Annotated in this window: 110 protein-coding genes, 1 other RNA gene, 1 pseudogene and 3 other annotated features (1 of these 115 running past the window's edge); of the genes and pseudogenes, 97 read left to right on the plus strand and 15 right to left on the minus strand. The window is 47.5% G+C overall.

What is annotated here, in order from left to right; genetic code table 11:
- The 7 genes from RB160_RS18030 to yihA all read left to right on the plus strand — a co-directional run.
- Positions 1-255 (plus strand): hypothetical protein (locus tag RB160_RS18030; protein ID WP_316571824.1); only part of this gene is annotated, 255 nt, incomplete at its 5' end.
- Between the two features lie 146 nt (positions 256-401).
- Complete coding sequence (locus tag RB160_RS18035) at positions 402-1,442, plus strand: tetratricopeptide repeat protein (RefSeq protein ID WP_316571825.1); 1,041 nt, start codon at positions 402-404, stop codon at positions 1,440-1,442.
- Between the two features lie 131 nt (positions 1,443-1,573).
- Positions 1,574-2,869: a trigger factor gene (gene tig / locus RB160_RS18040; protein ID WP_316571826.1), complete on the plus strand. Its 1,296-nt coding sequence runs from the start codon at positions 1,574-1,576 to the stop codon at positions 2,867-2,869.
- A 483-nt stretch (positions 2,870-3,352) separates the two neighbouring features.
- Complete coding sequence (gene clpX, locus RB160_RS18045) at positions 3,353-4,615, plus strand: ATP-dependent protease ATP-binding subunit ClpX (protein ID WP_316571827.1); 1,263 nt, start codon at positions 3,353-3,355, stop codon at positions 4,613-4,615.
- 204 nt (positions 4,616-4,819) lie between these two features.
- The gene (gene lonB, locus RB160_RS18050) at positions 4,820-6,538 is read left to right on the plus strand and encodes an ATP-dependent protease LonB (protein WP_316571828.1); all 1,719 of its coding nucleotides are present in this window, start codon (positions 4,820-4,822) and stop codon (positions 6,536-6,538) included.
- 283 nt (positions 6,539-6,821) lie between these two features.
- A complete protein-coding gene (gene lon, locus RB160_RS18055) occupies positions 6,822-9,149 on the plus strand; it encodes an endopeptidase La (protein WP_316571829.1) in 2,328 nt (775 codons plus the stop codon).
- The gene (yihA, locus tag RB160_RS18060) at positions 9,146-9,730 is read left to right on the plus strand and encodes a ribosome biogenesis GTP-binding protein YihA/YsxC (protein ID WP_316571830.1); all 585 of its coding nucleotides are present in this window, start codon (positions 9,146-9,148) and stop codon (positions 9,728-9,730) included. The genes lon and yihA overlap by 4 nt, the downstream gene beginning before the upstream one ends.
- A 122-nt stretch (positions 9,731-9,852) precedes the next feature.
- On the opposite strand, the gene RB160_RS18065 is transcribed toward yihA, so the two are convergent.
- Positions 9,853-10,338, minus strand: a complete 486-nt coding sequence (locus RB160_RS18065) for a LiaI-LiaF-like domain-containing protein (RefSeq protein ID WP_316571831.1) — start codon at positions 10,336-10,338, stop codon at positions 9,853-9,855.
- Between the two features lie 410 nt (positions 10,339-10,748).
- On the opposite strand from RB160_RS18065, the gene hemA reads away from it, so the two are divergent.
- The 7 genes from hemA to RB160_RS18100 all read left to right on the plus strand — a co-directional run bounded on the left by hemA (position 10,749) and on the right by RB160_RS18100 (position 19,013).
- A complete protein-coding gene (gene hemA / locus RB160_RS18070) occupies positions 10,749-12,095 on the plus strand; it encodes a glutamyl-tRNA reductase (protein WP_316571832.1) in 1,347 nt (448 codons plus the stop codon).
- Positions 12,096-12,109: 14 nt separating this feature from the next.
- The gene (gene ccsA / locus RB160_RS18075) at positions 12,110-12,943 is read left to right on the plus strand and encodes a cytochrome c biogenesis protein CcsA (protein ID WP_316571833.1); all 834 of its coding nucleotides are present in this window, start codon (positions 12,110-12,112) and stop codon (positions 12,941-12,943) included.
- Between the two features lie 15 nt (positions 12,944-12,958).
- Positions 12,959-13,897 carry a hydroxymethylbilane synthase gene (hemC, locus tag RB160_RS18080; RefSeq protein WP_316571834.1) on the plus strand — a complete coding sequence of 313 codons (939 nt, stop codon included), beginning with the start codon at positions 12,959-12,961 and terminating at the stop codon, positions 13,895-13,897.
- Positions 13,894-14,691, plus strand: coding sequence for a uroporphyrinogen-III synthase (locus RB160_RS18085; RefSeq protein ID WP_316571835.1), 798 nt, complete (start codon positions 13,894-13,896; stop codon positions 14,689-14,691). The genes hemC and RB160_RS18085 overlap by 4 nt, the downstream gene beginning before the upstream one ends.
- 46 nt (positions 14,692-14,737) lie before the next feature.
- Positions 14,738-15,718, plus strand: coding sequence for a porphobilinogen synthase (gene hemB, locus RB160_RS18090; protein WP_316571836.1), 981 nt, complete (start codon positions 14,738-14,740; stop codon positions 15,716-15,718).
- A gap of 84 nt (positions 15,719-15,802) precedes the next feature.
- Positions 15,803-17,089 carry a glutamate-1-semialdehyde 2,1-aminomutase gene (gene hemL, locus RB160_RS18095; protein ID WP_316571837.1) on the plus strand — a complete coding sequence of 429 codons (1,287 nt, stop codon included), beginning with the start codon at positions 15,803-15,805 and terminating at the stop codon, positions 17,087-17,089.
- Positions 17,090-17,621: 532 nt separating this feature from the next.
- Positions 17,622-19,013 (plus strand): M48 family metallopeptidase, encoded by a 1,392-nt coding sequence (locus tag RB160_RS18100; RefSeq protein ID WP_316571838.1) that lies wholly within the window; start codon positions 17,622-17,624, stop codon positions 19,011-19,013.
- A gap of 109 nt (positions 19,014-19,122) precedes the next feature.
- Here the strand turns inward: RB160_RS18100 and RB160_RS18105 are convergent, their stop codons facing one another.
- Positions 19,123-19,650: a hypothetical protein gene (locus RB160_RS18105; RefSeq protein WP_316571839.1), complete on the minus strand. Its 528-nt coding sequence runs from the start codon at positions 19,648-19,650 to the stop codon at positions 19,123-19,125.
- Positions 19,651-19,848: 198 nt separating this feature from the next.
- Here RB160_RS18105 and spoVID point away from each other — a divergent pair, with 198 nt between their 5' ends.
- Together spoVID and ysxE are read left to right on the plus strand one after the other, a co-directional pair.
- Entirely contained in the window at positions 19,849-20,967 is a 1,119-nt protein-coding gene (spoVID, locus tag RB160_RS18110; RefSeq protein WP_316571840.1) for a stage VI sporulation protein D, read from the plus strand.
- Positions 20,968-21,053: 86 nt separating this feature from the next.
- Positions 21,054-22,085 carry a spore coat protein YsxE gene (ysxE, locus tag RB160_RS18115; protein ID WP_316571841.1) on the plus strand — a complete coding sequence of 344 codons (1,032 nt, stop codon included), beginning with the start codon at positions 21,054-21,056 and terminating at the stop codon, positions 22,083-22,085.
- Positions 22,086-22,101: 16 nt separating this feature from the next.
- Here ysxE and RB160_RS18120 read toward each other — a convergent pair whose 3' ends face one another.
- On the minus strand, positions 22,102-22,290 hold the full coding sequence (locus RB160_RS18120) for a hypothetical protein (RefSeq protein ID WP_316571842.1): 189 nt from the start codon (positions 22,288-22,290) through the stop codon (positions 22,102-22,104).
- A gap of 159 nt (positions 22,291-22,449) precedes the next feature.
- Positions 22,450-22,683 (plus strand) — a binding site (T-box leader).
- 79 nt (positions 22,684-22,762) lie between these two features.
- Here RB160_RS18120 and RB160_RS18125 point away from each other — a divergent pair.
- From RB160_RS18125 to RB160_RS18135, 3 genes are all read left to right on the plus strand, one after another.
- Entirely contained in the window at positions 22,763-25,405 is a 2,643-nt protein-coding gene (locus RB160_RS18125) for a valine--tRNA ligase (RefSeq protein ID WP_316571843.1), read from the plus strand.
- Positions 25,406-25,680: 275 nt separating this feature from the next.
- Entirely contained in the window at positions 25,681-26,985 is a 1,305-nt protein-coding gene (locus RB160_RS18130) for a bifunctional folylpolyglutamate synthase/dihydrofolate synthase (RefSeq protein ID WP_316571844.1), read from the plus strand.
- 85 nt (positions 26,986-27,070) lie between these two features.
- Complete coding sequence (locus RB160_RS18135; protein WP_316571845.1) at positions 27,071-28,789, plus strand: sensor domain-containing diguanylate cyclase; 1,719 nt, start codon at positions 27,071-27,073, stop codon at positions 28,787-28,789.
- A gap of 77 nt (positions 28,790-28,866) precedes the next feature.
- Here RB160_RS18135 and RB160_RS18140 read toward each other — a convergent pair whose 3' ends face one another.
- The 3 genes from RB160_RS18140 to RB160_RS18150 are packed head-to-tail and all read right to left on the minus strand — an operon-like array spanning position 28,867 to position 30,652.
- Positions 28,867-29,742, minus strand: coding sequence for a type IV pilus modification PilV family protein (locus RB160_RS18140; RefSeq protein ID WP_316571846.1), 876 nt, complete (start codon positions 29,740-29,742; stop codon positions 28,867-28,869).
- A gap of 13 nt (positions 29,743-29,755) precedes the next feature.
- Positions 29,756-30,211 carry a PilW family protein gene (locus RB160_RS18145; RefSeq protein ID WP_316571847.1) on the minus strand — a complete coding sequence of 152 codons (456 nt, stop codon included), beginning with the start codon at positions 30,209-30,211 and terminating at the stop codon, positions 29,756-29,758.
- Between the two features lie 3 nt (positions 30,212-30,214).
- Positions 30,215-30,652 (minus strand): type IV pilus modification PilV family protein, encoded by a 438-nt coding sequence (locus tag RB160_RS18150; protein WP_316571848.1) that lies wholly within the window; start codon positions 30,650-30,652, stop codon positions 30,215-30,217.
- A gap of 148 nt (positions 30,653-30,800) precedes the next feature.
- Between RB160_RS18150 and RB160_RS18155 the strand changes: the two genes are divergently transcribed.
- The 27 genes from RB160_RS18155 to RB160_RS18285 all read left to right on the plus strand — a co-directional run bounded on the left by RB160_RS18155 (position 30,801) and on the right by RB160_RS18285 (position 56,029).
- The gene (locus RB160_RS18155) at positions 30,801-31,625 is read left to right on the plus strand and encodes a hypothetical protein (protein WP_316571849.1); all 825 of its coding nucleotides are present in this window, start codon (positions 30,801-30,803) and stop codon (positions 31,623-31,625) included.
- 36 nt (positions 31,626-31,661) lie between these two features.
- Positions 31,662-33,023, plus strand: coding sequence for a VanW family protein (locus RB160_RS18160; RefSeq protein ID WP_316571850.1), 1,362 nt, complete (start codon positions 31,662-31,664; stop codon positions 33,021-33,023).
- A 21-nt stretch (positions 33,024-33,044) separates the two neighbouring features.
- A complete protein-coding gene (locus RB160_RS18165; RefSeq protein WP_316571851.1) occupies positions 33,045-34,706 on the plus strand; it encodes a GspE/PulE family protein in 1,662 nt (553 codons plus the stop codon).
- A gap of 10 nt (positions 34,707-34,716) precedes the next feature.
- Positions 34,717-35,754 carry a type IV pilus twitching motility protein PilT gene (locus RB160_RS18170; RefSeq protein WP_316571852.1) on the plus strand — a complete coding sequence of 346 codons (1,038 nt, stop codon included), beginning with the start codon at positions 34,717-34,719 and terminating at the stop codon, positions 35,752-35,754.
- Between the two features lie 2 nt (positions 35,755-35,756).
- Positions 35,757-36,971, plus strand: coding sequence for a type II secretion system F family protein (locus RB160_RS18175; RefSeq protein WP_316571853.1), 1,215 nt, complete (start codon positions 35,757-35,759; stop codon positions 36,969-36,971).
- Positions 36,972-37,084: 113 nt separating this feature from the next.
- Positions 37,085-37,477 (plus strand): type II secretion system protein, encoded by a 393-nt coding sequence (locus RB160_RS18180; RefSeq protein ID WP_316571854.1) that lies wholly within the window; start codon positions 37,085-37,087, stop codon positions 37,475-37,477.
- Positions 37,478-37,479: 2 nt separating this feature from the next.
- On the plus strand, positions 37,480-38,226 hold the full coding sequence (locus RB160_RS18185; RefSeq protein WP_316571855.1) for a prepilin peptidase: 747 nt from the start codon (positions 37,480-37,482) through the stop codon (positions 38,224-38,226).
- A gap of 77 nt (positions 38,227-38,303) precedes the next feature.
- Entirely contained in the window at positions 38,304-39,299 is a 996-nt protein-coding gene (gene pilM / locus RB160_RS18190; protein ID WP_316571856.1) for a type IV pilus biogenesis protein PilM, read from the plus strand.
- Positions 39,299-39,934: a PilN domain-containing protein gene (locus RB160_RS18195; RefSeq protein ID WP_316571857.1), complete on the plus strand. Its 636-nt coding sequence runs from the start codon at positions 39,299-39,301 to the stop codon at positions 39,932-39,934. The genes pilM and RB160_RS18195 overlap by 1 nt, the downstream gene beginning before the upstream one ends.
- Positions 39,931-40,740 (plus strand): pilus assembly protein PilO, encoded by an 810-nt coding sequence (locus tag RB160_RS18200; protein ID WP_316571858.1) that lies wholly within the window; start codon positions 39,931-39,933, stop codon positions 40,738-40,740. Before RB160_RS18195 ends, RB160_RS18200 begins: the two co-directional genes overlap by 4 nt.
- A gap of 111 nt (positions 40,741-40,851) precedes the next feature.
- Positions 40,852-41,910, plus strand: a complete 1,059-nt coding sequence (locus RB160_RS18205; RefSeq protein WP_316571859.1) for an SPOR domain-containing protein — start codon at positions 40,852-40,854, stop codon at positions 41,908-41,910.
- A gap of 206 nt (positions 41,911-42,116) precedes the next feature.
- The gene (locus tag RB160_RS18210; RefSeq protein WP_316571860.1) at positions 42,117-42,689 is read left to right on the plus strand and encodes a Maf family protein; all 573 of its coding nucleotides are present in this window, start codon (positions 42,117-42,119) and stop codon (positions 42,687-42,689) included.
- A 136-nt stretch (positions 42,690-42,825) separates the two neighbouring features.
- The gene (radC, locus tag RB160_RS18215) at positions 42,826-43,497 is read left to right on the plus strand and encodes a RadC family protein (protein WP_396954743.1); all 672 of its coding nucleotides are present in this window, start codon (positions 42,826-42,828) and stop codon (positions 43,495-43,497) included.
- A 160-nt stretch (positions 43,498-43,657) separates the two neighbouring features.
- A complete protein-coding gene (locus tag RB160_RS18220; RefSeq protein WP_316571862.1) occupies positions 43,658-44,680 on the plus strand; it encodes a rod shape-determining protein in 1,023 nt (340 codons plus the stop codon).
- Positions 44,681-44,706: 26 nt separating this feature from the next.
- Positions 44,707-45,588 carry a rod shape-determining protein MreC gene (mreC, locus tag RB160_RS18225; RefSeq protein WP_316571863.1) on the plus strand — a complete coding sequence of 294 codons (882 nt, stop codon included), beginning with the start codon at positions 44,707-44,709 and terminating at the stop codon, positions 45,586-45,588.
- The gene (gene mreD, locus RB160_RS18230) at positions 45,585-46,103 is read left to right on the plus strand and encodes a rod shape-determining protein MreD (RefSeq protein WP_316571864.1); all 519 of its coding nucleotides are present in this window, start codon (positions 45,585-45,587) and stop codon (positions 46,101-46,103) included. The genes mreC and mreD overlap by 4 nt, the downstream gene beginning before the upstream one ends.
- Before the next feature lie 108 nt (positions 46,104-46,211).
- The gene (gene minC, locus RB160_RS18235; protein ID WP_316571865.1) at positions 46,212-46,892 is read left to right on the plus strand and encodes a septum site-determining protein MinC; all 681 of its coding nucleotides are present in this window, start codon (positions 46,212-46,214) and stop codon (positions 46,890-46,892) included.
- A gap of 1 nt (position 46,893) precedes the next feature.
- Positions 46,894-47,700 (plus strand): septum site-determining protein MinD, encoded by an 807-nt coding sequence (gene minD / locus RB160_RS18240; protein ID WP_316571866.1) that lies wholly within the window; start codon positions 46,894-46,896, stop codon positions 47,698-47,700.
- 1,513 nt (positions 47,701-49,213) lie between these two features.
- Positions 49,214-49,978 (plus strand): peptidoglycan DD-metalloendopeptidase family protein, encoded by a 765-nt coding sequence (locus tag RB160_RS18245; protein WP_316571867.1) that lies wholly within the window; start codon positions 49,214-49,216, stop codon positions 49,976-49,978.
- Positions 49,971-50,840, plus strand: coding sequence for a M50 family metallopeptidase (locus RB160_RS18250; RefSeq protein WP_316571868.1), 870 nt, complete (start codon positions 49,971-49,973; stop codon positions 50,838-50,840). The genes RB160_RS18245 and RB160_RS18250 overlap by 8 nt, the downstream gene beginning before the upstream one ends.
- An 82-nt stretch (positions 50,841-50,922) precedes the next feature.
- On the plus strand, positions 50,923-52,407 hold the full coding sequence (locus RB160_RS18255; RefSeq protein ID WP_316571869.1) for an Rne/Rng family ribonuclease: 1,485 nt from the start codon (positions 50,923-50,925) through the stop codon (positions 52,405-52,407).
- 49 nt (positions 52,408-52,456) lie between these two features.
- Positions 52,457-52,536, plus strand: a sequence feature (ribosomal protein L21 leader region).
- Between the two features lie 14 nt (positions 52,537-52,550).
- Positions 52,551-52,859, plus strand: a complete 309-nt coding sequence (rplU, locus tag RB160_RS18260; RefSeq protein WP_053367272.1) for a 50S ribosomal protein L21 — start codon at positions 52,551-52,553, stop codon at positions 52,857-52,859.
- An 11-nt stretch (positions 52,860-52,870) separates the two neighbouring features.
- Complete coding sequence (locus tag RB160_RS18265) at positions 52,871-53,212, plus strand: ribosomal-processing cysteine protease Prp (RefSeq protein WP_316571870.1); 342 nt, start codon at positions 52,871-52,873, stop codon at positions 53,210-53,212.
- Positions 53,213-53,506: a 50S ribosomal protein L27 gene (rpmA, locus tag RB160_RS18270; RefSeq protein WP_053367270.1), complete on the plus strand. Its 294-nt coding sequence runs from the start codon at positions 53,213-53,215 to the stop codon at positions 53,504-53,506. It begins immediately after the preceding gene.
- Between the two features lie 170 nt (positions 53,507-53,676).
- A complete protein-coding gene (locus RB160_RS18275) occupies positions 53,677-54,210 on the plus strand; it encodes a Spo0B C-terminal domain-containing protein (RefSeq protein WP_316571871.1) in 534 nt (177 codons plus the stop codon).
- A gap of 45 nt (positions 54,211-54,255) precedes the next feature.
- On the plus strand, positions 54,256-55,548 hold the full coding sequence (obgE, locus tag RB160_RS18280; RefSeq protein ID WP_316571873.1) for a GTPase ObgE: 1,293 nt from the start codon (positions 54,256-54,258) through the stop codon (positions 55,546-55,548).
- 25 nt (positions 55,549-55,573) lie between these two features.
- A complete protein-coding gene (locus tag RB160_RS18285; RefSeq protein ID WP_316571874.1) occupies positions 55,574-56,029 on the plus strand; it encodes an ACT domain-containing protein in 456 nt (151 codons plus the stop codon).
- A 376-nt stretch (positions 56,030-56,405) separates the two neighbouring features.
- Here RB160_RS18285 and RB160_RS18290 read toward each other — a convergent pair whose 3' ends face one another.
- The gene (locus RB160_RS18290) at positions 56,406-56,948 is read right to left on the minus strand and encodes a transcription repressor NadR (RefSeq protein WP_316571875.1); all 543 of its coding nucleotides are present in this window, start codon (positions 56,946-56,948) and stop codon (positions 56,406-56,408) included.
- A gap of 187 nt (positions 56,949-57,135) precedes the next feature.
- On the opposite strand from RB160_RS18290, the pseudogene safA reads away from it, so the two are divergent.
- From safA to RB160_RS18305, 3 genes and pseudogenes are all read left to right on the plus strand, one after another.
- Positions 57,136-57,286 (plus strand): annotated as a pseudogene (safA, locus tag RB160_RS24120) (SafA/ExsA family spore coat assembly protein); the annotation flags it as partial.
- A 2,607-nt stretch (positions 57,287-59,893) separates the two neighbouring features.
- Positions 59,894-60,886 carry a phosphotransferase gene (locus tag RB160_RS18300; protein ID WP_316571876.1) on the plus strand — a complete coding sequence of 331 codons (993 nt, stop codon included), beginning with the start codon at positions 59,894-59,896 and terminating at the stop codon, positions 60,884-60,886.
- A 252-nt stretch (positions 60,887-61,138) separates the two neighbouring features.
- On the plus strand, positions 61,139-61,681 hold the full coding sequence (locus RB160_RS18305; protein WP_316571877.1) for a BofC C-terminal domain-containing protein: 543 nt from the start codon (positions 61,139-61,141) through the stop codon (positions 61,679-61,681).
- A 102-nt stretch (positions 61,682-61,783) separates the two neighbouring features.
- On the opposite strand, the gene RB160_RS18310 is transcribed toward RB160_RS18305, so the two are convergent.
- Complete coding sequence (locus RB160_RS18310) at positions 61,784-62,305, minus strand: endonuclease (protein ID WP_316571878.1); 522 nt, start codon at positions 62,303-62,305, stop codon at positions 61,784-61,786.
- Between the two features lie 132 nt (positions 62,306-62,437).
- On the opposite strand from RB160_RS18310, the gene ruvA reads away from it, so the two are divergent.
- The 6 genes from ruvA to yajC all read left to right on the plus strand — a co-directional run bounded on the left by ruvA (position 62,438) and on the right by yajC (position 66,888).
- Positions 62,438-63,049 (plus strand): Holliday junction branch migration protein RuvA, encoded by a 612-nt coding sequence (gene ruvA / locus RB160_RS18315; protein ID WP_316571879.1) that lies wholly within the window; start codon positions 62,438-62,440, stop codon positions 63,047-63,049.
- A gap of 10 nt (positions 63,050-63,059) precedes the next feature.
- Positions 63,060-64,061, plus strand: a complete 1,002-nt coding sequence (ruvB, locus tag RB160_RS18320; RefSeq protein WP_316571880.1) for a Holliday junction branch migration DNA helicase RuvB — start codon at positions 63,060-63,062, stop codon at positions 64,059-64,061.
- A complete protein-coding gene (locus tag RB160_RS18325; RefSeq protein WP_316571881.1) occupies positions 64,058-64,264 on the plus strand; it encodes a DUF2905 domain-containing protein in 207 nt (68 codons plus the stop codon). Before ruvB ends, RB160_RS18325 begins: the two co-directional genes overlap by 4 nt.
- Positions 64,265-64,304: 40 nt before the next feature.
- Positions 64,305-65,333, plus strand: coding sequence for a tRNA preQ1(34) S-adenosylmethionine ribosyltransferase-isomerase QueA (gene queA / locus RB160_RS18330; RefSeq protein ID WP_316571882.1), 1,029 nt, complete (start codon positions 64,305-64,307; stop codon positions 65,331-65,333).
- A gap of 100 nt (positions 65,334-65,433) precedes the next feature.
- Positions 65,434-66,573 carry a tRNA guanosine(34) transglycosylase Tgt gene (tgt, locus tag RB160_RS18335; RefSeq protein WP_316571883.1) on the plus strand — a complete coding sequence of 380 codons (1,140 nt, stop codon included), beginning with the start codon at positions 65,434-65,436 and terminating at the stop codon, positions 66,571-66,573.
- A gap of 30 nt (positions 66,574-66,603) precedes the next feature.
- A complete protein-coding gene (yajC, locus tag RB160_RS18340; protein ID WP_316571884.1) occupies positions 66,604-66,888 on the plus strand; it encodes a preprotein translocase subunit YajC in 285 nt (94 codons plus the stop codon).
- 56 nt (positions 66,889-66,944) lie between these two features.
- On the opposite strand, the gene RB160_RS18345 is transcribed toward yajC, so the two are convergent.
- Positions 66,945-67,340, minus strand: coding sequence for a TIGR04086 family membrane protein (locus tag RB160_RS18345; protein ID WP_483870182.1), 396 nt, complete (start codon positions 67,338-67,340; stop codon positions 66,945-66,947).
- Between the two features lie 165 nt (positions 67,341-67,505).
- Between RB160_RS18345 and RB160_RS18350 the strand changes: the two genes are divergently transcribed.
- A complete protein-coding gene (locus tag RB160_RS18350; protein WP_316571885.1) occupies positions 67,506-68,171 on the plus strand; it encodes a DUF421 domain-containing protein in 666 nt (221 codons plus the stop codon).
- A gap of 71 nt (positions 68,172-68,242) precedes the next feature.
- Here the strand turns inward: RB160_RS18350 and spoVB are convergent, their stop codons facing one another.
- Entirely contained in the window at positions 68,243-69,802 is a 1,560-nt protein-coding gene (spoVB, locus tag RB160_RS18355) for a stage V sporulation protein B (protein ID WP_316571886.1), read from the minus strand.
- 78 nt (positions 69,803-69,880) lie between these two features.
- On the opposite strand from spoVB, the gene RB160_RS18360 reads away from it, so the two are divergent.
- From RB160_RS18360 to dtd, 6 genes are all read left to right on the plus strand, one after another.
- On the plus strand, positions 69,881-70,216 hold the full coding sequence (locus RB160_RS18360; RefSeq protein ID WP_316571887.1) for a post-transcriptional regulator: 336 nt from the start codon (positions 69,881-69,883) through the stop codon (positions 70,214-70,216).
- Between the two features lie 186 nt (positions 70,217-70,402).
- The gene (gene secDF, locus RB160_RS18365) at positions 70,403-72,664 is read left to right on the plus strand and encodes a protein translocase subunit SecDF (protein ID WP_316571888.1); all 2,262 of its coding nucleotides are present in this window, start codon (positions 70,403-70,405) and stop codon (positions 72,662-72,664) included.
- A gap of 423 nt (positions 72,665-73,087) precedes the next feature.
- Positions 73,088-75,454, plus strand: coding sequence for a single-stranded-DNA-specific exonuclease RecJ (gene recJ, locus RB160_RS18370; RefSeq protein ID WP_316571889.1), 2,367 nt, complete (start codon positions 73,088-73,090; stop codon positions 75,452-75,454).
- Positions 75,445-75,957, plus strand: coding sequence for an adenine phosphoribosyltransferase (locus RB160_RS18375; protein ID WP_316571890.1), 513 nt, complete (start codon positions 75,445-75,447; stop codon positions 75,955-75,957). Before recJ ends, RB160_RS18375 begins: the two co-directional genes overlap by 10 nt.
- Positions 75,958-76,256: 299 nt before the next feature.
- Complete coding sequence (locus RB160_RS18380; RefSeq protein ID WP_316571891.1) at positions 76,257-78,455, plus strand: RelA/SpoT family protein; 2,199 nt, start codon at positions 76,257-76,259, stop codon at positions 78,453-78,455.
- An 11-nt stretch (positions 78,456-78,466) separates the two neighbouring features.
- On the plus strand, positions 78,467-78,910 hold the full coding sequence (gene dtd / locus RB160_RS18385) for a D-aminoacyl-tRNA deacylase (RefSeq protein WP_316571892.1): 444 nt from the start codon (positions 78,467-78,469) through the stop codon (positions 78,908-78,910).
- 167 nt (positions 78,911-79,077) lie between these two features.
- Here the strand turns inward: dtd and RB160_RS18390 are convergent, their stop codons facing one another.
- Positions 79,078-80,811 carry an N-acetylmuramoyl-L-alanine amidase family protein gene (locus RB160_RS18390; RefSeq protein WP_316571893.1) on the minus strand — a complete coding sequence of 578 codons (1,734 nt, stop codon included), beginning with the start codon at positions 80,809-80,811 and terminating at the stop codon, positions 79,078-79,080.
- 172 nt (positions 80,812-80,983) lie between these two features.
- Here RB160_RS18390 and RB160_RS18395 point away from each other — a divergent pair, with 172 nt between their 5' ends.
- From RB160_RS18395 to RB160_RS18415, 5 genes are all read left to right on the plus strand, one after another.
- On the plus strand, positions 80,984-81,160 hold the full coding sequence (locus RB160_RS18395; protein ID WP_316571894.1) for a hypothetical protein: 177 nt from the start codon (positions 80,984-80,986) through the stop codon (positions 81,158-81,160).
- Positions 81,161-81,240: 80 nt separating this feature from the next.
- Positions 81,241-81,472: a binding site (T-box leader), on the plus strand.
- Positions 81,473-81,566: 94 nt separating this feature from the next.
- Positions 81,567-82,838: a histidine--tRNA ligase gene (hisS, locus tag RB160_RS18400; RefSeq protein ID WP_316571895.1), complete on the plus strand. Its 1,272-nt coding sequence runs from the start codon at positions 81,567-81,569 to the stop codon at positions 82,836-82,838.
- Positions 82,839-82,850: 12 nt separating this feature from the next.
- Positions 82,851-84,626, plus strand: a complete 1,776-nt coding sequence (aspS, locus tag RB160_RS18405; RefSeq protein WP_316571896.1) for an aspartate--tRNA ligase — start codon at positions 82,851-82,853, stop codon at positions 84,624-84,626.
- 118 nt (positions 84,627-84,744) lie between these two features.
- Positions 84,745-84,932: non-coding RNA, 6S RNA (ssrS, locus tag RB160_RS18410), on the plus strand.
- Between the two features lie 510 nt (positions 84,933-85,442).
- Positions 85,443-86,216, plus strand: coding sequence for a tRNA threonylcarbamoyladenosine dehydratase (locus RB160_RS18415; protein ID WP_316571897.1), 774 nt, complete (start codon positions 85,443-85,445; stop codon positions 86,214-86,216).
- A 298-nt stretch (positions 86,217-86,514) separates the two neighbouring features.
- Here the strand turns inward: RB160_RS18415 and RB160_RS18420 are convergent, their stop codons facing one another.
- On the minus strand, positions 86,515-87,786 hold the full coding sequence (locus tag RB160_RS18420; protein WP_316571955.1) for a replication-associated recombination protein A: 1,272 nt from the start codon (positions 87,784-87,786) through the stop codon (positions 86,515-86,517).
- A 191-nt stretch (positions 87,787-87,977) separates the two neighbouring features.
- Here RB160_RS18420 and RB160_RS18425 point away from each other — a divergent pair, with 191 nt between their 5' ends.
- From RB160_RS18425 to RB160_RS18465, 9 genes are all read left to right on the plus strand, one after another.
- Complete coding sequence (locus RB160_RS18425) at positions 87,978-88,658, plus strand: YczE/YyaS/YitT family protein (protein WP_316571898.1); 681 nt, start codon at positions 87,978-87,980, stop codon at positions 88,656-88,658.
- Complete coding sequence (gene cymR / locus RB160_RS18430) at positions 88,655-89,074, plus strand: cysteine metabolism transcriptional regulator CymR (RefSeq protein ID WP_316571899.1); 420 nt, start codon at positions 88,655-88,657, stop codon at positions 89,072-89,074. The genes RB160_RS18425 and cymR overlap by 4 nt, the downstream gene beginning before the upstream one ends.
- Before the next feature lie 43 nt (positions 89,075-89,117).
- Positions 89,118-90,260: a cysteine desulfurase family protein gene (locus RB160_RS18435; RefSeq protein WP_316571900.1), complete on the plus strand. Its 1,143-nt coding sequence runs from the start codon at positions 89,118-89,120 to the stop codon at positions 90,258-90,260.
- A gap of 108 nt (positions 90,261-90,368) precedes the next feature.
- Positions 90,369-91,526, plus strand: coding sequence for a tRNA 2-thiouridine(34) synthase MnmA (mnmA, locus tag RB160_RS18440; RefSeq protein ID WP_316571901.1), 1,158 nt, complete (start codon positions 90,369-90,371; stop codon positions 91,524-91,526).
- A gap of 141 nt (positions 91,527-91,667) precedes the next feature.
- Entirely contained in the window at positions 91,668-92,333 is a 666-nt protein-coding gene (locus RB160_RS18445) for a tetratricopeptide repeat protein (RefSeq protein ID WP_316571902.1), read from the plus strand.
- Positions 92,334-92,372: 39 nt separating this feature from the next.
- Positions 92,373-94,832, plus strand: coding sequence for an SF1B family DNA helicase RecD2 (recD2, locus tag RB160_RS18450; RefSeq protein ID WP_316571903.1), 2,460 nt, complete (start codon positions 92,373-92,375; stop codon positions 94,830-94,832).
- A 64-nt stretch (positions 94,833-94,896) separates the two neighbouring features.
- Positions 94,897-95,373: a PRC-barrel domain-containing protein gene (locus RB160_RS18455; RefSeq protein WP_316571904.1), complete on the plus strand. Its 477-nt coding sequence runs from the start codon at positions 94,897-94,899 to the stop codon at positions 95,371-95,373.
- Between the two features lie 12 nt (positions 95,374-95,385).
- Positions 95,386-95,577: a hypothetical protein gene (locus RB160_RS18460; RefSeq protein WP_316571905.1), complete on the plus strand. Its 192-nt coding sequence runs from the start codon at positions 95,386-95,388 to the stop codon at positions 95,575-95,577.
- Positions 95,549-95,968 carry a hypothetical protein gene (locus RB160_RS18465; protein WP_316571906.1) on the plus strand — a complete coding sequence of 140 codons (420 nt, stop codon included), beginning with the start codon at positions 95,549-95,551 and terminating at the stop codon, positions 95,966-95,968. Before RB160_RS18460 ends, RB160_RS18465 begins: the two co-directional genes overlap by 29 nt.
- 180 nt (positions 95,969-96,148) lie before the next feature.
- Here RB160_RS18465 and RB160_RS18470 read toward each other — a convergent pair whose 3' ends face one another.
- Positions 96,149-96,475: a hypothetical protein gene (locus RB160_RS18470; protein WP_316571907.1), complete on the minus strand. Its 327-nt coding sequence runs from the start codon at positions 96,473-96,475 to the stop codon at positions 96,149-96,151.
- Positions 96,476-96,528: 53 nt separating this feature from the next.
- Here RB160_RS18470 and RB160_RS18475 point away from each other — a divergent pair, with 53 nt between their 5' ends.
- The 14 genes from RB160_RS18475 (at position 96,529) to RB160_RS18540 (ending at position 110,129) form a co-directional block, all read left to right on the plus strand.
- On the plus strand, positions 96,529-97,593 hold the full coding sequence (locus tag RB160_RS18475; protein ID WP_396954744.1) for an AI-2E family transporter: 1,065 nt from the start codon (positions 96,529-96,531) through the stop codon (positions 97,591-97,593).
- 180 nt (positions 97,594-97,773) lie between these two features.
- The gene (locus RB160_RS18480) at positions 97,774-97,911 is read left to right on the plus strand and encodes a hypothetical protein (RefSeq protein ID WP_316571909.1); all 138 of its coding nucleotides are present in this window, start codon (positions 97,774-97,776) and stop codon (positions 97,909-97,911) included.
- A 116-nt stretch (positions 97,912-98,027) separates the two neighbouring features.
- Positions 98,028-100,661: an alanine--tRNA ligase gene (gene alaS, locus RB160_RS18485; RefSeq protein WP_316571910.1), complete on the plus strand. Its 2,634-nt coding sequence runs from the start codon at positions 98,028-98,030 to the stop codon at positions 100,659-100,661.
- Between the two features lie 65 nt (positions 100,662-100,726).
- Positions 100,727-100,993 carry an IreB family regulatory phosphoprotein gene (locus RB160_RS18490; RefSeq protein ID WP_048825694.1) on the plus strand — a complete coding sequence of 89 codons (267 nt, stop codon included), beginning with the start codon at positions 100,727-100,729 and terminating at the stop codon, positions 100,991-100,993.
- A 1-nt stretch (position 100,994) separates the two neighbouring features.
- Positions 100,995-101,411, plus strand: a complete 417-nt coding sequence (ruvX, locus tag RB160_RS18495; protein WP_316571911.1) for a Holliday junction resolvase RuvX — start codon at positions 100,995-100,997, stop codon at positions 101,409-101,411.
- A gap of 12 nt (positions 101,412-101,423) precedes the next feature.
- Entirely contained in the window at positions 101,424-101,717 is a 294-nt protein-coding gene (locus RB160_RS18500; protein ID WP_316571912.1) for a DUF1292 domain-containing protein, read from the plus strand.
- Positions 101,718-101,968: 251 nt separating this feature from the next.
- Positions 101,969-103,105, plus strand: a complete 1,137-nt coding sequence (mltG, locus tag RB160_RS18505; protein WP_316571913.1) for an endolytic transglycosylase MltG — start codon at positions 101,969-101,971, stop codon at positions 103,103-103,105.
- Positions 103,106-103,364: 259 nt separating this feature from the next.
- Positions 103,365-104,006 (plus strand): O-methyltransferase, encoded by a 642-nt coding sequence (locus tag RB160_RS18510; protein ID WP_316571914.1) that lies wholly within the window; start codon positions 103,365-103,367, stop codon positions 104,004-104,006.
- Positions 104,007-104,011: 5 nt separating this feature from the next.
- Positions 104,012-104,941: a peptidase U32 family protein gene (locus RB160_RS18515; RefSeq protein WP_316571915.1), complete on the plus strand. Its 930-nt coding sequence runs from the start codon at positions 104,012-104,014 to the stop codon at positions 104,939-104,941.
- Between the two features lie 16 nt (positions 104,942-104,957).
- Positions 104,958-106,226 carry a peptidase U32 family protein gene (locus RB160_RS18520; RefSeq protein WP_316571916.1) on the plus strand — a complete coding sequence of 423 codons (1,269 nt, stop codon included), beginning with the start codon at positions 104,958-104,960 and terminating at the stop codon, positions 106,224-106,226.
- Between the two features lies 1 nt (position 106,227).
- Positions 106,228-106,863 carry a uridine kinase gene (gene udk, locus RB160_RS18525; protein WP_316571917.1) on the plus strand — a complete coding sequence of 212 codons (636 nt, stop codon included), beginning with the start codon at positions 106,228-106,230 and terminating at the stop codon, positions 106,861-106,863.
- A 227-nt stretch (positions 106,864-107,090) separates the two neighbouring features.
- Entirely contained in the window at positions 107,091-107,567 is a 477-nt protein-coding gene (gene greA, locus RB160_RS18530) for a transcription elongation factor GreA (protein ID WP_316571918.1), read from the plus strand.
- A 61-nt stretch (positions 107,568-107,628) separates the two neighbouring features.
- On the plus strand, positions 107,629-109,386 hold the full coding sequence (locus RB160_RS18535; RefSeq protein WP_316571919.1) for a peptidoglycan D,D-transpeptidase FtsI family protein: 1,758 nt from the start codon (positions 107,629-107,631) through the stop codon (positions 109,384-109,386).
- Positions 109,387-109,460: 74 nt separating this feature from the next.
- Positions 109,461-110,129, plus strand: a complete 669-nt coding sequence (locus tag RB160_RS18540) for a YrrS family protein (protein WP_316571920.1) — start codon at positions 109,461-109,463, stop codon at positions 110,127-110,129.
- 28 nt (positions 110,130-110,157) lie between these two features.
- On the opposite strand, the gene RB160_RS18545 is transcribed toward RB160_RS18540, so the two are convergent.
- Complete coding sequence (locus RB160_RS18545) at positions 110,158-110,364, minus strand: DUF2536 family protein (protein ID WP_316571921.1); 207 nt, start codon at positions 110,362-110,364, stop codon at positions 110,158-110,160.
- A 178-nt stretch (positions 110,365-110,542) separates the two neighbouring features.
- On the opposite strand from RB160_RS18545, the gene RB160_RS18550 reads away from it, so the two are divergent.
- Genes RB160_RS18550 through RB160_RS18565 form a run of 4 tightly spaced genes read left to right on the plus strand, consistent with a single transcriptional unit; the run spans position 110,543 to position 113,977 of the window.
- Positions 110,543-111,181, plus strand: a complete 639-nt coding sequence (locus RB160_RS18550; RefSeq protein ID WP_316571922.1) for a class I SAM-dependent DNA methyltransferase — start codon at positions 110,543-110,545, stop codon at positions 111,179-111,181.
- Positions 111,182-111,199: 18 nt separating this feature from the next.
- Positions 111,200-111,895, plus strand: a complete 696-nt coding sequence (gene mtnN, locus RB160_RS18555; protein ID WP_316571956.1) for a 5'-methylthioadenosine/S-adenosylhomocysteine nucleosidase — start codon at positions 111,200-111,202, stop codon at positions 111,893-111,895.
- A 23-nt stretch (positions 111,896-111,918) separates the two neighbouring features.
- Positions 111,919-112,842 carry a PLP-dependent cysteine synthase family protein gene (locus RB160_RS18560; RefSeq protein WP_316571923.1) on the plus strand — a complete coding sequence of 308 codons (924 nt, stop codon included), beginning with the start codon at positions 111,919-111,921 and terminating at the stop codon, positions 112,840-112,842.
- A 1-nt stretch (position 112,843) separates the two neighbouring features.
- Complete coding sequence (locus RB160_RS18565; RefSeq protein WP_316571924.1) at positions 112,844-113,977, plus strand: bifunctional cystathionine gamma-lyase/homocysteine desulfhydrase; 1,134 nt, start codon at positions 112,844-112,846, stop codon at positions 113,975-113,977.
- Positions 113,978-114,091: 114 nt separating this feature from the next.
- Here the strand turns inward: RB160_RS18565 and RB160_RS18570 are convergent, their stop codons facing one another.
- Complete coding sequence (locus tag RB160_RS18570; protein ID WP_316571925.1) at positions 114,092-114,274, minus strand: hypothetical protein; 183 nt, start codon at positions 114,272-114,274, stop codon at positions 114,092-114,094.
- A 120-nt stretch (positions 114,275-114,394) separates the two neighbouring features.
- On the opposite strand from RB160_RS18570, the gene RB160_RS18575 reads away from it, so the two are divergent.
- The 3 genes from RB160_RS18575 to RB160_RS18585 form a co-directional block, all read left to right on the plus strand.
- Complete coding sequence (locus RB160_RS18575; protein WP_316571926.1) at positions 114,395-114,649, plus strand: YrhC family protein; 255 nt, start codon at positions 114,395-114,397, stop codon at positions 114,647-114,649.
- Between the two features lie 459 nt (positions 114,650-115,108).
- Positions 115,109-115,249, plus strand: a complete 141-nt coding sequence (locus tag RB160_RS18580; RefSeq protein ID WP_316571927.1) for a YrzI family small protein — start codon at positions 115,109-115,111, stop codon at positions 115,247-115,249.
- Positions 115,250-115,268: 19 nt separating this feature from the next.
- On the plus strand, positions 115,269-115,343 hold the 5' portion of the coding sequence (locus RB160_RS18585; RefSeq protein ID WP_316571928.1) for a YrzI family small protein. The gene runs 66 nt beyond the window's last position; 75 of the gene's 141 nt are visible here — the first part of the coding sequence; the start codon lies at positions 115,269-115,271; the stop codon falls past the right edge of the window.

The following is a 115,343-nucleotide window of genomic DNA, read 5'->3' on the forward strand; positions in this document are numbered from 1 at the left end:
AACACTTTTACACAAAAATATGGACTTGACTGGATAAGTGACTTTATTTGGGCAAAATTCGAAAAGGAAGTCACTCAAATCGGGATAAGTGACTTTGTATGGGCAAAATTCGAAAAGGAAGTCACTCAAATCGGGATGAGTGACTTTGTTTGGGCAGAACTCGGAAAGGAAGTCACTCAATCCAGGATGAGTGACTTTGTTTTAACAAAATCCAGAAAGGAAGTCACTCAAATCCGGATAAGTGAAATTGTTTGAACAAAACCCAGGAAGGAAGTCACTCAAACCAGGATGATTTCCGGAATCGATACATACTCCTCCCTAAAAGCATACTACCGTCCAAATTGTTTTTTGCCGTGCACCGTGCTACACTTTTTTCAACAACTACCTAAGGATGATCTGCCATGAAAAAGAAGGGCCGCGAGAATATTGTCTTTTTTCCGGATGTGGAAAGGCGGCTTGCAGAAAAAGGAATTGAGGCCTTACAAGAGAAACGGTTTAATGAAGCGATTGCCCTCCTTGAGCAGGGGCGTGAATTGGACCAAACAAATAGCGATATCGCGGCCGCTTTGGTGCTTGCGTATTTTGAAGCGGGAGCATTGAGAAAAGCCAAGTGGCTTTGCAAGGAAATGCTGATGGAAGGGTCCGGAGATTATTTTCAGCTTGTGGAAATGTACCTCACGATCTTAATCCAGTTGCATGAATATCGGGAAATTACGGAAGTCCTTGAAGCGCTATTTGATGAAAGGGAGGTTCCAGCGGAAAAGCGGGAACACTTTTTGACAATCCTGCAATTTTCCAAAAGATTGGCCGACAATGATCCGCTTCCAAGTACCGATTCCGAACTTGAAGACATCGAAGAAGATAGCCTTGAGGAACAAATCCGGCCCGGGGAAATTGATTTGTTTAAGATTCACGATTTAAAGGAACAAGTGAGGATAGCGGGAATATTAGCCGGGCAAAACATTCAACCCTTCCTACCAGAAATTGCCCGGTTCCTGAATGATGAAAAGGGGCATCCCTTCTTCAAAACAATTCTTCTCAATGTGCTTCGGGAGCAGAATATTGACAGCGACATAGAGGTGAAAAAGTTCGGTTTTACAATGGAAGTCAATCCGGTGATTATGCCGGTTCTCCACGGGTTGAAACTGGAGCTCGAAACGGGGAAAATCCTTGCCGAGGAGCTTGAACATCGCGACCCTGTCCTGCTCGAGAATGTCTTAAGCCTGATTCAGCGTTACTACTTTGCTGCTTATCCATTTGAATTGGAGCCGGAGAACCCATCGGCGTGGGCCTCGGCTTTCCATTCCATCGCCTTGTCATATCTAGGGTCCTTGCATGATCTTCAAGGAATGGCCACGATTTATAAGGTGAAGAAAGAGGAGGTAGAGATAGCGATTCAGTGGATCCGAAAAGTGGAGGAAATTTCTTATCCGATAATTTAGCCGCCAGAGTTGAAAGAACAAAATCGTGTGCTATAATGTAATGGTTGCAATATGTAAGCATACAATGTTTTACATAAAAAGTGCGATTCTATCATTGATAAAATAGGAAAAAGATAGCTGGAGGGAACAATATGTCTGCTACATGGGAAAAATTAGAAGGGAACCGTGGGGTTCTTACTGTAGAAGTTGGCGAAGAAAAAGTTAAGGAAGCATTGGACTTCGCTTTTAAAAAGGTTGTAAAAAAAGTGAATGCGCCTGGTTTCCGTAAAGGGAAAATGCCTCGCCCAATTTTTGAAAAAATGTATGGTGTTGAAGCATTGTACCAGGATGCGATTGACTACCTTCTTCCTGAAGCATATTCAAATGCAATCGACGAAACTGGCATCGATCCAATCGACCGTCCTGAAATCGACGTTGAGCAATTTGAAAAAGGATTCAGCTTTATTTTCAAAGCAACTGTTGAAGTAAAGCCGGAAGTGAAGCTTGGCGAATATAAAGGCATCGAAGTGGAAGAATTCGATACAACCGTTACCGATGAAGACGTAAACAAAGAAATCGAAACACTTCAAACTCGCCACTCCGAGCTTGTTGTAAAAGAAGAAGGAACCGCTGAAAACGGCGATACAGTCGTTATCGATTTCAAAGGATTTGTTGATGGCGAAGCCTTCGAAGGCGGAGAAGCTGAAAACTATTCCCTTGAACTTGGTTCAGGCTCCTTCATCCCTGGTTTTGAAGAGCAGCTTGTAGGAGTTGCTACTGGCGAATCCAAGGATGTTGAAGTTTCCTTCCCGGAAGAGTACCATGCTGCTGAGCTTGCTGGAAAGCCTGCAACATTCAAGGTTACAGTCCATGAAATCAAAGCGAAGGAACTTCCTGAGCTTGATGATGAATTTGCAAAAGATGTGGATGACGAGGTTGAAACCCTTGATGAGCTGAAAGCTAAAATCAAGGAACGCCTTGAGCATGACAAGAACCACGAGAAAGAGCATCATGTCCGTGATGCCGTAGTGGAAAAAGCAGCTGCAAACGCAGAAGTTGAAATCCCTGAAGTCATGGTCCGCAATGAAACTGACCGTATGATGCAAGATTTTGAACAGCGCCTGCAAATGCAAGGGATGAACCTTGAGCTGTACTTCCAGTTCTCCGGCCAGGATGAAGAAGCTCTTCGCGAGCAAATGAAAGGCGATGCTGAACAACGTGTTCGCGCAAGCCTTGTCCTTGATGCGATTGCGGAAGCCGAAAAGCTTGAAGTCACTGAAGAAGACATCAATGCTGAGCTTGAAAAAATGGCAGGCATGTACAACATGACTGTGGAAAACATCGTTAATGCACTTGGTGGAACGGAAGGAATCAAATCCGACCTTCAAAAGAACAAAGCTGTCGATTTCCTTATCGAAAACAGCAAAACTGTGTCCAAGTCAGAGTAATAAAAGATAAGAATCATGCACCAGCTTGTTTGCCGGGCCAATGAGCCTGGACAACCTGCTGAGCAGTTTCTGTAAACCATTTATTCTCCCTCCCGGTGTGGAGGTATGAATTGACATGAGGCAAAAGAAAACAAGGCGCGAGTATTCGTGCCTTGTTTTATACAATTTTATGGAAACATACTATAATAAACATATACATAAAAAGAAAATCATTTTTGTCCTTTATATTCAGGCTTAAGCAGCGGGAAAACTGGATAAGCTTAAAGGAGTACATATTTTTACGGAAGACACGGCAGTTGGATAAAAATGGAGAGATTGAATACGGGGTTGCAGAGAGTTATTTGTTTCAGTCAACATACAAAATGTGGTACAATGCAATACATAACGCTACTTTGCTTTTTGGAATTCTCGGACTTTCCATACAAGCTTGCCGGTAGATGCAGCTTTTAATAATGTTAATCCGTTCTTTGAGGGGTGAAAGGTTTGTTCAAATTTAATGATGAAAAAGGGCAATTAAAGTGCTCCTTCTGTGGAAAAACACAGGATCAGGTAAGAAAACTTGTTGCCGGGCCTGGTGTATATATATGTGATGAATGCATCGAATTATGTACTGAAATCGTCGAAGAAGAACTCGGCACCGAGGAAGAAGTTGAATTTAAGGATGTTCCAAAGCCAAGGGAAATCCTCGAAATCCTCGACGAATATGTCATTGGCCAGGAAAAAGCGAAAAAGTCTCTGTCTGTAGCGGTATACAACCATTACAAGCGGATTAACTCCAACAGCAAAATCGATGATGTCGAGCTGTCAAAGAGCAATATTTGTATGATAGGGCCGACAGGAAGCGGGAAAACCCTCCTTGCGCAGACACTCGCACGCATTTTGAACGTACCGTTTGCGATTGCCGATGCGACTTCGCTTACTGAAGCGGGGTATGTTGGTGAGGATGTTGAGAACATTCTCCTGAAATTGATCCAGGCTGCGGACTATGATGTTGAAAAGGCCGAAAAGGGAATCATTTATATCGATGAAATCGATAAGATTGCCCGCAAATCCGAGAACCCATCCATTACACGGGATGTTTCCGGTGAAGGCGTCCAGCAGGCGCTTCTTAAAATTTTGGAAGGCACTGTTGCAAGCGTCCCTCCACAAGGCGGGAGGAAGCATCCGCATCAGGAGTTTATCCAGATCGACACGACCAATATCCTGTTCATCTGCGGTGGAGCATTTGACGGGATTGAACCAATCATTAAACGCCGTCTTGGCCAAAAGGTTATTGGTTTTGGATCCGATGTGAAACAGCAGGAAATCAGCCAAAAAGAACTTCTTTCAAAGGTCCTTCCTGAAGACCTTCTTAAGTTCGGGCTTATCCCTGAATTCATCGGCCGACTTCCGGTCATTGCGAGCCTCGAACAGCTCGATGAGTCAGCGTTGATTGAGATTTTGACAAAACCAAAGAATGCACTTGTGAAGCAGTATCAAAAAATGCTTCAGCTTGATGAAGTTGAACTGGAATTCGAGGATGAGGCCCTTGTTGAGATTGCCAAAAAGGCAATCGAGCGTAAAACAGGCGCGCGCGGACTCCGTTCCATCATCGAGGGCATCATGCTCGATGTCATGTTCGACCTGCCGTCCCGTGATGATATTACAAAATGCATCATTACGAAGGAAACGGTTGCTGATAACAGCATTCCAAAGCTCATTCTTGAAGATGGCACCGTCATCGACGAAGAACGCAATTCTGCCTAAGCGGATACGAATAGAAGCTTAGCCAAGCTGCCCGGAAACTAAATCCGGGCAGCTTTATTTATTTGCGGATAAAACATTTAAAACCGGCTTTTTACCTTCCCCCTACTATTTCGTAAGACGAGTTTCTTGCAATTTTTTGTTTAGTGATTCCATTCAACGGAAATACTATCAAATAGCGGAACTACGTTTTCAGGAGGGAAAAGGATGAGTTGGACCGGAATCGCCCTATTTATACAACTCTTCTTTGGGATTATAATCGGGTTGTATTTTTGGAATTTATTACGAAACCAACGGACCCAGAAAGTCTCAATCGATAAAGAATCACGCAAGGAAATGGAACAGCTAAGGAAGATGAGGGCCATTTCGCTTACGGAGCCGCTCGCCGAAAAGGTTCGGCCGGCAAGCTTTGACGACATCGTTGGCCAAAAGGAAGGAATCAAGGCTCTCAAGGCTGCGCTGTGCGGCCCAAACCCCCAGCATGTCATCATTTATGGTCCTCCAGGGGTCGGAAAGACAGCTGCGGCAAGACTTGTATTGGAAGAGGCCAAAAAGAATTCAAAATCCCCGTTTGAACCATCCTCCGTCTTTGTTGAATTGGATGCGACAACAGCGAGATTTGACGAACGCGGCATAGCAGATCCCCTGATTGGATCCGTCCATGACCCAATATACCAGGGTGCGGGGGCAATGGGCCAGGCCGGTATTCCTCAGCCGAAGCAGGGCGCGGTAACGAATGCCCATGGAGGCGTACTGTTCATTGATGAAATCGGCGAGCTTCACCCTATCCAAATGAACAAGCTCCTCAAAGTGCTTGAGGACAGAAAGGTGTTTCTTGAAAGCGCCTACTATAACGAGGAAAATGGCTCGATCCCAACCCACATTCATGATATTTTTAAAAATGGCCTTCCGGCGGACTTCCGCCTGATTGGGGCAACGACCCGGACGCCGAATGAAATTCCGCCGGCAATCAGGTCGCGCTGTATGGAAGTTTTCTTCAGGGAGCTAAGCCAGGAAGAAATCAATATCGTCGCCAAAAAGGCGGCCGATAAAGTGGGGATGTCCATTCCGGAAACGGGGCTTGAAATCCTTTCGAATTACGCGCGGAATGGGCGCGAGGCCGTCAATATGGTACAAACCGCGGCCGGGCTGGCGATAACGGAAGACCGGAAAGATATCAAAGAAGAAGACATTGAATGGGTTATCCATTCAAGCCAGGCGACACCAAGGATGGAACGAAAAATCAATGATATTCCAGCGATTGGCCTTGTGAACGGCCTTGCTGTTTATGGGCCAAACTCAGGGGCGCTGCTTGAAATTGAAGTAACTGTCATTCCCGCAAAAGAGAAGGGTTCAATTAACATTACGGGCATCGTTGAGGAAGAAAGCATCGGCGGCCAGGGAAAATCCATTCGCAGGAAATCGATGGCGCGCGGCTCAATTGAAAATGTTATTACCGTTCTCAGAACAATGGGAGTCCCGGCGGATGAATACGATATCCACGTCAACTTCCCTGGCGGAATCCCTATTGATGGGCCATCAGCGGGTATTGCGATGGCAACAGGAATTTATTCCGCCATCTATCAGGTTCCGGTGGATAACAAAGTGGCAATGACAGGCGAAATCTCCATCCATGGGAATGTAAAGCCGATTGGCGGTGTTTTTGCCAAAGTGATGGCTGCAAAGAAAGCTGGTGCCAAAACGGCGATCATACCAGCTGAAAATATGCAGTCCATCCTGAAGGAAATTGACGGCATCAAAATTGTGCCGGTCACCCATTTGAGCGAAGTGCTCGAAATTGCGGCCTCCAAAGATGCACCGAAAAATGCAGTAGCTCCTAAAGGGGTTGCCAATATGATCACGGACCTCGGTGAAAGAAACGTCATAACCGCGTCAAATCAGTTATCCAAGAAAGAATCGGTTTAAACGCCCGCGCGTAAGCGTGTTCAGGAGGAAGAACCAACGAACATTAAGCCATGAAAATCATAAACAGAAACTTCGGTTGCATTGCAGGGCCGAAGTTTCTTTTTTCGGAAAAGAACAGACATATTCCAGGCCGGCCATAATAATACTAAGCAATGGGCAGAGCTTTACCAACAAACGGGAGAGGTAACGATATATTAGACACGGTTTACCAAATAAGATAGAATTGTACAAAGACAAATCCTAACTTTAGGATAATTGAATGCATTTTGGAGGTGCAAGGGTAATGGCGGAAACGAATGAAAAAGTCGTCCCCCTTTTGCCGCTTCGGGGTTTGCTGGTTTATCCAACAATGGTACTCCATTTGGATGTAGGCCGGGAGAAATCCGTTCAGGCACTCGAAAAAGCGATGGTTGATGACCATCTGATTTTTTTAACCACTCAAAAGGATATTTCGATAGATGAGCCATCCGAGGATGATCTTTATACCATCGGGACGCTGACAAGGGTTAAGCAGATGCTCAAGCTCCCAAACGGAACAATCCGTGTGTTGGTAGAAGGGCTTAACCGAGCGGAAATTGTGACGTTCGAGGATTTGGACGATCACTTTTCTGTCACTGTGAAACTATTTGAGGACAAGGAAACGAAGGATGTTGAAGACCAGGCTTTGATGAGGACGATGCTGGATTATTTCGAGCAATACATAAAGATGTCAAAAAAAATATCGGCGGAAACATACTCATCTGTCGCTGACATCGAAGAGCCTGGGAGGATGGCGGATATCATTTCTTCCCACTTGCCGCTGAAGCTCAAGGATAAGCAGGAGATCCTTGAAACCATCAATGTAAAGGAACGGATGTCCAAGGTCGTTGATATCATCCACAATGAAAAGGAAGTCCTGAACCTTGAAAAGAAAATCGGCCAGCGCGTGAAGCGGTCGATGGAACGGACCCAGAAGGAATACTATTTGCGAGAGCAAATGAAAGCCATCCAAAAGGAACTGGGAGAAAAAGAGGGCAAGACAGGCGAAATCGCCGAACTGACAGAAAAAATCGAGCTTGCCGGCATGCCGGAAAATGTCAAGGCGACCGCGTTCCGCGAACTCGACCGGTATGAAAAGGTCCCTTCTAGCTCGGCGGAAAGCGCTGTTATCCGCAATTATATCGATTGGCTTGTGGCATTGCCGTGGACGAAGAAAACAGACGATGACCTGGATATCGACCGGGCTGAAAAAATCCTGAATGAGGACCATTACGGCCTGGAAAAGGTCAAGGAGCGGGTGCTGGAGTACCTCGCTGTCCAAAAGCTGACCAATTCCCTAAAAGGTCCGATCCTTTGCCTCGCGGGCCCTCCAGGGGTCGGAAAAACAAGTTTGGCGAGGTCGATTGCACGGTCACTCAACCGCAATTTCATCCGCGTCTCGCTTGGCGGTGTCCGTGATGAATCGGAAATCCGGGGCCATAGAAGGACGTATGTCGGGGCGATGCCAGGCAGGATTATTCAAGGGATGAAAAAAGCGGGAACAACGAATCCTGTATTCCTACTTGATGAAATTGACAAGATGTCGAGCGATTTCCGCGGTGACCCGTCTGCAGCGATGCTAGAGGTGCTAGACCCGGAACAGAACCACAATTTCAGCGACCATTATATTGAAGAACCTTATGACCTTTCAAAAGTGATGTTCATCGCAACGGCGAACAACCTTGCGACCATCCCGGGGCCGCTCCGTGACAGGATGGAGATCATCACGATTGCTGGCTATACAGAAATTGAAAAGGTCCATATTACGAAAGACCATTTGCTTCCAAAACAAATCAAGGAAAACGGCCTATCGAAAGGCACCTTGCAGGTTAGGGAAGACGCCATCCTGAAAACCGTCCGGTATTACACCAGGGAAGCAGGCGTGCGGAGCCTTGAGCGGCAAATGGCGACAATTTGCCGGAAAACGGCGAAAATCATCGTTGCCGGCGAGAAAAAGAAGGTTGTCGTAACGGAAAAGAACCTTGAGGAATTCCTCGGTAAACCAAAATTCCGCTACGGCCAAGCCGAACTTGAGGATCAGGTTGGCGTCGCGACAGGACTCGCCTATACGACGGTTGGCGGCGACACGCTGCAAATCGAGGTTTCCATCTCTCCGGGGAAAGGAAAGCTTGTCTTGACCGGAAAGCTTGGCGATGTGATGAAGGAATCGGCCCAGGCGGCTTTCAGCTACATCCGTTCAAAGGCGGAGGAGCTTGGAATCGAACCGGACTTCCATGAAAAGCATGATATCCATATCCACGTGCCGGAGGGTGCAGTACCAAAAGACGGCCCATCTGCCGGGATTACAATCGCTACGGCTCTTGTTTCAGCGCTTTCAGGGCGTCCGATCCGCCGCGAAGTCGGAATGACAGGCGAAATTACCTTGCGGGGAAGGGTACTTCCTATTGGCGGATTGAAAGAGAAGACGCTAAGCGCCCATCGTGCGGGGCTCACGAAAGTGATTTTACCAAAAGATAACGAAAAAGATATTGATGATATTCCAGAGAGTGTGCGCAATGAAATGCAATTCGTACTTGTTTCCCATGTGGATGAGGTGCTGAAGCACGCGCTGTCGGATGGGGGAAGTGTATGAAAGTAACAAGTGCGGAAATTGTAATAAGCGCGGTGAAGCCGGATCAGTATCCTGATTCGGCTTTGCCGGAGTTTGCGCTTGCCGGCCGTTCGAATGTCGGCAAGTCGTCGTTTATCAATAAAATGCTGAACCGAAGAAGTTTGGCGAGAACATCATCGAAGCCAGGGAAGACGCAGACGCTGAATTTCTACCTTATTAATGAAGAGCTGTTTTTCGTGGATGTGCCTGGGTATGGGTACGCGAAGGTGTCGAAGAAGGAGCGCGAGGCGTGGGGAAAGATGATCGAGACGTATATCACGACACGCGAGCAGCTGAAGGCGGTCGTCCTGATTACGGACTTGCGCCATCCGCCGACTGCCGACGACAGGATGATGTATGACTTCCTGAAGCACCACGGTATCCCATGCATTATTCTAGCGACGAAAGCAGATAAAATTCCGAGGGGAAAATGGCAGAAGCATTTGAAGGTGACAAAGGAAACGCTCGAAGTGGAGAAGGATGACCCAATTGTCCTTTTTTCCTCGGAAACCGGGGAAGGAAAGGACAAGATGTGGGCGCTTTTCCAGGAATATATGGACTGATTCGATTGTAGAATAGTACAGGAAAAGGCCTGGCAGCAAGGATTGGAGAACAACCCTTTTGCCAGGCCTTTTTTAAAAAGACGGCCTTCCTATTAATCTTTTGCCACGACTCCAAAACCGGACTATTTCCTTCTTGCGAATACAAACCAGGCCCCGATTGCGATCAAGAGGACGGGCCAGAATTTCCAGGCGAGCGACATATTGCTCTGGACGACGCCAAGCCAGGCGCCTACTTTGTCCGTGAACAGGAGAAGGATTGTGACCAGAAGGAAAAGGAGCCCGTGAAACAGTCCGATCCCCGTCTTTTGATAGCGAAGCAAAAAGCCAAGGGCGATAATGGCGATGAACGAGCCGATATGGTTCGGCCAAAACGGAACTTTGCCGGCTACATGGAAATGGAGGCCGAATCCGGCGAGGATCGTACCGGGAAGGATGGCGTCATGGTCCCTCGTAAAATAGCCCTGGCATAGGAAGGCAACCCCGACAATAATGAGCAGCGTCGGCCAGGTATAATAGTTTTGAAGGAAGGAAACTCCCGATTGTTGGAGAAAAAAATAAGCCCCGAAACCGATCAGGACAATTCCAGGGAATAATTGCTGGTTCTTCATCGTTCCTACACTCGCTTCCAGTAAGGTTCTCTTGATATATGGCGGTTTATTTGCTAATGTACATAAGGATGGACAAAATAATTTAATGCGTTGGCTGGACTTTCCGCCATAAAGAAAATAGTGGCTAACGAAGCCGCCTACGCTTTTAACGTATCTAGCTCCGGTGGCCAACGCCTAGTGTACTTCGGTCTCCTCCTTACGATAAGTCAACATCGATTCACTACGTTCATAGTGTTTCCTTTATCTCGTTCGGAGCCCTCCAGTCCATACGGCGCTAAACGGCAACCTACGCTTTTATAATATCACACAGTTTCGGTTTCTGTTCACATTTTTCGGGCAAACAGAGAAATAGCCCGTGATATAATCTGAGTAGTTAGTTACGTGATTAAGTTGGGGGTGTTATTAACTAGATGCATATTTTAGTGGTAGGACTCAATTATAAAACCGCCCCAGTTGAAATCCGTGAGCGGCTTACATTTAAACAGGATGAACTTCGGTTGGCGGCCAGGACACTAAAGGGAAAAAAGGCGATCCTCGAGAACGTCATCCTGTCGACGTGCAACCGCACCGAGATTTATGCTGTCGTTGATCAGATTCACACTGGTAGGTACTATATAAAAGAATTTCTTTCCGAGTGGTTCGGGCTTGAACAAAGCGAGTTTACGCCGTTTCTGTTCATTTATGATGGGGACGGGGCTGTTGAACACTTGTTCAATGTCGCTTGCGGCCTGAATTCAATGATTCTTGGCGAAACACAGATACTTGGCCAAGTCCGCTCGAGCTTCCTCCTTTCCCAGGAAGAAGAAACGACCGGAACGGTATTCAACCATCTCTTTAAACAAGCTATTACAGTTGCAAAACGTGGCCATGCTGAAACTGATATCGGTGCGAACGCCGTTTCCGTCAGCTATGCAGCCGTCGAACTTGCAAAAAAAATATTTGGCTCGCTTGAAAACAAGCATGTCCTGATTTTCGGTGCCGGGAAAATGGGTGAGCTTGCCGCCCAGAACCTGCATGGAAACGGGGTTGGCAGCGTCACTGTCATAAACCGGACATTTGAAAAGGCGCAGCAGCTTGCCGGCCGCTTCGGAGGCAGTGCGAAACTGCTATCGGAGCTGCAATGCTCGCTTGTCGAAGCGGATATTGTCATTAGTTCAACCGGTTCGGATAATTTCGTCATTTCGAAGGAAATAATGGAACAGGTTGAAAAGCTGCGCAAGGGCAAACCGCTGTTCATGGTTGACATCGCGGTGCCACGCGACATTGATCCGAGGATTTCCGAATTGAATAATGTCTTTTTATATGACATCGACGACCTTGAAGGCATCGTTGAAGCGAACCTCCAGGAACGCAAAAAAGCGGCTGCCGTCATCATGATGATGATTGAAAAGGAAATTGTCGATTTCAAACAGTGGCTTGGCATGCTAGGCGTCATCCCAGTCATTTCGGCTCTGAGGGAAAAAGCACTTGCAATCCAGGCAGAAACGATGACAAGCATTGAACGCAAGATTCCAAACCTTTCCGACCGGGATAAAAAGGTATTGAACAAGCATACAAAGAGCATAATTAATCAGCTGCTTAAAGATCCGATCCTCCAGGCCAAAGAGCTCGCCGCACGCCCTGATGCCGAAGAGGCGCTGGACTTGTTTATGACAATCTTTGATATTAAAGAGCTTGTCGAAGAGCAACAACAACCGAAAGCAGCCGAAACCAATAAAGGTATGGTTCATGCACCGCAGGCTTCCTTTCAGTCATAAGAGAGGTAATGTCTATGTTTGACATCCATATGACGCGATTGCACGAATTGACGGTTATTGTTTATGCCTTAAGCGTGCTGTTATATTTCTTTGATTTTATCCACCATAACCGGAAGGCGAACCGCATTGCCTTCTGGTTACTTGCATTTGTATGGATATTGCAGACGCTTTTTTTATTTTTATATATGTTGAAGACGGGCCGTTTCCCCGTTCTCACGATAATGGAAGGGCTTTATTTTTATGCATGGGTGCTTGTAACCTTGTCGCTTGTGATCAACCGCCTGCTGAAGATGGATTTCATCGTTTTGTTCACGAATATCCTTGGGTTCATCGTCATGGCAATCCATATCTTCGCACCCATGCAGTATGAGTCGCACGTCATGGGGGAACAGCTCATTTCGGAGCTCCTCTTGATCCATATTACAATGGCGATCCTGTCGTACGGGGCTTTTTCAATGTCATTTGTTTTTTCATTGCTGTATCTGGTCCAGTATGACTTGCTTAAAAGAAAAAAGTGGGGGACAAGGCTCGTCCGGATTGCGGACCTCTCACGGCTTGAGCATTTTTCCTACCTGCATGCGGTCATTGGCGTCCCGATGCTTTTGTTAAGCCTGATCCTTGGTTTGCAGTGGGCGTTTATCAAAGTGCCCGACATGCCATGGTACGATATGAAGGTCATCGGCTCCTTCCTGCTGTTGGCCACCTACAGTGTTTATTTGTATTTGCGGATAGCGAAAAGCATGGCCGGCAAATCGCTGGCTTTATGGAATATCGCTTCCTTCCTGATTGTTTTGATTAACTTCTTCCTTTTTGGAAAATTGTCGTCATTCCACTTTTGGTATTCGTAGACTAGGAGGCTTTTTATGAGAAAAATAGTAGTAGGTTCCAGACGCAGTAAATTGGCATTGACACAAACGAATTGGGTCATCGAACAATTGAAGAAAATTGCCGGCCCTTCCTTTGAATTTGAAGTGAAGGAAATCGTGACAAAAGGGGACCGCATCCTTGATGTGACGCTATCAAAAGTTGGCGGCAAAGGCCTTTTCGTAAAAGAAATCGAACAAGCGATGATGGATAAAGAGATTGATATGGCTGTCCACAGCATGAAGGATATGCCGGCTGTTTTGCCTGAGGGCCTCACAATCGGCTGCATTCCGTTCCGTGAGGACCATCGTGACGCGCTTATTTCAAAAGGGCATGTGAAGCTTGCCGACCTGCCTCCTGGTGCGGTAGTCGGAACGAGCAGCCTGCGCCGGAGCTCACAGCTTCTATTAAACCGGCCGGACCTTGAAATCAAGTGGATTCGCGGTAATGTCGATACACGCCTTGAAAAGCTCAACAATGGGGAATACGATGCAATCATCCTTGCCGCCGCAGGCCTCTCCCGCCTCGGCTGGTCAAAAGAAGTGGTTACGGAATTCATTGATGCGGATTTGTGCATCCCGGCTATCGGCCAGGGAGCATTGGCGATTGAATGCCGTGAGGATGACCAGGAACTGCTCGATATTTTTGAGAAATTCACCTGCAAACAAACCGCCCTTGCTGTCAGGGCTGAGCGTTCCTTCTTGAAAAAAATGGAAGGGGGCTGCCAGGTTCCGATAGGTGGTTTCGCAACAGCCGAAGAGAATGGTGACATCACGCTGAATGTGCTTGTTGCTTCGCCGGATGGAAAAGAAGTTTACAAGGATACTGTTACAGGCAAGGATCCCGAAGCGCTGGGTGAGAAAGCTGCCGACCTTTTGATTGAAAGAGGCGCCAAGGACTTGATTGACCGGGTTAAAGAGGAGCTGGACCGTGAATGAATCGGCCGCTGCCCCTAAGCAATAAAAAAGTGCTTGTACCAAGGGGAGCGGACCATGCCAAATCGTTTTCCCGGCTCATTGAAAAGCATGGAGGGATTCCAGTCGAAATCCCTCTTATTTCCTTTCGGCCGGTTGGAATGGACGAAACCCTGCAACATATACTGGCGAAGATTAATTCGTATGACTGGATTGTATTCACAAGCAATGTGACTGTCGATACCTTCCTCTCCTTTTGCCAGGAAGGAAGTTATGCAAAACTGCCTAAGATTGCAGCAATCGGGGATAGGACGGGCCTTTTTTTAAAAGAAAGAGGGTTTAATACGGACTTTATTCCAAGCAAATACGTCGCCGAGGTATTCGCCGAGGAGTTCCTCGCACATATTAACAACGGGTGCAGGGTTCTCATCCCGAAAGGAAACCTGGCAAGGGAACATATTGCAAACATGCTAAGGAAGCAAGGGCACACAGTCGATGAAATTGTCGTCTATGAAACGTACTTGCCAGAAGAAAGCAAAATGAAGCTAAATGAAATGCTGTTAAAAAGAGAGCTTGATATCCTGATGTTCACGAGCCCGTCTACGGTCAACCACTTCATCGAGGCCGTGGGGGAGAAAGAGCTAAAGGAACTGGCAAATCGCTGTGTTGTCGCGTGCATCGGCCCGGTTACGGAAAAACGGCTGAACTCACTCGGGATTGAAGTCCATGCAAGCCCAGGCCAATACACAGTGGAAGATATGGTCAATAGCACTATCGACTATTTGGAAAGCATTGATAAAACAGATAAAATGGAATAGAGAAATAATTTTGGCGTTTTGCCAGAAATGTCCGGAGGTTAGCAGAATGGAACTTCAATTTTCACGTCACCGCCGCTTACGCACTAGTGCGAACATGAGAGCTTTGGTAAGGGAAACACATCTTCACGCTACGGATTTTATTTACCCTCTTTTCATCATTGAAGGGGAGAACATCAAGAACGAGGTCCCTTCAATGCCGGGTGTATTCCAGCTTTCAATGGATTTGCTTGGAGAGGAAATCGATGATATCGTTTCGCTTGGCATCAAATCCGTCATCCTGTTCGGGGTTCCGGCAACGAAGGATGAATGCGGTTCTGGCGCTTATCATGACCACGGAATCGTCCAGGTGGCGACCCGGTTTATCAAGGAACGCCATCCGGAGATGATTGTTGTCGCGGATACATGCCTTTGCGAATACACGAGCCACGGCCACTGCGGCGTTGTGGAAGGAAACCGTGTTCTGAACGATCCATCGCTCGAGCTTTTAGTGCAGACAGCGGTCAGCCAGGCGAAAGCGGGGGCGGATATTATCGCGCCTTCCAACATGATGGACGGTTTTGTCGCGGCTATCCGCGCCGGCCTGGATGAGGCTGGTTTTGAAGAAGTGCCGATTATGAGCTATGCCGTCAAATATTCATCCGCATTCTACGGCCCGTTCCGCGATGCTGCCGACAGCACGCCGCAGTTCGGGGACAGGAAAACATACCAGATGGATCCAGCGAACAGGCTCGAGGCAATGCGTGAAGCGGAATCCGATGTACTTGAAGGAGCGGACTTCCTAATCGTTAAGCCAGGCCTTCCGTATCTTGATATTGTCCGCGATGTGAAAAATAACTTTAATCTTCCGGTCGTTATTTACAATGTCAGCGGCGAGTATGCAATGGTGAAAGGCGCCGCCCAAAACGGCTGGATCGACGAGAAAGCAGTCGTCCTTGAAATGCTGACAGGCATGAAGCGCGCGGGTGCTGATTTGATCATCACCTACCACGCGAAAGACGCAGCCCGCTGGCTGAAGGAGCAGAAGTAAACGGAGGAGTATTACTTTTCCGTGAGAGCTTATGTACGGTTTTAAAAGGCCAACGCCTATCCTAAAACAGAAAGAGGGAAAGCCATGCGCTCATACGATAAATCAATCGAAGCATTCAAAGAAGCAAAAACGCTTATGCCAGGCGGGGTAAACAGCCCTGTGCGCGCCTTTAAATCGGTCAATATGGACCCAATTTTCATGGCCCGCGGGAAAGGGTCGAAAATTTACGACATCGATGGCAATGAGTATATCGACTACGTTCTTTCATGGGGCCCGCTGATCCTCGGCCACACCAACGACAGAGTTGTTGAAGCGATTAAAAAGGTTGCCGAGCTGGGTACAAGCTACGGTGCGCCAACCTTGATGGAAAATGAATTGGCGAAGCTTGTAATCGAGCGTGTCCCATCCATTGAAGTCATCCGGATGGTATCCTCAGGCACCGAAGCGACGATGAGTGCGCTCCGACTAGCGAGGGGCTATACAGGTAGGAATAAAATCCTTAAGTTCGAAGGCTGCTATCATGGCCACGGCGATTCTCTTTTGATTAAAGCCGGGTCGGGAGTCGCGACACTGGGTTTGCCGGACAGCCCTGGCGTTCCAGAAGGCATTGCTAAAAATACGATTACCGTGCCTTACAATGACATGGATAGCGTCCGTTATGCGTTCAAAGAGTTCGGTGAGGACATTGCCGGCGTCATCGTCGAGCCGGTTGCAGGAAACATGGGCGTTGTCCCTCCAGTTCCTGGATTCCTGGAAGGTTTGCGTGAAATCACTTCGGAATATGGCGCCTTATTGATTTTCGATGAAGTTATGACTGGATTCCGTGTTGATTATCATTGCGCGCAAGGGTATTTCGGCGTAACGCCTGATTTGACATGCCTTGGCAAGGTCATCGGCGGCGGCCTACCTGTTGGCGCTTACGGCGGCCGCGCGGAAATCATGGAACAAATCGCGCCAAGCGGACCGATCTACCAGGCGGGTACCCTGTCCGGAAATCCGCTTGCCATGACGGCGGGCTATGAAACACTGGTGCAGCTGACGCCTGAACATTATGTTGAGTTCCGCCGGAAAGCGGACATGCTTGAAAAAGGCTTGACGGAAGCTGCTGTAAAACACGGAATCCCGCACCGCATCAACCGAGCTGGCTCAATGATCGGCATCTTCTTCACAGACGAAGAGGTCATTAACTATGAAAGGGCCAAGACATCCAATCTCGAATTCTTCGCCCAATACTACCGTGAAATGGCCGACCAGGGTGTGTTCCTGCCGCCATCCCAATTCGAGGGATTGTTCCTGTCCACCGCCCACACGGATGAAGATATTGACAAAACGATCAAAGCCGCTGAAACCGCGTTTTCAAAGCTTAAATAATCGTTGCTGCCCCTGCCGGGTTTCTGTTTTGGCGGGGGTTTTATTATTTGGGGGATCTTGTACGCCGCGGGATTGGGGTGAAGACAGTTTCGGGGGCGACTCGGCTTTAAACTCCATTTACTGTTCGAATCCAAGCGTTATTCGGACACCAAAGCTGAGCAAACTCCATTTGATGTCCGAATCCAAGCGTTATTCGGACATCAAAGCTGAGCAAACTCCATTTGCTGTCCGAATCCCTAGCTCATTTGGACACCGAGGCTGAGCAAACTCCATGTGTTGTCCGAATCCATTTTTCCACACTTTTGTGTCCAAACGTGTTTGGAGATAGTGACTGCATAACCTAGATGAAGACAGTTTTATGTGTGTAATTGGGTTCAAATCTGTCTTCAAAAATCTAGTAAAACAGGTTTTAAGAGACAACTCTATTTCATGGGGCATCATATGCCCTTTTTACCAAAAAGAGGCAAGTGACAATTATTGAAAAACCACCTATAATTTCTCTTATCTGACATTAAAGGGGACAAAGAAACTATTGAACCACCATGACCAAGCACCGATGAATTTAATCTACCGGAAAGAAAAGATTTACTTTTGGATTGTCTTCTCCTTTAGTATTCTTTCATACTTCCTTTTCGCGATTTCAATCATTGGCCTGCCCATTTTAATAGGGCTATTTATTTTTTCATTTTTGCTGCATGGCCTTATGATGGGGCAAATCAGGACGAATGCAGTAAAGCTGTCGCCGGTGCAGTTTCCCGAAGTCTACACGAAAGTGGAAGAGCTTTGCGTGAAAATGGAGCTTAAAAAGGTGCCGGATGTGTATGTGATGCAGTCTGGAGGAGCCTTGAACGCGTTCGCCACTCGCTTTTTCCGAAAAAATATGGTTGTCGTTTATTCGGAGATTTTTGATTTGATTGAGGAAGGCTGCGAGGAAGAACTGACATTTGTTCTTGCTCATGAATTGGCCCATATTAAACGTAACCACTTGGGAAAAATGGCGTTCATCCTTCCGTCAATGTGGATTCCGGGACTTGCGGAAATGTATTTGCGAGCCTGTGAATACACTTGTGACCGTTATGCCGCCTATTATAGCGACAATCCGAGCGCTGCGAAAACAAGCCTTGCGATGCTGGCAATAGGCAAAAAAACGTTTTACCGTGTGAATCAGCAGGAATATATGAATCAAATAAACCAGGAAAAAGGCTTTTTTGTTTGGCTGAGCGAAATTTTGTCTACGCACCCGCCTCTTCCGAAGAGAATCCATGAAATCGAGTCATTCTTTGGCGGAGTGGAATCTTCCATTATTTTTCGAAAAAGAAGCTTTGGGCACTTTGGGTATGCTTTGGTAATCGTCCTCTTATTCGGGGGATTTGTTGCATCGGTTTGGTCCAGCTTGAGTGCTTTTGGTTCACTCGATCCTTTCCCGGAATCTGAAGAAGATTCTTGGAGCGTGGAAGAAAATTCGCCGCTCATTCAGGCCGTCATAGAGGGCGACCTCGCCAAGGCGGAGAAGCTTGCCAAGGATGGCGCAGACCTCGAATTCGAGGATTACAACAGTTACACGGCAATGGATTGGGCGATCAAATCCGGGAATACGGAGATGGTCAAACTCCTCCTTGAAGAAGGAGCCGACCCGAATTATGAAACCGGCTATTCAATGACGCCGCTTATGACGGCAGCTGAAAAGGGCAATCCTGAAATGGTCAGATTGCTTAAAGCGGCCGGGGCCGACGTGAATTACCAGGAGTCCGTAGAAGGCACGACAGCCCTCATGTACGCTGCAATGGGCGATGACGAGGAAACCGTAAAGCTGTTGCTTGAATATGGGGCCGACTCAGCAATCAAGGATTACTCAGATATGACCGCGTATATGTACGCGATTGATACCGGCATCGAAAAAATTGCTAGTCTATTAAAACCGTAATTGATGTGAACGCATGGGCTTCCATGCGTTTTTTTGTGCTTGATTTTGGGTGGTTGTGATAGGGTTGGGAGCTACAGAGTGACAGCTATTGGCAAAAAGCCGGGGTGGATTAACATGCTAATCCTGTTTGAGTGACAAAGATTTGAGCAAAAGCCGAAAAGGTGTCGCACAAATCAGTTGAGCGACAAAGATTGGGCAGAATCCTATAAAGGTGTCGCACAAATCCGGATGAGCGACAAAAGATTTGGGCAATGGCCGAAAAGGTGTCGCACAAATCCAGCTGAGCGACAAAGATTTGCCGGAAAGCCGAAAAGGTGTCGCACAAATCTAGATGAGCGACAAAGATTTTGGCAAGACCCGAAAAGGTGTCGCACAAATCCGGCTGAGCGACAAAGATTTGAGCAAAAGCCGAAAAGGTGTCGCACAAATCCAGTTGAGCGACAAAGATTTGAGCAAAAGCCGAAAAGGTGTCGCACAAATCTAGCTGAGCGACAAAGATTTGAGCAAAAGCCGAAAAGGTTTCGCACAAATCCAGATGAGCGACAAAGATTTGAGCAAAAGCCGAAAAGGTGTCGCACAAATCAAGATGAGCGACAAAGATTTGGGCAAGAGCCGAAAAGGTGTCACTCAAATCCAAATGAGTGATTTTGTCCAGTTAAAACCCAAAAAGTATGTCACGCAAAACCCGTTGAGAACCTCGCCGAGTATTTTAAATAACAGAACCTGCCCAAACATCCCTGCTCAAAGCTGATTTTTTATCATAAAGCCTTTCCCGGACTCATAAAGTGTAAGTGACATGGTGATTTTTTAGAAGGACACGAAAGGAGGAGTCGCTTTGTCCCAAGAGAAGCAATCGTCTTTACGGTTTTCTTTGGAGGAATCCTTGTGGTTTCGGAAAGGACAGGAAGTCGATGAACTCGTATCGATTTCTCTGAGCCCGGATATTACGATCCAGGAAAATGACCAGTATGTCAACATCCGCGGCGCGCTGGATTTGTCAGGGGAATATGTTTGCCAATCGGGCGGCCTTGAGGAAGATTCCGAGGGAGCACCTGGCTTAAGATATGTCCATTCAGTCGGGCAAAGGGAAGAGGGGCTTTGCGAATTTGCCCACCGCTTTCCGGTTGACATTACTATTCCTGTAAACCGAATCGCGAGCATTTATGATATTGATGTAATTGTGGACTCGTTTGATTATTCTTTTACCGAAAGAAGCTGCATGAAGTTGACCGCCGACTTGATCATTAGCGGGATTTACGACGGCCAGAGTTCTGTTTTTGAAGAGGATGCCGGGGATGAGCCCGAAGAAATCGCGCTTACGGACCGGGTGTTCGAAAGTGCGATGGATGATGAGGAAGAAGAATATGCAGGATACACCGTGGATATCCCTGAAGATGAATTGATTTTTGAAGCAGAAGCGAGGCGGATTCCCGAGGAAGATTCGGCTGATAATCCTGCCGCTTTTTCAACCTTCCCTTTCCCATCGTATTGGAATCAGTTCCATGGAGTCCTTCCTTTCAATCCGGCCCGAAGCGAAGACGTCCATCTGGATATGAATGCCATGCCGGTTGGGTACCAGCCGCAGTCGGAACATTCACAAGAGCCAGAGCAGGAGTACTCTGCACAAGAAGCGACAGTGGAAGAACAAACGGAAGTCGAGGCGGAGCATGCCGTACAAGAGGAATCTTCATCCTCGGTCCAGGAACCGGTGAAAAAGAAAAAGGGCAAGAAAAAGAGCATGTCGCTGACTGAATTTTTCGCTCGGAAGGATGAAGGAGAGGAGCTGGCAAAGCTTAAAGTTTGCATCGTCCAGAAAGGAGACACACTTGATCGGATTTCCGACAGGTATTCCGTGTCCATTCAGAATCTTCTTCGCTACAACCGTCTTGACCTGAACCAGGATGTGTATGAAGGCCAGGTTTTGTATATCCCTCTCGCGCTGGCAAAAAAATAGACGATCACAAGCAGTTGAGCGGGCGCACACTCGCTCTCTGTTTGTTTTTAAAATGGGGGACTCCCCAAAAAGCGAGCTGAATTCCAATGAATGAAACGAACCGCTTGAAGGAATTCGCCGAAATCCTGCAGCCATACAGTATTCATCCCTACTATGTGGAGGATTATGGCAGAATCAAGAAGATTTATAGCAACAAAGGGACGTTTGCCCTGAAATGGATTGATGCCCGCGAAGGAATCGGTTTTATCCGGCATGTCCATAATTTGTACCAGCGCGGCTACAATCGTATTGTACCGATTTATCCTGCGATGGATGGGCGATACGGAATCCTTGAAGGCCAAAAGCTGTATTACCTGATGCCGTGGCTTCCGAATGATATAAAGGAAGGGCTTGACAATCGGAATTTGCAAATGGTCCGCGAACTTGCAAGGCTTCATACGCTGTCGGCCCGCGAGGTAAAAGTCGAGAAGGAAATGCGGCAGGACCATTTTGATAAAATGATTGCCCAGTATGAAAAAAACCAGGAGTTCCTGGATGGATTTATCGAGCAGTGCGAAAAGAAAGTCTATATGTCACCTGTCGAACTGCAATTTTGCCTGTATTATGGTGAAATCTCACAAGCATTGAAGTTTTCGAAGGAGAAGCTTGAAGCATGGAAGGAAGAGAGCAAGGATCTGGAAAAAGCCCGGATGGTTATCATCCATGGAAAATTGTCTCCCGAGCACTTCATTTACAATGAAACGGGGCAGGGCTATTTCATCAATTTTGAACAGGCCGGATATGGGTCACCTACACATGATTTGCTTCCGTTCATGTCGCGGATGCTTGAAACCCAGCCGCGGAGGAGTGAAGAGGCGGTCGAATGGGTAACGCATTACTTCAAATACTTTCCTTTGAAACCAGATGAAAAGCTGCTGTTTTACAGCTATCTTTCCCACCCGCTTCAAATCACAAGGGTGGCGGAAGCCTATTTTTACAAGCGAGGACCTAAAAATGAGTTCAGGTTTTCGAGAAAACTGTTGAAGGAATATTGGCATCTCAAAAATACCGAATATGTGGTAATGAGACTCGCGGAAATCGACCGCATGCAGCAGGCCACAAAAGAAGGAGCCCAGTGACCATCACCAGGGCTCCTTAAATAATTTCCAAATAAATAGCGGTAGCAATTAAAATGAGAACGGCAAGCAAAAGTACATCGAATGTGGTAGGTATAAGAATCGTCCTTATGGCCTGGAAAATACAAAACGGGATGCAGAACTGCGCGGCTATCGCACGACATGTCCTTAGCCACGGCGGGTACATAAAGCGGTTGAATCTTTTCATGGAACATCCCTCCCGGTGCATCGTACACCATTATATGCAGGGGGAGCCCAGATTGTGTGGGCCCATTTTTCCAAAAAGGGGGTTGAAACCGAAAAATTTTGGCCATCCTGATTGACGTCACGCCATCTTTTTGGGTAGTATAGAGTATAAATTAATAGCAAAAAAGCACTGACAGGGAAGAGTACAATGCCCAGTTGCTTTCCAGAGAGGGAAATTTACTAGCTGAAAGGTTTCCCAGGCAGCCCATTGGAATGTCACCCTTGAGCTTCTTCCGCCAAAGGCCCCGGGCCCGGTAGTGGAAGACGGATCGACTCCGTTATTCAATCAAGTGCCGGCATGTATGTCTTGCCGGAAAAAAGGTGGTACCGCGAGCGCACTCCATTCGTCCTTTTATTGGATGAATGGAGTTTTTTTATGGAAAAACAGATACCGCCAAAGTCCATTTTCAAGAGCAAACCAAGGAGGAATTAAGATGGATCAAAACGAAATCAGCATGCCGACGAAATATGACCCGCAGTCGATCGAGCAGGGACGCTATGATTGGTGGGTGAATGGCAAATTTTTCGAAGCGAAGGACGACGAAACGAAGCAGCCGTACACGGTTGTTATCCCGCCGCCGAACGTAACCGGAAAGCTGCACCTTGGCCATGCTTGGGATACAACGCTTCAGGACATCATCACTCGGATGAAGAGGATGCAGGGCTTTGACGTTCTCTGGCTGCCGGGGATGGACCATGCCGGGATCGCGACCCAGGCGAAGGTTGAAGAAAAGCTACGCAATGAGGGGAAAACCCGCTATGACCTTGGCCGTGAAAAATTCGTTGAGGAAACGTGGCGCTGGAAGGAAGAATACGCCGGCCATATCCGCCAACAGTGGGCAAAGCTTGGCCTGGGCCTCGATTATAGCCGCGAACGTTTCACACTGGATGAAGGACTTTCCGATGCGGTTAAAAAGGTTTTTGTTGATCTTTATGAAAAAGGCCTGATTTACCGGGGCGAATACATTATTAACTGGGACCCGGCTACAAAGACAGCCCTTTCCGATATCGAGGTTATCCACAAGGATGTCCAAGGAGCTTTTTACCATATGAAGTATCCGTTGGCCGATGGTTCCGGCCATATTGAAATCGCGACAACCCGCCCTGAGACAATGCTCGGTGATACAGGGGTTGCCGTCCATCCTGAAGATGACCGCTACAAGCACCTTATTGGGAAAACCGTGATTCTCCCGATCGTCGGACGCGAGATTCCGATCGTCGGCGACGATTATGTTGATATGGAGTTTGGTTCTGGTGCTGTTAAAATTACGCCTGCCCATGACCCGAACGACTTTGAAATCGGCAATCGCCATAACCTTGAGCGCGTCCTCGTCATGAATGAAGATGGTACGATGAACGAGCGCGCTGGCAAATATAACGGCATGGACCGTTTCGAATGCCGCAAGCAGATTGTAAAGGACCTTCAGGAGCAGGGCGTTCTTTTCAAAATTGAAGACCATCTGCATTCAGTTGGCCATTCCGAGCGGAGCGGCGCTGTTGTTGAACCGTATCTTTCAACTCAATGGTTTGTTAAAATGCAGCCGCTCGCTGATGAGGCGATTGCTCTTCAGGAAAAGGAAAACAAAGTAAACTTTGTTCCGGACCGCTTTGAAACCAATTACCTGCGGTGGATGGAAAACACCCGTGACTGGTGTATTTCACGTCAGCTTTGGTGGGGCCACCGGATTCCTGCGTGGTACCATAAGGAAACTGGCGAGGTTTATGTTGGTGAAAATGCTCCTGCCGACGAAGAAAACTGGAAGCAGGACAACGACGTTCTCGATACATGGTTCAGTTCGGCGCTTTGGCCATTCTCGACGATGGGCTGGCCGAATGAGGATGCCGAAGATTACAAGCGCTACTTCCCGACTGATGTTCTCGTTACTGGTTATGACATTATTGGGTTCTGGGTATCGCGGATGATTTTCCAAAGCCTTGAGTTCACTGGAGAGCGTCCGTTCAGGGATGTTCTGATTCACGGTCTCGTTCGTGATGCAGAGGGACGTAAGATGAGTAAATCGCTCGGGAACGGCGTGGATCCGATGGATGTTATCGCCCAGTATGGCGCGGATTCCTTAAGGTACTTCCTATCAACGGGAAGCTCGCCTGGCCAGGACCTTCGTTTCAGCAATGAAAAGGTTGAAGCAACCTGGAACTTCGCGAACAAGATTTGGAATGCGTCCCGTTTCGCATTGATGAACATGAACGGCTTAAAGTATGATGAAATCGATTTGAGCGGCGAGAAGTCGACTGCGGATAAGTGGATTTTGACAAGGCTGAATGAAACGATTGAAACGGTAACCCGCCTGTCTGAGCGCTATGAATTTGGCGAAGTCGGCCGCGCATTGTACAACTTTATCTGGGATGATTTCTGCGATTGGTACATTGAAATGGCGAAGCTGCCTTTGTATGGCGAAGATGAAGCTGCCAAGAAGACGACCCGTTCCATTTTGGCTTATGTCCTCGACAACACAATGAGGCTGATGCACCCATTCATGCCGTTTATCACTGAGGAAATCTGGCAGCACCTCCCACATGAAGGCGAATCGATTACAGTTGCGGCATGGCCAAAAGCTGATGCTTCGCTGACAGATGAGCAAGCCGCAGCGGAAATGAAGCTGCTGGTTGAGATGATTCGCTCAGTACGGAATATCCGCGCTGAAGTGAACACGCCTTTGAGCAAAAAGATTAAAATGCTTGTTAAGGTGAAGGATGAAACGATTCTTGGAATGGTTGAAAAGAACCGCGCGTACATCGAGCGCTTCTGCAACCCGGAAGAGCTGCAGATTGGAACAGATGTTGCGACTCCGGATAAAGCGATGACGGCCGTTAATACAGGCGTAGAAATCATTCTTCCGCTTGAAGGCCTTATCAACATCGAAGAGGAAATTGCCCGTCTTGAAAAAGAAAAGGCGCGCCTTGATAAAGAGGTTGAAAGGGTCCAGAAGAAGCTTAGCAACGAAGGCTTCGTCAAAAAGGCGCCTGCAAACGTTATTGAAGAAGAACGCGCCAAGGAACGGGACTACTCCGAAAAACGCGCAATTGTTGAAGCTCGGATTAAGGAATTGAGGGGTTAAACCTGTTTTGTTGAAATATGCGGACGGAAGGCGAATCACAATTGGGGTTCGTCTTCCGGCTGTTAAAATGGAGAGTTTTTGTACGTGGATTGGTCTTGAAAGAGGCTGTCACGACCGTTTGAAGGGAACATCCCAGTTGAAACGGTCTTGTTTAAAAGTAAACATGCTGTTTACCAGCAAGACCAGAATGACCAATCATAATAATTTTTGAATTGGATTGGCAACGGCGCCCAGCTCATACGGGCGCCTCCGCTTTTCCATTGGAGGCATGAACGATGTTTCAAACATATGATGAAGCGCTTACTTGGATACATGCAAGATTGAGGCTTGGCATCAAGCCGGGCCTGAAACGGATGGAGTGGATGATGGAGCGGCTCGGGAACCCCGAGAGAAAGGTAAAAACGATCCATATCGGGGGAACAAACGGGAAAGGCTCGACTGTCACATTTTTGCGGTCCATCCTCGAGGCGGCGGGTTATTCCGTCGGAACGTATACTTCTCCATACATTGAAAGTTTCAATGAACGGATCAGTGTAAACGGCACGCCTGTCACGGATGGGGAAATCCTTGAACTGGCCAACAGGATCAAGCCACTCGCGGATGAACTGGATCAATCCGAACTCGGCGGGCCCACTGAATTCGAAGTGATTACCGCGATGTCGTTTGTCTATTTTGCCGAGGTAAGGCCTGTAGACTTTGCCGTTTATGAGGTCGGGCTTGGCGGCCGGTTCGATTCGACGAATATCCTTACTCCACTTGTTTCTGTCATCACGAATGTCGGATTGGACCATATTTCAATCCTGGGTGATACATATGGGGAGATTGCGTTTGAAAAAGCTGGGATAATCAAGGAAGGCATTCCTGTAATTACAGGTACCCAGCATCCCGAAGCGCTTTCGGTCATTATAGAACAGGCAGCTGGGAAGCATTCCCCAATTTACAAGCTGGGTGAGGAAATCCGAATCAGTGCCCATGAGAAAACAAGCAAGGGGGAAAAGTTTACGGTATCATCCCCATTTGCCAAGTTGGACAATTTGGAAGTTTCGATGATTGGCGTGCACCAAACGGCGAATGCGTCATTGGCTGTCACTGCCGCACAGTTTCTGAAAGAAAGCGGCCAAATAAAAGCGGGAGAAGTGGAGATCAGAACGGGACTTAAAAAAGCTTTTTGGCCGGGGCGGCTTGAGTTCGTTTCGAATAATCCGGTTGTCATCCTTGACGGTGCCCATAATACGGAAGGAATCGAATCGCTCGCAAATGAACTGTCTTCTCGGTTTTCAGGTAAAAAAGTCCACATCGTTTTTGCCGCACTCAAGGATAAGCCGCTCGACAGCATGATTCACCGCCTCGAGGAGGTGTCCGACAAGATTACATTCGTGTCGTTTGATTTTCCGCGGGCGGCAAGCGCATCAGAACTCCTTGCTATTAGCAGAAGCCCGGAAAGCCGGAAAGAGGACGATTGGAAAACTTTCCTCAAAGGCGAAATAAATGGAATGCAAGAAGGGTGGATTCTACTTGTAACAGGTTCCCTATACTTCATTTCCGAAGCAAGGAAATATTTATTGGAAAAAATTTTATAAAAAGGTTCCCTGCATGTGACAAGTATGTTTTTATTTGGTAAAATATATTTAAAATTGTGACTATTTTACCATAGGAGGGAAAGCATTGACTGTATCCCCGCGCATGAAAAAATGGATATTGATCTATTGGCTATTGCTTGTCCCTCCCGGCCTTGTCCTTACATACAATGTTTCTCCACCTCCGGCCGATCTGAATGCCATCGATGTGCTTGGTTTCATGGGCCTTTCGGCGATTGTGGCCTCCATGCCGATGGTTATTAACGGTGTAACGATTTTTCTAATCCAATGGGTATCGATCGCGATATTCCTAAGGTATGGCTTATTCATTGAACTGGTCACAATCCAGATGTCTGTCCTCGTCCTCTTAGTGAAACTCCGGATTCCAAGGGAAGGAATGTTCAGGCTTCCTTTGAATTCCGCGATGTTCTTCCTTGTTTCGTTCTTGAGCGGTATGTTTTATTACTTCCTCGGCGGTACGGTTGTCCCCGACTTTAAGGAAGGGATGGGGCCGATCTGGCTGGGCCTTGCATACGCCGTCATATATTATATTCTCAACCAGTTGATTGTCATGTTGCATCAAATGTTGGTTTACCGGACCAAGGTTTCATTTTTCGGCAAGGATTTCATTTGGGAAACTGTTTCTAGCGTGATTACCCTCCCGCTCGGATTTGTTTTGTACATGCTCCATCTTGATCTTGGCATTATGGCGCTGCTTTTCATTGGGGGCCCGTTTGCAAGTGTATCGCTTATCCTGAAAATGTATGACTCAACCCAGCATGTGAATGAATATCTCCAGAAAGCGGCTGAAATCGGCCATCAGCTTGCTGAGCGGGTCAATGTGAATGAGGTAACCGACCTGTTTTTGCAAAAATTGTCCGAAATGCTGCACATTGACTATGCGTATGTCCTTGAAATTCAGGAAAATGACGACATCCATTTGGCGAGGCGGGTTGAAAATGGGGTTGTTATGCCAACCAACCATATGGGGATTAAAAAACATCAAGGCATTAGCGGGACTGTTTGGGGAACTGGAAAGCCTGTCCTTTTCACATCAAGGAAGAAATGGGGCAACATTGTTAGCGCAAATATTCCTGGCGACGCCGAAAGCATTCTCGGTATCCCAATGATGAAAAATGGGAAAATCGTCGGGGTTGTCGTACTTGCATCGAGAAGGAAACGCGCCTATGAAAAATCCCAGCTGATGATTGTGGATATCCTCTGCTCCCATTATGCTATCGCTGTTGAAAATGCGCGTCACTATGAGCAGGCTAAGGAAGAGAGTGAGCGCTGCTCCCTGACAAAGCTCCATAATTACCGTTATTTCGAAAAAGTCCTGTACAAGGAATTCGGGATGCTTGAAAAGAATGTACGCGATAGGCTTGCGTTAATCATATTGGATATTGACCACTTTAAGGCAGTCAATGATACATATGGGCACCAAAGTGGGAATGAGGTATTGAAGGAACTGGCTTCAAGGATTCAAAATATTGTCGGAGACTCAGGGACCGTTGCACGGTATGGAGGGGAAGAATTTGTCATCCTCCTGCCTGAAGTGACGAGCCGGGAAGCCTATAACCTGGCCGAATTGATTAGGGAATCAATCGCAAACTGGCCATTCATTCTCGCCCAACATCTAGAAGGAAATAGCCATAATCTATCCATAAAAATAACCGCATCCTTTGGGATCGCGACGGCACCCGATGACGCGGAAGATCCATTGGCCCTCATCCGCCATGCGGACCGCGCCCTGTATGTTGGCGCGAAAAGGGCGGGCAGGAACAGGGTCGCCGCGTATGTCAAATAATGAAATCAAAAAAAGCTGGTTCCAAAATTGGAGCCAGCTTCTTTTCGTATTAAGAGTTTTTACGTGTCACATTCCTTTTAGTACATTACATTTGTTCCACTATTCGGGTCAAAGACCCATTCATTCTTCGCACAGCTATTTTTAGGAAGGGTATATGTTATTAATTTTGTCTTGGTAGAATCCAGTTTGTATGTGTTTCCATACACGCAGATGGAATATGATTTCGAATTGGGATCTTGTGTAATATCAATTTCCCTCTCAAATATTGCATCGCCTACAATCGTAATCGATGCTGCCCCCTGCAAAGTTAGCTTGGAAAAGTATGCATCACCATTTACTGATAAGTCCCTGTTACCTTCAATAATTACAGGTTCCTTAAAGTAAGTGGAAGAGGAATAGGTTATAATCTTTGATTTATTGGATTTGCTATTGACGTGGTTAACAGGATTCGTTTCCACTTTTGAAAAAAAGGATGGTGATGGTATGGGCTCACCCTCTTTATTGGTATTTGTACTTTTTCGTATAGTAAAATACCCGGTTACCTTTGATGTTTCTGTATCAGACTGTCCCATGCTCTCAAAAGTGACAGTAATCAAATTGGACTTTTTTTCCAGATGCTTGAAGTTTATTTTGAACGTATTTTTAATGGTATCGACTTCAACTACTGGGTAACTAACATTTAATCTACTAAAAAGTGTATTATAAAATCGCGTATCATAAAGTGATGGTTCTTTAGCCGCTTCAGAATTTGCTTCTGCTATATGCTCGGTAATTACCCCCTGATAATATGTTATCCCCATCTCTGCCAGGTCAGTCGCTTTAGTCAGTTTATCCGTTTTATTAAGTTGTGCTCTTGTAGAAAGTGTCAAGCCGCTTAAAGAAAGGGCAAAAATCATTGTAATAGATATAATAATCATTACAAGTATTAACGTATAGCCTCTTTCATTCCTCAAACTTATCTACCCCTTAATACTGCTTAATAATTGTATTTATTTCAAGATACTGGCCTTGTTTATTGGATATTTTGAAATAAACAAAAAGTGGATCTTTGGGGGAAATTGTTTTTTCTCCAGTAAATTCTAAATCAGCCAGCTTAAGATCGATCAATATTCCTTCGCTTTGCAATGGAGTAAGACTTGTTGGGGATTTACCTATGTATGCTTTTCGGGAGGAAGGATCATTTTTGATTATGTAGGTCTCTGTTTCGTTTGAATCAATAGAGTGGAGTTCCTGCTTAGTATGATAACTTTTTAAGGTCGCTAGTATAATATTTGCCTCTTGATTCAAATTAGTCTTGTCAGATATGTTTTTGTAATTTTTATTTGAGTTTAGTAGAACTCCAAAAATAACGGAAGAAATGACAAGTAAAATGGAGATTCCTGCTAAAAGTTCAATTAATGTTATACCTTTTTCATTTCTCATGGCTCACCTGCGTATATAGGTATAGGTTTCAGACGTATTACCAGGACTGGCAGGATTCTGAACAACAATTTTAAACATAATTAAATTCTCAGCACTATTATTTGTTACAGTTGCCTCAATGTTGTAATCATGGCCAGTTGATTCTTCTATTAAGTTCTCGATATCAATTTGGTTAAGTGTTTTTTTTCCACTTATAACAAAACCGCTCCCATCAATTATGTTGTTCTCTATCAAATCCTGTTTTGTAACATTTAATTCAATTAAATTGACAATTTTCTGGGCAGTTTGTATCGTGTTCAGCTTGTATTGGTTTTTTTTAGCGAAACTTGCTGACTGGGTAAAAAAGCCCAGGAAGGAAGTAAGGATTATTGAGAGCAACACAATGGACAGGAGTACCTCAAGTAGTGTAAAACCTCCTTGTTTTTGGAAATATTTCTTCATTGTGGTCCACCACCCTCTTTCTAACAATCTACGTTTATTATACAATAAGATAATAGTAGAATACTGTCATTTTATCTGATTTTCCCAGTGAATTTGAAATATTTTGAAAAATATTAGCTAAATTCGAAGGGAATTGGAGGTTTATCCAATGCAAGTGTTATTCGGCTTGGCTTCGCTTATCCTGCTTTTTCCTGTATTATATTTCCTTCCAATCGGTATAACTGGAAAGGGGAAGCTCTTTCTCGGTTTTACAGCGGCCCTGTTTGCCATTGGAGCGATCTATCTTTCGGAACTCGTGCCCCCGTGGCAAATCGCCCTTCTAATAATGGCGATAGCTGGAGGAACGTCCCTAATTTTTGCCCGTAAATTCGGCGCTTTTTTATTTCATGTCCCGAACAGAATTGATAAATTATCGTTTTTCCAGGATGAACAAGAGAAAAGTTCACATTTTGTTAATAAATATGAGCCATTGGAACTAACGGATGTAGAGGTCGTTCCAAAGGACCAGTCTTTAGCTCAACCTATAAAAGCGGAACTTCAGGACACGGAAACCCTTGCTTACCTGGAGCCTGAAGAGATTGCAGAAATTGGACTGTCACAAAACACTGATGCAATTCTTCCGGTTCTCGAAAGCGACGAACTCGTGCCATTCACCCCTCTGGCAAATAAAAATCCAGAGGCGAAGGGGGAAACCAGCTTTCTCGATGAGCTTGGATTATATGAGGACATTGAGGAGGTTTTGGAAAAATCAATCCCTCCATCCCCGTTTTTGGATGGGCCGGCATCTGCATTTGACGAACGTGATTTGGAAGTCCTGGTCGAAACTGAAGATGCGGAATTGCCGGTTTTCGATTTTGGTAAAAGAGATCAGGACGATGTTCAATTCGAACAACAGGATGATTACCTTACCGCCTTACTTGAATCAGCCGCAACTGTTGAAAAGGAGAAAGCAGGGGGTTCGCGAAATGGGTAGGCTTATTTTTGCCCAAAGAGGGAAGGGCGGTTTCGCATGAAGAAGAATCAGCAAGTTTTAAAAATATTTGTCGTCCTCATCCTGAGTACGGCGTATGTTTTCGGGTTTTCACATTACGGGCCTAAAGCGTTTGGAGCTCTTTTCTCGTCTGAAAAAGGCTACCTTCCAGGAACAGCGGTTGGAAATATCAATCTTGAAGGCAAGAAACCGCAAGAGGCTCTCTCCCTGCTGCAGGACGAAATTGCGAAATGGCAGGCAAATTCAAGCTTTAAACTTCATTTTAAAGAAAAATCAATAGACCTTGAGGTTGCCAGATTTGCATTTGATCCGGACGGGACCATTTCCTCGCTCGTGGATGGAAAGCAAAATGCGGTCCAGGTGAGCGTGGATGAAAGAACCCTGATTGAATGGGTTGAAAAGATTTCCCCAGCTTTAATAGGAGAAGAAATCGACCTAAACACTATGGGCGAAAGGCTTACCGAGCCAGCGAAGATGCTTTCAACCGGACCGGTTTCCTTTGCGCTTGATCCTTTCCTGGCAAATGTCCAAGGAAATCCTGGGGTGATCGCATCCGGTTCCGTCGATGTCAAAGAGCCTTCCTATGAACTTGAAATGGCGGCGAAAGAGCTCTCGGGAATAAAGATTGAAGGGGAGACCGAGTTTTCCATCATCCGCGCTATTGAAAGCAAAGGAATAGACGGCCTTTCTCCTCTGGCAACGAGTATGCTAGCGACATCTGTTTATATCGCGGTATTGCAAACGAATTTTGACATACTTGAGCGCAACATCAGCAAGCAGCTTCCCGAGTATGCAAAGTTGGGTTCCGAGGCATTCGCGGATCCTGCGGCAGGCAAGGATTTTATTTTCAAAAATCCGAATGCCGCCGAGTTCGCCATTGCGTTTACCTATAGCGGAGGCAAACTGACTGCAACTATTGAGGGAAGAGGATTCCTTTATGAATACAAGGCAGTCGCTGACGGGGAAGAAACGTTCCAGCCAAAGACGATCAAGCAATACAGCCCTTATTTAAAAGCCGGCCAGATTAAGATTACCGAAGAAGGAAAGTCGGGTTCAATTATTAAAATCTACCGGGAAATTTACAGCCAGGGTAATCTGCTTGATACGCAATACATCGGGGAAGATTATTATCCACCGATACACCGGGTAGAAGTCCATGCCCTGCCAACAGGTGACTCCCAGCAACAGGGTGGGGGATCGTCTGAAACTCCACCTGTTGGAAGCGTGGAATTGCCTGAGCCTGTCGATGGAAACAGTACGCCCGATTTGGTGATACCTGAAGAAGCAGAGGGAGAACAGGCACCCGGGCAAGATGAGTCCCTTCCTGATTCTAACGATGATGGAGCCCTTTGGGGAAAACCGAATGAAGTTCCGAAATAAAAAAGATGAGCAGGGATAGTTATGATAAGAACGAAAAAACGGCTAGGTGATTTGCTAGTTGAAGCAGGCCTAATCACGGAAGAGCAGCTTCAGGCCGCCCTTGCTGAAAAAGCTCCGAGGCAGCGGCTTGGTGAAGCACTCGTTCAGCGCGGCACCATAACAGAGCAGCAATTAATAGAAGTTTTGGAGATTCAGCTTGGGATTCCGCATATCAGCCTGTTCAGCTATCCATTTGACAAAAACCTTTTCAATCTTGTTTCGAAGGAAATGGCGCGAAGGCATCTAGTCATTCCTCTAAAAAAAGAAGGGGACAAGCTGTTTATTGCGATGTCAGATCCATTGGATTTCCTCGCCATCGATGACTTGAGGCTGTCCACCGGGTTTCAAATCGAAGTTGCGATTGCGACAAAAGATGATATTGTCAGGGCTATAAATAAGTATTACAACACAGATGATGCGCTAGAGGAGTTCCTGGGTGACCTTCCAACAAAGGATATTGCCAGCGAAGTTGACGTAACAGACCTTGACTCGCCGATCGTGCGGCTTGTCAATATGCTGCTTTCAAACGCAGCCGCGCAAAAAGCGAGCGACATCCACATCGACCCGCAGGAAACAAAAGTGGTTGTCAGGTATCGGATTGATGGTATCCTCAGAGTTGAACGCGTCCTTCCGAAAAACATGCAAAGTGTATTGGCTGCCAGGATTAAAATCATGGCGAACCTCGATATAACCGAATACCGGATCCCCCAGGACGGCAGAATCAAAGTCAATCTTGATTTCCATCCAATCGACCTAAGGGTATCGACCTTGCCGACTGTATTTGGAGAGAAGATCGTCATGCGTCTAATGGACATGGGGAGTACATTGAACGATTTGACCAAGCTTGGCTTCAACACGCTGAATTTCAAGCGTTTCAGCGATATGATTGAAAGGCCAACAGGGATTGTCCTGATCACAGGCCCGACCGGCTCAGGTAAATCGTCGACGCTCTATGCGGCCCTGAACAGGCTGAACAGCGAGGAAGTCAATATTATTACGATTGAAGATCCGGTCGAATATCAGCTTGAGGGCATTAACCAGATTCAGGTGAACCAAAATGTCGGGATGACATTCGCGGCCGGTTTGCGTTCCATCCTCCGCCAGGACCCGAATATTGTCATGGTTGGGGAAATCCGCGACAAGGAAACAGTCGATGTCGCCATCAGGGCCTCCCTGACTGGCCACCTCGTCCTCAGCACGCTTCATACGAATGACTCGCTTGGCACGATTACACGCCTTGTTGATATGGGAGTCGAGCCTTTCATGGTTGCATCCGCCCTAAGCGGGGTTGTGGCACAGCGCCTCGTCAGGAAAGTGTGCCGGGACTGCGCGGAAACGGCCGAGCCGTCCAAGCGGGAGATTGATATTTTTCAGAGGCGGGGAATCAGAATTGAAAAAGTGCCGCGCGGCCGGGGATGCTCATCCTGCAATATGACTGGCTACAAAGGCAGGATTGCCCTCCATGAGGTTCTCGTTGTCAATGATGAACTGAGGCGGGCGATAATGGACGGGGAGTCGTTTCAGGTATTGCGCGATATTGCTGTAAAAAACAGGACGATTTTCCTCATTGATGATGGGCTTCTGAAAATAAAACAAGGATTGACGACAACAGAAGAAGTGCTTAGAGTAGCCATTCTTGAATAGGAGACCGCATATGAAGGAAAAAATCGACCTGATTTTAAGGGCAGCGTTTGAACTTAAAGCATCCGATATCCACATGACCGTGGGCATCCCGCCTGTTTTCCGGATTAATGGGGAACTGAAAAAGTACGGGAAGGAACCGATGAGGCCGGAAGACACGGAGGGAATGGCAAAGTCAATCGTTCCGGCCGATAAGTGGGACGCATTCAAGGAACGTGGCGAATTGGATTTTTCTTATAGCATTGCAGGATTGTCTCGGTTCCGCGTCAATACGTACCATCAGCGAAACTGCATCGCGATGGCGCTCAGGACGGTTCCGTCAAAGATTCCGACAATCGAGGAGCTTGGCATGCCGGATACGCTGCAAAAGCTTGCCGAGAAACCGCAGGGGCTGGTGTTGGTTACTGGCCCAACTGGAAGCGGAAAATCAACGACACTCGCCTCGATGATCCATTACATGAACATGACGATGCGCAAGCATATCATTACGCTTGAAGATCCGATCGAGTACCTGCATAAACATGGGAATTCGATCATTGACCAGCGTGAAGTCGGGATGGATACCGGCAATTTTGCGAACGGGCTCCGTGCCGCGCTCCGCCAGGATCCGGACGTCATCCTGGTTGGAGAGATGCGCGACCTTGAAACAATTCAGACGGCGATTACCGCCGCGGAAACCGGCCACCTTGTGCTTGGGACTTTGCATACATCAAGCGCCCCGGCTACAATCAACCGGATTTTGGACGTGTTTCCGCCTGCCCAGCAAGCGCAAATTCGCATCCAACTGGCATCCGTTCTGGTCGGGATCATTTCACAGCGCCTGTTTCCGACCATCGACAAACGTGGGAGAAAAGCTGCGACAGAAATCATGATTAACAATCCAGCGATCGCCAACCTGATCCGCAATGAAAAAGTCCACCAAATACCAAGCGTTATGCAAACGTCGCGCGCCCTGGGGATGCACACGCTTGAGTCAAACATTAAAGAACTGATCGATAAAGGCTTTATTCAAAGAGAAGTGGCGGAGCCTTATTTGCAGGAGATGGTATAAGTATGGCGAGATTTAAATATGAAGGCCGCGACCGTAAAGGGCCTCGCCAGGGAACCATAAACGCGGTCTCGAAACGCGAAGCGCTCTTCAAGCTGAAAGAGCACGGGGTTCGGGTTGTCGACATTACCGAGGTGCCGGAAACACTGCTGACGAAGGATATTACGATTGGAAATCCCGTCAAGCTTGAGCATTTTGTCATTTATATAAGGCAATTTGCCACGCTTTTAAAAGCGGGGGTAACGGTAGTTGATGCGACTGCAATCCTTGCTTCACAGACTGAAAGCAAGCCTTTAAAAAAGGCGCTGATTGCGGTAGAATCCGAATTGCGAGAAGGGCATCCGCTTTCACATGCTGTTACACAGCATAAAAAAATTTTCGTCCCGATGTTCGTCAATATGATCAGGGCCGGGGAAGTCGGCGGAAATCTCGATGATACGCTTGAGCGGCTCGCCGACCATTTTGAAAAGCAGCATCATACGAAGCAAAAGATTGTTTCGGCGTTAACGTACCCGGCTGTAATCGGAGTCCTTGCGATTGGAGTCGTTATTTTCCTCCTGACCACGATTGTCCCAACATTTGTGACGATGTTTGATGACCTCGGAGGAGAACTGCCAGCTATTACCCGTTTTGTCCTCGCCGCGAGCGAGTTCGTCCAAGGCTGGTGGTGGCTGCTGCTGCTGATTGTCATTTTAATGGTGGCCGGAATTGTGGCAATCCGCAGGAAAAAGGAGACAAAGTATTACTTGGATTACACCCTATTGCGGATGCCGATTTTCGGAAAGCTTTTGCAAAAAGCGGTCCTCGCCAGGATGACAAGGACATTAAGCTCCTTATTCTCAAGTTCGGTTCCGATTCTTCAGGCGATGTCCATTGTTGAAAATGTCGTGGAGAATGAAGTCATTGCCCGCGTCATTCGAAAATCCCGTGACTCTCTTGAAAAAGGACAGTCAATGACGATTCCAATGCAGGAACATTGGGCGTTCCCGCCGCTTGTAACCCAAATGGTCGTGATCGGAGAGCAGACAGGGTCCCTGGATGCGATGCTTTCGAAAGTCGCCGAATTTTATGAAAAAGAAGTCGATATTGGGACAGACAAGCTGAAGTCACTAATCGAGCCGCTAATGATTGTCGTCCTCGCAGCCCTAGTCGGAACCATCGTTACAAGCATAATGGTACCAATGTTCGAAATGTTCAATCAATTTGATAATAAATACTAAAAATAGACGAAAACCTTCCAAAAATTTGTACTTTTGACAGCATTCTCTGTTGTATAATAGGAGAGAACTAATAACATAGGTTCACAAACCAAACCATATAAGGAGTGGGGAAAATGTTCAAAAACATTAGGCAAAAAATGAAAGACCAACGCGGCTTGACCTTGGTTGAATTGCTTGCAGTTATTGTTATCTTGGGGATTATTGCGGCGATTGCTGTGCCGTCGATTGGAAATTTGATTGAAAATACTAAAAACAAGGCTACTGTAGCGGAAGGTTTACAAATAATTAGTTCTGCTAAATTGTATTTTGTTGAAAATCCTGATAAAAAAGAAGTTTCAAATACTGATCTAGCCCCATATTTAGATAAAGCTGATGGAGTGGTTTTTTCAAAGGTCACAAAGGATGCCACAAATGGATATACATTAATTGGTCATGATTCTTATAAATTTGGAGGAGATGCTACAGCTAAATCTATAACTGAGAAACAACTTTTAGCATACAAATAGTTATGCTTAATTTAATTCTTTTCATCTACGGCATCACCCTAGGCTCCTTTTTTAACGTCGTCGGCCTTCGAGTGCCGGAAGGCCAATCAATTGTTAAGCCGCGCTCTGCCTGCCCAAATTGCAGGCAGCAGCTGCGGGCGTGGGAACTGGTCCCGGTATTTTCATATGTATTCCTTCGGGGGAAATGCCGTGGCTGTGGTACGCGGATTTCCCCTATTTACCCAATAACCGAGCTGCTTACTGGCATCCTGTTTGCCATGGCTCCGGTCGTCCTTGGATGGTCATGGGAGCTTGTCGTCGCCTGGACGCTCATTTCCCTTTTCATGATCATTTTTGTATCGGATATCCACTATATGATCATCCCTGATAAAATATTGTTGGTGTTTGCAGGGATTTTTTTAGTTGAACGGGTGCTTTGGCCGCTTTCGCCATGGTGGGACTCCCTTCTTGGCGCGGCAGTCGGTTTTGTTTTGCTGCTCCTAATTGCCCTTGTAAGCAAGGGCGGCATGGGCGGAGGCGATATTAAGCTATTCGCAGTTATTGGTTTCGCGGTCGGAACGAAGCTAGTTTTGCTTTCTTTCTTTTTTGCGACGATGTTTGGTGCCGTTTTTGGCGCACTTGGACTTATGCTCAGGCTCGTCAAGCGTAAACAGCCGATACCATTCGGGCCGTTTATCGGACTGGGGACGCTTGTTGCGTATTTTTACGGCTCAAAACTAATTGACTGGTATTTTACCTTTTTTTATTGAGGTTATTAGGAGAAAGACGGTTTTCCCGGAGCAGGTACAGTGCAGCCGGGTTCATTATAGATAAAGGGGTAGTATCAATGGCCTTTTCCCTTTCCTTCGGCAACAAACGGATTATCAACCTTATATTCAACGATCACTCCATCCGCTACCTGGAGCTTAAAAGCGTCAACCCGCCAATTGCGTTAAAGTGGGGGGAACGTTTCCTTCCGCCAGGGATTATTTCTGATGGGAAAATAACAGACGGTGAAACACTCGCAACCATTCTTGATGAATCTATTGAAGAATGGAAGATTCAGAGGCGGCAGGTGAATTTTATTGTCCCTGACCCGCTAGTCATCATTCGGAAAATAGCCATCCCCATGGATATCCAGGAGGACGAGGTGAAAAGCCATCTGTATATGGAGCTTGGTTCAAGTATCCATCTCCCCTTTGAAGATCCGGTTTTCGACGTTTACCCTCTAGGTGAGAAGGACGGAAAAAAGGAGCTTCTCCTGTTCGCATCACCCGAGAAATTTGTCATGGAATACGCAAATATTCTGTCTGGATTGAAGCTTCAGCCGGTGGCGGCCGATATTTCGCCGCTCGCCCTTTACCGGATTTACTTTATGATGGACAAAGCCCAACGGGAAGAAAACCTGTTTACCGCCCATATCAATTTGACAAGTGTCAGCATGTGTATTTTTGAAGGGCATATCCCATACTTCATGCGGCATTTCCCGCTTGATTTTGATGTGGACAAGTGGGATGTCCGGCGCGACCGTTCCGGGGCGTGTGAATACGCGTTCAAAGGTGAAGCCGCCGAACTTGAAGAACAGTTTGCATCCATTTACAGTGAGATGGGCAAGCTGATGGACTTTTACCGCTATTCAGTGTCCGGGGGAACAAAAGGTGTAGGGAAAATCCTCCTTGACGGCGACCATCCAATGCTAAACAAAATCCACAAAGAACTTGGTGAGCAATTTGGCCTGCCTGTTGTGACCCTTCCTTCCGAGGCGGTCCATAACGGCCGGAACAGGATGCTGCCGCCAAGCCATACTTTGGCGCTTGGCCTTGCTTTGAAAGAGGTGAAATAATGCTAATCGATATTAACCTGCTTCCGAAAAAGGAGCGAAAAAGTTCGGGCATTATTTTCACAGGATTGGCTTTCGCCTTATTGTTTCTTGCCGTTGGTGGTTTCCTGTACTGGCAAACGACCACACTTAACAACGAAATCACGGTTGTCCAAAATCGGATTGAAACGACAAAAAAAATTGCCGCTCTTGAAGAGAAAAAGGCTAATGATGTCATATCCGCAGATTCGGCTTCTAAGCTTCAACAGTCAATTGAATGGGCTGAACAATACGCAATTCCGTCTGTCCCTGTAATGAAAGAATTCACGTCCTTGCTGCCTGAGCGCGGATTCATCCTTACATTTGCGTATCAGGAAACAGGAGAACTTGCATTGACAGTCCAATTCGACACTAGCCGAGAAGCAGCCTATTTCCTGAACAGGCTGAACCAATCCGGGTGGGTAAAAGAGGCCGATTTATCAAGCCTTTCCGCTTCAGAAACCGAACAGGATCAAGCCGCCGATGGGACGGGTGCCATCCAGGCGGCCGCAAGCCCTATAGAAGAATATCTCCCGCGCTATACCGGCCAATTCCAGATAACCCTCAACAAGGATGTTGTAAAGTCTGCAATCCAAAGTGAAGGGGAGGATGGCTTATGAGGATCGATTCATTCAATAAACAAAAATGGGTTGCTGCCATCCTCGGCCTCTTGCTGATTGCGTTCGGGGCAGGCGCGTACTTTTTAGCGATTCAGCCATTAAAAGACGAGCTTAAGATGAAACAGGATAGCTTGAAAACAGAGGAACAGCTTCTTGCCATTATCCAGGGAAAAGAAAAGGAAACAGAAAATTTTACTCCTCAAAGCTCCACGCAAATGCAGTACAAAATACCAGTCAAACCCCTTGTCGAACAGATGATCCTCGACTTGGAAAAAGCCGAGGTCGTTTCTGGATCGAAAATCCTTTCAATGGCCATCGCGAAAGATAGCGAAGTGGCCGTACAGGAAGAAACGGAAGCCGCCACGGGAGAGACAACGGAAGGGACCCAAACCGGAGAAACCGGCAATGCCGGTGAAAACCAGGAAGGCCAGGCAGAAGGGACTTTACCCCATCCGAAATCAGTCATCCAGGTTCCTGAAGGCGTCAAAAAAGTCACCGTTCAGCTGTCCGTCGAATCTCCGGGCTATGACGAGCTTGAAAAATTTGTCTCCACACTCGAAAGTATGAAGCGAATCACCGTGATTGAATCGATTGCCTATACCGGCGGGGCTGAAATCACTTCTCTTCAGCAAAAAGATGAACCACTTAAATTCAGCATCACGGTATCGGCCTTTTATATGCCTGATTTGGAGGATCTCGCCCAGCAGCTTCCAGATATCGGTGCGCCAGAGCCGGCCGGGAAACGGAACCCGCTTTCTTCTTTTAGCGGTGAAGGATCCGAAGAAGAAAAGATAAATGAAAATTGAATCGCTTATTGGCGAAAGCATCTGATAACAAGGCGACAAAAACCTTGTTATTTTTTTTTGCCCCTGTGATAGGATGAAAAAAACCAGCCGTCGGCAAAAGGGGAGCTGATTGTGGACAAGCGGAAAAACAATACAATAAAGATTAAATTAAATAATGAATCGAGTCCATTGCTGGACAAGCCCAAATTGAAAAAGGGCGAATTGGAAAAGTTCGAAATGGATAAGCCCGAATTGGACAAGCCGCAAATGATGGACCCGCAAAGCCTTGAAGGCGAACCTCCTCAAGAAGAAACGGCCGCCACTCTTGAAGCGGGTGAAGAAGCCTTTGATTGGATCCTTCCGGAAGAAGGACCTGTCGAACAGGGGAAAATCATTATAAACGAAGCATCCGATTCAGCATCCATTTATCCGAAGCAATCCACCGGAACGAAACGAAAAAATGGTTCTCCAATCAGGCCTGCAATCGTCACAATCGTTTTCGCAATTATTGTAGGAGTAGGCCTTGGAGCGGGCATGTGGAAGCTCGTCTTTAGCGACAAAGAAACCGCTACCGCCATCCAGCCGGAAGGGGAGATAACCAAACCGTCCGTCGAAACGAAACCTTCAGCTTCGACGATACAACTGCCCCCTCTCTCGGCGTTTGTTGTCCAGGAGGGGATATACTCCTCAAAAGAATCCGCAGAAATCGCCAGGAAGAATCTTGAGGAAAAAGGGATTCCGGCGGCAGTGCTTGATAAGGATGGACAGGGTATGCTTCTTGCCGGGATAGCGGGAAGCATCGAAAGCGCGAAAAGCATTGGTGAACAATTAACCGAGCAGGGTATTGCCATTTATGCAAAAGAGGTCACTTTTTCGGCGCGCCAAAAAGAAAAGGCAACCTCAATGGAAAAACAATTCCTTGCCACCGTACCGGAATTTTTCGAAAAAATGGGATCTTCAGCGGGTTTGGCAATGGAAGGGAAGACGGCCGGTGGAACGGCAGACATAATAAAAGAACTGGATGCAATTGATGCCAGCAAGCTTGCGAACCCGGACATAAAAGATCTTTACAGCGAACTGGCGGAGGCTGCCCAGAATCTTGAAACGTATGAAAAAACGGGGAACCGGCAAAATGCCATCGCCGCCCAATCCCGACTCCTGAATTTCATCGCCAAGTATCAAGCGTTATAACTACAATTTTTTACAAGAAAACGCCTGGCTTTTTGCCACGGCGTTTTTTGATGGCTTATATCCGCGACCATCCGATTAAAACTGACAGGAAATGAATAAGAAGCAAAAAGTTTCGCCACTTTAACCATTAGAAATTGTTTGCCGGGCGGAAGTTTGATACGATAAATCTGTATCTCCCCAAACCGAGCAAAAAGAAAGGTGATTGCATGCCGAACCTCATTTTAGCCTCTTCATCTCCACGAAGAAAAGAACTTCTGGAAAATCTCCAATTGAAATTCGAAATTCACAGCTCAGATGTCGACGAAAGCTTTGAACCGGGTACGCCCCCTGATGAAATTGTCATGGGCCTTGCCGAGCGGAAGGCAAAGGCTGTATTCGACATGTATCCTAATGGCTTTGTCATAGGATCTGATACAGTTGTCGTCTGTGATGGCGCCATTTTGGGCAAGCCATCCGGCCGCGGGGAGGCAATCCGGATGCTGAAGCAATTATCCGGCAGGACGCACCAGGTGTTTACCGGGGTTGCCATTGCAAGCCCTGGAGGCATAACCCGTTTTTACGAAAAGACAGAAGTCCAATTTTGGGAGCTGTCGGACAGGGAAATCGAGTACTATGCAGATAGCGGGGAGCCTTTCGACAAGGCGGGCGCCTATGGGATCCAGGGGCTTGGCAGTATGCTTGTCAAAAGGATTGACGGGGATTACTTCGCTGTAATGGGCCTACCAGTATCGCGTACGGTCCGTGAACTGAGCCAGGCCGGTTATCCGCTTCCCTTTTAACCTGCTTCGTTCCATTAAAGCTTTGAATTGGGAGGGAAAAGCTTTCCTTGTAATAAGGCTTTTCCGTTGTCGGCTTTTTCCCGCTCCCATGCTCCCTACAACATAGGGAGGAATTAGATTGACTGCAAATTCATTGATGATTCGTGACTACCCCCAGGAAGAAAGGCCGCGGGAACGCTTTATCGCAGGCGGGCCGGCCAGCCTTTCAAATCATGAACTGATTGCGCTTTTGCTCCGGACCGGAACAAAGGACGAGTCAGTCCTTCAGCTCTCCAACCGCCTTTTGTCCCATTTTGAAGGGTTGAGGCTTCTGAAAGCCGCATCGCTAGAGGAAATCACCGCAATAAAAGGAATCGGGACCGCGAAAGCGATTCTGCTCATGGCCGCCCTGGAACTCGGAAGCCGTGTGGCCAACCTGACGAACAACGATCGTTATGTCATCAGGTCGCCCGAGGACGGCGCGAACTATGTGATGAATGAAATGCGTTTTCTGAGCCAGGAGCATTTCGTTTGCCTCTATCTCAACACGAAAAACCAGGTGCTCCACAAACAGACGATTTTCATCGGCAGCCTGAATGCATCGATCGTACATCCGCGAGAGGTCTACAAGGAAGCTTTCCGCCGTTCCGCCGCCTCCATCATCTGCCTGCATAACCATCCTTCCGGGGACCCGACTCCGAGCCGGGAAGACATCGAGGTAACAAAGAGGCTGTCCGAGTGCGGCAAGATTATTGGCATCGATCTGCTCGACCATCTCATCATCGGCGAAAATAAATTCGTCAGTTTGAAGGAAAAAGGGTATTTGTAACACTATGTTTTTATTTGACGTTACGATATAATATTGTTTATGATTTTTGCGGGCGCAGACTTACAAAAATCGGATGAATAACAAAAATAACTTCAATTTTTTATAAAATGAAACGGCTCGAAATTGACTGCATTTTTGCATGGGAAAGGGAGATACAAACATGTTTGGAATTGGGACAAGAGACCTTGGCATAGATTTGGGGACTGCCAACACACTTATATATGTAAAAGGCAAGGGCATCGTTCTGAGGGAACCGTCTGTTGTTGCTCTGCAAGTGGATACAAAGCAAATTGTCGCTGTCGGAAATGACGCGAAAAATATGATTGGGCGGACGCCAGGAAACATTGTGGCCCTAAGGCCGATGAAAGACGGTGTCATCGCGGATTACGAAACAACCGCGACTATGATGAAGCATTATATTAAAATGGCGATGAAAAACAAGAGCTTATGGGGTGGGAAGCCGTACATAATGGTGTGTGTTCCATCCGGGATCACGGCTGTCGAGCAGCGCGCCGTCATTGATGCAACAAAGCAGGCCGGCGCCAGGGACGCATTCCCGATCGAGGAACCGTTTGCGGCGGCAATCGGTGCGAACCTTCCTGTTTGGGAACCGACCGGAAGCATGGTCGTCGATATCGGCGGCGGAACGACCGAAGTTGCGATCATTTCGCTTGGCGGCATCGTAACGAGCCAGTCTATCCGCATTGCCGGTGACGAAATGGATGAAGCGATCATCCAGTACATCCGGAAGACGTATAACCTTATGATCGGGGACAGGACCGCCGAAAGCATCAAGGTGGAAATCGGTTCCGCCGGTGAACCTGAAGGCATTGAGAATATGGAAATCCGCGGGCGCGACCTTCTTACCGGCCTTCCGAAAACGATTGAAATTACACCGGGAGAAATCGCCACCGCATTGCATGATACCGTTTATGCAATTGTGGATGCCGTCAAAAATACCCTTGAAAAGACCCCGCCGGAGCTTGCTGCCGATATTATGGACCGTGGAATCGTCCTGACCGGAGGCGGCGCGCTTCTCAGGAATCTCGACAAGGTCATTGGCGAGGAAACGAATATGCCAGTCCTAATAGCAGAAAATCCCCTTGATTGCGTCGCGATTGGGACAGGGAAGGCGCTTGACCATATCAATTTGTTTAAGAACAAGCCCAGGGATTCTCGCTAAATGTTTGTAAATAGAGGTGTAGTATCATGCCCCAGCTTTTTTTGAATAAACGCCTCATTATTTTGCTTGTAAGTATCATTCTTTTGGTAGCATTGATTGGATTTTCTTTAAGGGAGCGGGAAAAACTGTCCTGGCCGGAGCAATTTGTGAAAGACAGCACCGGCTGGGTTCAGTCCCTCATCTCGAGGCCGGTCCAGTATGTGGCTGGTTTTTTTGAAAATGTCGGCGACCTTCAGGATACATACAACGAAAATAAAGAGCTTAAATCGCGCGTGGAAGACATGGTCCGTCTTGAATCCGAAGTGTACAAGCTTAAAGAGGAGAACGAGGAACTTCGCAAGATCCTTGGAAAGAAAGAGTCTCTCCGGGATTCCGAGACAATCCACGCGGCGGTCATTGGCCGCAATCCGGACCGTTGGAATGAAATCATCATCATCAACAAAGGCACTTCGGACAAAGTCGGCAAGAACATGGCTGTCATTACCGCCGAAGGGCTGATTGGAAAAATTAAAAGCGCCAACGATTTTACCTCGACAGTCCAACTTCTAAGTGCGATGGACCCGAAGAACAGAATTTCGGTTGTCACACAGGGGAAATCTGAAGTTTTCGGCTTTGTCGAAGGGTATGACGAAGAGAAAAAGCTTCTGAAGGTTAAAAAAATCCCATATGAAGCAAAAGTGGAAAAAGGACAGACTGTCATAACTTCAGGCCTTGGCGGCGTATTCCCGGCCGGGCTTCTTGTCGGGGAAGTTGTCGAAGTGGAGCCCGACCAGTACGGACTGAACCAGATCGCGCTTGTGAAGCCGGGTGCAAACTTTTATGACATTAGCGATGTGATCGTCGTTAAAAGGCTGATGACCGAACCGAATAAAGCGGATATGGTGGACGATAAGGAGGAAGAATTGTGAACCGTTTCTTCCTTCCTCTTTTGTTGTTCGTTTTTTTTACCGTTGAAAGTATTTTTGTCCAGCTCCTTCCATCTGAATTCTTCTATGGAAAATGGATTCTCGTCCCAAGGTTCCTGATTGCCGTCCTGCTGCTGCTGGCGATGTACGGCTCGCAAAAATACGCCATCTTGTACGGATTTGCTTTTGGGCTGCTCTTTGATATTGTTTATACGGAAATCATCGGGATTTATTTATTCCTTTTTCCTCTTACAATCTATTTGGTTATGAGGGCCATGAAGATTCTTCAGACGAACGCACTGGTCGTTACGATCGTAATGTTGGCTGGTATCGCCTTACTGGAACTTGTAATCTATAAAATGAACAGCTTCATCAATATTACCGATATTGGCATGAAGGAATTTGCGAATTCGAGGCTCCTGCCGACCTTGTGCCTGAATCTCATATTCATCGTAGCCTCCTTTTACCCGCTCAAGCGATACTTTGAAAAATTAGCTGAGCAGGAAATCCTTTCTTAAAGGAATTTTGGCAGGGTATGTCGAATAATTAGTGGAAGGCCCCCAATAGGTCTGGCCTTCAGGCGAAAGGCCATCTGCGTGTTTTTACAATTGAGGTGAAGTACGGCCATGAACAAAGTACAAAACGTAATGATTAAGGGGACAAAGGACGGCATTACGCTGTTCCTTGATGATTTGTGCTCCTATGACGACCTGAAGCGAGAACTGGTCGAAAAGCTTTCGGCACAGAAGCCCAGGAATGGGGAATCAACCCTTCTGCATGTAAAAGTGAACACAGGCAACCGCTACTTGACGGCGGTGCAAAAGGATGAACTTGTTGAGCTTATCAGCCAAAAGAAAAACCTGGTTGTGGATGCGGTCGACTCGAACGTTCTTACAAAGGAAGAAGCCGAGGAACGAAGGCAGGCGGAATCAGTAACCATGGTTTCAAAAATGATTCGGTCCGGCCAGGTGCTTGAAGTGCCCGGCGATCTGCTCCTGATCGGGGACGTCAACCCGGGCGGAGTGGTGATGGCCGGGGGCAATATTTTCATCATGGGCATCCTGAAGGGAATTGCCCATGCGGGATGCTACGGCAACCGGGATGCGGTAATCGCCGCTTCAGCCATGAAGCCATCCCAGCTACGGATCAGCCATTATTTGACGAGCGTCCCGGAAACCGCTGGGAATGACAGCCAGCGTGAGATGGAGTGCGCATACATAAATGAAATGAATGAGATCGTTTTTGACAGGCTACAGTCTCTAGCGGGCATTCGGCCTGGATTGACCAGATTTGAAGGAGGGCGTTAACGTGGGAGAAGCAATGGTAATCACATCCGGGAAGGGCGGCGTCGGCAAAACGACGACTTCTGCTAATTTGGGTACCGCCCTGGCGCTGCTGGGGAAAAAGGTATGCCTGGTTGATACGGATATCGGCCTCCGGAATCTTGATGTTGTCATGGGACTAGAAAACAGAATCATTTACGACCTTGTCGATGTGGCTGCCGGTCGCTGCAAAATGCACCAGGCCCTTGTAAAGGATAAACGCTTCGATGGGCTTTTGTATTTGCTACCTGCTGCGCAGACGGAAGACAAGACAGCAGTCACGCCAGAACAGGTGAAGGACCTTGTCGATAAATTAAAGCAGGAGTTCGACTATATTATCATCGATTGCCCCGCGGGAATTGAACACGGTTACAAAAACGCGATTGCAGGCGCGGACAAGGCCATCGTTGTCACAACTCCTGAAAAGTCCGCGGTACGTGATGCTGACAGGATTATCGGCCTCCTTGAAAAAGAAGAAAACATCGAGCCGCCAAGGCTGATTATCAACCGGATCCGCCCGCACATGATGCGCAATGGCGAAACGATGGACGTTGATGACATTACCGAGCATTTATCGATTGAATTGCTCGGAATCGTCGCCGATGATGATGAGGTCATTAAGGCTTCCCATTACGGCGAACCGATTGCAATGAACCCAAACAGTAAGGCATCGATAGCCTACCGCAACATCGCGCGGAGGATTCTTGGCGAGTCCATCCCGCTCCAGCAGCTTGAGGAAGAAAACAAAGGCGTGCTGTCAAAAATTAAAAAATTCTTCGGAGTCCGTTCATAGAATGATAGAATAAGAGACATTCCCGTTCAGCCTTAGGGCTGGACGGGATTTTTGATTTTCAGTGGTTATTGAGGTCAGCGGATGTATCAAGGTTGTAGATTCCAAGCAGTCAAGCAACCCGCGGATCCGGATTCGTGACAACGGGGGGCGAAAAACTGATTTAGTTGTCACGCAAGTGCCTGATTCGTGACAACCAGGAACGAAAATCCGGTTTGGTTGTCACGCAAGTGCCTGATTCGTGACAACTAGGAGCGAAAATCCGGTTTGGTTGTCACGCAAGTACTTGATTCGTGACAACTAGGAGCGAAAACCCGGTTTAGTTGTCAGGCAAGTACTTGATTCGTGACAACTAGGAGCGAAAATCCGGTTTGGCTGTCACGCAAGTACTTGATTCGTGACAACCATGAGCGAAAATCGGGTTTGGTTGTCACTCAAATGCCTGAATCGTGACAACCGGGAGCGAAAACCCAGTTTAGTTGTCACGCAAGTACTTGATTCGTGACAACCTAGAGCGAAAATCGGGTTTGGTTGTCACTCAACTGCCTGAATCGTGACAACCGGGAGCGAAAACCCAGTTTAGTTGTCACGCAAGTACTTGATTCGTGACAACAAGGAGCGAAAACCCGGTTTAGTTGTCAGGCACGTACTTGATTCGTGACAACTAGGAGCGAAAATCCGGTTTGGTTGTCACGCAAGTACTTGATTCGTGACAACCAAGAGCGAAAATCGGGTTTGGTTGTCACTCAAATGCCTGAATCGTGACAACCGGGAGCGAAAACCCAGTTTAGTTGTCACGCAAGTACTTGATTCGTGACAACGAGGAGCGAAAACCCGGTTTTGTTGTCAGGCAAGTACTTGATTCGTGACAACTCGGAGCGAAAATCCGGTTTGGTTGTCACGCAAGTACTTGATTCGTGACAACGAGGAGCGAAAACCCGGTTTTGTTGTCAGGCAAGTACTTGATTCGTGACAACTCGGAGCGAAAATCCGGTTTGGTTGTCACGCAAGTACTTGATTCGTGACAACCGGGAGCGAAAACCCAGTTTAGTTGTCACGCAAGTACTTGATTCGTGACAACTAGGAGAGAAAATCGGGTTTGGTTGTCACGCAAATGCCTGATTCGTGACAACCGGGAGCGAAAACCCAGTTTAGTTGTCACGCAAGTACTTGATTCGTGACAACCGGGAGCGAAAACCCAGTTTAGTTGTCACGCAAGTACTTGATTCGTGACAACTAGGAGCGAAAATCCGGTTTGGTTGTCACGCAAGTGCCTGATTCGTGACAAGTGGAGCGAAAATGTGTTTTGGTTGTTACACAAGTACTTGATTCGTGACAACCCGAAGCGAAAATCCCGTTTAGCTGTCCGATAAACCCCAGTCAAGAGACGGCAAACCAGAGAAACCGGCTTTGCTGTCCCACCCCCGCATGATTAAGCAACTATCAACGACAGTCATACCCGGGACAACTCCTTCATAGACTTGTACAAAAAGGAATAAAAGGGCTGGTGGGGTACATGTCAAACAGGGAGGAAATCCGGAAACGGATTACCAGGCGAAAAAAAGAAAGGGGCTTGCACAACCGGAAGACCACTGGAAGGAAACCTGCCGCCTGGCTTGCGGAAGATGATAAATACGGAATGGACGGCCTCGTAACCTTTGAAGTAGGGCCGGGAGATGAAGGGCATCCCCTTTTTCGGAAAGAAGTGTTCTTTTTCAAGCTGCTGAGTTCGGCTGTCCTTTTTCTCGTGATTGCGATTGTTTTCAAGAGCCAATCGCCTGCCCTTGAACCAATAAAAAATTTGGTTGTGAAAGGGTTCAACCAAGACTTTCAATTCGCCGCGGCTACCAAATGGTATGAGGATAAATTCGGCAAGCCGCTCGCCCTTCTACCGGAACCAAAAGAAAAGAGTGAGCCTCATCCCGACTTTTCCGTGCCTGCTTTAGGAAAAATCCTTGAGAATTTTGAAAAAAACGGCCAGGGTATCATGATTGAAACGGAAAAGGAGGCACCAATCGAGGCCATTAACGAAGGGTTCGTCACGTATGCGGGGTTTAAAGAAGGGATTGGAAAAACAGTCGTCATCCAGCACGCAGACAAAACCGAATCATGGTACGGGAACCTCGATTCAATCGATGTGGCACTATACGAGTACATTGATAAAGAGAAGGTAATCGGAACCGTCGGCGCTGGCGAGGATGAGTTGAAGGGCGAGTTTTATTTTGCAATCAAAAAGGGCGGGGATTTCATTGATCCCATCCAGGTGATTCGTTTTGAATAAAGCGGTTTCCCTTCTGAAACTTATCCATATCCATCCCCTCCTGTGGCTCGCGGCTGCAACTGCGGCGTTTACCGCTCATTTCCTGGAGCTTTGCCTACTTCTTATGATTATTTTCTTCCATGAAATCGGGCACGCATTCGCCGCTTGGCGTTTTTCCTGGCGGATAAAAAGGATTTCGCTCCTGCCGTTCGGTGGGGTAGCCGAAATGGATGAACACGGAAACAGGCCGCTGCGGGAAGAGGCCATCGTCATCCTTGCCGGGCCTGTCCAGCACATATGGATGATGGCGGCGGCGTTTCTGCTAAATGCTTATGGCCTCATACCTGAGCACACGTATGACTTGTTCATAAAATACAATCTTATGATCCTCGTGTTTAATCTTTTCCCGGTTTGGCCGCTTGACGGGGGAAAGCTTCTCTTTCTCATCCTATCCACTTGGCGGCCGTTCCCGGAAGCGCACCAATGGACGCTTGCATGCTCAGCTGCCTGCCTGACATTATTCTCAATAGGCACCCTGCTGACCGTCCCGCTGCATCTGAATATATGGCTCGTTGCAGGTTTCCTTTATTTTTCCCTTTACCTTGAATGGAAACAGCGCCATTATGTTTTTATCCGGTTCCTGCTGGAGCGGTATTATGGAAAAACCGGGTCTGGCTTTCCCGCGCTTAGTCCAATCAAGGTTGAGGAGACAGAGGGCGTCCTCCAGGTTCTTTCAAAATTCCGCCGCGGCTGCAAACATTCGATTGTTGTCGGAGGGGATGGCGGTGATAAAGGCATTCTTGATGAAAATGAAGTTCTCCATTTCTTTTTTTCCGAAAAAAAGACAGGCGGGAAAATTGGCGACCTGTTTTATGCATATTGAAAAGGCGTTCCCCAGATTTCCTGGCGAACGTTTTTTTTTGCGTCTATAATGAAGGAAGGAAATTGCGAAGCGGGGAATACGTGTGGACAAATTGATTATAAATAGCGGCGCAAGGGAAAAACGGGCAGCTTTCATTCATAAAGGTAAAATTGAGCAGCTTGAAATCTCCAGGGCTGGAGGCCAATCGCTTGTAGGAAGCATTTTTTTCGGCATTGTTACGAAGGTACTTCCAGGCATGAATGCTGCCTTCGTCGATATCGGAACCGGCAAAAATGCTTACCTTCACAGGAACGGGCTGCCCGAATACATCCAGTCGGAGGCTCCGGACAAAGAGAAGAAAAGTATATCTGCCTTCGTGCGGCAAGGAGAGCGCCTCCTCGTCCAGGTCGAAAAGGACGAAGCGGGATCAAAAGGCGCGAAAGTAACGGGAATAATTGAGGTAACTGGCACGCATCTCGTGTACATGCCCTCTGGAAACTATATGGCTGTTTCGAAAAAAATAGCGGATTCGGCAAGGCGGGAAGAGCTCCGCCAGCTGGGCGCGGAAATGAGGATGGGTGCGGAAGGTGTCCTCTTCCGTACGTCGGCGGGGGAAGCTTTGGATTCGGAGCTTATTGAAGAAATAGGCGAACTGCGAAGGGCTGCGGGGGAGCTTTTCCAAAAAGCCGTCTCTTTGAAAAAGCCTGGGCCAGTGGCTGAAAGGGATCCATTCGTGGAACAGCTTGTTCCATTGATTGAAAAAATGGCCGGAGGGGAAATCGTTGTAGATGACCCGGAACTTTTAAGTGAATTGAAAAAACGGACCTCAAAAGGGGGAGGCGGACCTTCGTTCAGCTACTATTCCGGTAAGGAAAACATTTTTGCGCTTCATGGGGCGGACCAGGAAATCGGTAAGCTCCTGAAGAGGGTGGTCTGGCTGGAGAATGGCGCCTATTTATTAGTGGAGGAAACAGAAACGCTGACCGCGATCGACGTGAACACCGGAAAGTTCTCCGGAAAAAGCAGCCTTGAGGAAACGGTTTTAAAAACGAATCTGCTTGCGGTAGAGGAAATCACACGGCAAATCAGGCTCAGGGATTTGGCAGGGGTCATCCTTGTTGATTTTATTGACATGAAGTCGGAGGAGGACCGGGCGAAGGTGGCCGCGAAAATGGAGGCTGATTTAAGAAAGGACGGTCGGAGGACGAGGGTTGTCGGATTCACGTCCCTCGGCATTCTTCAAATCACTAGAAAGCGGCTGGGCCCGTCACTTTCCGGGACGCTGACATCCAAATGCCCTTCCTGTGAAGGGACAGGAAGGATTTCGAGCCCGGAAACAGAAGCATTCAAACTTGAAAGGGAGCTTTGGGAGCACAGGGGAGCGTTGGACGAAGCGGTGTTGGTGGAAACGACCCCTGAAGTGAAGGCTGTTTTCGAAGGGGAAGGAAAAGCCCATCTGAAACGGCTCGAGGATTCGCTCGGTTTTAAAATATTGATTGTGCCTATAGGTTCGGCTGTCCATTTTTATACAATCAGGCAGTTTGGGACTGAGGATGAATTAAGGACGAAAGCTGACAATACGTATTGACACTATCCACCTAATTATGATAGTATTTTCATGTTATGTTTGTAGCGCACCCGTGCTACAACCGCACAAAACAGGTTTTAAGCTTTTGCTCCGTGCAAAACGCCTGTGCTGGCGAGTCTTAGACTATGAGGAGGTGCAAGTTCATGTACGCAATTATCGAAACTGGCGGTAAGCAAATCCGTGTAGAAGAAGGCCAAGCCATCTACATCGAGAAGCTTAACGCGGAAGCAGGCGAAACAGTTACTTTTGATAAAGTTCTTTTCGTAGGCGGAGAAAACGTGAAAGTTGGAAGCCCGGTTGTTGAAGGTGCTTCTGTAACAGCTACTGTTGAAAAGCAGGGCCGTGCGAAGAAAATCATTGTTTTCAAGTACAAGGCGAAGAAAAACTATCGTAAAAAGCAAGGCCATCGCCAGCCGTACACTAAAGTCGTCATCGACAAAATCAACGCGTAAGGCGTGATTGGATGATTGATGCAGCAATTTACCGAAATGAATCCGGCTTAATCCAGTCGTTTTCAATTTCCGGCCACGCATTTTTTGCGAACAGGGGCAAGGATATCGTCTGTGCAGGCGTATCCGCTGTTTCAGTTGGCGCGATTAATGCCATCCATGAACTGACCGGGATAGTCCCGGAACTTGAACATGGAGACGGACTGCTCCGCTGCGCGCTACCGGAAAACATTCCGGCGCAGGAGCAGGGGACGATCCAAATCCTTCTTGAAGGAATGGTTGTCTCATTGAGGACGATTGAGGAAGAATACGGAAAGCACATACGGATTACCTTCAAAAACCAGGAGGTGGAATAAATGTTATTGAAATTGGATCTTCAATTGTTTGCTTCCAAAAAGGGAGTAGGTTCTACAAAGAACGGCCGTGACTCCATCTCTAAGCGCCTTGGCGCAAAGCGTGCGGATGGCCAGTTCGTTACAGGTGGATCAATCCTGTACCGCCAGCGTGGTACTAAGATCTATCCAGGTGAAAACGTAGGCCGCGGCGGAGACGACACTCTTTTCGCGAAAGTTGACGGCGTTGTGAAGTTCGAACGCATGGGACGCGACCGCAAAAAAGTAAGTGTTTATCCAGCAGCTCAAGAAGCTTAAGTTTAAAAGATTATTGGGAAACTCTAGCCTTCACGGTTGGAGTTTTCTTTTTTTCCTAAAAGGATAATGGGATACATAGCAGGATTTCCCTGAATAGGCCATATTTGCATACGCGGAATTCTTTTTTTGTTATACTATTGGCAAACAGCAACGGGTACAAGGAGTAGTATATGGAGAAAAATTGGGATGTTGTCCGAGTCCTCAGGCATTCCCGCCATGATTGGCTTAATCGCCTTCAGCTTATAAAAGGGAATCTTGATTTGAACCGGGTAGACCGCGCCAAAGCCATTGTTGACCAGATTATTATTGAAACACAGCACGAATCAAAACTTTCGAATTTGAAAATGCCAACGTTCGCAACGCTTTTGCTGACCGCGAATTGGGAAAAGCACCTTTTTCAACTTGATTATGAGGTGCTTCACGAAACGGAAACGAAGCCTGTAAATGAAAGTGAAATCACAAAATGGACAGCCTCGTTTTTTGCGGTATTGGACCGTTCCGTGGAAGCGTTCCAGGAAAACAGCCTCTCGATCTGTATCGATCAGGTGACCGATGGAATTCGTTTCTTTTTCGATTTTAGCGGAATAATAACGGAAACTGCGCTGCTGAAAGAGTTTCTGGAGCAATCGGTGGAAGCGGCCGTTACAGTTAAAAGCTTTTTGGATTCGGAGCTTTCCATTGAAGTGTTCATGCCGTTTCGCTAGCGGAAGGGAATTTGTAGGATTTGCAGCAGGACGGGAGGAATAGATATGTTTGTTGATCAGGTGAAAGTATATGTGAAAGGCGGGGACGGGGGCGACGGGATGGTTGCCTTCCGCCGTGAAAAATATGTGCCGATGGGCGGGCCTGCCGGCGGTGATGGCGGCTCTGGGGCAAATGTTGTTTTCCAGGTAGAGGAAGGCCTTAGCACATTGATGGACTTCCGCTATCAGCGCCATTTTAAAGCGCCGCGAGGGGAACATGGAATGTCGAAGAACCAGCATGGTAAAAATGCGAAAGACATGGTTGTCAAGGTTCCTCCGGGCACAGTTGTTTACGATGAAGCAACGAATGCAATCATCGCTGACCTTGTCGAGCACGGCCAAACGGCGGTAATCGCAAAGGGCGGGCGCGGCGGGCGCGGGAATTCCCGGTTCGCGACCCCTGCAAATCCGGCACCCCAACTCTCCGAAAAAGGGGAGCCGGGGCAGGAGCGGAACGTTATCCTGGAATTGAAGCTTCTTGCCGATGTTGGGCTTGTCGGTTTCCCGAGTGTCGGAAAATCGACGCTTCTTTCGGTCGTGTCAGCCGCGAAGCCAAAAATCGCCGAGTACCATTTTACAACAATCGTCCCGAACCTTGGGGTGGTTGAAACGGAAGATGGCCGAAGCTTTGTCATGGCCGACCTTCCCGGACTGATTGAAGGGGCCCATCAGGGAGTCGGGCTTGGGCATCAGTTCTTAAGGCATATTGAAAGGACGCGGGTCATTGTCCATGTCATCGATATGGCGGCAAGCGAGGGACGAGACCCATTTGATGATTATCAAAAAATTAACGATGAACTGAAGCAATACAACCTGAGGCTGACAGAACGGCCGCAAATCATCGTGGCCAATAAAATGGACATGCCGGATGCGGAAGAAAACCTGAAGAGCTTCAAGGAACAATTGCAGGAGGACTTCCCAGTTTTCCCGATTTCGGCCATTACGAGGCAGGGCCTGCGGGATTTATTGTTCGCGATTGCGGATAAAATCGCGGAAACCCCTGAATTCCCACTTTATGAAGAAGTGCTTGAAGATACGAGCGTTAACAGGGTCGTTTACAAGCATGAGAAGGAAGAGCAGGAGTTTAAAATTACGAGGGATCCAGATGGCGCGTATGTCATCTCCGGCGACAGCGTAGAGCGCCTCTTCAAAATGACGGATTTCTCCCGCGATGAGTCGGTGCGCCGTTTTGCCCGCCAGCTCCGAGGCATGGGAATCGACCAAGCGCTGCGTGAAAGAGGCGCGAAGGACGGCGATACAGTCAGGCTGCTTGAGTTTGAATTTGAATTTGTAGAGTAATGTTCCGGGGCAAAGAGGTGTTGCAATGAAATCCAACCGTTTTGATAAGAAATTTTACTTGGTCAGGGAAGATGTCCTGCCGGATGTCATGAAGAAGACAATGGAAGCAAAGGAGCTGTTGGACAGGGGAAAGGCGGAATCCGTCGGAGAAGCGGCCTCGATTGTGGATTTGAGCAGGAGCGCGTTCTACAAATACCGCGATACGGTCTTTCCATTCTCATCTGTCGTCAAAGACAGGCTGATTACGCTTTTCATTTATCTTGAGGACCGTTCTGGAGCCCTCTCGCGCCTTTTATCGCTTGTCGCGGAAGCGGACTGCAACGTTTTGACAATCCATCAAACGATTCCGCTTCAAGGCAGGGCGAATATTACCATCTCACTGAACATCTCGCAAATCAAGGGCGAAATTGAACATCTGCTTGAAAAAATACGAAGCCTCGATTACGTTGAAAAGGTAGAAGTCGTTGGATCGGGAGTATAGCCTCCGGTTACAGGAAGGCGCACGGCAATTTTTGCCGCGCGCCTTTTTGGTATTTAGGAACTACCTGAGGCACTTTCACTCCGCAATCTTTTATTATGTAAATAGCATAAATTGTTAAGTAAGACTTAATGTCCGAACAGCAGTAGCCAGTGGGTCGTTCGGTCGTTAAAAGAGGATTTAACTCCCGAACAGTAGTTGCCAGCGGGTCGTTCGGTCGTTAAAAGAAGATTTAACTCCCGAACAGCAGTAAAGGCGCTTTACAACGTTCAATATTTAAAAATAATTAAATTTAACACATAATTAACCGGAAATATCAGGACAAAACAAAAATCCCCATCGAGCCGCACGCATGGGGATTTTTAATATAAGCAAGGGATCAGCCGATTTCAAAAAGGATTCCCGCTTTCTTCAGGGCGGCTTCCGCCTTTTCAAGCGCTTGCTCCGACGGCGCTGACAGGGTGTGAAGATGGTACCCGCCTGTCAGTTCTGACAAAAAAGCCGCTTTTGTTGTCTGGATTTTTTCAATAAATTGCTTAACCTCCTGGCGGTTCGAGACCATGATGGAGGCGGTAAGGTCACCATATACAGGATGTTCGATCTTTACATCCCTGACTGTAACCCCCTCATCCACAATCAACATTAGTTCTTCCTCTGTTTTGCCGGGCGGATGATGGCAGGGTACTGTTTTTTCAAAAACGGGTGACAACGACGATTGCCTTAAATATAGATAGCCCTGGCTGGTCGCGATAATTGGTTCATTTTTTGCCTTCAAGAGCGTAATATCACCTACGATAATCTGTCTGCTGACCTTCGCGGTTGACGCCAGCTCGCTTCCCGTGATTGGCGTGTTGCTATTTTTCAAGAGGGAAAGCAACATTTGCCTCCGTTCCTCCCCAAGGAGTTTCTTTTCCTCTCCCATATGTACCACTCCAGTAACTTTTTATTTCGCTTCTATTATTTTATCACATTTACGGGCCGGACCGCGACAGCACAAGGCATGCCGTCATATTCGATGGGCCAATGGCATAACTTTTTATGTAGATTGTTAGCATTTTGCCCAGACCGACATACACTATATGGACTTATGCCATAGGAGGGAAATCAGAGTGAAAATCCATATCGTACAGAAAGGGGATACTCTTTGGAAGATCGCCAAGAAGTACGGCGTGAATTTTGAAGAGCTGAAGAAGCTAAATTCACAGCTCAGCAATCCTGATATGATTATGCCCGGTATGAAAATAAAAGTTCCGTCAGGGGGAGGCACGGTAAAGAAAGAATCTTCCCCGGGAGGAGCGGCAATCAAATTCGGGGCAAAAAAGGAAGTGCCTATTGCTGAGCACCCGTTCGCCAATATTAAAGCGCCGCAGCCAGAGGAATCGCCCGATGTTCCGGTTCCTGCCCAGCCAATCGCAATGGAATCGCCAGTCGCTCCCTATACCCCGAAAATGCCCCAGCTTACCATCCAGGAAACAGATATAGAAACGAATTATTTACTAAACATAGCCACGCCGAAAAAAGAGGTTCCGATTAAAAAGGAAATGCCAATTAAAGAAATACCGATTAAAAAAGAAATGCAGATTAAAGAAGTTCCAATTAAAAAAGAAATGCAGATTAAAGAAGTTCCAATTAAAAAAGAAATGCAGATTAAAGAAGTTCCAATTAAAAAAGAAATGCAGATTAAAGAAGTTCCAATTAAAAAAGAAATGCAGATTAAAGAAGTTCCAATTAAAAAAGAAATACCGCTAAAAGAAGTCCCAATAAAAAAGGAAGCGCCAATTCAGCCGAAAAAGGAAATTCCGCTTCCTCCCATAAAGGAAGTTCCCATACAAGCTGTAAAAGAGCAGCCGATCCTTCCTTTAAAAGAAGTTCCCATACAAGCTGTAAAAGAGCAGCCGGTCCTTCCTTTAAAAGAAGTTCCCATGCCTCCGCCGATAAAAGAAGTTCCACTGCCGCCAAAGGCGGAAATGCCGATGAAGACTCCTCCGCCTGCACCTGCACCAGTAATGCCCGTCAGCCAGGCGCAGCCAGTTATGTATGAGGAATATTGTGTCCCGGTAACGCCGGTGATGCCTGGCGTTTGTTACCCATGCCCTGTGCCATGTCCACCCATTCCTGAAGCAATTTTACCGGAGGCTGTCTGTGCACCTTATCCTGTTGTCCAGGGTGCAATGCATGATCCATGTTACCCAGTTCAGCAGGTAGGAGGGGTTATGTACCAGGCCGATCCGTGTTATCCACAGCCTGTCGTTCAGGGCGCAATGTATGAGGCACAGCCGTTTATGATGGGAAATGAACCGCCGATGGTAGCAGGAGTAGCAGGTACAATGTACACGCATCATTATGAGGCTGAATCTTCTTCATCCTCATCTTCCTCAATGCCGTTGTTGTATCAGATGGGCCACGGACAGCAGCCGCATGGGCAATACGCAGGGTATATGGGACAGTTATACGGCCAAGGAAATCCTGATGGCGCACAGCAAATGCCTTTTGCCGGACAGCAGGAATACATGGCTCCAGCAGGGCAGCAGATGTATATGCAGCCAAATCCTGCTGAAATGGCCCAGCAAGCGTATGGCCAGCAAATGCCAGGCTTTATGGAGCAGCCTGTAATGGGCCAGCAATTTGCCCCTTCAGTAGGCCAGCAACTTCCTTATACACAGCAAATGCCGGGAGCGGGCTTAATGGAAGATGAATCCCCAATTGGTTATAGCGGAAGTCCATACCAGCAGACGCCTTATGGAGGACAGCTGCCATACGGGCAAACAACGCCTTTGGCAGGCCAGCAATTCCCAATGGACGGCACCCAGCCAATGTACGGCGGGCAGATGCCGATGGACGGCACCCAGCCAATGTACGGCGGGCAGATGCCGATGGGCGGACAACTGCCATACGGCCAGCAATTCCCTATGGGCGGCACCCAGCCAATGTACGGCGGTCAGGTAGTTGGGGACGGACAGCTGCCATACAGCCAGCAGTTCCCTATGGGCGGCACCCAGCCAATGTACGACGGGCAGATGCCAATGGGCGGACAAATGCCAGTCGGCCAGCAATTCCCGATGGGCGGCATGCAGCCAATGTACGACGGGCAGATGCCGATGGGCGGACAAATGCCAGTCGGCCAGCAATTCCCGATGGGTGGCATGCAGCCAATGTACGACGGGCAGATGCCGATGGGCGGACAAATGCCAGTCGGCCAGCAATTCCCGATGGGTGGAGGCCAGCCAATGTACGGCGGTCAGGTTCCTGGAGACGGACAGCTGCCATATGGCCAGCAGTTCCCAATGAGCGGTACCCAGCCAATGTCCGGCCAGCCATATCCAGGAGGGGAGCACCACATCCCGACATTTAGCGGGCAGCACTTTATGCCTGGCCAGCAATTCCCGATGGGCGGCGCCCAGCCAATGTACGGCGGGCAGATGCAGATGGGCGGACAAATGCCATTCGGGCAGATGGCTGGAGGACAGCCAATGTACGGGCAGCAGTTCCCGATGGGCGGACAAATGCCAGTCGGGCAGCAATTCCCGATGAGCGGCACGCAGCCAATGTTCGGCCAGCCATATCCAGGAGGGGAGCAGCAGATCCCGACATTTAGCGGACAGCACTTTATGCCTGGCCAGCAGCTTCCGACGTTAGGCGGCCAGATGCCATATGGCGAACAGCAGATGGGCACGCAACTGCCTGGACAGTCTGGAACAGAAACCGGCCAATCGCAGCAAAGGGACCAAAACCAGCGAGAGGTGGCTGAAAGGGAAATCGATCCGTCCATTCCGCGGATTTTCGCCCCGCCGCTGCCATTTGCCCAGCGGCCGTTCATGAACCCATATGGAATCGGTCCTTCGGGCCCAAGCCAATTTGGATTTGCAAATGAAAGCAAGGATTAGAGGGAGAGGACCGCAGGGAGACGATGAATTAACAAATCGTCTCCTCTCTTATTTAAAATCCTTTCCGGGGACTGTAAGAGAAATCATACAACTACGGCCAACTATCTTTTATGTACACACTTCGGCAGGCGAGTTTATCGTAAAAGGCTACTCTTCATTCAACCGCCTCATCCTGTTGGAGAATTTCACTGAATTATTGAAAAGGCACGGTTTCCGTGACACCTATACGTATTTTCGTCCAGGCAGACAAGGCCCATTTTATGCAAATGGCTTGTATTTTGGGTTTATTGAATACATTCCCCCTCATCCAAAGGCATTTTCTTTTCAAACTGTGGAAGACCGGTCAGAAGGCTTGAAGGTTTTGGGAAAATTTCACAATGTTACCGAAAAAATAGCGGGGGCTTACCGTTTATCAATCCCTGTTGCGAAACAAATCAGTAAATGGGAGGATCGCCTGGCGCGATTTTCCGCGAACACACCCTTTATATCGGGTGTTCTCGGAGGAGAAGTTTGCGATGAAATACTCAGCTGGGCGGACTGGGCACTTAAAGGGATGAAGAGGGGGGCAGGGTTATTTTCAGAAGGGCCCCAGGCAATCCTCCACGGTGATGTCGCCCATCATAATTTTCTTAGGTCACGGAATGGCAGGGTAAATCTCATCGATTTTGACTTGGTTTCCATTGGCCCTCCAATCCTTGATTATCTTCAGTATGCGAACCGGATCCTGCCTTTCATTGGATGGTCGTTCGGTACACTTTCAGCTTATGAAGAAATCAAGGACTTTTTAAAGGAGGAAGCTTTTCTGCATGCCCTTGTGTACCCGACGGATATTTTACGGGAATGGAATAGGATTTTGAACAGTGAAAAATTACCTGACTCCATGAAAGTCGGCCATGTAAAAGAAATGACGATGTACAGACTTTCAGACAGGCGGAATTTTGTAAAAACAATCCACGCTAGGATAAAAACAACGTAAATCGAACTTCCGGGGCAAGGCGTTCGCTTTGCCCTATTTTAAGAGGTGAAACCGGTTGAAAATGAGGACACGCAGGCCCACAAACCGGTTGGCCAATGTGTTTTTTACTTTTCCCCTTGTTAAAACCTACTCTCCTAACAGCAGAATCACAGATTGAGGATTTCATTATAAGAAAGGATAAACAGCCGAAATCGGGAAATGCTATAAACGAAATTACCACTAAGGTTTAAAGACCAGGAAGAGGTGGGCGAAATGAAGCGAAAACCAGCATTAATGGCGGCTGTATTCTTCATCATTCTGTTTTGGGGGCTCATTTGCCCGGAAATTAAAGCATTTGCGGTTGAAGAGACCATTCCGGAAGCAACCGAAAAGCATGAACCTCTTCGTATAAAGGTTACTCTTGAAAAAGTGTATGTTGACAGGGAAGTAAGCCAGGAGCAACTCATAGAAACGGCTGTCTCCTGGGAAGAGTTCTGGTCAAAGTATAAAGGGTGGTCCGTGGTCGATGTAGGCAAGGATTCCGTCGTGTTAAGGAGCCAGGTCGAGGACATTTCCCCTTTGCTGAAGACAAACGGCTATTTCGGGCTGAGCGGGGAAGGGGTATTGGCCATCTTTAACGGCAGGCCGCCTTATTCCCAAATCATCCAGTCCTTTTTCCAAATTGATGTTGAGAAGCTCGAGAGCAGGAAACAGGCTGAACTGAGAAAAGGCATCCCTATCAAGACGAGGGACAGATATGTGGAAGTGCTTGAAAGCTTCAAGCCCTATTCGACATGTGAAACAGGGCATGAATAATGAGGATTGCCATTCAGGAGCAGATTCATATAGGTACAATCGTTCAGGAATTAATAAAGGACCAGGCTGGAATGTTCAGCCCGGTCCTTCTGTTGTTTTATATTACTGTTCAACGCTTGTGATTACATATTGGCCGTCTTTGAGTTCAACGGTATAGGTAACGCCTTCGTTTGTTTTAACGGTGCCTTTGTTTGCATCGCCTTCAATTGTTACATCATCCAGTGTTGTTCCAGTAATCGACTTTGCAAAGAATGGCTCTGCTTTTACGATAATCTGGTCTTTATCTGTCTTTTCTCCTGTCGCATAATGCTCGGAGATTTGTTTTGCGACATCTTCGCTATAATACTTGGTCAAAAAAGTCTCTGCAGCAGCTTCGTCCGCAAATGTAGCATTAAGGATTGGAGTTTCTCCATCTTCAGCTGTGTCATGTGCGTAAACAGTGTCAACCTTGTTTTCAGCCAAACGGACAGCATTGTACATTTTTGCTTTAACCTGGTCAGTAAGCTCGGACTTGTTTTCTTCTTTGTTTGTATCCTCTGCGCCTTTCGAGCTATCCTTTTCGGAACAGCCGACAACCACGAAAGCCAGAGTGAAAACAGCCAGCAATGCCAACAATTTCTTCATTTCGTAACCCCCAAGATGAAATTTAAACCTTTCTCATTATAAGTAACAACCCGAAGTGAATCAACCATTTTGTTCAATTTCCTAAAAAGAGTATGGTAGAATGGAGTACAGCAAGGAAGAGGAGAGAGTATATTGTTTGATTTTATCAGTGGGAAGTTGGACTACGTCGGTCCTGAATACATAGTCATTGAAAATTCCGGGATAGGCTGGCAGATCGCCACTCCGAATCCGTTTGCCTATGCCGGTAAAATAGGTACCAACGTGACTGTTTTTGTATTCCATTATGTACGCCAGGATGTAATGGGGTTATTCGGTTTTTCATCACGAGAGGAAAAGACCCTTTTTACAAAGCTGTTAAGCGTTTCTGGAATCGGGCCAAAAGGCGCGCTAGCCATCCTGGCCTTTGGGGAACCAGTCCAAGTTGTCCAGGCGATAGAGAATGAGGATGAAGCATTTCTTGTGAAATTTCCCGGTGTAGGGAAAAAGACAGCCAGGCAAATGATCCTTGACTTAAAAGGAAAGCTTCAGCATATTACGCCGAACCTGTTCCCAGACCTTTTCAACCCCGAGGCGGGGAAACCTGTTCCTGGCTCTGGATCGTGGGAGTTTGAAGAAGCGGTTCTCGCGCTTAAGGCGCTTGGCTATAGCGAACGGGAAATAAACAAAATATCACCTGAATTGAAGAAAGAAAATCTTTCAACAGACCAATACATTAAAAAAGCTTTGCAAAGGCTTATGAAGTAGGGTGATCGATATGGATGAACGAGTTGTTTCAAGCGAAGCCGACAACCAGGATGCTATCTTTGAAACAAGCCTGAGGCCTCAGAGACTGTCCCAGTACATTGGGCAGGATAAGGTCAAGGCCAATCTTGAAGTGTTTATCCGCGCGGCGCGGATGCGGGGGGAAACGCTCGACCACGTCCTCCTGTACGGCCCTCCCGGACTTGGAAAGACGACCTTAGCTGCGATTATTGCCAATGAAATGGGGGTAAACCTTAGAACAACCTCCGGCCCGGCGATTGAGCGGCCTGGTGACCTCGCAGCTATCCTGACAGCGCTTGAACCTGGCGATGTCCTGTTCATTGATGAAATTCACAGGCTCCCAAGGGCAATCGAAGAAGTACTTTATCCTGCAATGGAGGATTTTTGCCTTGATATCGTCATTGGAAAAGGGCCTGAAGCGCGGTCGATCCGCCTTGATCTGCCTCCGTTTACGCTTGTAGGCGCGACGACGAAAGCAGGATCGATTTCGGCTCCGCTCCGTGATCGATTTGGTGTTTTGGCGCGTCTCGAGTATTATAGGGAAGAACAATTGAAAGAAATTGTGGAACGGACCGCTGAAATCCTAAATACGGCCATTTCCGGGGAGGCAGCAACCGAAATCGCAAGAAGGTCCCGCGGGACGCCAAGGATTGCCAACAGGCTGCTCCGCCGTGTGCGTGATTTTGCGCAGGTAAAGGGAAACGGGGATATTGACCTTCCAATGGCGGTTGAGGCGCTCGAACTGCTCCAGGTGGACAGGCTCGGCCTTGACCACATCGACCATAAGCTTTTGTTCGGGATCATTGAAAAGTTCCGGGGCGGGCCGGTCGGCCTTGATACGATTGCCGCGACGATAGGTGAGGAGTCTGACACGATTGAAGATGTTTACGAACCTTACCTGCTGCAAATTGGATTCCTTCAGCGGACGCCGAGGGGACGGGTCGTAACGGACCTTGTTTATCGACATTTCCACTTGGAGGTGCCGAAAAAATGACCGGACTATCAAAAATGCTGATGGCAATCGGCGCGATTATTTTTGTGATTGGTCTGTTGATGCCGATTTTGAAGCTGGGGCGGCTGCCCGGTGATATTTTGATTAAAAAGGGGAATACTACCTTTTATTTCCCGGTTGTCACGTCCATTGTGCTCAGCATTGTGTTATCGCTCATTTTTTATATTGCCGGCAGGTTCAGGTAAGTATTCCTGCCCGTTATTTTAAGACGTTAGGGTGTCACGAATGAAAGTGGATATATTTGATTTTCACCTGCCAGAGGAACTTATCGCACAAACCCCTCTTGAGAGCAGGTCGAATAGCAGGCTGATGGTGCTTGATAAAAAAAACGGCGGCATCAAACATGAGATTTTCAAAAACATTAAGGAATATTTGCGTAAGGGTGATTGCCTCGTCCTGAATGATACGAAAGTGCTTCCCGCCAGGTTGTACGGCGCGAAAAAGGATACAGGGGCCAAGATTGAAATACTCCTTTTGAAGCAGCTTGATGGTGATGCGTGGGAGACGATCGCAAAGCCAGCAAAAAGGATTAAAGTCGGCACCGAAATTGATTTTGGGGACGGGCTGCTGACGGCGGTTTGTACCGGGGAGTCAGATCATGGGGGCCGGGTGCTTGAATTTAAGTACAAAGGAATCTTTTACGAGCTGCTTGAACAGCTAGGTGAAATGCCGCTTCCTCCATATATTAAAGAACAGCTTGACGATAAGGATCGCTACCAGACCGTTTTCGCGAAGGAGCGCGGATCAGCGGCCGCGCCGACCGCCGGGCTCCATTTCACCGAGGAACTTCTTGATGAAATCAGGGGAATCGGCGTCAATATCGCGTTTATTACCCTTCATGTTGGACTTGGTACATTCAGGCCGGTCAGTGTGGAAGATATCAAGGAACATGATATGCATTCGGAGTTTTACATCGTATCCGAAGGCACGGCAACGCTCCTGAATGAAACGAAGCAAAAGGGCGGCAGGATCATAACTGTCGGAACCACCTCTACAAGGACGCTTGAAACGGTGGCGTCTGCGAACAATGGCCTATTCGCCTCCTCAAGCGGCTGGACGGACATTTTTATTTATCCGGGCTACGAGTTCAAGGCGATTGACGGAATGATCACCAACTTCCACTTGCCGAAATCAACCTTGATCATGCTTGTAAGCGCCCTTGCTGGCAGGGAAAACATCCTGCATGCCTATGAAACGGCAGTCAGGGAGCGATACCGGTTCTTCAGCTTTGGCGACGCAATGCTGATTATTTAACCATTTTGTCTCAGGGTTTCGCCTTGTTTTCAAATCATCCAAACCTCCGGAGGGTTGGCGGTGATGATGGGGCATTTCCCTATGGAAGGAGAAGTTTGCTTTGGCAGCAATCACATACGAGTTAATAAAAACATGCAAACAGACAGGTGCGAGGCTTGGAAGGGTCCATACTCCACACGGAAGCTTTGAAACCCCTATTTTTATGCCAGTGGGCACGCTGGCCACAGTGAAAACGATGTCCCCCGAGGAATTGAAGGAAATGGGGGCAAAAATCATATTGAGCAATACGTACCATCTCTGGCTGCGCCCTGGCCATGAGATTGTCCGTGAGGCTGGCGGCCTCCATAAATTTATGAACTGGGACAGGGCAATCCTGACCGATTCCGGCGGCTTCCAGGTGTTCTCCTTAAGTGAATTCCGGAAGATTGAAGAAGAAGGGGTCCATTTCAGGAATCATTTAAACGGGGATAAACTGTTCCTGTCTCCGGAAAAGGCGATGGAAATCCAGAACGCGCTTGGTTCGGACATTATGATGGCCTTTGATGAATGTCCGCCGTTTCCGGCAACCCACGAATACATGAAAAAGTCGGTAGAGCGTACGTCAAGATGGGCCGAGCGCTGCCTGAACGCGCACAAGCGGCCTGAGGACCAGGGATTGTTCGGGATTGTCCAGGGGGGAGAGTTTGAAGACCTTCGCAAGCAAAGCGCGAGCGACCTAGTAAGTATGGATTTTCCAGGTTATGCCATTGGCGGGCTGTCCGTCGGCGAACCGAAGGATGTCATGAACCGTGTCCTGGAATTTACAACCCCGCTTCTTCCATCGAATAAACCAAGGTACTTGATGGGAGTCGGCTCTCCAGATTCGTTGATTGATGGGGCGATACGTGGAGTCGATATGTTTGACTGCGTGCTTCCGACACGGATTGCCAGGAACGGGACACTTATGACAAGCAATGGAAGGCTTGTCGTCAAGAATGCCAAATTTGCCCGCGATTTCGGGCCAATTGATGAGAATTGCAGCTGTTATACATGCCGCAATTACAGCAGGGCATATATCCGCCATTTGATCAGATGTGACGAAACATTCGGAATTCGACTTACATCTTATCATAACCTGCATTTTCTGATAGAATTAATGGAGCAAGTCAGACAGGCAATCAGGGAAGACCGTCTGGGGGACTTCAGGGAAGAATATTTTGAGCGTTACGGCTTCAATAAACCGGATGCGAAAAATTTCTAAATAGATGTCATCGAAAGGAGGGAAACACATATGGCAGGAGGAGGATTACTCGGTACTGTAGGGCCATTGATTTTAATGTTTGTCCTATTTTATTTTCTCTTGATCCGTCCACAGCAAAAGCGCCAAAAGGCAGTCCAGCAAATGCAAAGCGAACTCAAAAAAGGGGACCGCGTCGTAACGATTGGCGGCCTTCACGGGTTTGTTGATTCATTGGATGAGGACAAGGTTGTCATCCGCTGCGGGGATGGAAGCAGGCTTACATACGATCGGGCGGCAATCCGTGATGTTGTCGCTGCAGAAACATCTAACAGCTAATACAAAAAGGCATGCTCCGGTTTGGGAGAATGCCTTTTTGCTTTTTTGGCGAACAATCAAGAAGCCGTCCTTTTTGGGGACGCAATATTCACTCCGAGGATACCGCCCATCATTGCAATGAGGATATAACAAATATGGTAAACAATTTGCTCCCAGTCAAAAAGCTTGTCATATCCTAAATACTGAAACAAAAATACAATTACCGAATAAATCAGCCCTGTCAGCCCGCCCAGCAGCCAACCTCTTTCGCCGGCTTTTCCACCCGCGAGGAAACCCCCGCCGAACAGGCCTATAAACGACATAGCCGTAATAATGTACTCGAGCGACATTTCACGCACAGATGTGAACCTTAAGATTAACGAAAAGATCAACGAGCTGACCACCGCAACCACGAAAATGAAGATCAGCCCATAGACGATTCCTCTTCCGATGCCCCTGTTCTCGATTTTCACCCTCCCCTTTCGCCCCAGCAGCAAGGGCCAAGTCTTTGCCTAGTACAAGCATATTCAGAACGGAAAAGAATTAGACTCCAAATTCGTCCAGTGTGGTAAAAAGTACCGTACTTTTTTTTGCCAAAGTGAAAAGAATAAGAGTATCGAAAACCAGGAGGCGTCAATATGGCTCATCATTGGGAGATTCTGTTTCGGACTGTCCTATTATATCTCCTTGTCATTGTAACATTTCGCCTGATGGGCAAAAGGGAAGTAGGGGAGCTAAGTGTCATCGATCTAGTCGTAACAATCATGCTGGCCGAAATCGCTTCAATGGCAATTGAAAATACACAAGATCATCTCATGCATACACTTATCCCAATTTTTGCAATTGTCATCCTGCAAATCCTTTTTTCTTTTATCTCCCTAAAAAGTAAAAGATTCAGGGATTTGCTAGACGGAAGGCCATCGATCATCATTAATAAGGGTACAATAGACGAAAAGACGATGAAGAAACAGCGCTATAATTTCGATGACCTTCTTGTCCAGCTAAGGGAAAAAAACATCAGAAATATATCCGACGTTGAATTCGCCATTCTTGAGCCGTCCGGAAAGCTTTCTGTATTTAAAAAAGAGCCTCCAGGGAAAAAAAAGAAAAGCTCCCAGGGGGATATCACGATGCCTTTGATAATAGATGGGATGATTCAGGAGGAAAACCTCCGAAGAATCAACAAAACGAGCTTTTGGCTCAGGCAGGAATTAAAAAAACAGGGTGCTCCGGAAATCCGGAAAATTTCGTTTTGCAGCTATGACCAGGGTGAATTTTATATAGATAAGCACGATAAAAGCTAGGGCTGGCTCCAGGGAATGTTGGACGCCAGCCTTTTTTTGAAAAATTGGGCCCTCTATACACAAAGGTTCGGTTAGAAAGATAACCTTGAAAGGAACGGGCCGATGTAAGGAATCCGTTTCAGTTCAGCAGGGCGGACCAGCTTCAGAAAGACAGCCAGGATGATATAAAGCACCCCCATGGATATTGCTGAGAGAAGCACGCGGGACAAAAGAGCCGTACCTGCTGGAAGATTTGCATAAATGAAATAGCCGGCATATCCTGAAATTCCTATCGCCAAGAATCCCTTAAAATAGTCCATTAAATAAAAAGAGAATGAAATCTTTTTTAAAACGGTCGCGAAATGGAGCAGGGTGACGAGTACAAAGCTGGTAATGATCCCTAGTGCGGCTCCGTTTATCCCAAAGGTTGGCTGGGATGCGAGGACGAAAATGACGGCTGTTTTGATAACCGCTCCGATCAGGCTGTTAATCATTGCAGCTTTCGCCAAATTCAATGCCTGGAGGGCAGCCTGAAGCGGTCCCTGATAATAATAAAATAAAAAGAATGGTGCCATCAGCTTGATGAACTGGGCGCCATTTTCCGATCCGTACATCAGCATCATAAGCGGCTCGGCCAAAACATACAGCACGGCGACCGATATGCCCCCTGTTAAAAATGCAAACCGGAGGGACTGCTGGAGCCGGTATTCAATCAATTTGCCGTCATTTTTTGAATTGGCTTCGCTAATGGCCGGAACGAGTGAGGTCGCGAGCGAGTAGGTGATAAACGATGGCAAAAGGAGCAACGGCATCGCAAAGCCGGTGAGCGCGCCGTACTGTTTCGTCGCCAAGGTCGCGGCGATACCTGCAAGCCCAAGGCTGTGAGAGACAACAATCGGTTCGAAAAACCACGAAACGGAACCAATCAGCCTGCTTCCTGTAGTAGGGACGGCAACAGTCATCAGTTCCTTGAATGGCTTTTTTCCGTCACGGACAAATTTAAAGAAATCTTTTCGGAGGCGGAATTTCTTCTTCAGCTTAAAAGCCGCCATTAAATAAAGAAGCGAAACAACTTCGCCAATGACTGCCGAAAGCATGGCTCCGGCTGCTGCATATTCAATCCCATAGGGAAGGAATGCCTTGGTCATGACTGCAATGAGCGCAATCCTGAAAAATTGCTCAAGGATTTGCGAGAAGGCGGCTGGCTTCATGTTTTGGCGCCCCTGGAAATAGCCGCGCAAAACGGATGAAACGGCAATGACTGGGACGACTGGGGCAATCGCGATGAGCGGGTAGTACGTACGGTTGTCCGTAAACAGAGTCTCGGACAGCCAGGGAGCAAGCAGAATAAGGGCGGGAGTGAAAATCACGGACAGCGTAAGGGTTGTAGCAAGGGAGACAACGAGTATTTTTTTGATTTTCCCATATTCACCCCGCGCCTCGGCTTCTGCGATGTTTTTCGAAATCGCAACAGGAAGGCCGAATTGGGTGATCGTGATGACCAGGACTAAGGATGGATAAGCCATCATATACAGCCCGACTCCTTCCTCGCCGATAAAGCGGGCGATCGCGATTCTGTTGATGAAGCCAAGCACCCTTGTTATAAAGCCTGCCAAAAGCAGGATGGCTGTCCCTTTTAAAAACTTAGACATTCGTTTCCCACCTTCTCAAAATAGTGGATTTCATATACAATTAACTATATGCAACGAGGTGGACAAGAAGACACGCGGATGGATGAAAAAGAAGACAAACAGCTTCAGGAGGGCCAAATGGAAAACGGGCATGTTTACGATCATTACCGGGTAACACTCGCTCCTGTCCTTGAGAGCAAGCTGGATGAATTCCGGTTGCTCGGGAACGATTCAATCAGCGAAGAGGAGCTTTGGAAGTATCTCGTCAAGAAGAAGTGGAAAAAGGACAAGGGGGAAAAGCTTTTCCATCAGCTTGTCCAGGATATTCTTACGGTGAAAATGAGTGACTTCATCAGTTTTGCAACGATTGAAACGTATAAAGAATCGCCCTTTTCCCTTGATAATGAAGAAGAGTGGAAAGAGTTACTGAAATAACCTGTGACGGCGGCTCCGCTATCATTGTGGGGCCCTCATGCGTTTTTTGGCCGAACGCCTAAGCTGGTATTTATGCATTTTGCCAATTTTAGCAAATTGACAGGATATTGCCGATAATTCATAATGAGAATATTGGTTAAAAGTAGCAAATGGTATTGTGCCTGGAATTGAAGGAGGAACTACTGAATGGTTAAGCGCAACAGGATTGTGGCCTTTATACTTGTTATCGCATTGGTTGGAAGTCTTATAGGCGCCACATCACTAAACATCTTGAAAGATATTAAACTCGGCCTCGATTTGCAGGGCGGATTCGAAATCCTTTACGAGGTAAAGCCTGCAAAGAAAGGGCAGAAGATTGATAAAAAGGCTCTGGCTGATACAGCCGAAGCCCTGGACAGGCGTGTCAATGCCCTAGGGGTGAGCGAGCCGAATATTCAAATAGAAGGGCAAAACCGGATCAGGGTCCAGCTTGCCGGTGTAACTGACCAGGCAAAGGCCCGTGAACTCCTGTCAACAGAAGCAAACCTGACCTTCAGGGATGCCGATGACAAAATTATGATGGACGGTTCCGACCTTGCGGAAGGCGGAGCCAAACAAACATTTGATGAAAATGGGAAGCCAAGCGTTTCCTTGAAGCTAAAAAGCGCCGACAAATTCCGGAAAGTAACGGAAGAGATTGTCAACAAGGCCCCCGATAACTATCTCGTTATTTGGCTTGATTTTGAAGAAGGTGATTCCTTCAAGGAGGAAGTGGGGAAGCCGGATCCGAAATTCATTTCGGCCCCTACAGTTTCGAACATCTTTAATCAAAATACAGTTTCAATTGTCGGCCAGTTCACGCCTGAAGAAGCTCAAACTCTCGCAAGCCTGTTGAACGCGGGCGCGCTGCCAGTTAAGCTTAACGAAATTTACTCGACATCGGTTGGCGCGAAATTCGGTGAGCAGGCTATGGATAAAACCGTGTTCGCTGGAATTATCGGCGTACTGGCCATCTTCCTGTTCATGATCGCGTATTACCGTTTTCCAGGGTTTATCGCGACTATTACTCTTACGATTTATATGTACCTGACTGTTCTTGTCTTTGATTGGCTGAATGTCGTCCTGACGCTTCCTGGTGTCGCAGCCCTCATCCTCGGTGTCGGGATGGCGGTTGACGCGAACATCATCACCTATGAGCGGATCAAAGAAGAAATCAAGGTCGGCAAATCAATTAAGGCTGCATTCAAGGCCGGTAATGAAAACTCGTTCTCGGCCATTACGGATGCAAACCTGACAACCCTCCTTGCCGCCGCGGTCCTGTTCTTCTATGGGACAAGCTCGGTAAAAGGATTTGCGACGGGCTTGATCATTGGTATTCTGGGAAGCTTTTTCACAAACGTTTATTTATCAAGATGGCTGCTCGGCCTTTGGGTCAATAGCGGCTTCCTGAATAAAAAACCGGGCTGGTTCGGTGTGAAAAAGAGCGAAATTTTCCGCCTTGACCAAAATGTCGATACGCTTGAACTTCCAACGAAATTCGACCGTTTCGATTTCGTTAAAAACAGGAGGGCCTTTTTCATCGCCTCCGGTGCCATAACAGTTATTGGGATTATCATCCTTCTAATCTTTAGGCTTAACCTTGGCATTGATTTTACGAGCGGAACCAGGGTAGACATTCTATCAGATAAACCACTTACTACGGAAAAAGTGGCATCCGAGCTGAAAAAAGCTGGATTTGAAACTGATGATATCGTTATATCCGGTGACAAAAAGAATATTGGTGTAGCACGGTTTAAAAAGGACTTCACAAAAGATGAGGTTACAAAGCTGAAAACCGAAATGCATAAGGTGTTTGGTGAAGACCCAACTGTAAACAGCGTTTCGCCGACTGTCGGCAAGGAACTGGCGAAAAATGCCATGTACGCCCTGTTGCTTGCGTGCTTGGGCCTGATTCTGTTCGTTGCCTTCCGTTTCGAACTGCCGATGGGTGTTTCGGCGATTATCGGCTTACTTTTTGCAGCCTTCTTCATCTTCCCGCTATTTAGCATTATCCGCTGGGAAGTGGATATTACGTTTATCGCCGCGGTTCTTACCGTTGTTGGTTACGCGATCAATGATACGATCGTTACCTTTGACCGGATGCGAGAGAATATGCAGAAGAGGCGCCGCCTGAAAACATCCCAGGAAATTTATGACGTGGTAAATACGAGTATTAGGCAGACGCTTGGCCGTTCCGTCAATACTGTCTTAATGGTCGCGCTGACCGTCGTGGCGCTCCTAATTTTCGGAAGCGAATCGATCCGGAGCTTCTCCCTCGCCTTGCTGGTAGGCTTGATTGTCGGAACCTATTCGTCGATTTTCATCGCCGCCCAGATTTGGGTAGAGTGGAAAAATAAAGAACTGAAGAAAAAAGGCGTCCTGATCACATACAAGGAAAAGAAAAAGTATTCCGATCAGCCGCAGGTATAACAGTAAAAAGCCGCAGAGGAACCTGCGGCTTTTTGCGTCCTGGATTGTTGTTTAGTTGTCGGATAAAGCTGTTTGGCTTCTGACAGCTTTCCAGATTATTAAGTAAAACGAGTCAGAAGATGCCCTGTCTTCTGACAGGTTTCCAGATTGTTAAGTAAAACAAGTTAGATGATGCGCTGCCAAGGAAGGGTTTCCGATTTTTATCTATAACAGTTGCCAAGGCATAGGCCAGAATCCATAGTTTTCAGGTAAAACGAAAGGCTCTACACATATGTCCGCCTACTTATTTTTTTAAAAAAAGAGACGCGATGAGCGGTTGGGGATCACCCGGCCCAGATGGTGAAGAATGTCAATTGCTGTATCTTTTCTTGTTGTGAAGATATTCCCGGTCCTGTATAATGGAAAAGTTGAGGGGTGAACGTTTTGCTGAATTCAAGAACGAGATGGATTGTCCGCGAATCCAACGAAAGCACTGCAAATAAATTAGCGGCGGAGTTAAATATATCTCACCTTGTTTCCTCAATGCTTGTTAACCGGGGGCTGGATACTGTTGAAGCCGCGCGGCCTTTTTTATTTGGCGGGGAAAAATTTCATGACCCGTTCATGCTGAAAGGAATGGATCTGGCGGTCTCGCGTATCAAAAGGGCGATTGACAGCCAGGAGCCGGTTTTGATATATGGCGATTATGATGCCGATGGCGTTAGCAGTACCACGGTCTTAATGATTACATTACAAGAGTTGGGCTCGAACGTCGGCTATTACATACCAGACAGGTTTACTGAAGGATACGGACCGAATGAAGCTGCCTTCAGGAAAGCGGCGGAAAATGGAGTTAAGCTAATAATTACAGTGGATACTGGTATCTCCGGCGTCCATGAAGCGGAAGTTGCCAGGGAACTTGGGATCGATTTGATAATAACGGATCATCACGAACCTGGGCCAGTTCTTCCGGATGCGCTTGCCATCATCCATCCAAAACTGCCGGACAGCATTTACCCGTTCAGGGACCTTGCCGGAGTCGGCGTTGCTTTCAAGCTCGCTCATGCCCTGTATGGCCAGGTGCCGGACCATCTGCTTGAAATCGCGGCTATCGGCACCATAGCCGACCTTGTTTCCCTGAAAGGAGAAAACAGGCTGATTGCCAAAGCGGGAATTGACAGGCTAAAGGTAACCGAAAACATCGGAATCAAGGCAATTTTAAAATGCGCCGGGGTTAATCCAGCGGCAATCAACGAAGAAACAATCGGTTTTACACTTGCTCCAAGAATCAATGCTGTCGGCAGGCTTGAGCATGCGAGCATTGCCGTTAAACTGCTGTTGACAGAAGACAAAACGGAAGCTGAAGTGCTTGCGCAGGAAATGGACGGGCTGAATCGGGAACGGCAGGCTATTGTCCAGGAAATTACGGAAGAAGCAGTCCACCAGGTCGAACGTGACTTTCCCCCTGATGCGAATAAAGTTCTCGTTGTTGGCAAGGAAGGCTGGAATGCGGGGGTTATTGGAATTGTCGCGTCCAGGCTTGTCGAAAAGTATTACAGGCCTGTGATTGTCCTTAGTTTTGATATGGAAAAAGGACTGGCGAAAGGTTCTGCAAGGAGCATTCCCGGTTTTGACCTCTTCAAAAACCTGTCCGAATGCAGGGATATCCTTCCTCATTTCGGCGGGCACCCGATGGCAGCCGGGATGACATTGAAACTGGAAGACGTCGATGGCTTGCGCTTCCGGCTGAACGATCTTGCGGCGGGACAGATGAGGGACGAAGACTTTATCCCTGTGCTGCAGCTTGATGCGGAAATTTCAATTTCAGAAGTGGATCTCTCAGTCCTTGAGGAGGTGCTTTTGCTCGCTCCGTTTGGGGTTGACAACCCGAAACCAAAAATTTCGATTGAGGACGTATCTATCTCCACGCTTCGAAGGATAGGCAGCGACAGCAGCCATTTAAAAATGACATTGTCGAACGGGGAAGCTTCGCTTGATGGCATCGGGTTTGGGCTCGGGCAGCTGGCAGACCATATTTCTCCTTCTTCAAAAATTTCTGTTGCGGGGGAGCTGTCCATTAATGAATGGAACAATATCCGAAAGCCCCAGCTTATGCTTCAGGACCTTGCCATCAGGAACTGGCAACTGTTTGATTATAGGGGTGCAAGGACTATTTCCGCTATAAACGGAAAGCTTCCGGATGGAAAGAAAACGTTTATCGTTTTTGATAAGAAAAATCTGGCGGAGGTTGAATTGCAGCTGAGAGGAAACGACATTCTCCATATCCGGACAGGTGAAGAGGCTAGGGCAGCCAGGATAGACGGTGAAAGCATCGTCTTTGTTGACCTGCCGCCTTCAAAGGAGGTTATCGCTGACCTGCTGGACGGAAAAATGCCCGACAGGATATACGCGGTATTTTACCAGGAAACAAGCGATTTCTTCAGCACAATGCCGAATAGGGATCATTTCAAATGGTACTACGCCTTCCTGCTGAAAAATTCACCGTTTGATATTGGCCGTTACGGCAGCCAGCTCGCTAGGAAAAAAGGCTGGACAAAAGAGACAATTGATTTTATGTCCGAGGTGTTTTTTGAGCTGGAGTTTGTTACAATAAAAAATGGATTGATTTCCGTTTTAAAACCAACATCAAAACGTGACCTGACCGAGTCGGTTGCGTATCAAAAGAAGCATGCACATTTCGCTCTTGAAAGGGATTTGCTCTACTCATCCTATGAGCAGCTTAGGAGTTGGTTCTCCGAAATCCTGGCGGAGCCTGTTGAAAATGAGGAGGCACTAAAGGAATGGATTTAAAACAATTTGTCACCATCGTACCCGATTGGCCAAAGCCCGGCATTAATTTTAAGGACATCACCACCCTGATGGATAATGGGGAAGCTTATAAATATGCGACAGACCAGATTGTTGAATATGCCCGTGAAAAGAAGATTGACCTTGTTGTCGGCCCTGAAGCACGCGGCTTCATCATCGGATGCCCTGTAGCCTATTCCCTTGGAGTCGGGTTCGCGCCTGTAAGGAAAGAGGGCAAGCTCCCGCGTGAGACAATCAAAATGACCTATGGCCTTGAGTATGGGAAGGACGTACTGACAATCCACAAGGATGCCATCAAACCGGGCCAGCGCGTCCTGATTACCGACGACCTGCTCGCCACTGGCGGTACGATTGAAGCAACGATCAAGCTGGTTGAAGAACTTGGCGGCGTCGTAGCGGGAATCGCATTCCTGATTGAACTGACTTACCTTGAAGGCCGCAAGAAGCTTGAAGGATACGACTTATTGACAATGATGAAATTTTAGGAAGGGGAGCACTCATGCGGGTGCTCTCTTGATTTTATTGATTTAGGTGGAAAAAATATCCTCCTTTTAAAAATCGGCACGAATGCCCACTTTTTCCCTTGGAATGGGACGGGTTTTTCGACAAATTCTAGCTATAAAGGAAAAAACCCGTCCAATCCCTTTACATCTCTGCATTTTTTCTCGATAATAGTAACAATCATTAGAATTTATTCATAGAACTGTTCCAAAGGCGCCCCGCCGTACCGGGGGATTCTTAAAAAAAATAAAATCTTTTTCCAATAAGAAACAAAGGTGATTTCATGGCGAACGATCAGGTGCTAACCGCCGAACAAGTCATCGACAAGACGAAGGCCTATTTGAACGAGGAGCATGTCGCGCTTGTAAGGAAAGCGTACGAGTATGCCGCCTGGGCCCATCGTGACCAAGTAAGGAAATCGGGTGAGCCGTACATTATCCATCCAATTCAGGTTGCTGGCATCCTTGCCGACCTTGAAATGGATCCCGCTACGGTCGCTGCGGGTTTCTTGCATGATGTCGTGGAGGATACAGTAGTATCGTTAAAGGACATCGAAACGGAATTTAACGATGAAGTTGCTATGCTTGTTGATGGCGTGACGAAGCTGGGTAAAATTAAATATAAATCGCATGAGGAACAGCAGGCGGAGAACCACCGGAAAATGTTTGTTGCAATGGCCCAGGATATTCGGGTCATTTTAATAAAACTGGCGGACCGCCTCCACAATATGAGGACGCTTAAGCATCTTCCTTTTGAAAAGCAGCAGCGGATAGCCAATGAAACATTGGAAATATTCGCTCCTCTCGCCCACAGGCTCGGGATCTCGAAGATTAAGTGGGAGCTTGAAGATACGGCGCTCAGGTATCTGAATCCACAGCAATATTACCGGATTGTTAACCTGATGAAGAAAAAGCGCGCCGAGCGGGAGCAATATCTTGATGATGTCATCGAGGAAGTAAAGGAGCGGGTGCGCGAGGTTTCCATCAAGGCGGAAATTTCCGGCCGCCCGAAGCACATATACAGCATTTACCGTAAGATGGCGTTGCAGAACAAGCAATTCAGCGAAATTTATGATTTGCTTGCTGTCCGGATTGTCGTCAACAGCATTAAGGACTGCTATGCGGTTCTCGGGATTATCCATACTTGCTGGAAGCCGATGCCTGGCCGGTTCAAAGACTACATTGCCATGCCGAAGCCGAATATGTACCAATCGCTTCACACAACGGTCATCGGCCCAAAAGGCGATCCGCTTGAAGTTCAGATCAGGACGAAAGAGATGCACCGGATCGCGGAGTTCGGGATTGCGGCCCACTGGGCGTACAAGGAGGGGACGAACCTCAAAGAAAGTTCTTCCTTTGACCAGAAGCTGACATGGTTCCGCAATATCCTCGAGTTCCAAAATGACACGGCCAATGCCGAGGAGTTTATGGAGTCGCTTAAAATTGACTTATTTTCCGATATGGTCTTTATTTTTACCCCAAAAGGGGATGTCATTGAACTGCCATCCGGTTCCGTGCCGATTGATTTTGCCTACCGGATCCACTCCGAAATTGGAAACAAAACGATTGGTGCGAAAGTGAACGGCAAGATGGTCACGCTTGATTACAAGCTTAAGACCGGTGACATTATCGAAATTTTGACCTCGAAGCACTCCTATGGCCCAAGCCAGGATTGGCTAAAGCTTGCCCAGACTTCCCAGGCGAAAAACAAAATCCGCCAATTTTTCAAAAAGCAGCGGCGTGATGAAAATATCGACAAAGGCCGGGAACTGGTTGAAAAAGAGATCAAGGCGATGAATTTCGATCTCAAAGAAATCTTGACAGCCGATAATATTAAAAAAGTTGCCGAAAAATTCAACTTCATGAATGAGGATGATATGTTCGCCGCCGTCGGTTATAACGGGGTGACAGCACTCCAGGTGGCAAACCGGCTGACGGAAAAATGGCGGAAAAAGCGCGATCAGGAGCAGGAAGCGACAATCGACACCGCGTTGACCGACCTGAAAACCCAGCCGCAAGTTGTCAAAAAGCGTGATTCCGGGGTCAGGGTTGCGGGGATAGACAACCTGCTGATCAGGCTGTCGAAATGCTGCAATCCGGTACCGGGCGATGAAATCATCGGCTTTATCACGAAAGGCCGGGGGGTTTCCGTCCACAGATCCGATTGCCCGAATATTGATGCGGCAGAAGTCCAATCAAGGCTTATTCCGGTAGAATGGGAGTCTTCATTTAACGACCGGAAGGAATACAATGTTGAAATCGAAATTAATGGGTATGACCGGCGCGGCCTCTTGAATGAGGTGCTGCAGGCCGTAAATGAAACGAAGACAAACATTACGGCCGTATCGGGAAGATCCGACCGGAATAAAATGGCGACCATCAATATGTCGATTTCGATCCACAATGTGGCCCATTTGCATAAAGTCGTCGACAGAATCAAACAGATCCCCGATATTTACTCGGTCCGGAGGATTATGAACTAAGGAGTTATACAATGAGAGCAGTTGTGCAACGAAGCAGGGAAGCAAGCGTAAGGGTTGACGGCGAGGCAGTCGGCGAAATTTCCAACGGTCTTGTCGTCCTCCTGGGCGTGACCCATGACGATACAGAAAAGGATGCGGCGTTTTTGGCCGACAAGATTGCCAATCTCAGGATTTACGAGGATGAAAGCGGAAAGATGAACCTCTCCCTTCTGGACGTCGGCGGAGATATTCTGTCCGTTTCCCAGTTCACGCTTTACGGGGATTGCCGGAAAGGCCGCCGCCCAAATTTTATGGCTGCGGCGAAGCCTGAACTCGCCAACTCACTCTATGAGGCGTTCAATTCCTTCCTGCGCGAAAAAGGGATTAAAGTTCAGACTGGCCATTTTGGGGCGATGATGGATGTCAGCCTCATCAATGACGGTCCGGTCACCCTCATCCTGGACAGCCAGGCATAAAAATAGATTCACCCGCCATGTTGATTGGCGGGTGTTTTTATGTGGCTCTGAGCAGGAACCCCGTTATACCCATACATAAAAAGAAATAACCCCCTCAATGTGCAGAGGGGATTATCATTAAACTCTCTTGAATTGTGAAAGATGATGCGTCCACTAAAATGTTTCGCTTATTTCTCTTTAAAATATCTTGCAAGCCCTTCGACTATGCCTGTTGAAGCGGCTTCCTGAAAGTGATTTGTAAGGACGGCCATTTCTTCTTCGGCATTGCTCAAATAGCCGAGTTCAACCAGTGCGGCTGCTTGCTTGTTTTCCCTGATAACATGATAATCTCCGAATCTAGCTCCCCGGCTATGCGACTTAGTGGCGCTAGCAGTTGACGACTGGAGAGAGGCTGCAAGTTCTTTTTGGTAGGAATGGTAATAGTATGTAGTCATTCCCCGTACGCTTCGGTCATAGTTGGAATCATAATGGATGCTGATAAATGCATCTGCTCCATGATAATGGGCCGACCTCACCCTTGATGGCAGCGAGAGATATGTATCCCTGTCCCTTGTCATGATTACCTTAGCACCTTTTGCTGCAAGCTTATTGGAAACAAGAGCCGCGGTTTTCAAGGTAAGCCCTTTTTCGAACGTCCCTCTTACCCCGGTCGTGCCATTGTCTATGCCTCCATGGCCAGGGTCAATGACGATTACCTTGTTTTTCAAGTATGCCTCTCCGCCTGATTTGTTTATTTGAGGAGCGGTGCCTGATACCTCGACGATCCAGCCGGCGACATAACCCGACTGTCCGCCTTTCAGCTCTATTTCATACCAGCTGCCTGAAATGTTTTTAATCCTGAATTCCGAGCCTTTATTTGTCCGGGCGACAACTTTTGAATCGAGGGTAGGCTTTTGGCGGATGTTCGTGCCATCATAAAGGATGGCCGCCCAGCTTTCTTTTACCTCCTGTGGCGTTGGTGTATTTCCTTCTGCCGACTTTTCAAGATACCAGCCGGCGACCCAGCCAATCTTGCCGGGCAAATACTCGATTTTCGCCCAATTATTTGCTTCCTCCAGGATGGCAAATGTCTGCCCTTTGGAAACGGTGGCAATGATTTTGCCATTTAGCGATCCTTCGCTCCGCACGCTTAATGCTGTAGCCGTTACGGTTCCCGAGACCCCCGCAGGCTTTTGTCCAGTTGGGAGAGATTCTTCGTCTTGTGGTAAAAGGAAATCGGAGCTGACCCAGCCCTTTTTCCCTGAAAAAGAAATAAGTGCCCAACCGTTCCCTTCCGAAAGGACTTCCACTTTCGCGCCATTCACCAATTTGCCAATCAGCCCGCTTGTAAGTGAAGGTTCTATGCGGACATTCAGAACGTTGGCGTTGACCGTTTTTTCCCTAGACGGTTCATTTACGGCCTCCTTTGTTTGCTCTTTGGCGGGGCTTTCAGCTTTTGCGGACTCCTGAAGGAACTGCGCGGAAACCCAGCCATCCCCGGACTTGCTTGCAATCTTTGTCCATTCGCCTGATTTTTCGAGTACTTCTGCTGCTTGTCCTTTGGCAAGGTAACCGACAATGCCATAGCCAGTTCCAGGGCCTTTTCTAATCCTCAAATTATCCACGGACGAGACAGCGGATGTGCTCACGCTATTCATTGTTAACAGCCAGTTTGCGGCCCAGCCTGTCCCTCCTGAAGGCAGCTGAAGCTGGACCCAATCGCCAGACTCGCCTAAAACCGTAAACCTGTCGCCTTTTTTAGCCGTGGCGACCACTTTATAACTGAGGCCCGGTCCGCTACGGATATTGAGGCTGTCGACGGCTGCGGCCGCAGTTTGGCCGGCAGCGGCTTCCTTTAAGGGGAACAAGGTCCCGATTAGCAGTATGCAGCATGCAAGCAGTATGTAGATTCTCTTTTCCATTCGCAACCTCCTATCCTATTAATCTATTTTAGCCGAAAGTTTGGACAATTTCATTCAGTTTATCCTTTTTTGGAAAAATTAGCTGTTGGGAAAATAATAGTGCCTTTTATTGAAACATTTTTTCGAAAGTGGGGAGACTAGTAAAAGCAATCTGGACTGGAGGATGGAACGGATGAGATTCAGTGAAAAAGGAATGCAGGCAAATACGGGAAGCAAGGCGATATTCGGGGTCGACTTTCACGATTTTCTTGAAAAGGAGCAGCATGCGGGCCCAATTGAACTTGCGAGTGAATTCGGCCTGACGATCAGGGATGTCAGAAAGTTGAAGAAACATTTGGAACGTTCCTAATCCGGTATTGACATCTTATGTTTGGCTCATTATTATAATAGGAAGCACAGGCTAAAAAGCCCGGCGGCATGTACATAAATCGAAAACCGATGATGGAGCATAGTAGTTAAGCCATAGATCATGGCCAGAGAGGAATTGCCCCAGGCTGAAAGCAATTCCGCATGACGGTTTAATGAATGAACACTCCGTAGGTTTCTCCCTGAACTGACAGTAGGGGAGGACGTAGCAGGCGTTAACTGTAAAAGAGGGAGCCCCGCATTTTGGGCTTCAATTAGGGTGGCACCACGGGAATCCAAAACTCTCGTCCCTTGTTTAGAAATAAACAGGGGAGGGGAGTTTTTTATATTTTTACAGGTTTAACCGCGAGTGGAAGATAACCATACCACATACAAAAGGAGGAATACCCATGTCAATCAATATACCTAGGGGAACTCAGGATATCTTGCCTGGACAGGTTGAAACGTGGCAGTTGATTGAGGATACGGCAAAAAGGCTATGCAGGCTGTACCAATACGAGGAAATCAGGACGCCGATTTTCGAACATACCGAACTATTCAGCCGCGGTGTGGGAGATTCAACCGATATCGTCCAGAAGGAAATGTATACATTCGAAGACAGGGGCGGGCGCAGCATTACGCTCAGGCCGGAAGGGACAGCCGCGGTTGTCCGCGCCTTTGTCGAAAAGAAGATGTTCGGCAATCCTGACCAGCCGGTGAAGCTTTATTATATGGGGCCGATGTTCCGCTATGAACGCCCTCAGGCCGGCCGTTTCCGGCAGTTTGTCCAGTTTGGCGTAGAGGCGCTCGGAAGCAATGATCCCGCAATTGATGCGGAAGTGATTTCCCTGGCGATGAATCTGTATTGGGCGCTTGGCTTGAAAAAGCTGAAGCTTGTCCTGAACAGCCTTGGCGATGCCGAAAGCCGGAAAGCGCACAGGGACGCGCTGGTCAGCCATTTTAAGCCAAGGATTGGTGAATTTTGTGGCGACTGCCAGAACAGGCTAGAGAAAAATCCTCTAAGGATTCTTGACTGCAAAAAGGACCGCGACCATGAACTCATGAAAACAGCGCCTTCTATTATTGAGTACCTAAACGAGGGATCAAGGGATTATTTTGAAAAAGTCCAGAAATATCTAAGCGAGCTTGACATCCCGTTTGAGATGGACCCGAATCTTGTCAGGGGCCTGGATTACTACAATCATACAGCGTTTGAGATTATGAGCGACGCCGAGGGTTTTGGCTCGATCACGACATTGTGCGGCGGCGGCCGCTATAACGGTCTGGCCGAAGAAATTGGCGGGCCGGAAACCCCTGGTATCGGATTTGCACTCAGCATTGAACGATTTATCGCGGCGCTTGAAGCCGAGAAGGTCGCCCTTCCTGTTGAAAAGAAAATCGATTGCTACCTCGTTTCACTTGGAGACCGAGCGAAGGATTATACGGTCGGGCTGCTCCAGCAACTTCGCAACCAGGGAATTTCCGCGGAGCGGGATTACCTTGGCCGGAAGCTAAAGGCACAGTTCAAGGCAGCGGATAGGCTGAACGCCTGTTTTGTCGCTGTCCTTGGCGAGGATGAACTTGATAAAGGCGTAATCAATCTTAAGAATATGGAAACCGGTGAACAACAGGAAGTCGAACTTGCTTCCTTCGTTGAAAAATTCCGTGAACAGCAGGGCTAAGGAGGAAACAATATGTATGGCAGAAGTTATTTTTGCGGTGAAGTACCTGAATCAGCAGTTGGTGAAAAGGTATTTTTAAAAGGATGGGTCCAGAAGAGGCGTGACCTCGGAGGGCTGATCTTCATTGACCTGCGTGACCGGACAGGGATCGTCCAGGTTGTCTTCAATCCGGATTTATCACAGGAGGCGCTTGCCACAGCCGAGAAAATCCGCAATGAATATGTCCTTGATATCCGCGGGACGGTTGTTGCGAGGGGCGAAGGGACGATCAACGAAAATATTCCTACTGGGAAAATTGAAATCCAGGCTGAGAGTGTGACGATCATTAATGAAGCCAAAACTCCTCCATTCATCATTTCCGACCGGACTGATGCTTCAGAGGATGTACGCCTGAAATATCGGTATTTGGATTTCCGCCGCCCAGTAATCTTTGAAACGCTGAAAATGCGCCACAATGTAACAATGGCAATCCGCGGCTTCCTCGATGGAGAGGGCTTCCTTGATATCGAAACACCGATACTAACGAAGAGCACCCCGGAAGGAGCCCGTGACTATCTTGTCCCGAGCCGCGTCCATCCTGGTGAATTTTACGCACTTCCTCAGTCGCCGCAGCTTTTCAAGCAGCTTTTGATGGTTGGCGGTGTCGAGCGGTATTACCAGATTGCACGCTGTTTCCGTGATGAAGACCTTCGTGCGGACCGGCAGCCAGAATTTACGCAGATTGATATTGAAACAAGCTTCTTGAGCCAGGACGACATCATCGCAATGATGGAAAGAATGATGTCCAAGCTGATGAAGGAAGTAAAAGGAATCGACGTTCCTGCGCAATTCCCGAGGATGCGCTATGAGGAAGCGATGGCCCGCTATGGTTCCGACAAGCCAGATACCCGCTTTGAAATGGAGCTGAAGGACCTTTCCGAAGTTGTTGCAGGATGCGGGTTCAAAGTGTTCGCGGCTGCGGTTGAAAATGGCGGCCAGGTCAAGGCGCTAAATGTAAAAGGCGTGGCAGCCAGGTATTCGCGGAAGGATATCGACGCACTGGGCGAGTTTGCCGCTGTTTACGGCGCCAAAGGGCTTGCCTGGCTGAAGGTTGAAGCCGACGGATTGAAAGGGCCAATCGCAAAATTCTTCTCTCCTGAAGAAGCCGAAGCAATCAGCGCTGTGGTGGAAGCAGAAACAGGCGACCTTCTCCTATTCGTAGCTGACAAAAAATCGGTGGTTGCCGATGCGCTCGGCGCACTGAGGCTGAAACTTGGGAAAGATCTTGACTTGATCGACCAAAGCAAATTTAATTTCCTTTGGATTACCGATTGGCCGCTTCTCGAGTATTCTGAAGAGGATGGCCGCTACTATGCTGCCCATCATCCGTTCACGATGCCGTTTAGGGAGGACCTTGCCCTTCTTGATGAAGACCCGTCCAAAGTCCGTGCCCAAGCGTACGATCTCGTATTGAACGGGTATGAGCTCGGCGGCGGATCGCTGCGTATTTTTGAAAGGGACATCCAGGAAAAAATGTTCCAGGTACTCGGCTTTACCCAAGAGGAAGCGAAGGAACAATTCGGGTTCCTGCTTGAAGCCTTCGAGTACGGAACGCCTCCGCATGGCGGAATCGCGCTTGGGCTTGACCGGCTCGTTATGCTGCTTGCTGGAAGCACAAACCTTCGCGATACGATTGCGTTCCCGAAGACAGCTTCTGCAAGCGACCTGCTGACGAACGCGCCAGGAGAGGTCAGCACAGCCCAGCTTGATGAGCTTCATTTAGCTTTAAAAACATCAAAAAACGAGTAGCCGGAAGTTGGGAAAATTCTTTCGCGTCACCCCAAAATAGGAGATGGTGGAAGAAAATGGACAGTAGCTTATTTCTTGAAAAATACCAGGATTTTTGGTAAGATGTAATCAATTAAGAAGAGTCCTGAAGTGTACGTTGCATCGCCTAAATGTTTTGACCGAACATTTTTTCTTCGGGAGTCTGAGTTTCTCTGCCGCGCACATGCCCCATACCCGGGGACTTGCAACGACAGTGAACAGGACACCCACCTGCTTTAAGCGGGCCAAAACGAAGGAAATCGGCAACGGCACAAATTTGGGACTCTTCTGCCCTGTTTTTAGGATATGTTCGTGATGCCCGCGGCAGGAATGCCGGGGGCTTTTTGGTGTGTCCGCCATGGGTTGCAGTACGGGGGCATGGGCCAATTTTTACAAAAGCGTACTTTGGTAATATACCGTAATACGGCTCGTAAGTGTGTCGGAAACTTGACAGTTTTCGATATTCGCTGAAAAGTGGGGGATATAGCTTGGGAAATTTTAGATATCCGTCCAAAAGTGGGGGATATGTTTGGGGAAATTTTCGATATCCCGGATGAACTCACCGAATTGGGTGCGGAATTCACGTTGGTAGCCTGGAACAAACCCGATTTCGGCCTTCGCTTGTCAGATATTCGGGCTTTTACTGACAACGTAAACTGTTTCCAGCCTGTTTCCTGTCCAAGCCTCTGTCAACTTCGAACCCAAAATAATTACTTGCTATTACATGAGGTATGTTATATATTTTTACGGGTAAAAGATACATACGAAACAGTTTAAACCTAAATTGGGGTGAGTAGAATGCTGCATCAATTTTCACGAAATGAGCTTGCAATTGGCCAGGAAGGCTTGGATATTTTGAAAAATAGCACAGTGATGGTGCTTGGAATTGGGGGAGTCGGGTCATTCTCCGCGGAGGCGCTGGCACGGTCCGGGGTTGGCCGGCTTATCCTTATTGATAAGGATGTTGTTGATATTACGAACGTCAACCGACAAGTAATCGCGCTTCTGTCAACAGTCGGAAAACCGAAAGCAGACCTCATGAAGGAGCGGATTGCCGACATTAACCCGGACTGCGAAGTTATTTCTCTCAAAATGTTTTACACGGAAGAAACGTATGAGGAAGTGTTTGCGTACAAGCCGGATTTTGTCATCGATGCCTCTGATACGATTATGTATAAAATCCATCTAATCAAAGAGTGTCAAAAGCGCGGAATCCCGATGATCTCAAGCATGGGCGCGGCCAATAAAATGGATCCGACCCGCTTTAAAATCGCCGATATTTTCAAAACACATACCGACCCGATTGCGAAAGTGATCAGGACGAAGCTAAGGAAGGAAGGCATCCGAAAGGGGATTCCTGTCGTGTTTTCTGATGAAAGCCCGATTGTTATCCGTGAAGATGTCCGCAAAGTGGTCGGAAATGACAAAGCGGAAATCCGGAAAGCGCAAATGCCGCCTTCATCAAACGCTTTCGTTCCTTCGGTTGCAGGGTTGATCATGGCGAGCTATGTAGTCGGTGAACTTTTGAAGGATATTAAAATTGAACGGGTTGCAGATGGCGGCGAGAAGTGATAGCCGGGTGAGCGTTGCGAAAAGTGAATAAAAAGAAATCCCCCGGCCGCTCCGGGGGATTTTTCATGTTGCTTATAAAATGAATATATAAAACATAGTTGATAACTCGAAATAAGTTATTGTAATCCAGCTTCAGCGCCTAGCCCCTCGAGGTCGCTTCGGTCCTTCAGGTGAAGTCAAAGAGCGACTTCTCCTTCAGGCCCTCCAGCGCTTGTCGGGGCTGCCCAAGGCGCTTACGCATCTTGAACTTGGGAAAATTTTCGCCGCACACTCCCTTTTGGGGCAATTTTCGGCAAAATTATTTATTTCCGTTCAGTTTTTCATAGACCGATGCAAAAGCCTGTTCGAATTTGTTGTTCTTTTTCGGAACGTAATATTTTTTGTTTTTTATCCGGTCAGGCAAATATTGCTGGCGGACCCAGCCGGACTCATAATCATGCGGGTAGAGGTAATCGATGCCTCGCCCTAGTTCTTTCGCGCCCTTGTAATGGGCATCCTTCAGATGGTCGGGAACTTCCCCCGATATGCCTTTTCTGATATCAGCGAGCGCTGAGTCAATCGCCATGATGGCTGAATTCGATTTCGGTGACAAACAAAGCTCGATGACCGCATTGGCGAGGGGAATCCGCGCTTCTGGAAAGCCAATCCGTTCTGCGGTTTCAATGGCGGCAAGCGTCCGCGCCCCAGCCTGCGGATTGGCAAGCCCGACATCTTCGTAGGCAATCACGAGAAGGCGCCTTGCAATGCTTGGCAGGTCGCCGGCTTCAATCAGCCTGCCGAGATAATGGAGGGCGGCGTTCACATCGCTGCCGCGGATTGACTTTTGAAATCCGGACAAAACGTCGTAATGGGCGTCGCCGTCTTTATCGTGAACGAAGCTCTTTTTCTGGAGGCATTCCTCGGCTGTTTTCAGGTCGATATGGATTACTCCATTTGCGTCTGGCTCAGTCGAAAGTGACGCCAGCTCCACAGCATTAAGGGAACTGCGCACATCCCCGCCCGACCCTTTTGAAAAGTGGTCAAGAGCATCGCTGTCCATTTCGATCTTTAATGAGCCGAGGCCGCGCTCTTCGTCCTCCAAAGCCCTGAAAATCGCTTTTTTTATATCGTCCGGATCGAGCGGCTTCAATTCGAAAATTTGGCATCTGCTCCGGATGGCCGGGTTGATGCTATGGTATGGGTTGCTCGTCGTCGCGCCAATCATCGTGATCATCCCGTTTTCCAGGTACGGAAGGAGGAAGTCCTGCTTTGCCTTGTCCAGGCGGTGAACCTCGTCGAGGAGAAGGATGACCTTTCCCGACATTTTCGCTTCGGCGGCGACGATTTCCATGTCTTTTTTATTGTTTGTTACGGCGTTCAGCGTCCTAAATGCGTAGCGGGTGCTTCCGGCTATCGCGCTTGCGATCGATGTTTTTCCAATACCGGGAGGCCCGTACAGGATCATTGAGGATAACTGTTTCGCCTTGACCATCCTAGATATGATTTTTCCCTCGCCAACGAGGTGCTCCTGTCCGCAGACTTCTTCCAACGTCCTGGGCCGCATCCGGTAGGCAAGCGGTTTTTGCTGCATCATTGTCCATCTCTCCAATTAGCAAGTCTATCTATCAGTGTATCATGCGGGCGTCCTGGCCACCAAGGCTGAATGTTTGGGGGGGGCTAATGCATATTGCCTGCCAGTGTGCTATAATTTGAAAAGCCTACCAACTTACTATGAATTTTGACATCGTCAATATTTTTCAACAACAGCAAAGGGGTACTTTGATGTTCAAAAAAAGGAATGGCCAATTGGGACCGAGGTTTGCGATTTATACAGTCGGGCTCTTGATTATGTCCCTTGGAGTGGTTTTGCTCATAAAAAGCGGATCCGGTGCTTCGCCATGGGATGTCTTTCATGTTGGCCTATATTATCATTTCGGGCTGACTGTCGGAAGTTGGTCAATTATAGTGGGGGTTGCAATACTGGCGGCCGCTGCGTTACTATCACGTGAATTTCCCCATATTGGGGCTTTTTTGAATATGATCCTAGTCGGGATATTTATCGATATTTATATGATACTTCCATTTCTTAAGGAGCCTGTGGGTTTTTGGGGCCAAGTCGTTATGTTCAGCAGCGGGCTTCTTTTAATGGGGTACGGAATGGGCATTTATATTTCAGCCAGCCTCGGAACGGGCCCGAGGGACAGCCTTATGGCCGCGATTGTTGAAAAAACGGGCTGGAAGGTGAGGAATGTCAGGGGCGCGATTGAATTGATTGTTCTGATTATCGGCTGGAGGCTTGGCGGCCCGGTAAGCTGGGGTACAATCGCTTTTTGCATCGCGATTGGCCCGCTCGCGGGCATTGCCCTGCCACAATGCTTTGCGCTGACTGATGGGGTTTTGGAAAAATTGAGAGGCACGCAATCGAAAAATGCTGTGCCAATAGATAGGAGTGCAGGATTTTGAGGATTTCAACAAAAGGGCGTTACGGACTGACAATCATGATAGAGCTTGCGAAAAAGCATGGGGAAGGGCCTGTTTCCTTAAAGACGATCGCCCAGGCCAATGACTTGTCAGAGCATTATCTGGAACAATTGATCGCTCCTCTAAGGAATGCAGGTCTTGTAAAAAGCATAAGAGGCGCATATGGCGGGTACCTGCTCGGAAGGGATCCGGGCGAAATCACATCCGGCGATATCATCCGTGTCCTTGAAGGGCCGATTACGCCAGTAGAAGGAATTGAAGATGAAGAGCCTGCGAAACGGGAACTTTGGACAAGAATCAGGGATGCGATCAAGGACGTTCTTGACAGTACGACACTTGAAGACCTGGCGAACCATTCAGATGACGGTAACCAGGATTCTTATATGTTTTATATTTAATGGAACAATAGGGTAAAGACCCTTAAAGATGAAAGGTGATAAGATGGAACGGATTTATTTGGACCATGCCGCCACTTCTCCAATGCACCCAAAGGTGATCGAGAGGATGTCAGAAGCGATGGGGACGATGTTTGGAAACCCATCGAGCATCCACTCTTTCGGCAGGGAAGCAAGGCGCAAGCTTGATGAAGCAAGGCAGACAATCGCGTCCAGCATCGGGGCCAAGGCAAACGAAATCATTTTTACAAGCGGGGGAACGGAAGCTGACAATATGGCTATCCTTGGAGCCGTGGAAGCATCAAGCCATAAAGGCCGGCATATCATTACGTCCTCGATCGAGCACCATGCTGTTCTGCATGCGTGCATGAGGCTCGAAAAGCTGGGCTTTGATGTGACCTATTTGCCTGTCGATGAGGAAGGACGGGTTTCCGTTTCCAATGTTGAAAAGGCTTTACGTGATGATACAATTCTTGTGACGATCATGTATGCGAATAATGAAGTCGGGACAATCCAGCCGATTGAAGAAATCGGACGGCTGCTTGCCGGGCATCAGACTCTGTTCCATACCGACGCTGTCCAGGCTTACGGGCTTTTGGAGATTGATGTCAACACTACCGGAGTGGACATGCTGTCTGTATCCGCTCATAAGCTGAATGGGCCAAAAGGGATTGGCTTCCTTTTTGCAAAAGAAGGAATCAAGCTTGCCCCACGATCGTTCGGGGGCGAACAGGAACGAAAGCGCCGCGCCGGGACCGAAAACCTCGTATCGATAGAGGGTTTCAGGGAAGCTGTAAAGGTTAACCGTGAGAATTTGGAGGAAAAGGCGGAAGCGTATGTGCGCTTTAAAAAAGTGTTCATGGAGATTCTTGAAGAAGAGTCAGTCACGTTCAAATTGAATGGTTCTCTTGCCGATTCAGTCCCTCATATAGTAAACTTGAGTTTTCCCGGCACAAATGTGGAAGCGATGCTTGTGAACCTTGACCTTGCCGGTATAGCCGCTTCAAGCGGGTCAGCCTGCACGGCGGGTTCGATTGAACCGTCGCACGTACTCGTCGCCATGTTCGGAAAGGACTCGGAACGAATTGCGAATTCCATCCGGTTCAGCTTCGGGCTTGGAACGACGGAAGAGATGGTTGTGAAGGCGGCGCGCGAAACTGCGCGGATCGTGAAAAGGTTACGCGGATAGCTGCAAATCGTATTTGTATAGGGATTGCTTTTAAAAAAATCATTCAGGCTGGGCTGATTCCCGGCCTTTTTATCCGACTCTTAACGGAGTGGAATTAACAAGCTCCTAATGAGAGGAGTTCATTTTATAAAAAGTGTGGTGAAAAGGATGGAAAGGAAAGATCCTAAAAATACACGTGTTGTCGTCGGCATGTCGGGTGGAGTCGATTCGTCCGTTGCTGCGCTTCTTTTAAAACAGCAGGGCTACGATGTCATCGGGATATTCATGAAAAACTGGGACGATACCGATGAAAATGGCGTCTGCACAGCAACCGAGGATTACGAAGATGTCATCCGGGTCTGCAACCAAATCGGCATCCCGTATTATGCCGTCAATTTTGAAAAACAATATTGGGACAAGGTGTTTACCTACTTCCTTGATGAATACAAGGCAGGCAGGACGCCAAACCCTGATGTCATGTGCAACAAGGAAATTAAGTTCAAGGCGTTCCTTGAGCATGCGATGCAGCTTGGCGCGGATTATCTCGCGACAGGGCATTACGCGCAGGTCGAATTCAGGGACGGCGAATACAAAATGCTTCGCGGCCTTGATGAAAACAAGGACCAGACCTATTTTTTGAATCAGCTCACACAGGCCCAGCTAAGCAAAGTCATGTTCCCAATTGGCAGCATTGAGAAGTCCGATGTCCGGAAGCTGGCGGCTGAGGCCGGCCTTGCAACCGCTGCGAAGAAAGACAGCACGGGCATTTGCTTTATTGGAGAACGGAATTTCAAGGAATTCCTTGGCCAATACCTTCCCGCCCAGCCAGGCAATATGGAAACGATGGACGGCGAAGTGAAAGGCAGGCATGACGGCTTGATGTACTACACGATTGGCCAGCGCCACGGGCTTGGCATTGGCGGACAGGGCGATCCGTGGTTTGTCATCGGCAAGGATTTAAAGAGGAATGTCCTATACGTCGGCCAGGGCTTCCACAATGAACTCCTTTATTCCGATTCCATAATCGCGGACAACGTTAGCTGGGTTTCCGATGTGGCGAAGTCTGAGGAATTTGAATGTACAGCCAAATTCCGCTACCGCCAAGAGGATAATAAAGTTACCGTCCGCCTGATGGAAGGCAATAAGGTAGAAGTTCTGTTCCATGAGCCAATCCGCGCTGTCACTCCGGGGCAGGCTGCCGTATTTTACAACGGGGATGAATGCCTCGGCGGCGGGACGATCGGCGATGTTTACCGGAACGGCCAAAAGCTTGATTATGTAGGATGAGCCGCTCACTTCTACGAATATACAGACACCCGATTCCTTTTAAATAGGGGACGGGTGTTTTCTTGTTATCCTTCTCGTTAAAAGACGGAGAAAATCAGTAGTGGATTGTGGTATACTTTCACGTGACGGAGAGTGATATTGATGGATAAAAACCTAAAAGGAATCGAATTAATGCAGGCCGGGAATTGGGAAGAAGCAGCCATGGCCTTCAATGAAGCAATTGAGGAAAATCCGGGCGATCCGGTCGCATACATTAATTTCGGCAATCTTCTCGCCGTAACTGGGGATGAAGAGCGGGCGTTTAAATTTTTCCAAAAGGCGCTTGAATTGGACGAGAACGCGGCGGCAGCCTACTACAGCATAGGGGCGATTCATTATAACAATAGCCGTTTTGATCAGGCGAAAGGGATGTTCGAGTCCGCCATGAAAAAAGGGCTCGACAGCAGCGACAATTACTTTATGCTCGGGATGTCAGTCGCTCAGCTCGGAAATAAGCGGCTTGCGCTTCCCTACTTGCAGCGGAGCACGGAGCTTGCACCGGACGATGTGGATGCCCGATTCCAGTACGGTCTTTGCCTGGCGGAAGAAGGCATGATCGACCTGGCAATCCTGCAGTTTGAAGAATGCATCAGGCTTGTGCCTGACCATGCAGATGGCTACTACAATCTAGGGGTCGCGTTTGCATTTCAGGAGCAGACAGGCAAGGCGCTTGAAATGTTGAATGAGGCAATTAGGATTGACCCTGGCCACGAGATGGCCCTAAGTGTGAAAAATTTCATTGAAGATGCAATGAATAAAGAAAATTAACCTTTTGTTTGGACGACGTTGCCTGAAGGAGGGATGGTTATGGACCAACAGAATTCTTTAGACCTGTTTTCAGAGCAGGGGAAGTTTGTAAAAGGAAGGCCGATCGTAACGATTTTCCACAATGAAACGAACCTGTATACGGTCGCAAGAATCAGGGTGGATGAAACGAATGACACATATGAAGACAGGGAAGCGGTGGTCACCGGTTATTTCCCGAAGCTACATGACCAGGAGACCTATCTTTTCTATGGAGAATTCAAGGACCATCCGAAATTCGGCCTTCAATTTCAGGCGACCCATTTCCGTAAGGATATCCCTCAGTCCAAACAGGGGGTCATTGCCTATTTGTCGAGTGAAATATTCAAGGGAATCGGCCGGAAAACGGCTGAAAGCATTGTGGAAGTCCTCGGCGAAAATGCAATTTCCCGGATTTTGAACGAGCCCTCGCTGCTTGATTCCGTGCCGAGGCTACCGCCGGACAAGGCGAAAATGCTCTATGATACGCTGATGGAGCACCAGGGGCTTGAACAGGTCATGGTAGCCCTCAACCAATATGGGTTCGGGCCGCAATTGTCTATGAAAATCTACCAGGTATACAAAGAAACGACGATTGACATCATCCAGAAGAATCCTTACCAGCTGGTTGAGGATATTGAGGGCATCGGCTTCGGCCGGGCGGACGAGCTTGGATACCAGCTTGGCATATCAGGGAACCATCCAGACAGAATCAAAGCCGCGTGCCTCTATACGCTTGAAACCGAAAGCATGCAGGCTGGCCATGTCTATTTGGAAGCCCGCGACTTGTTGGAAAAAGTAAAGGCGCTTCTAGAGGAAAATAAGCGGGATGTCATCGATTATAACGATATTACCACCGAGCTGATCAAACTAGAGGAAGAAGGAAAAGTGGCTGGTGAAGGCCAGCTCGTTTATTTGCCATCCCTTTATTTTTCCGAAAAAGGCCTTGTGACAAATATAAAACGGATTCTCGAACAGAAGGAATACAGCGCCCAGTTTCCTGAGTCCGAATTCCTGCTCGCGCTCGGCGATCTTGAGGAACGTCTTGGAGTTGAGTACGCCCCATCACAAAAGGAAGCAATCCAGACCGCGATCCAGTCACCAATGATGATTCTGACAGGCGGGCCGGGAACTGGCAAAACGACTGTCATTAAAGGGATTGTTGAGCTTTATGCCGAACTTCACGGGTGCTCGCTCGATCCTAAGGATTACATGAAAAAGGATGAAGCTTTTCCTATACTTCTCGCCGCGCCGACTGGAAGGGCTGCGAAACGGATGAGCGAATCGACGGGCCTTCCTGCAGTCACCATCCACAGGCTCCTTGGTTTTAACGGCAGCGAAGGGTTCAGCCATGACGAAGAGTCGTCGCTTGAAGGTAAGCTTCTAATCGTCGATGAAACATCCATGGTCGATATTTGGCTTGCGCATCAGCTGTTCAAGGCGCTTCCGGAATCAATCCAGGTCATCCTTGTTGGCGATGAGGACCAGCTTCCTTCTGTCGGCCCAGGCCAGGTACTGAAGGACTTGCTCCGTTCGGAACGAATCCCGACGGTCAGGCTGACGGATATTTACAGGCAGGCGGAAGGTTCATCCATCATCCGCCTCGCCCATGAAATTAAAAACGGAAGCCTTCCTTCAGACCTATCCGCGCAGCAGCCGGACCGGTCGTTCATCAAATGCAATGGAAACCAGCTTGCCCAGGTTGTCGAAAAAGTCGCGGCCAATGCCCGGAAAAAAGGCTACCATGCCCGGGATATCCAGGTGCTCGCCCCGATGTATAAGGGGCCAGCCGGAATCGACAGGCTTAATGTCATCCTTCAGGAATTATTCAATCCGAACCCTGATGGCAAGAGGAAAGAGCTTGCCTTTGGCGATGTGAAATACAGAATCGGAGACAAAGTTCTGCAGCTTGTCAATCAGCCGGAAAGCAATGTATTTAATGGCGATATTGGTGAAATTGTATCCATTTTTTACGCAAAGGAAAATACCGAAAAGCAGGACATGGCCATCATTTCCTTTGACGGGATCGAAGTGACGTATACCCGGCAGGATTTGAACCAAATTACGCACGCTTATTGCTGTTCCGTCCATAAAGCGCAAGGAAGCGAGTTTCCGATTGTCATTTTGCCGATTACCCGCAGCTACTACCGGATGCTGCGCAGGAACCTGATCTATACAGCGATTACCCGGAGCAGGCAGTTCCTTATCCTCTGCGGCGAGGAGGATGCGTTCCGTCTTGGGGTCGAACGGAATGATGAACAAACAAGGCAGACAACGCTTGCCGAAAAGCTAATAGAAGCAATCGAATTGGATTCCGCGGAAAGCAGCCGGAATGAGGTGGCTGGGAATGGTGCAGATTCGACTGCTGAAAATGAGGTTTTGGAAGAGCGTGTCCCTTATGGCAGGGCGTCACTTGAAGAAGTGCTGATGGACACAGACCCGCTTATCGGCATGGAAAACGTTACCCCTTATGATTTCATGTGATTTGCCAAAACTATAAAAGACTTGCAGCCGTCTTGGGTAACATCTTTTGAAGGGCGGGGAAACCTTGAGGACATTTGGATTAATGAAAGGCCTCCCCGTCATTTCGGAAAAGAGCGGGGAACATCTTGGCGCCGTTTCGGATTTGGTTATTGAGGGGGATAAGGTGCGTGGGGTTCTTGTAAAAAAAGGAACCTTCCTGAAGCAGGCGCAGTTTCTCGGAATTGGTTCAATCACATCGATTGGGCCGGACGGTGTCATTATCCCATCCCACGACTGCCTTGAGCGGAATGGAAAAGAAAAAGAAGGTTACACACTGTCTCATCATAGCCCGCTTGCCGGTAAAATGGTCCTGTCAGAGAACGGCGATTCGCTCGGGCTTTTAAATGACGTATATTTTTTGGAAGAAGTGGGCACAATCGTAGGGTACGAACTATCGGATGGATTCTTTTCGGACCTGCAGGAAGGCAAAAAAGTCATTAAACCGGGCGGCCCGCCGGCAATTGGAAAGGATGCCATCATCGTAAATCCCGACACTACGTGAGGTGCCTTTCCTATGTTCAGCTGTCCAAACTGCCAAAGCAAGGATATTGGCAAAATCGGCATCAATCAGTTTTATTGCTGGAACTGCTTTATCGAGCTGTCCCTTGCAAAAGGGCTCATCCATACCCACCAGGTTGAAGAGGATGGAACGTTGAGCTCGCTTGATGATCTTTTTGATGAAAATGAACGCCGTTATTCAAGCTGAAGCCAGGAGTAGAATTCCTGGCTTTTTTGGTTTTCTGACAGGTGCGCTTATTTGGCTGGGGGAAAGTGACAAAGATTGGGCCACGACAGGAAAAAGTGCCCCACAAATCCGTATGAGCGACAAAGATTTGGCCAAATTCCGAAAAGGTGTCCCACAAATCCGTATGAGCGACATTGTTGTGTCAAAAAACGAAAGGGAAGTCATTCAAACCCCGTTGAGTGACATTGTTCGGGCAAAATTCGAAGAGGAAGTCACTCAAACCCCGTTTAGTGACATTGTCGGGGCAAAATCGGAAAAGGAAGTCACTCAAACCCCGTTTAGTGACATTGTTCGGGCAAAATTCGAAAAGGAAGTCACTCAAACCCCGTTAAGTGACATTGTCGGGGCATAATCGGAAAAGGAAGTCACTCAAACCCCGTTAAGTGACATTGTTCGGGCAAAATTCGAAGAGGAAGTCACTCAAACCCCGTTAAGTGACATTGTCCTGGCAAAATACGAAAATGAAGTCACTCAAACCCCGTTTAGTGACATTGTTCGGGCAAAATTCGAAGAGGAAGTCACTCAAACCCCGTTAAGTGACATTGTTCGGGCAAAATACGAAAATGAAGTCACTCAAACCCCGTTTAGTGACATTGTTCGGGCCAAATTCGAAAAGGAAGTCACTCCAACCCCGTTTAGTGACATTGTTCGGGCCAAATTCGAAAAGGAAGTCACTCCAACCCCGTTTAGTGACATTGTTCGGGCAAAATTCGAAAAGGAAGTCACTCAAACCCCGTTTAGTGACATTGTCGGGCCAAAACCCGGAAAGGAAGTCACTCAATCCCCCTGTATGGTATGTGATGATAAACCCCCAAATTCCACTGCTCACCCTACCCGAAAGAATCACCAAAATTATCAAGGTATAAACACGCCCTTTCCTTCAAAAACTAGCGGGGAAGGAGGCTCGCGATGATGAACATCCAAATGAAATGGGTTTACCGGATTGTTTTTTTCCTCCTGCTGCTGTCGACTATTTTTGTATTGATGAAGCTGAAACCCTTTTGGATTCCGGCCGCGCGGGTATTGGGGAATTTGCTTGTTCCATTTTTGACGGCGGGATTCATTACATATTTGCTCCATCCCGTAGTGGAAAAGCTGCATGCCCGCGGAGTCCACAGAGGCATCGCTGTCTTGCTCATTTATATCATTTTTTTTGGAGGGATTGGGCTCGCCCTTTACAAGGGAATTCCGGCCTTTGTATCGCAAATACAGGAACTTTCCGCAAGCGCGCCGGATTTTGCTAACCATTACAGAGGTATGATCGCTAGCCTTGAGGAAAAAACGAAAGCTTGGCCAACAGGCATACAGGAGAGGGTCGACAGGGGAATCTCGGGAGCGGAAGAAAAGGTTAATAGCCTTTTTGATTTCGTTATCGGGGGGCTTGCAGCCTTTACCGACTCAATTCTGACTATTGCCGTCATCCCTTTTATCGCTTTTTATATGCTAAAGGACTATTCCCTGCTAAAAAAAACCTCCTGGTATTTGACGCCAAAGAGATGGCGCCGGCAGGGAATCCGATTTCTCCGTGACGTCGATGAATCGCTCGGGGGCTACATCAGGGGCCAGCTATTGGTTTGCACAATCATGGGCGTGATTTCCTCGCTTCTGTTCTGGCTATTCGGGCTTCGTTTCCCGCTCTTGCTGGGGCTGGTCGTCGCGCTGACCAATGTTATCCCTTATTTCGGGCCGATTATCGGGGCGATTCCGGCTGTCGTTATTGCTGCTTCTTCTTCAGTTAAACTGATATTCATCACGATAGGAATTGTGTTTACCCTGCAGTTTATTGAAGGGAATATTTTATCGCCGTATATTGTCGGAAAAAGCCTCCATATGCATCCGTTGTTAATCATGATGGCATTGCTTGCCGGAGGGGAAATAGGGGGAGTAGCCGGGCTGATACTGGCGGTTCCAATCCTGGCCATCATAAAAGTTGCCATCCTCCATGCGATCGCCATTTTCGTAAGCGGGCCGAGCTGATTTTGGTGGTTTTAATCCTGGCCAATTTAAAAGCCGCCACCCTGCCCCCATTTCGAATTTAGCAAACGGACACCGCTATCCTGAAAAAACCTTTTAACTGAATTGACAAACGTGTTTTGCATCGCTATAATGCTTGCTATAGATGAAATTTGCATCGGATAACATGATGATGGATCGAGTATGTCATTCGCAATCCAACCGCGTTCCGCGGACAGAAAGGGCTTCCTTGGCTGGAAGAAGCCCGGGATGAACGATGGCAGAAGGCTAATCCTGAGTGCAGCTAACCACTGCCGTTATGCCGCGTTAAGGCAGCATTGAGAGATGGGTGGAATTTTCGCCCATAATCAGGGTGGTACCGCGAGGCAAGCTCTCGTCCCTGTCCAGGGATGAGGGCTTTTTTGTGTCCATTTTAAAATTTTTAAGGAGGCATTCCAATGAAACAATTAACAGGTTCTCAAATCAGGAAAATGTTTTTGGACTTTTTCCAGGAAAAAAACCATCACGTCGAGCCAAGCGCATCGCTGGTTCCTCATGACGACCCATCGCTTCTATGGATTAACAGCGGCGTTGCGACGCTGAAGAAATACTTCGACGGGCGTGTTATACCGGATAATCCAAGAATCACAAATGCCCAGAAGTCAATCCGCACGAATGATATTGAGAATGTCGGAAAAACTGCGCGCCACCACACATTCTTTGAAATGCTCGGAAACTTTTCAATTGGCGAGTATTTTAAGGAGGAAGCGATTGAGTGGGCCTGGGAGTTCCTCACTTCGGAAAAATGGATTGGTTTTGACCCGGAAAAATTGTCTGTAACTGTCCATCCGGAAGACCATGAAGCGTATGAGTATTGGAATAAGAAGATTGGGATTCCTGAAGAGCGGATCATCCGCCTTGAGGGGAATTTCTGGGATATTGGCGAAGGCCCAAGTGGACCAAATACGGAGATCTTCTATGACAGGGGACCTGAGTACGGCGATGACCCGAATGATCCGGAGCTATTCCCAGGCGGGGAAAACGACCGTTATCTCGAGGTTTGGAACCTTGTGTTTTCACAATTCAACCACAATCCCGATGGAACGTATACCCCGCTTCCAAAGAAAAATATTGATACTGGGATGGGGCTTGAGCGGATGGCTTCGGTTGTCCAAAATGTACCAACCAACTTCGATACAGACCTGTTCATCCCGATCATCAGGGCAACCGAGGAAATTTCTGGGGCAAAATATGGCGAAAACAAAGAAACCGATGTTGCTTTCAAGGTTATCGCTGACCATATCCGGACTGTTTCGTTTGCCGTTGGAGACGGCGCTCTCCCATCAAATGAAGGGCGCGGCTATGTCCTAAGGCGGCTTCTCCGGCGCGCGGTCCGATACGCGAAGCAAATCGGCATCAACCGTCCGTTCATGTATGAACTCGTTCCTGTAGTCGGGGAAATCATGCATGATTTCTATCCTGAAGTGAAGGATAAACAGGAATTTATTCAAAAGGTTATTAAAAATGAAGAAGAACGCTTCCATGAAACCCTTCATGAAGGCCTCGCTATCCTCGAATCGGTCATGAAAAAAGAAAAAGAAAAGGGCAGTTCAGTCATTTCTGGGGCTGACGTATTTAGGCTGTATGACACATATGGATTCCCGGTTGAACTGACCGAAGAGTACGCGGAAGAAAGCGGCATGACCGTTGACCATAATGGTTTTGAGCAAGAAATGGAAGCACAGAGGGAACGCGCTCGTTCAGCAAGGCAGGATGTAGAGTCGATGCAGGTTCAGAGCGGGGTTCTTGGTGAAATTATAGATGAAAGCACCTTTGTAGGTTATGACCAGCTTGAAACGCAATCCGCTGTATTGGCGATTGTAAAAGACGGTGAATTGACCAACGAGGCATCCGTTGGGGAAGAAATCCAATTTATTCTCGATAAAACGCCATTCTATGCTGAGAGCGGAGGACAGATCGCCGACCAGGGATATGTCGTTGGCGATGGGGTAAAGGTATTCGTAAAGGATGTTAAAAAAGCGCCAAATGGCCAGAACCTCCACCGTGCCGTCGTTGAGGAAGGCACACTGAAGAAAGGCCAACAGGTAGCTGCTGCGGTGAACAGGGAAAACAGGGTAAAAATCATCAAAAACCATACTGCCACCCACCTCCTGCACCAGGCATTGAAGGATGTTCTTGGAACGCACGTCAATCAGGCAGGTTCCCTAGTGGAAGCGGACCGCCTACGTTTTGACTTCTCGCATTTCGGCCAGGTTAAGCCTGAGGAACTCGAGCAAGTTGAAAAAATCGTCAACGAAAAAATATGGCAGAACATTCAGGTTGATATTTCGCTTAAACCGATTGCTGAAGCAAAAGCAATGGGGGCGATGGCGCTGTTCGGAGAAAAATACGGGGACATTGTCCGCGTTGTGAAAGTGGGCGACTATAGCCTTGAATTGTGCGGCGGCTGCCACGTTCCGAATACGTCTGTCATCGGCCTATTCAAAATAGCTGCCGAGAGCGGCATTGGCGCGGGGATCAGAAGGATTGAAGCCGTTACCGGCGAGGGAGCTTACACGCTGCTGAACAGCCAGGTTGATCTTTTAAAAGAAGCCGCTGAAAAGCTCAAAGCAAATCCGAAAGATATTTCTTCAAGGATTGACGGCCTACTGTCTGAAATGAAACACCTTCAGCGCGAACATGAATCCCTGTCCGCAAAGTTGGCCAATATCGAAGCTGGCAACCTTTCATCCAAGGCGAAGGAAGTAAACGGGGTAACACTTCTTTCAGCGAGCGTCCAGGGGCAGGATATGGCAGGGCTTCGCGGTATGGCTGATGACCTGAAGCAGAAGTTGGGTTCGGCAATTATTGTCCTTGGCAGCACGAACGAAGGTAAGGTGAACCTCATCGCGGCTGTGACGGAAGATTTAATCGGCAAGGGTTACCATGCCGGCAAGCTTGTAAAAGAAGTTGCCTCAAGGTGCGGAGGCAGCGGAGGCGGGCGCCCTGACATGGCGCAGGCAGGAGGGAAAGATCCATCGAAACTTGATGGCGCGCTTCAGTATGCGGAGGAATGGGTTAAATCAATTTGATAATCATGGCAAGTAGTGTAGAATAAACATATTACATCCTAATTCTAAAGGCGAGGTGCATGCATATGAGCTCATTGGACAAGACGATGAGATTCAATTTTCCTGAAGAGCCATTTGAACATGATGTAGATGAAGTCCTTTTCCAAGTGCACGAAGCGCTTCAGGAAAAAGGGTACAACCCAATCAACCAGATAGTCGGCTATCTTCTCTCGGGCGACCCTGCATACATCCCGCGCCATAAGGATGCCCGCAACATCATCAGGAAACTTGAGCGGGATGAAATCATTGAAGTGCTTGTTAAATTTTATTTGAAGCAAAAGCGCGGAGGCTGATATGCGGATTTTGGGACTCGACGTCGGCTCAAAAACGGTCGGCGTCGCCCTCAGCGACGAATTCGGATGGACCGCGCAAGGTCTGGAAACAATTAAGATCGATGAGGAAAAAAATGAGTTTGGTTTTGGCCGTTTAGGTCAAATAATAAAAGAGTATGGCGTTGAGAAGGTTGTCATTGGCCTGCCAAAAAACATGAATGGCACTCTTGGACCCCGGGCTGAAGCAAGCAAACGTTATGCAGAAGATGTGGAAAGCCGCTTTTCCGTGCCGACCGTGTTGTGGGACGAGCGCCTGAGCACGATGGCTGCGGAGCGTGTATTGCTTGAAGCTGATGTGAGCCGGAAAAAGCGTAAAAAAGTCATTGATAAGATGGCTGCCACGATGATCTTGCAAGGATATCTTGATAGTAAAAAGTGAAGGGTGAAAAATATGGAACACGGCGATAACCAGATTGTAGTAGTAGACGAAAACGGCACCGAACAATTATACGAAATCCTTTATACATTTGAATCAGAGGAATTCGAGAAATCCTACGTGCTATACTATGCCGCAGGGGCGGATGACAGCGATGATGAGGAAATTGAAATCCATGCTTCCTCTTTTATCCCGGGCGCCGAAGGAAAAGCCGGCGACCTGCTGCCAATCGAAACGGATGAAGAGTGGGACATGATCGAGGAAGTATTGAATACATTCCTTGATGAGCAAGAAGATCACGAAGACTAATAAGAGGTTGGGGCCGGCTTGCCGGCTCCTCTTTTTTTGGATTTTTAGTAAAAGACCACGTGGAAATCAACAAAAAAATCTGGCGCAATCTCCTCCAAGATACAACCTTGCCGGGTGAAATTGACAAGAAAAACAACTTGTGCTGAAATGGAGACGGTAGTTTTTTATTAAAGTAGTGTATAATAGGCAAAATGCAGTGACCAATTCATAGTGGAAGGCAGGTCCTGTCGCAAACAGGAGGGGGAAGCAGAATGTCTGCTGATTCAAAAAATACAAAAAAGGATTTAATCCGCAAAAAAATGATCGAGCACCAGAGCGAAGCGAAAATTGTCAGGAAAATTGTCCTTTCAATTTCGCTTGCATTCATTATACTCGTTGGCTTAATCGGTGGCGGAGGTTATTTGTATGTTAAGTCGGCCCTCGAGCCTGTAGACCCGTCCAGCAAGGAAATCAAGGAAGTTGCCATTCCTATAGGTTCCTCGGTTTCAGGGATTGCGGAGACACTTGAAAAGAATGGGATTATTAAGAATGCACGAATTTTCAAGTATTATGTAAAGTTTAACAATGAGTCGGGTTTCATGGCCGGCGATTATAAAATGACGCCATCAATGACCATCCCAGAAATCATCAAAAGCCTGAAAACCGGTAAAGTGGTCTTAAAGGAAAAGCACAGGCTAACTATACCGGAAGGGAAACAGCTTGCTGAAATCGCGGACTTGATGGCAAAGGTAACTGGACAAACCCAGGAAGAGGTACTTCAAAGGCTTAATGACCGCGAATTCGTCAATGGCCTTATGAAAAAATACCCCGACTTGCTGACAAATGAAATTCTTGGGGAAAAAATTAAATATCCGCTCGAAGGCTATCTTTTTCCGGCAACATATCCAATTACAAAGGAAAATACCACAGTCGATGAGCTGGTTTATGAAATGCTTGATAAGACAAAAGCTATTCTCTCCCCTTATTCGAAACTTATGAAGGAAAGGGAATATACACCTCATAAGCTCTTGACGATGGCTTCCCTTATAGAGGAAGAGGCAACCGAAAAGGCGGACCGCCACAAAATTTCAAGTGTTTTCTTTAACAGGATTGAAGCGGGAATGCCGCTGCAGACTGACCCGACTGTCCTGTATGCTCAAGGAAAACATAAGGATCGGGTCCTTTATAAAGATCTCGAGGTCGATTCTCCGTACAACACGTATAAATATGCGGGCATGCCGCCAGGGCCAATTGCAAATGCCGGTAAAATGTCAATTGAGGCGGCTCTGAATCCTGAGGAAACAGATTTTTATTATTTCCTTGCATCGAAGGACGGGCAAGTCCATTTTTCAAAAACACTTCAAGAACATAACCGATTAAAGGCCAAGTATATTACGAATAACAATTAAAGCAAGATGGGGAAAAACCGTGGATTTTCCCCGTTTTTTGTGGTAAAATTGTTCAAGTGTTTTATATAAATCAGGGGCCAAGCCCCTTTCATGAAGGATTACGTTACAGGGAAGAGGGGGCGGCTCCCCTTGAAAATAAACAATAGCGTCCAATACGGCAAGCCGGCCTCGCCGGATGCATACCCGTTATGCTCCTTGCTGTAAACGCTATTTTTTCATGTTTAAAGAAGTACATGCCATAAACTTCGGAGTGGTAAACGTGTTGGATGAAAAGCTGCAAATGTATTTAGAAAGCCTGCTCCCTCCTCGGAGAGGCTTATTCGCTGAAATGGAGGAATATGCGAGGGAACACCATGTTCCAATCATGGAGCCGGCCGGAATGGAAGCGCTCCTCCAAATATTGAGGATCCATAACCCGAAAAGAATACTTGAAATTGGAACTGCCATCGGCTATTCGGCCCTCCGAATGGCGGATGCCCTTCCTGATGCGACAATCATCACGATTGAACGCGACGAGGAGCGGTACAGTGTTGCCCGGAAAAATGTTGAGGCCGCAGGCGCATCTGGTAAGGTCGAACTTCTATTCGGCGATGCCCTTGAAACCGCCGGCGAAGTTGAATCATTCGCGCCATTTGACGCGATTTTTATTGATGCCGCCAAGGGACAGTACCAAAAATTCTTTTCCCTTTATGCGCCGTTCCTACGGGCAGGAGGAATCATGATTACGGATAATGTTTTATTCAAAGGGCTTGTATACGAAAGTGAAGCGGAGAACGGTAGGCTTGGAAAACTTGCACGAAAAATACATGGCTATAATGTTTGGCTTACAGGGCTTGAGGACTATGTGACAACGATTCTCCCTGTTGGCGACGGAGTGGCGGTCAGCTATAAAAAGAGGTGAAGGAAATGAAGAAACCGGAATTGCTTGTAACACCGACAAGCATCGAGGATATTGTGCCGCTGGCGGATGCCGGTGCGGATGCCTTTATTGTTGGCGAAGAAAGGTACGCCCTTAGGCTAGCGGGCGAGTTCAGCCGTGAAGATGTCCTGGAAGCGATCAGGCTTAGCCATGCAAAAGGGAAGAAAGTGTATGTGTCAATGAACGCTATTTTCCATAATGAGAAAGTGGAGGAATTGGCGGATTATCTTGCTTTTGCAAAAGATGCCGGTGCGGATGCGGTGATTTTCGGGGATCCGGCTGTTTTAATGGCTGCCCGTGAAGCCGCGCCGACTATGAAGCTCCACTGGAATACCGAAACGACTGCAACGAATTGGTACACTTGCAATTATTGGGGCAGGAAAGGTGCCAAACGTGCTGTTCTCGCGCGGGAAATCAATATGGATGCAATTGTTGAAATAAAGGAAAACGCAGAAGTGGAAATCGAGGTTCAAGTACACGGGATGAGCTGTATGTTCCAATCAAAGCGGTCATTGCTGGGCAATTACTTCCTTTATCAGGGCAAGGAGATGGAGATTGAAAACGCCAGGCTGGAAAAGGACATGTTCCTCCATGACAAAGAGCGAGGAAACAAGTATCCGATTTTTGAAGACTCAAATGGGACGCATATTATGAGCCCGAATGATATTTGCATCATTGATGAGCTACAGGACATGATGGATGCCGGAGTTGATTCTTTTAAAATAGATGGGATTTTGAAATCCCCCGACTATATTGTCGAGGTTACACGCCTTTATAGGAAAGCGATAGACCTCTATTGTGAAGATCCGGATAAGTATGAAGACGCCAAGGGCGAACTTCTGGAAAGAATCGAGGAAATCCAGCCACCGTCTAGGCCGCTTGATACCGGATTCTTCTTTAAGGAAACGGTTTATTAAAAGGAGGTAGTTGGCCGTGAGCGCGGTAAAGGATAGAATATCAGAAATTATTGATGGCAAGCGGGTAATTGTCAAAAAACCTGAGCTCCTTGCCCCAGCCGGGAACCTTGAAAAGCTGAAAATCGCCGTCCATTACGGAGCGGATGCAGTCTTTATCGGCGGCCAGGAATACGGCCTCCGTTCCAATGCGGATAATTTCACTTTTGAGGAAATGAAGGAAGGCGTGGAATTCGCTAAAAAATATGGTGCGAAAATATATGTAACAACGAATATCTTCGCCCATAACGAAAACATTGACGGCCTTGAAGAATACCTCATGGGCTTGAAAGAGGCGGGCGTAGCCGGGATTATCGTGGCCGATCCCCTCATTATCGAAACATGCCGCAGGGTCGCACCTGGCGTTGAAGTCCATCTTAGCACCCAACAATCCCTATCAAACTGGAAGGCTGTCCAGTTTTGGAAGGAAGAGGGGCTTGAACGCGTCGTACTTGCCCGGGAAACAAGCGCGGAAGAGATTCGCGAGATGAAGGAAAAAGTTGATATTGAAATTGAAACATTCATCCATGGGGCAATGTGCATTGCCTATTCAGGTCGTTGTACACTTAGCAACCATATGACCGCCAGGGATTCGAACAGGGGTGGATGCTGCCAATCATGCCGGTGGGATTATGATTTGTACAGGCTCGATAGAGAAGGGGAAAATCCTCTTTTTGGCGGGGAAGATGCGCCTTTTGCTATGAGCCCGAAGGATTTGAACCTTTTGCAATCCATCCCGAAAATGATTGAACTTGGCATTGACAGCCTAAAAATAGAAGGCAGGATGAAATCAATCCATTATATTGCGACCGTGGTTAGTGTATACCGTAAAGTGATTGATGCGTACTGCGCCGATCCGGATAACTTCTCGATTATGCAGGAATGGATCGAGGAGCTGGACAAGTGCGCCAACAGGGAGACGGCTCCGGCATTCTTTGAAGGCGTGCCAGGGTATAAAGAGCAAATGTTTGGCAATCATAGCAAAAAGACAAGATTCGATTTCGCCGGCCTTGTCCTTGATTATGACAATGAGTCCAAAATTGTGACCTTGCAGCAGCGGAATTTTTTCAAGCCAGGCGATGAAGTTGAATTTTTCGGCCCCGAAATTGAAAACTTCAACGCTGTGATTGAAAAGATTTGGGATGAGAATGGGAACGAGCTTGACGCCGCCCGCCACCCATTGCAAATTATTCAATTCCAGCTGGACAGGCAGGTATACCCGAACAACATGATGCGGAAGGAGAACTAGTATGGAACGCAAACCAGTTGTCATCGGGGTGGCCGGAGGGTCCGGTTCGGGCAAAACGTCCGTTACAAAAGCGATTTTTGACAGCTTCAAAGGCCATTCAATTCTGATGATCGAACAGGACTATTATTACAAAGACCAAAGCAACATTCCATTTGAAGAACGCCTGAAAACAAACTATGACCACCCGCTTGCTTTCGACAATGACTTGTTGATTGAGCATTTAAAAATGCTCCTCCGCAGGGAGCCGATTGAAAAGCCGGTCTATGATTATTCACTGCACACAAGATCGAAAAAAGTAATCCATGTCGAGCCAAAGGATGTCATTATTCTGGAAGGAATCCTCATCCTTGAGGATGAACGTCTCCGGAACTTGATGGATATCAAGCTGTTTGTCGATACTGATGCGGATATCCGGATTTTGAGAAGGCTGCAGCGTGATATCAGGGAACGGGGAAGAACAGTGGAATCGGTAATCGACCAATATGTTAACGTTGTAAGGCCGATGCACAATCAGTTTATCGAGCCGACAAAGCGCTATGCGGACGTCATCATTCCCGAAGGCGGGCACAATCATGTTGCGATTGATTTAATGGTAACAAAAATTCAAACTATTCTTGAACAAAAGTCTATTTTATGAAACAATAGCATAGAAATAGTTAAATGGAAATTTATTTCCGGGTGGCCAGGTCCGGCAGGCTTTAGGATGTGGATGGATTATTCCAAATTCTACCGCCGTGCTTTGTTCCCCGGGCAAATGGAGAGGCGGCCTTGTACAGGCTGGCCTCCTTTTATAGGAGCAGGAATCCTCTCCTTACATATGAAAAAAGAAAAGAATGATTGCACAGAATAGAAGGAGTGAACACATTGGCAACAGAGAAAGTATTTCCAATGACCCAGGCCGGGAAAGATAAATTGATTCAGGAGCTTGAACACTTAAAAACAGTCAAGCGAAAAGAAGTGGTGGAACGCATTAAAATTGCCCGCAGCTTCGGCGACTTGTCCGAGAACTCGGAATATGATTCCGCGAAGGAAGAGCAGGCATTTGTAGAAGGGCGCATCACCACACTTGAAAATATGATCAGGAACGCTAAAATCATCGATGAAAGTGAAATCGTCGGCGATTCCGTTACACTTGGCAGGAGCGTTACATTCGTGGAGCTGCCTGATGGCGACGAAGAAACGTATTCGATTGTCGGCAGCGCGGAAGCTGACCCGTTTGAAGGGAAAATTTCCAATGACTCGCCGATTGCCAAAAGCCTCATGGGCAAAAAAGTTGGCGATACTGTATCAGTCCAGACACCGGGCGGGGAAATGACCGTCAAAATTACATCAATTAAATAGGATTCAAACATGCGTTTGAAATTAAGGCATCTCGTCAAAGCTTTTGACGAGGTGTTTTTTTATGAGAAGAAAACGTATTTTGGCAGTCGGAATCCTGTCTATTTTCAGTGTTTTTCTGTTGCTTTGCCGCCTGGCCCAAATTCAACTGGTTCAGCCTGAGAGTTTTTCAAGCAGGAATATCAACCTGATTGAAGAAAGTGTCAGGCAAAGGGCCCAAATAGCCCCGTTGGATAATGGGAGAGGGGACATCCTTGACCGGAACGGAAACCAGATTGGCCAAAAGACAATTCCGGTCCTAATTTTATTTCCTTTTTTAAAAAACATGGAATGGGAAGCAGAAAAGGTTGCCCAGATTGTTGGGTTACCCGTACATGAGTTGCTAGATAGCGTTAAACAGGCAAAAAAGCCGTTCGTATTTGGGACTCCCACTCCCATCCAATTATCAATAAGCGATGTTAGCGAAATCAATGCATTGAAAATACCCGGGGTTTTTGCCGTCGAACGGAAAATACCGGATGAATTTATCCCGGGCAGGCAGCTGCTCGGCATCGTCGGAGAAAATGAGCGTGAAGCCAGAAAGCGCTATCCGGACAACCGGCTTTCCCCCAGGACTCCAATCGGCGTTTCCGGGCTTGAAAAGAGTTTCGATCCCTTTTTAATCGGTGAGGGTGATGCAAGCATTGTGTACCATGTCGATGGCAAGGGTAATCCCTTGTTTGGCGCGAATGTTAAAATGAAAGGGGAGCGAAATCAGTTTTATCCGGCCAATATCCGTACCACGATTGACCTTGATATTCAAAAGAAGGCGGAACAGCTTGTTGACAGCCATGGTATAAAAAAAGGCGGCATTGCCCTGCTGGATATTGAGACAAACAGCATTCTTGCGCTTGTCTCACGTCCCACCCCCAATCCCGGCAACCCCTTTGGCAATCGCGGCCTTGATAATGTGATGCTGAAGGAACAAATTATGGGATCTGTTTTTAAAACAGCGATTGCAGCCGCCGCCATTGATAATGGTCTTGCTGAATCATCAAGGCTATTCGATTGCAGCAGGAAGGTGAATGGGCAGCCCGATCCGAATCATAACTATGGAATGAGGAATTTTTCGGAGAGCTTTGCGATTAGCTGCAATTACACATTCGCGAAACTTGCGAGGGAGCTGAAGGCTATCAACCCCGGCTTGATCGAGGAGTACGCATCCATGCTTTCCCTTACAGGCGGAGTGGGATGGGAGGGTAATGTATTTCATTTTTCACATTTCCGGCAGCTCGAGGGTGAGGAGAGCGGTCGTGTTTTTTTAAAAGAAAGCGAGCGGGAGGACGACAATTTCGTTTCGCTTACCGGTATTGGCCAAAAAGAAGTCAGGGCGACACCGTTGGCAGTGGCAAATATGATGGCGACAATCGCCAGGAACGGTGAAAAACAGCATGTTCGGGCTGTTTCGGCGATTGAATACAAAAACGGGACAACGATGTTTGAATTTCCACAAACGGAGATAAGCGGGAAGACGGTGTCACCGGAAACGGCCCGCACGCTGCAGCAGTTGCTGAGAAATGTTGTGGTTAATAACGAAGGAACAGGAAGATGGTTTTCTTCCCTCCCTTATGAGGTTGCCGGGAAATCCGGAACAGCGGAAACAGGAAAGTATTTCGGGAATGACCAATTGCATAATAAATGGTTTGCAGGGTATTTTCCGTTCGGGAAACCGAAGTATGCCCTCGTTACGGTCAACCTCGATGTTAAAGGAAACGAAGGAGGCGTAAATCCGCTTTTCGCCGATATGGTAAACTATTTGCATAGCCTTAACCAGCTTAATTAGGAAAAGGTTATTTCTTCATATTTCCCGCTTCTCATGTTAGAATAATGTCAATCTTTCTTAGGGAGGCCTAGCCAATGGATGAATATTCAAATAGATCGCGTTTGCGATACCGAGAGAAAAGAAAAAAAACCAATATAATTTTAAATAGCTTAATTGCAATTGTTATTCTTCTTATTCTGGTTGTTGGATTTTCAATCTTTGCGGGGAATGATGATGCCGCACCGAAGAATCCTGACAAAACGCAAGCCGGACAAAAGGCTGGCAGTCCGGATAAAAACAGCGGGAACCAAGGGGAAAGTGGGGGCCAGGACTCCTCAGATGGCGATTCTTCTGCCGGGACGGATGATAAAAGCCAGGATGAAGATGAAAGCGAAACAGATGAGGATGCTGGCGAGCCCGTCATAACAGAGGGAGGCAGCTCTCCGAATGTAAAAAGGACAATTGAAAATCCGGATTGGAAGCCTGTTGGCACAAGCCAATCCGGCGACCACCAAGTCGTTATTGACAGCAGCTCCCCTGATTGGGATGAAATGCACACTGCGCTCGCCTATGCCATCGGTACGGACAAGAACAATATGACAACATGGTGGCTTGAGAGGGATCGTAGCAAAGAAGGCGGGGCAATTGGAACGGTAACGGAAAAAGGAAGCGACCAAGCTTATCGGGTTTATATCGAATGGGTTGATGGTGAAGGCTATAAGCCTGTTAAAGTCGAAGAATTGTATGAAAACGATAAAAAATAATAATAGCAGGGGCGGATGAATGCCCTTGCTATTTTTTTAGCTTAAAATGCACCGCGGCAGAAAAATACGATTTTCCTTCTTCATTCACATGCATTTGGTGTGAAACCGAATGGACGCGCAGCATAATCGCCTTGTTCACTTCAATCTGCGAGGCTATCTTCTTTTCAAGGGTTTTCAGATCAGCCGCCTCAAAAAATTCAATTTTATCCTCAATCAGGTCAAACTGCAGATTCACCGGAATCCCTCCCCTCGTTTTGTCTCTTCTATTTTAGCCCTACAATAGAAAAGTCGCAATTCGGCTGTTGAAGAATTGGAGAGGATATGGTAAATTGGGAACAAGGTTCACTTTAATTCATAGTATATCAATAGGAATTGTGTGTTTAAAATTTTAAACATATGGAGCGTGCATATAAATGGGCAGGGAATTTCTTGACTTATTCGAGGTTTGGGCGGAATCCTATGACGAAAGTGTTGAAGGCCATGATAAGGAGTATGAGGAAGTATTTAGGCATTACAGCAGGATCCTGGAAACAGTGGCGGAACGTTCAATCGGGCACGTCATCGAATTCGGGGTCGGCACCGGGAATTTGACGAGCAGGCTGTTGGACAGGGGGCTAAAGGTAACCGGAATCGAACCCTCACCTGCAATGAGGAAAATAGCCGAGTCAAAACTTTCTGGAAGAGCAACAATCCTTGACGGCGATTTCCTGACGTTCCCTGAGGTTGAAAATCCTTATACTCTCGTAAGCACCTATGCCTTCCACCATCTGACCGATGAGGAAAAACGGGAGGCCGTAGCCCTTTATGGAAAACTTTTGCCGAACGGTGGTAAAATAGTATTTGCGGATACAATGTATGAATCTGCCGAGGCGTATAAAGGCGCTATTGATAAAGCGAAAGAAAATGGCTTCCATAACCTGGCCGCTGACCTTGAACGGGAATATTACACAACCATTCCTGTCCTAAGGGCAATTCTGGAAGAGAACGGCTTTCGGGCCAGCTTTTCCAGATGTAATGACTTTGTCTGGCTGATGGAAGGTGAAAAAACTTAGAAAAAGAGAGGTTTCATGATGAAAATTGCCATTATTGGAGCGATGGAGCAGGAAGTCGCGTTATTAAGGAACAATATCGAAGGGAAAACCCGCGAGGTCATCGCAGGCTGTGAATTTACTTTAGGTAAAATGCACGGGGTGGACGTCATTCTTCTCCGTTCCGGCATTGGGAAAGTGAATGCGGCGATGTCGACCGCCATCCTTTTGGAAAGATTCAAACCGGACTGCGTCATCAACACGGGTTCGGCGGGAGGGTTCGATCCTTCCCTTGATGTTGGCGACGCGGTTATTTCGACCGAGGTGCGCCACCACGATGTGGATGTCACTGCATTTGGCTATGAATATGGACAGGTTCCTGAGCTTCCTCCAGCATTTATAGCCGATGAAAAGCTTGTTGCAATTGCTGAAGCCGCAGCGGCTGAAATTGAAGATATCCAGATCGTCAAAGGGATGATTGCAACAGGAGATTCTTTTATGCAGGATCCGGTAAGAGTTGAATTTGTAAGGACAAAGTTCACGGGATTGCAGGCGGTTGAAATGGAAGCGGCCGCGATTGCCCAGGTTGCCCATCAATTCAATGTGCCGTTTGTCATTATCCGTTCCCTTTCTGATATCGCGGGCAAGGAATCGAATGTCTCCTTTGACCAGTTCCTTCATAAAGCGGCCCTCCATTCGGCAACGCTAGTCATGAAAATGGTATCGGCCCTTAAATAGAAGTAGCGGGATGGGGGAGAAAAATGCAGGTTTATAGCAGCGTCCATGAATTGATTGGGAATACGCCCATTGTGGAAATAAAATCATTTCCACTTCCTGAGGGAGTCAGAATTTTTGCCAAGCTTGAGTTTATGAATCCTGGCGGGAGCGTCAAGGACAGGCTCGGCATGGAATTGCTTCGTGAAGCATTTGAAAGCGGGAAATTAAAGGAAGGCGGAACGGTCATTGAGCCTACCGCGGGAAATACAGGCATTGGCCTTGCGCTTGCCGCCATCAACAGGGGGATTGAGGTAATTTTTTGCGTCCCCGCCAAGTTCAGCATTGAGAAGCAGGAGCTCATGAAAGCGCTTGGTGCGAAAGTTGTCCACACGCCAACCGAAGAAGGCATGAAGGGGGCAATCAAAAAAGCGAAGGAATTGCTTGAAGAGATTCCCGGTTCATACTGCCCCCAACAGTTCGCGAACCCTGCGAATCCGGAAACATACTACAAAACCCTTGGCCCCGAGCTTTGGGCGCAAATGGATGGGGAAATCGGTGTATTTGTAGCGGGCGCGGGAACGGGCGGAACCTTTATGGGAACCGCCCGTTACCTGAAGGAAAAAAAGAAGGACATTAAAACCGTCATTGTGGAGCCTGAGGGTTCCATCCTTAATGGGGGTGAGTCCGGCCCGCATAAAACAGAGGGCATTGGCATGGAATTCTTGCCAGGTTATATGGACACTACCTATTTTGATGCTATCCATACTGTCCTTGATGAAGATGCTTTCGGCCTGGTCAAGGAACTGGCCGCCAAAGAAGGGCTGCTCGTCGGAAGTTCATCAGGGGCGGCATTCCATGCGGCGCTCCAAGAAGCCAAAACAGCCGCGCAGGGAACAAATATTCTTGTGATTTTTCCGGATGGAAGCGAACGGTACTTAAGCAAAAAAATCTATGAAGGCGGGATATGAATTGAAAAGGAAAACGAAAATGATTCACGGTGGCATTCCGATCGATCCATTCACGGGAGCCGTTTCCGTACCAATTTACCAGGTTAGCACTTACAAGCAGGAGGGCGTAGGAGGCCATAAAGGCTTTGAATACTCCAGGACCGGCAACCCGACAAGGCATGCCCTTGAAGAACTGATTAAAGATCTTGAAGGCGGACATGCAGGCTTTGCTTTCGGATCGGGGATGGCCGCGATGACGGCTGTAATGATGCTTTTTAATTCAGGCGATCATGTTATTTTGACAGACGATGTCTACGGCGGCTCTTATCGGGTAATGACAAAGGTTCTGAACCGTTTGGGCATTGATAGTACTTTTGTGGACACTAGCAATCTTGAAAACATTGAAAAAGAAATCAAGCCGAACACGAGAGCTATCCATCTTGAAACGCCAACAAATCCGCTTATGAAAATCACAGACATCGAGGGAGTTGCGCGGATCGCAAAAGAACATGGGCTGCTGACAATTGTCGATAATACGTTCTCGACCCCTTATTGGCAAACTCCAATCGAACATGGAGCGGACATTGTCCTCCACAGCGCGACGAAATACCTTGGTGGCCATAGTGATGTTGTCGCGGGCCTTGCAGTCGTGAACAGTGAAAAGCTCGCCCAGGAGCTTCATTTCGTCCAAAACTCAACCGGAGGCGTACTTGGGCCTCAGGATTCGTGGCTTATGATGCGCGGAATGAAAACACTCGGAATCCGGATGGAACAAAGCGAAGCCAATACAAAGGCAATCGTTGAATTCCTTGTCAACCATCCGGGGGTAAAAAAGGTCTTTTATCCGGGACTGGAAACCCATCCAAATCATGCAATTGCCAAGAAGCAATCGCGTGGTTTCGGAGGTATGGTATCATTTGATGTAGGCAGCGCGGAAAAGGCCGATGAACTGCTTGGCAAGGTTAAATACTTTACCCTAGCGGAAAGCCTTGGTGCTGTAGAAAGCCTCATATCTGTTCCCGCGCGGATGACCCATGCATCAATCCCTGCTGAAAGGCGCGCCGAACTAGGCATTACGGATGGCCTCGTCCGAATTTCCGTCGGAATTGAGGACGCCGAGGATCTCATTGAAGATCTTAAAAACGCATTGGAATAGCAAATTGCAACGCCGGCCTCGCCTTAGGGCCGGCGTTTTATTTATCGAAACTTAAGATGAATCACAATAAATTAGCGTTTAGTGACAACCAATTGGCAAAACCCAGTTGGGTTGTCACGCAAAGCCCTGATTCGTGACAACGAACCGCCAAAATCCAGTTTGGTTGTCAAGGAAGGCCCTGATTTGTGACAACGAATGGCCAAAATCCAGTAAGGTTGTCACGCAAAGCCCTGATATCGTGACAACGAACCGCCAAAATCCAGTTTGGTTGTCAACTAAATCCCTGGTTCGTGACAATAGCCACCATTGGCTTGCCAGCAAATCAATGTTCCAACAATGTTAATAATTACATTGCTCACAAAGCGTAAAAATATGTTAAATTAGTTTAGTATTCTATTAGAAAAGCAGGTGAGCAAGATGCATCTACAGGCAAAAGAACTGTTTGAAAAAATGACCGATACCAAATGGTTTGGAATCGTCCTTTTGGCAACGGGCTCATTTTTCTATATAGGCGCCATTCTTCCTACAGCGTCCGCAAACGTGAAGGATGCTGCCGGCATGACAGCCTCGTCTTTAGTTTTCCTTGGGGGTTCGATTCTCGCTTTCTTGAAATCGAAGGAGTATAGGGAACAACTAATGGAACATGAAGATGGGGAAGAATATTTCCAATAAACAGCATCGCCCTTTCAGTTGGGCGTCTTTTTTTTGCTCTTTTTGTTAAAAACACAACAGGTATTTACCATAAATATGAAATTGATGAATTTTTTTCATCAAAATGGTTTACAAACATTCATGTAGTGTATATAATGGCAATGGTTGGTAAAATATTCTTGGAAGGAGGCATTACCATGATTAAGTTTTACGACGGAAACAAAACTTCATATAAAGTTCATGCATGTTCTGCCTTCAAGGATTGGATTGCCTAACAAGTAAGTTTGTTCAATTAGCCATATCCATGCCGTGGGAGAACTGTGCCCGCGGCATTTTTATGCTCAAATTAACCTTTAGACGCCGAAGCCTGCCCACTTGATAAAAGGGGTGGCTCGAGTGAATAGGTATGCCGCAGGGAAACGATTCTTTCTGCGGCTTTTTTGTGTGGTTAAACGATCGGGAATCAAGGAGGTGAGTGAGATGACGTTAAACATTTTCTTTATGACAATCACGATTAAGAAACGGGAAATGGACCCGGAAGAAATAATGGAGCGGGAACGCATTCGGAAAATTACCGAGGAAAACAAAAATCGCCAATTTTCAATGTACCGCCCGTTTTAATTAAAGGTGGTGATAAAAGATGACACTTCAACTTTTTTTCTTAACAATTACAATTAAAAAGAGGAACTTCAGCCCGGAAGAATTGATAGCCATG

Source organism: Neobacillus sp. YIM B06451, assembly GCF_032667185.1.
Taxonomy (GTDB): Bacteria; Bacillota; Bacilli; order Bacillales; family Cytobacillaceae; genus Bacillus_D.

What these genes read in the sequence shown, in the direction of transcription:
- ysxE (WP_316571841.1), top strand. Translation starts at nt 21,054, where the DNA reads ATGAATGAAACGAACCGCTTGAAGGAATTCGCCGAAATCCTGCAGCCA.
- mltG (WP_316571913.1), top strand. Translation starts at nt 101,969, where the DNA reads ATGTCTGCTGATTCAAAAAATACAAAAAAGGATTTAATCCGCAAAAAA.
- RB160_RS18300 (WP_316571876.1), top strand. Translation starts at nt 59,894, where the DNA reads ATGAAAGCAAGGATTAGAGGGAGAGGACCGCAGGGAGACGATGAATTA.
- RB160_RS18145 (WP_316571847.1), bottom strand. Translation starts at nt 30,211, where the DNA reads ATGAGAAATGAAAAAGGTATAACATTAATTGAACTTTTAGCAGGAATC.
- RB160_RS18415 (WP_316571897.1), top strand. Translation starts at nt 85,443, where the DNA reads ATGCTGCATCAATTTTCACGAAATGAGCTTGCAATTGGCCAGGAAGGC.
- RB160_RS18375 (WP_316571890.1), top strand. Translation starts at nt 75,445, where the DNA reads ATGGATTTAAAACAATTTGTCACCATCGTACCCGATTGGCCAAAGCCC.
- RB160_RS18395 (WP_316571894.1), top strand. Translation starts at nt 80,984, where the DNA reads ATGAGATTCAGTGAAAAAGGAATGCAGGCAAATACGGGAAGCAAGGCG.
- RB160_RS18200 (WP_316571858.1), top strand. Translation starts at nt 39,931, where the DNA reads ATGAGGATCGATTCATTCAATAAACAAAAATGGGTTGCTGCCATCCTC.
- RB160_RS18550 (WP_316571922.1), top strand. Translation starts at nt 110,543, where the DNA reads ATGGGCAGGGAATTTCTTGACTTATTCGAGGTTTGGGCGGAATCCTAT.
- RB160_RS18325 (WP_316571881.1), top strand. Translation starts at nt 64,058, where the DNA reads ATGACCGGACTATCAAAAATGCTGATGGCAATCGGCGCGATTATTTTT.
- RB160_RS18245 (WP_316571867.1), top strand. Translation starts at nt 49,214, where the DNA reads ATGTCAAACAGGGAGGAAATCCGGAAACGGATTACCAGGCGAAAAAAA.
- hemL (WP_316571837.1), top strand. Translation starts at nt 15,803, where the DNA reads ATGCGCTCATACGATAAATCAATCGAAGCATTCAAAGAAGCAAAAACG.
- RB160_RS18580 (WP_316571927.1), top strand. Translation starts at nt 115,109, where the DNA reads ATGACGTTAAACATTTTCTTTATGACAATCACGATTAAGAAACGGGAA.
- RB160_RS18465 (WP_316571906.1), top strand. Translation starts at nt 95,549, where the DNA reads ATGAAAATGAACGCCGTTATTCAAGCTGAAGCCAGGAGTAGAATTCCT.
- RB160_RS18475 (WP_396954744.1), top strand. Translation starts at nt 96,529, where the DNA reads ATGAACATCCAAATGAAATGGGTTTACCGGATTGTTTTTTTCCTCCTG.
- RB160_RS18460 (WP_316571905.1), top strand. Translation starts at nt 95,386, where the DNA reads ATGTTCAGCTGTCCAAACTGCCAAAGCAAGGATATTGGCAAAATCGGC.
- minC (WP_316571865.1), top strand. Translation starts at nt 46,212, where the DNA reads ATGAACAAAGTACAAAACGTAATGATTAAGGGGACAAAGGACGGCATT.
- hemB (WP_316571836.1), top strand. Translation starts at nt 14,738, where the DNA reads ATGGAACTTCAATTTTCACGTCACCGCCGCTTACGCACTAGTGCGAAC.
- RB160_RS18195 (WP_316571857.1), top strand. Translation starts at nt 39,299, where the DNA reads ATGCTAATCGATATTAACCTGCTTCCGAAAAAGGAGCGAAAAAGTTCG.
- hemC (WP_316571834.1), top strand. Translation starts at nt 12,959, where the DNA reads ATGAGAAAAATAGTAGTAGGTTCCAGACGCAGTAAATTGGCATTGACA.
- pilM (WP_316571856.1), top strand. Translation starts at nt 38,304, where the DNA reads ATGGCCTTTTCCCTTTCCTTCGGCAACAAACGGATTATCAACCTTATA.
- tig (WP_316571826.1), top strand. Translation starts at nt 1,574, where the DNA reads ATGTCTGCTACATGGGAAAAATTAGAAGGGAACCGTGGGGTTCTTACT.
- rplU (WP_053367272.1), top strand. Translation starts at nt 52,551, where the DNA reads ATGTACGCAATTATCGAAACTGGCGGTAAGCAAATCCGTGTAGAAGAA.
- dtd (WP_316571892.1), top strand. Translation starts at nt 78,467, where the DNA reads ATGAGAGCAGTTGTGCAACGAAGCAGGGAAGCAAGCGTAAGGGTTGAC.
- RB160_RS18220 (WP_316571862.1), top strand. Translation starts at nt 43,658, where the DNA reads ATGTTTGGAATTGGGACAAGAGACCTTGGCATAGATTTGGGGACTGCC.
- rpmA (WP_053367270.1), top strand. Translation starts at nt 53,213, where the DNA reads ATGTTATTGAAATTGGATCTTCAATTGTTTGCTTCCAAAAAGGGAGTA.
- hemA (WP_316571832.1), top strand. Translation starts at nt 10,749, where the DNA reads ATGCATATTTTAGTGGTAGGACTCAATTATAAAACCGCCCCAGTTGAA.
- RB160_RS18150 (WP_316571848.1), bottom strand. Translation starts at nt 30,652, where the DNA reads ATGAAGAAATATTTCCAAAAACAAGGAGGTTTTACACTACTTGAGGTA.
- RB160_RS18035 (WP_316571825.1), top strand. Translation starts at nt 402, where the DNA reads ATGAAAAAGAAGGGCCGCGAGAATATTGTCTTTTTTCCGGATGTGGAA.
- RB160_RS18185 (WP_316571855.1), top strand. Translation starts at nt 37,480, where the DNA reads ATGCTTAATTTAATTCTTTTCATCTACGGCATCACCCTAGGCTCCTTT.
- RB160_RS18420 (WP_316571955.1), bottom strand. Translation starts at nt 87,786, where the DNA reads ATGCAGCAAAAACCGCTTGCCTACCGGATGCGGCCCAGGACGTTGGAA.
- RB160_RS18515 (WP_316571915.1), top strand. Translation starts at nt 104,012, where the DNA reads ATGAAGAAACCGGAATTGCTTGTAACACCGACAAGCATCGAGGATATT.
- yajC (WP_316571884.1), top strand. Translation starts at nt 66,604, where the DNA reads ATGGCAGGAGGAGGATTACTCGGTACTGTAGGGCCATTGATTTTAATG.
- yihA (WP_316571830.1), top strand. Translation starts at nt 9,146, where the DNA reads ATGAAAGTAACAAGTGCGGAAATTGTAATAAGCGCGGTGAAGCCGGAT.
- ruvB (WP_316571880.1), top strand. Translation starts at nt 63,060, where the DNA reads ATGGATGAACGAGTTGTTTCAAGCGAAGCCGACAACCAGGATGCTATC.
- RB160_RS18390 (WP_316571893.1), bottom strand. Translation starts at nt 80,811, where the DNA reads ATGGAAAAGAGAATCTACATACTGCTTGCATGCTGCATACTGCTAATC.
- lon (WP_316571829.1), top strand. Translation starts at nt 6,822, where the DNA reads ATGGCGGAAACGAATGAAAAAGTCGTCCCCCTTTTGCCGCTTCGGGGT.
- RB160_RS18265 (WP_316571870.1), top strand. Translation starts at nt 52,871, where the DNA reads ATGATTGATGCAGCAATTTACCGAAATGAATCCGGCTTAATCCAGTCG.
- RB160_RS18160 (WP_316571850.1), top strand. Translation starts at nt 31,662, where the DNA reads ATGAAGAAGAATCAGCAAGTTTTAAAAATATTTGTCGTCCTCATCCTG.
- aspS (WP_316571896.1), top strand. Translation starts at nt 82,851, where the DNA reads ATGTATGGCAGAAGTTATTTTTGCGGTGAAGTACCTGAATCAGCAGTT.
- recD2 (WP_316571903.1), top strand. Translation starts at nt 92,373, where the DNA reads ATGGACCAACAGAATTCTTTAGACCTGTTTTCAGAGCAGGGGAAGTTT.
- RB160_RS18180 (WP_316571854.1), top strand. Translation starts at nt 37,085, where the DNA reads ATGTTCAAAAACATTAGGCAAAAAATGAAAGACCAACGCGGCTTGACC.
- alaS (WP_316571910.1), top strand. Translation starts at nt 98,028, where the DNA reads ATGAAACAATTAACAGGTTCTCAAATCAGGAAAATGTTTTTGGACTTT.
- RB160_RS18085 (WP_316571835.1), top strand. Translation starts at nt 13,894, where the DNA reads ATGAATCGGCCGCTGCCCCTAAGCAATAAAAAAGTGCTTGTACCAAGG.
- RB160_RS18065 (WP_316571831.1), bottom strand. Translation starts at nt 10,338, where the DNA reads ATGAAGAACCAGCAATTATTCCCTGGAATTGTCCTGATCGGTTTCGGG.
- RB160_RS18175 (WP_316571853.1), top strand. Translation starts at nt 35,757, where the DNA reads ATGGCGAGATTTAAATATGAAGGCCGCGACCGTAAAGGGCCTCGCCAG.
- ruvX (WP_316571911.1), top strand. Translation starts at nt 100,995, where the DNA reads ATGCGGATTTTGGGACTCGACGTCGGCTCAAAAACGGTCGGCGTCGCC.
- radC (WP_396954743.1), top strand. Translation starts at nt 42,826, where the DNA reads ATGATTCGTGACTACCCCCAGGAAGAAAGGCCGCGGGAACGCTTTATC.
- RB160_RS18275 (WP_316571871.1), top strand. Translation starts at nt 53,677, where the DNA reads ATGGAGAAAAATTGGGATGTTGTCCGAGTCCTCAGGCATTCCCGCCAT.
- RB160_RS18305 (WP_316571877.1), top strand. Translation starts at nt 61,139, where the DNA reads ATGAAGCGAAAACCAGCATTAATGGCGGCTGTATTCTTCATCATTCTG.
- RB160_RS18170 (WP_316571852.1), top strand. Translation starts at nt 34,717, where the DNA reads ATGAAGGAAAAAATCGACCTGATTTTAAGGGCAGCGTTTGAACTTAAA.
- RB160_RS18480 (WP_316571909.1), top strand. Translation starts at nt 97,774, where the DNA reads ATGTCATTCGCAATCCAACCGCGTTCCGCGGACAGAAAGGGCTTCCTT.
- obgE (WP_316571873.1), top strand. Translation starts at nt 54,256, where the DNA reads ATGTTTGTTGATCAGGTGAAAGTATATGTGAAAGGCGGGGACGGGGGC.
- spoVB (WP_316571886.1), bottom strand. Translation starts at nt 69,802, where the DNA reads ATGTCTAAGTTTTTAAAAGGGACAGCCATCCTGCTTTTGGCAGGCTTT.
- RB160_RS18350 (WP_316571885.1), top strand. Translation starts at nt 67,506, where the DNA reads ATGGCTCATCATTGGGAGATTCTGTTTCGGACTGTCCTATTATATCTC.
- RB160_RS18285 (WP_316571874.1), top strand. Translation starts at nt 55,574, where the DNA reads ATGAAATCCAACCGTTTTGATAAGAAATTTTACTTGGTCAGGGAAGAT.
- RB160_RS18155 (WP_316571849.1), top strand. Translation starts at nt 30,801, where the DNA reads ATGCAAGTGTTATTCGGCTTGGCTTCGCTTATCCTGCTTTTTCCTGTA.
- RB160_RS18500 (WP_316571912.1), top strand. Translation starts at nt 101,424, where the DNA reads ATGGAACACGGCGATAACCAGATTGTAGTAGTAGACGAAAACGGCACC.
- queA (WP_316571882.1), top strand. Translation starts at nt 64,305, where the DNA reads ATGAAAGTGGATATATTTGATTTTCACCTGCCAGAGGAACTTATCGCA.
- RB160_RS18290 (WP_316571875.1), bottom strand. Translation starts at nt 56,948, where the DNA reads ATGGGAGAGGAAAAGAAACTCCTTGGGGAGGAACGGAGGCAAATGTTG.
- RB160_RS18425 (WP_316571898.1), top strand. Translation starts at nt 87,978, where the DNA reads ATGTTCAAAAAAAGGAATGGCCAATTGGGACCGAGGTTTGCGATTTAT.
- RB160_RS18575 (WP_316571926.1), top strand. Translation starts at nt 114,395, where the DNA reads ATGCATCTACAGGCAAAAGAACTGTTTGAAAAAATGACCGATACCAAA.
- RB160_RS18540 (WP_316571920.1), top strand. Translation starts at nt 109,461, where the DNA reads ATGGATGAATATTCAAATAGATCGCGTTTGCGATACCGAGAGAAAAGA.
- secDF (WP_316571888.1), top strand. Translation starts at nt 70,403, where the DNA reads ATGGTTAAGCGCAACAGGATTGTGGCCTTTATACTTGTTATCGCATTG.
- RB160_RS18380 (WP_316571891.1), top strand. Translation starts at nt 76,257, where the DNA reads ATGGCGAACGATCAGGTGCTAACCGCCGAACAAGTCATCGACAAGACG.
- mtnN (WP_316571956.1), top strand. Translation starts at nt 111,200, where the DNA reads ATGAAAATTGCCATTATTGGAGCGATGGAGCAGGAAGTCGCGTTATTA.
- RB160_RS18310 (WP_316571878.1), bottom strand. Translation starts at nt 62,305, where the DNA reads ATGAAGAAATTGTTGGCATTGCTGGCTGTTTTCACTCTGGCTTTCGTG.
- RB160_RS18435 (WP_316571900.1), top strand. Translation starts at nt 89,118, where the DNA reads ATGGAACGGATTTATTTGGACCATGCCGCCACTTCTCCAATGCACCCA.
- RB160_RS18360 (WP_316571887.1), top strand. Translation starts at nt 69,881, where the DNA reads ATGGATGAAAAAGAAGACAAACAGCTTCAGGAGGGCCAAATGGAAAAC.
- ccsA (WP_316571833.1), top strand. Translation starts at nt 12,110, where the DNA reads ATGTTTGACATCCATATGACGCGATTGCACGAATTGACGGTTATTGTT.
- RB160_RS18535 (WP_316571919.1), top strand. Translation starts at nt 107,629, where the DNA reads ATGAGAAGAAAACGTATTTTGGCAGTCGGAATCCTGTCTATTTTCAGT.
- RB160_RS18445 (WP_316571902.1), top strand. Translation starts at nt 91,668, where the DNA reads ATGGATAAAAACCTAAAAGGAATCGAATTAATGCAGGCCGGGAATTGG.
- RB160_RS18560 (WP_316571923.1), top strand. Translation starts at nt 111,919, where the DNA reads ATGCAGGTTTATAGCAGCGTCCATGAATTGATTGGGAATACGCCCATT.
- lonB (WP_316571828.1), top strand. Translation starts at nt 4,820, where the DNA reads ATGAGTTGGACCGGAATCGCCCTATTTATACAACTCTTCTTTGGGATT.
- RB160_RS18125 (WP_316571843.1), top strand. Translation starts at nt 22,763, where the DNA reads ATGGATCAAAACGAAATCAGCATGCCGACGAAATATGACCCGCAGTCG.
- udk (WP_316571917.1), top strand. Translation starts at nt 106,228, where the DNA reads ATGGAACGCAAACCAGTTGTCATCGGGGTGGCCGGAGGGTCCGGTTCG.
- hisS (WP_316571895.1), top strand. Translation starts at nt 81,567, where the DNA reads ATGTCAATCAATATACCTAGGGGAACTCAGGATATCTTGCCTGGACAG.
- RB160_RS18130 (WP_316571844.1), top strand. Translation starts at nt 25,681, where the DNA reads ATGTTTCAAACATATGATGAAGCGCTTACTTGGATACATGCAAGATTG.
- RB160_RS18165 (WP_316571851.1), top strand. Translation starts at nt 33,045, where the DNA reads ATGATAAGAACGAAAAAACGGCTAGGTGATTTGCTAGTTGAAGCAGGC.
- RB160_RS18210 (WP_316571860.1), top strand. Translation starts at nt 42,117, where the DNA reads ATGCCGAACCTCATTTTAGCCTCTTCATCTCCACGAAGAAAAGAACTT.
- RB160_RS18120 (WP_316571842.1), bottom strand. Translation starts at nt 22,290, where the DNA reads ATGAAAAGATTCAACCGCTTTATGTACCCGCCGTGGCTAAGGACATGT.
- RB160_RS18490 (WP_048825694.1), top strand. Translation starts at nt 100,727, where the DNA reads ATGAGCTCATTGGACAAGACGATGAGATTCAATTTTCCTGAAGAGCCA.
- mreC (WP_316571863.1), top strand. Translation starts at nt 44,707, where the DNA reads ATGCCCCAGCTTTTTTTGAATAAACGCCTCATTATTTTGCTTGTAAGT.
- mnmA (WP_316571901.1), top strand. Translation starts at nt 90,369, where the DNA reads ATGAGAGGAGTTCATTTTATAAAAAGTGTGGTGAAAAGGATGGAAAGG.